At 44.2% G+C, this 115,343-nt stretch carries 101 protein-coding genes, 1 other RNA gene, 4 pseudogenes and 2 riboswitches (2 of these 108 cut by a window edge); of the genes and pseudogenes, 17 read left to right on the top strand and 89 right to left on the bottom strand.

All coding sequences use genetic code 11. The features are described from left to right. On the top strand, positions 1-240 hold the 3' end of the coding sequence (locus SATMO3_RS03500) for a LysR family transcriptional regulator (protein WP_371377537.1). It extends 660 nt beyond the left edge of the window; the window shows 240 of its 900 coding nt (coding positions 661-900); its start codon lies off the left edge, out of view; its stop codon occupies positions 238-240. Positions 241-377: 137 nt separating this feature from the next. Here the strand turns inward: SATMO3_RS03500 and garR are convergent, their stop codons facing one another. The 6 genes from garR to SATMO3_RS03470 all read right to left on the bottom strand — a co-directional run bounded on the left by garR (position 378) and on the right by SATMO3_RS03470 (position 6,786). Next, positions 378-1,262 (bottom strand): 2-hydroxy-3-oxopropionate reductase, encoded by an 885-nt coding sequence (garR, locus tag SATMO3_RS03495; RefSeq protein WP_371377534.1) that lies wholly within the window; start codon positions 1,260-1,262, stop codon positions 378-380. Positions 1,263-1,380: 118 nt separating this feature from the next. Then, positions 1,381-2,457, bottom strand: coding sequence for a PrpR N-terminal domain-containing protein (locus SATMO3_RS03490; protein WP_371377531.1), 1,077 nt, complete (start codon positions 2,455-2,457; stop codon positions 1,381-1,383). Positions 2,458-2,556: 99 nt separating this feature from the next. Beyond that, entirely contained in the window at positions 2,557-3,342 is a 786-nt protein-coding gene (hyi, locus tag SATMO3_RS03485; RefSeq protein ID WP_371377529.1) for a hydroxypyruvate isomerase, read from the bottom strand. A gap of 25 nt (positions 3,343-3,367) precedes the next feature. Further along, the gene (gene dapA / locus SATMO3_RS03480) at positions 3,368-4,261 is read right to left on the bottom strand and encodes a 4-hydroxy-tetrahydrodipicolinate synthase (protein ID WP_371377526.1); all 894 of its coding nucleotides are present in this window, start codon (positions 4,259-4,261) and stop codon (positions 3,368-3,370) included. Between the two features lie 31 nt (positions 4,262-4,292). Next, positions 4,293-5,459, bottom strand: coding sequence for a mandelate racemase/muconate lactonizing enzyme family protein (locus SATMO3_RS03475; RefSeq protein ID WP_371377523.1), 1,167 nt, complete (start codon positions 5,457-5,459; stop codon positions 4,293-4,295). A 43-nt stretch (positions 5,460-5,502) separates the two neighbouring features. Continuing rightward, positions 5,503-6,786 carry an MFS transporter gene (locus tag SATMO3_RS03470; protein ID WP_371377520.1) on the bottom strand — a complete coding sequence of 428 codons (1,284 nt, stop codon included), beginning with the start codon at positions 6,784-6,786 and terminating at the stop codon, positions 5,503-5,505. Between the two features lie 350 nt (positions 6,787-7,136). Here SATMO3_RS03470 and SATMO3_RS03465 point away from each other — a divergent pair, with 350 nt between their 5' ends. Together SATMO3_RS03465 and SATMO3_RS03460 are read left to right on the top strand one after the other, a co-directional pair. Continuing rightward, the gene (locus SATMO3_RS03465; protein ID WP_371377518.1) at positions 7,137-9,044 is read left to right on the top strand and encodes a sigma 54-interacting transcriptional regulator; all 1,908 of its coding nucleotides are present in this window, start codon (positions 7,137-7,139) and stop codon (positions 9,042-9,044) included. Between the two features lie 133 nt (positions 9,045-9,177). Continuing rightward, the gene (locus SATMO3_RS03460; RefSeq protein WP_371377516.1) at positions 9,178-9,309 is read left to right on the top strand and encodes a hypothetical protein; all 132 of its coding nucleotides are present in this window, start codon (positions 9,178-9,180) and stop codon (positions 9,307-9,309) included. 234 nt (positions 9,310-9,543) lie between these two features. On the opposite strand, the gene SATMO3_RS03455 is transcribed toward SATMO3_RS03460, so the two are convergent. After that, the gene (locus SATMO3_RS03455) at positions 9,544-9,924 is read right to left on the bottom strand and encodes a hypothetical protein (protein ID WP_371377513.1); all 381 of its coding nucleotides are present in this window, start codon (positions 9,922-9,924) and stop codon (positions 9,544-9,546) included. 207 nt (positions 9,925-10,131) lie between these two features. Between SATMO3_RS03455 and SATMO3_RS03450 the strand changes: the two genes are divergently transcribed. Beyond that, entirely contained in the window at positions 10,132-10,566 is a 435-nt protein-coding gene (locus SATMO3_RS03450; RefSeq protein ID WP_371377511.1) for a Fur family transcriptional regulator, read from the top strand. Here the strand turns inward: SATMO3_RS03450 and SATMO3_RS03445 are convergent. From SATMO3_RS03445 to SATMO3_RS03335, 23 genes are all read right to left on the bottom strand, one after another. Then, positions 10,496-11,341, bottom strand: coding sequence for a tetratricopeptide repeat protein (locus SATMO3_RS03445; RefSeq protein ID WP_371377508.1), 846 nt, complete (start codon positions 11,339-11,341; stop codon positions 10,496-10,498). The genes SATMO3_RS03450 and SATMO3_RS03445 overlap by 71 nt on opposite strands. A 44-nt stretch (positions 11,342-11,385) precedes the next feature. Then, positions 11,386-11,793, bottom strand: coding sequence for an ExbD/TolR family protein (locus tag SATMO3_RS03440; RefSeq protein ID WP_371377506.1), 408 nt, complete (start codon positions 11,791-11,793; stop codon positions 11,386-11,388). Then, entirely contained in the window at positions 11,790-12,413 is a 624-nt protein-coding gene (locus SATMO3_RS03435) for a MotA/TolQ/ExbB proton channel family protein (RefSeq protein ID WP_371377503.1), read from the bottom strand. Before SATMO3_RS03435 ends, SATMO3_RS03440 begins: the two co-directional genes overlap by 4 nt. A 102-nt stretch (positions 12,414-12,515) precedes the next feature. Continuing rightward, entirely contained in the window at positions 12,516-13,436 is a 921-nt protein-coding gene (locus SATMO3_RS03430; protein WP_371377500.1) for a metal ABC transporter substrate-binding protein, read from the bottom strand. Positions 13,437-13,536: 100 nt separating this feature from the next. After that, a complete protein-coding gene (locus tag SATMO3_RS03425; RefSeq protein WP_371377498.1) occupies positions 13,537-14,382 on the bottom strand; it encodes a metal ABC transporter permease in 846 nt (281 codons plus the stop codon). Then, the gene (locus SATMO3_RS03420; protein ID WP_371377496.1) at positions 14,375-15,127 is read right to left on the bottom strand and encodes a metal ABC transporter ATP-binding protein; all 753 of its coding nucleotides are present in this window, start codon (positions 15,125-15,127) and stop codon (positions 14,375-14,377) included. The genes SATMO3_RS03425 and SATMO3_RS03420 overlap by 8 nt, the downstream gene beginning before the upstream one ends. Beyond that, positions 15,111-15,563, bottom strand: a complete 453-nt coding sequence (locus SATMO3_RS03415) for a Fur family transcriptional regulator (protein WP_371377493.1) — start codon at positions 15,561-15,563, stop codon at positions 15,111-15,113. Before SATMO3_RS03415 ends, SATMO3_RS03420 begins: the two co-directional genes overlap by 17 nt. A gap of 224 nt (positions 15,564-15,787) precedes the next feature. Beyond that, positions 15,788-16,321: an ECF transporter S component gene (locus SATMO3_RS03410; protein WP_371377490.1), complete on the bottom strand. Its 534-nt coding sequence runs from the start codon at positions 16,319-16,321 to the stop codon at positions 15,788-15,790. A 420-nt stretch (positions 16,322-16,741) separates the two neighbouring features. Then, the gene (locus SATMO3_RS03405) at positions 16,742-17,110 is read right to left on the bottom strand and encodes a cupin domain-containing protein (protein ID WP_371377488.1); all 369 of its coding nucleotides are present in this window, start codon (positions 17,108-17,110) and stop codon (positions 16,742-16,744) included. Between the two features lie 26 nt (positions 17,111-17,136). After that, positions 17,137-17,643 carry a C-GCAxxG-C-C family (seleno)protein gene (locus tag SATMO3_RS03400; protein WP_371377485.1) on the bottom strand — a complete coding sequence of 169 codons (507 nt, stop codon included), beginning with the start codon at positions 17,641-17,643 and terminating at the stop codon, positions 17,137-17,139. A 98-nt stretch (positions 17,644-17,741) separates the two neighbouring features. After that, entirely contained in the window at positions 17,742-18,971 is a 1,230-nt protein-coding gene (locus SATMO3_RS03395) for an MFS transporter (RefSeq protein WP_371377482.1), read from the bottom strand. 254 nt (positions 18,972-19,225) lie between these two features. Then, positions 19,226-20,533, bottom strand: a complete 1,308-nt coding sequence (locus SATMO3_RS03390) for an MFS transporter (protein WP_371377479.1) — start codon at positions 20,531-20,533, stop codon at positions 19,226-19,228. Between the two features lie 523 nt (positions 20,534-21,056). Next, positions 21,057-22,271, bottom strand: a complete 1,215-nt coding sequence (locus tag SATMO3_RS03385; protein WP_371377476.1) for a mandelate racemase/muconate lactonizing enzyme family protein — start codon at positions 22,269-22,271, stop codon at positions 21,057-21,059. Between the two features lie 175 nt (positions 22,272-22,446). Beyond that, positions 22,447-23,769, bottom strand: a complete 1,323-nt coding sequence (locus tag SATMO3_RS03380) for an MFS transporter (protein ID WP_371377474.1) — start codon at positions 23,767-23,769, stop codon at positions 22,447-22,449. A 316-nt stretch (positions 23,770-24,085) separates the two neighbouring features. After that, positions 24,086-24,790: a FadR/GntR family transcriptional regulator gene (locus tag SATMO3_RS03375; protein ID WP_371377472.1), complete on the bottom strand. Its 705-nt coding sequence runs from the start codon at positions 24,788-24,790 to the stop codon at positions 24,086-24,088. Between the two features lie 279 nt (positions 24,791-25,069). Then, positions 25,070-27,025 (bottom strand): methyl-accepting chemotaxis protein, encoded by a 1,956-nt coding sequence (locus SATMO3_RS03370; RefSeq protein WP_371377469.1) that lies wholly within the window; start codon positions 27,023-27,025, stop codon positions 25,070-25,072. Positions 27,026-27,673: 648 nt separating this feature from the next. Continuing rightward, on the bottom strand, positions 27,674-27,961 hold the full coding sequence (locus SATMO3_RS03365) for an MFS transporter (protein WP_371377466.1): 288 nt from the start codon (positions 27,959-27,961) through the stop codon (positions 27,674-27,676). 78 nt (positions 27,962-28,039) lie between these two features. Next, positions 28,040-28,699 carry a beta-phosphoglucomutase gene (pgmB, locus tag SATMO3_RS03360; protein WP_371377463.1) on the bottom strand — a complete coding sequence of 220 codons (660 nt, stop codon included), beginning with the start codon at positions 28,697-28,699 and terminating at the stop codon, positions 28,040-28,042. 30 nt (positions 28,700-28,729) lie between these two features. Continuing rightward, the gene (locus tag SATMO3_RS03355) at positions 28,730-29,491 is read right to left on the bottom strand and encodes an NDP-sugar synthase (protein ID WP_371377459.1); all 762 of its coding nucleotides are present in this window, start codon (positions 29,489-29,491) and stop codon (positions 28,730-28,732) included. Further along, positions 29,488-30,651 carry a glycosyltransferase gene (locus SATMO3_RS03350; protein WP_371381666.1) on the bottom strand — a complete coding sequence of 388 codons (1,164 nt, stop codon included), beginning with the start codon at positions 30,649-30,651 and terminating at the stop codon, positions 29,488-29,490. Before SATMO3_RS03350 ends, SATMO3_RS03355 begins: the two co-directional genes overlap by 4 nt. 10 nt (positions 30,652-30,661) lie before the next feature. Continuing rightward, on the bottom strand, positions 30,662-31,666 hold the full coding sequence (locus tag SATMO3_RS03345) for a carbohydrate kinase family protein (RefSeq protein WP_371377455.1): 1,005 nt from the start codon (positions 31,664-31,666) through the stop codon (positions 30,662-30,664). Between the two features lie 183 nt (positions 31,667-31,849). After that, positions 31,850-33,241 carry a hypothetical protein gene (locus tag SATMO3_RS03340; protein WP_371377453.1) on the bottom strand — a complete coding sequence of 464 codons (1,392 nt, stop codon included), beginning with the start codon at positions 33,239-33,241 and terminating at the stop codon, positions 31,850-31,852. A gap of 165 nt (positions 33,242-33,406) precedes the next feature. Then, the gene (locus SATMO3_RS03335; protein ID WP_371377449.1) at positions 33,407-37,774 is read right to left on the bottom strand and encodes a TonB-dependent receptor domain-containing protein; all 4,368 of its coding nucleotides are present in this window, start codon (positions 37,772-37,774) and stop codon (positions 33,407-33,409) included. A gap of 161 nt (positions 37,775-37,935) precedes the next feature. Then, positions 37,936-38,119, bottom strand: a riboswitch (cobalamin riboswitch). A 571-nt stretch (positions 38,120-38,690) separates the two neighbouring features. Here SATMO3_RS03335 and SATMO3_RS03330 point away from each other — a divergent pair. The 3 genes from SATMO3_RS03330 (at position 38,691) to SATMO3_RS03320 (ending at position 40,650) form a co-directional block, all read left to right on the top strand. Further along, the gene (locus SATMO3_RS03330) at positions 38,691-38,909 is read left to right on the top strand and encodes a helix-turn-helix domain-containing protein (protein WP_371377446.1); all 219 of its coding nucleotides are present in this window, start codon (positions 38,691-38,693) and stop codon (positions 38,907-38,909) included. Further along, the gene (locus tag SATMO3_RS03325; protein WP_371377444.1) at positions 38,878-39,255 is read left to right on the top strand and encodes a helix-turn-helix domain-containing protein; all 378 of its coding nucleotides are present in this window, start codon (positions 38,878-38,880) and stop codon (positions 39,253-39,255) included. Before SATMO3_RS03330 ends, SATMO3_RS03325 begins: the two co-directional genes overlap by 32 nt. Before the next feature lie 318 nt (positions 39,256-39,573). Beyond that, positions 39,574-40,650 (top strand): hypothetical protein, encoded by a 1,077-nt coding sequence (locus SATMO3_RS03320; RefSeq protein ID WP_371377441.1) that lies wholly within the window; start codon positions 39,574-39,576, stop codon positions 40,648-40,650. A gap of 202 nt (positions 40,651-40,852) precedes the next feature. On the opposite strand, the pseudogene SATMO3_RS03315 reads toward SATMO3_RS03320, so the two are convergent. The 17 genes and pseudogenes from SATMO3_RS03315 to SATMO3_RS03235 form a co-directional block, all read right to left on the bottom strand. Continuing rightward, positions 40,853-41,848 (bottom strand): annotated as a pseudogene (locus tag SATMO3_RS03315) (IS256 family transposase); the annotation flags it as partial. A gap of 53 nt (positions 41,849-41,901) precedes the next feature. After that, on the bottom strand, positions 41,902-42,639 hold the full coding sequence (gene istB, locus SATMO3_RS03310) for an IS21-like element helper ATPase IstB (RefSeq protein ID WP_371371064.1): 738 nt from the start codon (positions 42,637-42,639) through the stop codon (positions 41,902-41,904). Continuing rightward, on the bottom strand, positions 42,636-44,144 hold the full coding sequence (gene istA, locus SATMO3_RS03305; RefSeq protein WP_371371065.1) for an IS21 family transposase: 1,509 nt from the start codon (positions 44,142-44,144) through the stop codon (positions 42,636-42,638). Before istA (SATMO3_RS03305) ends, istB (SATMO3_RS03310) begins: the two co-directional genes overlap by 4 nt. A gap of 147 nt (positions 44,145-44,291) precedes the next feature. Further along, a pseudogene (locus SATMO3_RS03300) lies at positions 44,292-44,495 on the bottom strand (transposase); the annotation flags it as partial. Positions 44,496-45,577: 1,082 nt separating this feature from the next. Then, positions 45,578-46,564, bottom strand: coding sequence for a thymidylate synthase (locus SATMO3_RS03295; protein ID WP_371377438.1), 987 nt, complete (start codon positions 46,562-46,564; stop codon positions 45,578-45,580). Positions 46,565-46,582: 18 nt separating this feature from the next. Then, positions 46,583-47,557: a nucleotide kinase domain-containing protein gene (locus SATMO3_RS03290; RefSeq protein WP_371377436.1), complete on the bottom strand. Its 975-nt coding sequence runs from the start codon at positions 47,555-47,557 to the stop codon at positions 46,583-46,585. Between the two features lie 5 nt (positions 47,558-47,562). After that, positions 47,563-48,177: a dTMP kinase gene (locus SATMO3_RS03285; protein WP_371377433.1), complete on the bottom strand. Its 615-nt coding sequence runs from the start codon at positions 48,175-48,177 to the stop codon at positions 47,563-47,565. Then, positions 48,177-50,027: a toll/interleukin-1 receptor domain-containing protein gene (locus SATMO3_RS03280; protein ID WP_371377430.1), complete on the bottom strand. Its 1,851-nt coding sequence runs from the start codon at positions 50,025-50,027 to the stop codon at positions 48,177-48,179. The genes SATMO3_RS03285 and SATMO3_RS03280 overlap by 1 nt, the downstream gene beginning before the upstream one ends. A 2-nt stretch (positions 50,028-50,029) precedes the next feature. Next, entirely contained in the window at positions 50,030-50,644 is a 615-nt protein-coding gene (locus tag SATMO3_RS03275; RefSeq protein WP_371377427.1) for a hypothetical protein, read from the bottom strand. A gap of 11 nt (positions 50,645-50,655) precedes the next feature. Next, positions 50,656-51,138 (bottom strand): TIR domain-containing protein, encoded by a 483-nt coding sequence (locus tag SATMO3_RS03270; RefSeq protein WP_371377424.1) that lies wholly within the window; start codon positions 51,136-51,138, stop codon positions 50,656-50,658. A gap of 358 nt (positions 51,139-51,496) precedes the next feature. Further along, positions 51,497-51,812, bottom strand: a transfer-messenger RNA (tmRNA) gene (ssrA, locus tag SATMO3_RS03265). Positions 51,813-52,133: 321 nt separating this feature from the next. Further along, positions 52,134-52,553, bottom strand: coding sequence for a hypothetical protein (locus tag SATMO3_RS03260; protein ID WP_371377421.1), 420 nt, complete (start codon positions 52,551-52,553; stop codon positions 52,134-52,136). Between the two features lie 100 nt (positions 52,554-52,653). Next, on the bottom strand, positions 52,654-53,262 hold the full coding sequence (locus tag SATMO3_RS03255; protein ID WP_371377418.1) for a TIR domain-containing protein: 609 nt from the start codon (positions 53,260-53,262) through the stop codon (positions 52,654-52,656). A 285-nt stretch (positions 53,263-53,547) separates the two neighbouring features. Next, entirely contained in the window at positions 53,548-54,909 is a 1,362-nt protein-coding gene (locus tag SATMO3_RS03250) for a DUF559 domain-containing protein (protein WP_371377415.1), read from the bottom strand. 342 nt (positions 54,910-55,251) lie between these two features. Further along, positions 55,252-56,712: a DEAD/DEAH box helicase gene (locus tag SATMO3_RS03245; RefSeq protein WP_371377412.1), complete on the bottom strand. Its 1,461-nt coding sequence runs from the start codon at positions 56,710-56,712 to the stop codon at positions 55,252-55,254. 283 nt (positions 56,713-56,995) lie between these two features. Beyond that, positions 56,996-57,796, bottom strand: a complete 801-nt coding sequence (locus SATMO3_RS03240) for an IS3 family transposase (RefSeq protein ID WP_371377409.1) — start codon at positions 57,794-57,796, stop codon at positions 56,996-56,998. Between the two features lie 41 nt (positions 57,797-57,837). Next, positions 57,838-58,161, bottom strand: coding sequence for a hypothetical protein (locus tag SATMO3_RS03235; protein WP_371370908.1), 324 nt, complete (start codon positions 58,159-58,161; stop codon positions 57,838-57,840). Between the two features lie 470 nt (positions 58,162-58,631). On the opposite strand from SATMO3_RS03235, the gene SATMO3_RS03230 reads away from it, so the two are divergent. Then, positions 58,632-59,252: a hypothetical protein gene (locus tag SATMO3_RS03230; RefSeq protein WP_371377406.1), complete on the top strand. Its 621-nt coding sequence runs from the start codon at positions 58,632-58,634 to the stop codon at positions 59,250-59,252. 203 nt (positions 59,253-59,455) lie between these two features. Here SATMO3_RS03230 and SATMO3_RS03225 read toward each other — a convergent pair. Together SATMO3_RS03225 and SATMO3_RS03220 are read right to left on the bottom strand one after the other, a co-directional pair. After that, a pseudogene (locus SATMO3_RS03225) lies at positions 59,456-59,707 on the bottom strand (23S rRNA (pseudouridine(1915)-N(3))-methyltransferase RlmH); the annotation flags it as partial. 76 nt (positions 59,708-59,783) lie between these two features. Continuing rightward, positions 59,784-59,978: a hypothetical protein gene (locus SATMO3_RS03220; RefSeq protein ID WP_371377403.1), complete on the bottom strand. Its 195-nt coding sequence runs from the start codon at positions 59,976-59,978 to the stop codon at positions 59,784-59,786. A gap of 583 nt (positions 59,979-60,561) precedes the next feature. Here SATMO3_RS03220 and SATMO3_RS03215 point away from each other — a divergent pair. Then, complete coding sequence (locus SATMO3_RS03215; protein WP_371377400.1) at positions 60,562-61,143, top strand: zinc-ribbon domain-containing protein; 582 nt, start codon at positions 60,562-60,564, stop codon at positions 61,141-61,143. A gap of 193 nt (positions 61,144-61,336) precedes the next feature. After that, positions 61,337-61,474: an AraC family transcriptional regulator gene (locus tag SATMO3_RS03210; protein WP_371377397.1), complete on the top strand. Its 138-nt coding sequence runs from the start codon at positions 61,337-61,339 to the stop codon at positions 61,472-61,474. Positions 61,475-61,687: 213 nt separating this feature from the next. On the opposite strand, the gene istB (SATMO3_RS03205) is transcribed toward SATMO3_RS03210, so the two are convergent. From istB (SATMO3_RS03205) to SATMO3_RS03190, 4 genes are all read right to left on the bottom strand, one after another. Further along, the gene (gene istB, locus SATMO3_RS03205) at positions 61,688-62,425 is read right to left on the bottom strand and encodes an IS21-like element helper ATPase IstB (protein WP_371371064.1); all 738 of its coding nucleotides are present in this window, start codon (positions 62,423-62,425) and stop codon (positions 61,688-61,690) included. Further along, positions 62,422-63,930, bottom strand: a complete 1,509-nt coding sequence (istA, locus tag SATMO3_RS03200) for an IS21 family transposase (protein ID WP_371371065.1) — start codon at positions 63,928-63,930, stop codon at positions 62,422-62,424. Before istA (SATMO3_RS03200) ends, istB (SATMO3_RS03205) begins: the two co-directional genes overlap by 4 nt. Before the next feature lie 106 nt (positions 63,931-64,036). Beyond that, positions 64,037-65,197 (bottom strand): pyridoxal phosphate-dependent aminotransferase, encoded by a 1,161-nt coding sequence (locus tag SATMO3_RS03195; protein WP_371377394.1) that lies wholly within the window; start codon positions 65,195-65,197, stop codon positions 64,037-64,039. A gap of 44 nt (positions 65,198-65,241) precedes the next feature. Continuing rightward, positions 65,242-65,721, bottom strand: coding sequence for a YbaK/EbsC family protein (locus tag SATMO3_RS03190; RefSeq protein WP_371377391.1), 480 nt, complete (start codon positions 65,719-65,721; stop codon positions 65,242-65,244). Positions 65,722-65,836: 115 nt separating this feature from the next. Between SATMO3_RS03190 and SATMO3_RS03185 the strand changes: the two genes are divergently transcribed. Beyond that, positions 65,837-66,391 (top strand): helix-turn-helix domain-containing protein, encoded by a 555-nt coding sequence (locus tag SATMO3_RS03185; RefSeq protein ID WP_371377389.1) that lies wholly within the window; start codon positions 65,837-65,839, stop codon positions 66,389-66,391. A 271-nt stretch (positions 66,392-66,662) separates the two neighbouring features. Here SATMO3_RS03185 and SATMO3_RS03180 read toward each other — a convergent pair whose 3' ends face one another. From SATMO3_RS03180 to SATMO3_RS03130, 11 genes and pseudogenes are all read right to left on the bottom strand, one after another. Next, positions 66,663-67,364: a C39 family peptidase gene (locus tag SATMO3_RS03180; RefSeq protein WP_371377386.1), complete on the bottom strand. Its 702-nt coding sequence runs from the start codon at positions 67,362-67,364 to the stop codon at positions 66,663-66,665. A 270-nt stretch (positions 67,365-67,634) separates the two neighbouring features. Further along, positions 67,635-67,826 carry a twin-arginine translocase TatA/TatE family subunit gene (gene tatA / locus SATMO3_RS03175; protein WP_371377383.1) on the bottom strand — a complete coding sequence of 64 codons (192 nt, stop codon included), beginning with the start codon at positions 67,824-67,826 and terminating at the stop codon, positions 67,635-67,637. Positions 67,827-67,874: 48 nt separating this feature from the next. After that, positions 67,875-68,090, bottom strand: a pseudogene (locus tag SATMO3_RS03170) (radical SAM protein); the annotation flags it as partial. A gap of 14 nt (positions 68,091-68,104) precedes the next feature. After that, positions 68,105-70,150, bottom strand: a complete 2,046-nt coding sequence (locus SATMO3_RS03165; protein ID WP_371377380.1) for a molybdopterin-dependent oxidoreductase — start codon at positions 70,148-70,150, stop codon at positions 68,105-68,107. 83 nt (positions 70,151-70,233) lie between these two features. Next, positions 70,234-71,058, bottom strand: a complete 825-nt coding sequence (locus SATMO3_RS03160) for a dimethyl sulfoxide reductase anchor subunit family protein (RefSeq protein WP_371377377.1) — start codon at positions 71,056-71,058, stop codon at positions 70,234-70,236. Continuing rightward, positions 71,055-71,615 (bottom strand): 4Fe-4S dicluster domain-containing protein, encoded by a 561-nt coding sequence (locus SATMO3_RS03155; protein WP_371377374.1) that lies wholly within the window; start codon positions 71,613-71,615, stop codon positions 71,055-71,057. The genes SATMO3_RS03160 and SATMO3_RS03155 overlap by 4 nt, the downstream gene beginning before the upstream one ends. A 16-nt stretch (positions 71,616-71,631) precedes the next feature. Continuing rightward, positions 71,632-73,827: a molybdopterin-dependent oxidoreductase gene (locus SATMO3_RS03150; protein ID WP_371377371.1), complete on the bottom strand. Its 2,196-nt coding sequence runs from the start codon at positions 73,825-73,827 to the stop codon at positions 71,632-71,634. After that, positions 73,824-74,450 (bottom strand): molecular chaperone, encoded by a 627-nt coding sequence (locus SATMO3_RS03145; RefSeq protein ID WP_371377368.1) that lies wholly within the window; start codon positions 74,448-74,450, stop codon positions 73,824-73,826. Before SATMO3_RS03145 ends, SATMO3_RS03150 begins: the two co-directional genes overlap by 4 nt. After that, the gene (locus tag SATMO3_RS03140; RefSeq protein WP_371377365.1) at positions 74,431-74,760 is read right to left on the bottom strand and encodes a hypothetical protein; all 330 of its coding nucleotides are present in this window, start codon (positions 74,758-74,760) and stop codon (positions 74,431-74,433) included. Before SATMO3_RS03140 ends, SATMO3_RS03145 begins: the two co-directional genes overlap by 20 nt. A 109-nt stretch (positions 74,761-74,869) precedes the next feature. Then, entirely contained in the window at positions 74,870-76,507 is a 1,638-nt protein-coding gene (locus SATMO3_RS03135; RefSeq protein ID WP_371377363.1) for a PucR family transcriptional regulator, read from the bottom strand. 10 nt (positions 76,508-76,517) lie between these two features. Beyond that, on the bottom strand, positions 76,518-76,955 hold the full coding sequence (locus SATMO3_RS03130) for a 4Fe-4S dicluster domain-containing protein (protein ID WP_371381664.1): 438 nt from the start codon (positions 76,953-76,955) through the stop codon (positions 76,518-76,520). Positions 76,956-77,778: 823 nt separating this feature from the next. Between SATMO3_RS03130 and SATMO3_RS03125 the strand changes: the two genes are divergently transcribed. Continuing rightward, a complete protein-coding gene (locus tag SATMO3_RS03125; protein ID WP_371377360.1) occupies positions 77,779-78,579 on the top strand; it encodes an acetoacetate decarboxylase family protein in 801 nt (266 codons plus the stop codon). Between the two features lie 366 nt (positions 78,580-78,945). On the opposite strand, the gene SATMO3_RS03120 is transcribed toward SATMO3_RS03125, so the two are convergent. From SATMO3_RS03120 to SATMO3_RS03005, 24 genes are all read right to left on the bottom strand, one after another. After that, on the bottom strand, positions 78,946-79,530 hold the full coding sequence (locus SATMO3_RS03120; RefSeq protein WP_371377357.1) for a hypothetical protein: 585 nt from the start codon (positions 79,528-79,530) through the stop codon (positions 78,946-78,948). Positions 79,531-79,680: 150 nt separating this feature from the next. Beyond that, complete coding sequence (locus SATMO3_RS03115) at positions 79,681-80,418, bottom strand: ABC transporter permease (RefSeq protein WP_371377354.1); 738 nt, start codon at positions 80,416-80,418, stop codon at positions 79,681-79,683. Then, positions 80,418-81,197: an ABC transporter ATP-binding protein gene (locus tag SATMO3_RS03110; protein WP_371377351.1), complete on the bottom strand. Its 780-nt coding sequence runs from the start codon at positions 81,195-81,197 to the stop codon at positions 80,418-80,420. Before SATMO3_RS03110 ends, SATMO3_RS03115 begins: the two co-directional genes overlap by 1 nt. Positions 81,198-81,291: 94 nt before the next feature. Then, entirely contained in the window at positions 81,292-82,164 is an 873-nt protein-coding gene (locus SATMO3_RS03105; protein ID WP_371377348.1) for a sirohydrochlorin cobaltochelatase, read from the bottom strand. 307 nt (positions 82,165-82,471) lie between these two features. Then, positions 82,472-83,386 carry a restriction endonuclease gene (locus SATMO3_RS03100; protein WP_371377345.1) on the bottom strand — a complete coding sequence of 305 codons (915 nt, stop codon included), beginning with the start codon at positions 83,384-83,386 and terminating at the stop codon, positions 82,472-82,474. A gap of 219 nt (positions 83,387-83,605) precedes the next feature. After that, a complete protein-coding gene (locus SATMO3_RS03095; RefSeq protein ID WP_371377342.1) occupies positions 83,606-84,913 on the bottom strand; it encodes an MFS transporter in 1,308 nt (435 codons plus the stop codon). 213 nt (positions 84,914-85,126) lie between these two features. Next, positions 85,127-86,257: a M24 family metallopeptidase gene (locus tag SATMO3_RS03090; RefSeq protein ID WP_371377339.1), complete on the bottom strand. Its 1,131-nt coding sequence runs from the start codon at positions 86,255-86,257 to the stop codon at positions 85,127-85,129. A gap of 25 nt (positions 86,258-86,282) precedes the next feature. After that, positions 86,283-87,575, bottom strand: a complete 1,293-nt coding sequence (locus tag SATMO3_RS03085; protein ID WP_371377336.1) for an MFS transporter — start codon at positions 87,573-87,575, stop codon at positions 86,283-86,285. 24 nt (positions 87,576-87,599) lie between these two features. Then, a complete protein-coding gene (locus SATMO3_RS03080) occupies positions 87,600-88,769 on the bottom strand; it encodes an amidohydrolase family protein (protein WP_371377334.1) in 1,170 nt (389 codons plus the stop codon). A 196-nt stretch (positions 88,770-88,965) separates the two neighbouring features. After that, positions 88,966-90,540, bottom strand: a complete 1,575-nt coding sequence (locus SATMO3_RS03075) for a sigma 54-interacting transcriptional regulator (protein ID WP_371377331.1) — start codon at positions 90,538-90,540, stop codon at positions 88,966-88,968. Between the two features lie 432 nt (positions 90,541-90,972). Then, on the bottom strand, positions 90,973-92,295 hold the full coding sequence (locus SATMO3_RS03070; RefSeq protein WP_371377328.1) for an anaerobic C4-dicarboxylate transporter family protein: 1,323 nt from the start codon (positions 92,293-92,295) through the stop codon (positions 90,973-90,975). A 59-nt stretch (positions 92,296-92,354) separates the two neighbouring features. Further along, positions 92,355-93,845 carry an argininosuccinate lyase gene (gene argH, locus SATMO3_RS03065; RefSeq protein WP_371377325.1) on the bottom strand — a complete coding sequence of 497 codons (1,491 nt, stop codon included), beginning with the start codon at positions 93,843-93,845 and terminating at the stop codon, positions 92,355-92,357. A gap of 336 nt (positions 93,846-94,181) precedes the next feature. Then, positions 94,182-94,892: a GntR family transcriptional regulator gene (locus tag SATMO3_RS03060; protein ID WP_371377322.1), complete on the bottom strand. Its 711-nt coding sequence runs from the start codon at positions 94,890-94,892 to the stop codon at positions 94,182-94,184. Between the two features lie 272 nt (positions 94,893-95,164). Continuing rightward, positions 95,165-95,842, bottom strand: a complete 678-nt coding sequence (locus tag SATMO3_RS03055) for a DUF4241 domain-containing protein (RefSeq protein ID WP_371377320.1) — start codon at positions 95,840-95,842, stop codon at positions 95,165-95,167. Positions 95,843-95,857: 15 nt separating this feature from the next. Continuing rightward, positions 95,858-96,349: a hypothetical protein gene (locus SATMO3_RS03050; RefSeq protein ID WP_371377317.1), complete on the bottom strand. Its 492-nt coding sequence runs from the start codon at positions 96,347-96,349 to the stop codon at positions 95,858-95,860. 35 nt (positions 96,350-96,384) lie between these two features. Next, complete coding sequence (locus tag SATMO3_RS03045; protein WP_371377314.1) at positions 96,385-96,909, bottom strand: hypothetical protein; 525 nt, start codon at positions 96,907-96,909, stop codon at positions 96,385-96,387. Between the two features lie 710 nt (positions 96,910-97,619). Continuing rightward, entirely contained in the window at positions 97,620-98,786 is a 1,167-nt protein-coding gene (locus SATMO3_RS03040) for a M20 family metallopeptidase (protein ID WP_371377311.1), read from the bottom strand. Positions 98,787-98,806: 20 nt separating this feature from the next. Beyond that, positions 98,807-100,210 (bottom strand): YfcC family protein, encoded by a 1,404-nt coding sequence (locus SATMO3_RS03035; protein WP_371377308.1) that lies wholly within the window; start codon positions 100,208-100,210, stop codon positions 98,807-98,809. Positions 100,211-100,370: 160 nt separating this feature from the next. After that, positions 100,371-100,552, bottom strand: a riboswitch (Lysine riboswitch). Positions 100,553-100,626: 74 nt separating this feature from the next. Then, positions 100,627-101,742, bottom strand: a complete 1,116-nt coding sequence (locus SATMO3_RS03030) for an alanine racemase (RefSeq protein ID WP_371377305.1) — start codon at positions 101,740-101,742, stop codon at positions 100,627-100,629. 61 nt (positions 101,743-101,803) lie between these two features. Continuing rightward, the gene (locus tag SATMO3_RS03025) at positions 101,804-103,423 is read right to left on the bottom strand and encodes an amidohydrolase family protein (protein ID WP_371377302.1); all 1,620 of its coding nucleotides are present in this window, start codon (positions 103,421-103,423) and stop codon (positions 101,804-101,806) included. Further along, complete coding sequence (locus SATMO3_RS03020) at positions 103,416-104,096, bottom strand: hypothetical protein (protein ID WP_371377300.1); 681 nt, start codon at positions 104,094-104,096, stop codon at positions 103,416-103,418. The genes SATMO3_RS03025 and SATMO3_RS03020 overlap by 8 nt, the downstream gene beginning before the upstream one ends. Before the next feature lie 23 nt (positions 104,097-104,119). Beyond that, positions 104,120-104,818, bottom strand: a complete 699-nt coding sequence (locus tag SATMO3_RS03015) for a DUF5058 family protein (protein ID WP_371377297.1) — start codon at positions 104,816-104,818, stop codon at positions 104,120-104,122. Positions 104,819-104,836: 18 nt separating this feature from the next. Further along, positions 104,837-105,217, bottom strand: coding sequence for a RidA family protein (locus SATMO3_RS03010; protein ID WP_371381663.1), 381 nt, complete (start codon positions 105,215-105,217; stop codon positions 104,837-104,839). 52 nt (positions 105,218-105,269) lie between these two features. Then, a complete protein-coding gene (locus SATMO3_RS03005; protein ID WP_371377294.1) occupies positions 105,270-106,661 on the bottom strand; it encodes a D-serine ammonia-lyase in 1,392 nt (463 codons plus the stop codon). A gap of 342 nt (positions 106,662-107,003) precedes the next feature. Here SATMO3_RS03005 and SATMO3_RS03000 point away from each other — a divergent pair, with 342 nt between their 5' ends. Beyond that, the gene (locus SATMO3_RS03000; protein WP_371377291.1) at positions 107,004-107,567 is read left to right on the top strand and encodes a helix-turn-helix domain-containing protein; all 564 of its coding nucleotides are present in this window, start codon (positions 107,004-107,006) and stop codon (positions 107,565-107,567) included. A gap of 266 nt (positions 107,568-107,833) precedes the next feature. Here SATMO3_RS03000 and SATMO3_RS02995 read toward each other — a convergent pair whose 3' ends face one another. Continuing rightward, positions 107,834-107,995: a hypothetical protein gene (locus SATMO3_RS02995; RefSeq protein WP_371377288.1), complete on the bottom strand. Its 162-nt coding sequence runs from the start codon at positions 107,993-107,995 to the stop codon at positions 107,834-107,836. A 249-nt stretch (positions 107,996-108,244) separates the two neighbouring features. Between SATMO3_RS02995 and SATMO3_RS02990 the strand changes: the two genes are divergently transcribed. The 4 genes from SATMO3_RS02990 to nifJ form a co-directional block, all read left to right on the top strand. Continuing rightward, the gene (locus SATMO3_RS02990) at positions 108,245-109,045 is read left to right on the top strand and encodes a MerR family transcriptional regulator (RefSeq protein WP_371377285.1); all 801 of its coding nucleotides are present in this window, start codon (positions 108,245-108,247) and stop codon (positions 109,043-109,045) included. A 217-nt stretch (positions 109,046-109,262) separates the two neighbouring features. Continuing rightward, positions 109,263-110,453 carry a PLP-dependent aspartate aminotransferase family protein gene (locus SATMO3_RS02985; RefSeq protein WP_371377282.1) on the top strand — a complete coding sequence of 397 codons (1,191 nt, stop codon included), beginning with the start codon at positions 109,263-109,265 and terminating at the stop codon, positions 110,451-110,453. A 19-nt stretch (positions 110,454-110,472) separates the two neighbouring features. After that, the gene (locus SATMO3_RS02980) at positions 110,473-112,044 is read left to right on the top strand and encodes a BCCT family transporter (RefSeq protein WP_371377279.1); all 1,572 of its coding nucleotides are present in this window, start codon (positions 110,473-110,475) and stop codon (positions 112,042-112,044) included. Positions 112,045-112,084: 40 nt separating this feature from the next. Then, positions 112,085-115,343, top strand: the 5' portion of a protein-coding gene (gene nifJ, locus SATMO3_RS02975; protein WP_371377276.1) for a pyruvate:ferredoxin (flavodoxin) oxidoreductase. 248 nt of this gene lie beyond the right edge of the window; only the first 3,259 of its 3,507 coding nucleotides appear in the window; its start codon is at positions 112,085-112,087; its stop codon lies off the right edge, out of view.

Here is a 115,343-nt window from a genome sequence, read left to right as displayed (position 1 = left end):
ACGCCAAATATCGGTCTGGAAACCTCCAATCTGGATACAGCCCATGCCCTGGTGGCGGAAGGGTACGGCGTTACCTTTATGCTGGATGTTATTGCTCATAATGCCCCCCAAGGGGACAGTGTCGCCTACTTTAGAATTAAGAATTTTAACCTGTACCAGACCTTTTGCCTGGGGTACCTCAAAGGCAAGTATCTGCCAAAAGTAGCCGAGGAATTTATGCAGGCGAAAAAAGTTCGCTAATGCCTTTCAGTCATTCCTGCCTTGCTTTACCCGGCCAGGTCCAGCCTGAGGTCAGCCTTACCAGAATACTTTTGCGCCGGTAACCCCGTCCCGTTTTTAAAAGAAGAGCCTCTTATACAAGATAAGAGGCTCTTCTTTTACCGTTTGACTTCTGTTTTAGCAAGTTTTTCATAGTATTTTACCAAACTGCTGTGGTCTTCCATCTCAAGGCCGTCAACCTTCAAGGCTTGCATCATCTCCATAACTGCCGAAGTTAAAGGCAGCGGAACCCCGACTTCATGCGAAGTTTCCAATACGTTACTCAAATCTTTGATATGCAAATTGATTCTAAAGCCAGGTTTAAAGTTACGATCCATCATCATGGGAGCTTTGGCATCAAGAACCGTGCTGCCTGCCAAACCGCCTCTGATTGCCTGGTAAACTGCTTCCGGTTCAACCCCGGCTTTGCTGGCTAAAACCAAGGCTTCAGAAACTGCAGCAATGTTAAGGGCAACAACAATCTGATTCGCCAATTTCGTGATATTGCCTGCGCCGACTTCACCGGTATATACAACAGACCCGGCCATAGCTTTCAGCACATCATAGCATTTGTCGAAGACTTCTTTTCTCCCGCCGACCATAACGGAAATGGTGCCGTCAATAGCTTTAGGCTCGCCGCCGCTTACCGGTGCATCCATCATCTCAATGCCCTTTTCGGCAAGTTTGGCGCAAATCTCACGGCTGGCCAGCGGAGCAATAGAACTCATATCTGCAACAATCGTACCAGGCTTAGCACCTTCAATCACACCGTTTTCGCCTAATACAACGGTTCTTACATGCGGGGAATTAGGCAGCATGGTGATAACCAGCTCCACCTGCGCCGCCACTTCTTTAGGAGTTGCGGCAGCTTTGGCGCCTGCTGCCACCAGTTCCGCGACAGCAGCTTGGTTAATGTCGCTAACAACCAGTTCATATCCGGCCTTCAGTAAGTTCTTGCTCATGGGTTTTCCCATAATTCCCAACCCGATAAATCCAATTCTCATCTTACATCTCTCCTTTGTTTGCTTTTAATTTCAATAACAGGCTGGTTAAAAAGGTCAGCCCCCAGGACAAAAATTAAAAGTTATTGCAACCTAGGTAAACTGAGCTGCCAAAAAGCCTTTAACGCATTGCCAGGGCCAATAGCTTTTGCCCTATTCCCTGCAAATCTTCCAGCATGAGCACAATCTCCTGAATCGCTTTGGTCTGCTGCTGTGTAACGCCATTGCCTTGCTCAACGTTATTTAACACCTGGATTACTTCGGTCTTAATCTTTTCCAGTATAACAGAAATGTTTTGGACGGAACTATTGCTTTCGTCCGCTAATTTTCTCACCTCATTCGCCACCACCGAAAAGCCGCGTCCCAATTCACCAACCCTTGCCGCTTCAATGGCGGCATTAAGGCCTAACAGATTAGTCTGCTGCGCTATACGGCGGATTAGATTGAGTATTTCAGCAGTATTGTTCACTTCCCGTGCTGCGTTTTGCGCCATATGCGCCGATACCTGACTTGTGGCCGCAAGCTGCTGAGACGAGGCATTAAGCTGCTGGACAGCGGCGGAAGTACGCTCCATAGCTTGATAAATTGCGTTCACATACTCTTTTATTTCCTCGGCCTTTGCGGTCTCGCGGGTGCGTTCTGCCGCCCTGGCACCGGCAATCTGCATCGCTTCATGGATTGCCCTGGAGATAGAAGCTTCTCCTGAATCAATGCATTGTACCGCCAGGCCGTATTGCTTTGCGGTTTCAGCGCCGCTTTTATCGCCGATAATGCCTGCAACGCCCTGTGTTTTTAATTCCTTGATCAACATTGCAACTTCTTCCTGTGTTCTCCAGGTACGTAAAAAGATATGCAAATTGCCAAGCTTGATATCCTGCGCATTGTCTTCCAATATGTTCCACTTAGCTACAATACCTATTTTATCAATTCCCATTTCCGTTAATTTGTGCACAGGACACAACAGGTCACTGGTAGATGCAGAAATTCCCACAACTGTTTTGTCGGTCATCTCTTTTAGATATTCAACATTGCCGCCGCGGCTGATAACCACATCAATCATCGGATATTTTTCTATTAGCTGCAAAGCCTGTTGATGTACGCCAACCCCAATTGGCAGTTCTATCCCCAGTTTATTGCATACCAGCTTTGCCGCGTCGGCCATCGTCTGCGATGGGGCCACAAATAGAATCTGCTCCATACCGCTGCCTCCATTTTGCGGATTTTGCGGACAACCCTTATTTAAAAGACATAAGGGTTCCTTTTCAACAATTCATTTATATAAGTTATGGGTTACCAATCAAAGAGCATATCCGTATTTTTCAATCCAGTCGAAGGACGATTTACTGTCTGTACTTGGTACATATTCCAACCCAATATATCCGGTATAGCCCAATTTATCAAGTTCGCGAAAAATAAAGGGATAATTGATTTCTCCCGTTCCCGGCTGGTGACGCCCCGGATTATCGGCGATTTGAATATGCCCGATTTTGTCAAGCTGCTTGCGCATCGTTGCCACCAGTTCCCCTTCTTCTCTTTGGGCATGATAGACATCGTACTGTACAAAAACATTAGGAAGCTTCAATTCAGCAAGCAGTTCCAGGACCTGTTCCGTACGATAGAGAAAAAAGCCCGGTATATCAAACCGGTTAACCGGTTCCACAACTAAATGGAGCTTATGCTTGTCCAATGCCCCGGCGGCAAAACGGATATTGTCCACTAGCGTATCCCAGTGCTCTTGAAAACTATGTTCGGGCAGTTGCTTGCCCGCCTGGCAGTTTAACTGAGTTACCCCCAATGCCAATGCATATTCAATCGCCCTTGGTACTCCACTGCGGAATTCTTCCACTCTTTCCGGATTAGCGCCAAGCCCGCGGTCTCCCTTACCCCAGTCACCGGCAGGCAGATTGAACAATACCTGCTTTAACCCGTTCTTTTCAAGCTGCTCTTTGATTTCACTCACTTTATACTCATAAGGGAACATATATTCAACAAAGGAAAAACCGGCTTCCCGCGCCAGTGAGAACCTTTCCATAAACGGAACTTCCGTAAATAGCATGGACAAATTAGCAGCAAATTTCAACATACTTCCACTCTCCTTATACCGAAAATTAAGCAAGCAACCCCATATCCCGCAAAATAGCCTGCAGTTTCTGTTTGTTCTCCGGCGAGCAGCCGGTAATCGGTTTAATGCCTTCCCCGGCCGGCAGGCCGATAAGGTTTGCAGCTTCTTTCGTGACTACCGGCCAGCTGCCAAGCCCAAAAGCAATTCTAAGGGGCGCCAGCTGATATTGAGCCGCCAATGCCTGTTGATAATCCTTGGCCATAAAATGATCATAAATAGATACCACCAGCTTTGGTGCAATGTTTGCCGTAGCGGCTACCGCCCCCACACCGCCGTAAAATAAAGTCCCCAGAATCAACGTATCCCTGCCTGCCAGCACCACAAAATTTTTACCCTGGTTCCGACGAATGTATTCGGACGTCAGCGTTAAATCACCACTGCTGTCTTTGACCCCTGCAATATTAGGAATATCCGCCAGGCGTTCCATCAAGCCCGGTGATAGATTGGCCTTTACCCGGTCCGGATTGTTGTACAACAGCACCGGCAATGCTGTTGCTTCGGCTATGCTGCGAAAATGACTGTACAGTTCTTCTTCACTCGGACTGATAAACATAGGCGGTAAAACAGTAATTGCCTGTACTCCCAGTTGTTCAAATTTTTTGGCCAATTTTACGCAGGCGTTGGTGGAAATTGCCCCAATACCGGCATAAACCGGAACTCTGCCCCGCACTTGATCCACCGCAATTTCCACCGCGCGCAGCTGCTCCGTAACATCCAGGCCATAAAACTCTCCGTTGCTGCCGAGCGCGAATACGCCGTGCACACCCCCGGCAACTACATGCTCCACAATTTGCCGGTAAGCTTCCTCCACCACCCGATCCCGTTCGTCAACCGGTGTAACGACAGGCACGACAATACCTTTAATGAAACCAATATCCATAACATTTCCTCCTAATTTATAAACCCAGGTATTAATTTGCCGTTTTTGTCCTATCCTGCAATTGATGTACAGAAACATTGGCCCAACACAAATCGGGGACTCTGTATTTCTCCAGCAAATCATAATCCAAATCTATACCTAGCCCTGCTTTATTCCTGTCAGGAACCAGCAAATATCCTTTTTCATACTGAACCCGCTGGTTCACTACATCCCCTGCATAGAGCTCCGGGCCGGTCGGATCGGAAACTAAGGTAAGATTATTTAAGGAAACACCCAGGTGGGCCATGGCCGCAGTCCCGATAGACAATTCCTGCGTCGTGCCTATCAGGCAGCCTTTGCCGGCAACTTCCGCAGCAGCAGCCGCTTTTCGTGCTCCGGTAATGCCGCCAAGAAATACAGGCGAAATATTAAAAATATCCAGCGCATCCCGTTTGATGATTTCGTATTGCTGCCTAAAGCTCCAGATATGCTCACTCACCGGCTGATCAACCCTGACGCGCAATTGATACAAACCCTCAAAATCATTGGCTTTGGCCGGGCTTTCAATCAGCTGGAAATTAAAACGTGACAGGCGTTTAATTACCCGTAACGATTCTTTCCAGTCGAGAAGATTGCTGAAATCCAGAGATTTGATCTGAACTTTGGAGCCGAATTCTTGTTCCACCCTGTCCAGAAAAGCCTCATCGGCATCAACGTTTTTGCCGACATACAGCCGGAACACATCAAACCCCTTTTGGTACTGCATTCTTACAACTTCCAGGTTTTCTTCCACTTCTTCCATAAACCTGTGGCGGAAAATCGGATAGCAAACCTTGATTTTTTCTTCATGACGTCCGCCCAGTAACTCGGCTACGGACTGCCCCATGTATTTCGCGCACAAATCATGCAGGGCCATATCCACACCACTGCGCACTACGCTGCCTTTTTCATACAGGTATAAGGATTCCGGAAAATTGGCCAGCAACTCCTTGGCAATCGGCATCATATTCAAGGGATTTTTTCCAACCAACAACTCTCGCAAATTCTGTTCCAGATCCCTTGTATCCAGGGAATAATGGGGCAGATGCGAAAAATCCGACATCTCGCCAACGCCGGTAAGACCTTCGTCGGTTAGTACTTCAACAATTCCATGCTTGCTGACAAAACCAGTAGTTCTGGGAATTCCGACAATGGTAAGTCTAATATCACTAATTTTCATGGTTCATCTCTCCTGACTTTTGTTAGCTTATTTTTAAATACTGCTACAACTCAACTCTTTTTATCTCACCAACAATAAACAAATAAGATAAAGCGCCTACCAGCCCCATGGCGCCGACGAAAATCAAAGCACCGTTAAAAGACTGGGTAACGTTTAGAATATAACCGATCACGATCGGCGTCACAATGCTGGCGATATTACCGGCAAGATTGAAAATACCGCCGCTCAGGCCGACCATTTCTTTCGGCGAAGTGTCACCAATAACCACCCAGCCTAACGCACCAAAGCCCTTTGCAAAAAAGGCCAACGACATAACGGCAATAACCACGGCCTCTACAGTTACATAATTAGCTAAAACAATGCTGCTGGACAAAAGCAATCCCAGAATAATGGGTGTTTTTCTGGCAAACGTCAGGCTTTTTCCTCTGCGCAACAGCCAATCCGAAATATAGCCTCCCAATATGCCCCCGATAAAGCCTGCCGCCGCAGGAATGGAAGCAAAAATACCAACCTTTAAAATCGACATGCCTTTTGCCTGTACCAAATACATAGGAAACCAGGTTAAGAAAAACCAGGTAATCGTACTAATGCTAAACTGTCCCAAATAAATCCCCAGCAGCATCCGGTTACTAACTACCTTTTTGACTTGCTGCCAGGTAATGACTGTTTTTTTGTCGTCAATGTGCGCCAGGCCGCCTCCCGACTGGATGTAATCCAGTTCCGCCTGGTTTACTTTGGGATGGTGTTTGGGTTCCCGGATCACTTTGAACCAAACCAACGCCATAATGATGCCCATCAAGCCCATCGCATAGAAAATATGCCGCCAGCCGAATTCGACTAAAATCCAGCCCATAATCGGATTAAAAAGCGCCAGGGCAAAGTACTGCGCCGAGTTAAAAATAGAGGATGCAAAGCCGCGTTCGTGGGTAGGAAACCACATAGTGGTAATACGGCTGTTGGCCGGAAAAGCAGGCGCTTCGCTTATTCCCATCAAAAACCGCAGGGCAAACAGCGCGATAAACGCCGATCCGCCCAGCCAGAAACCAACTGTCCCCTGCAGCAAAGTAAACACCGACCAAAACAACAGCCCCAGGCCGTAGACAACCCGCGATCCAAATTTGTCCAGCAGCCAGCCTCCAGGTATTTGAAGAGCCACATACGCCCAGCCAAACGCAGAAAATGCATATCCCATCATTACCGTATCCATACCTAAATCTTTGCGCATTGCCGGTGCTGCCATTGATAAAGTAGCTCTGTCCGCATAATTTAAGGTCGTAACAATAAACAACATCGCCAGTATAAAATAACGTATATTTGTTTTTTTCATCCACTTACCCCCAATATTTTCTGGTAGCCTTTTGCAAAATGCGTCCAGACTGGACAGGGAGATTACTAAGCAGCGCTGCATGTTCTTTATATTCGCAAAAATCATGCCATTCATTTTATAAAAAAAACATTTTGCCAAAAAACCGTATCGCAAAATGTTAAAATGCCTGATTTAAAAGACCATTTCATAATATAAATAAAAATATCGTTTTACTGATATTTTGAAATTTTATATAAAATACACTTTTTTCTGTTATTTTTGTATTGTTTTTTTCCACATGTGTAGTTTTACTTTCCACATCTGTGGATTTATAATGACATATATAAGCATTAGCGGAGAAGGAGAAAAAAATGACTCGCATTGTTTTTATTGCTCCTAACAAGCAGCTTTTCCTGCTAGGAAAAAAAGCGGTTAAAGAACTGAACCTGGAAGAAATAATCGATGTCTCTTTCGCCAGACCAAGGAGAGCCGTAGAAATGGCAAAGCACCTGTATAACGAAGGAGTGGATGTAATCATCTCCCGGGGCGGGACCGCCTCAATCATCGAGTCGGAAGCCGACATCCCGGTGGTAGAAATTAAAATTTCCGGACAGGACATTGCCCAGACTTTTCAACAGGCCAAACTAATCACCGGTCTTCCCAATCCGAAGGTGGCATTCGTGGTGTTTCGCAACATGTCCAATAACATAGAAGTATTATCTGATATTTTAAGTATCCGGCTGAGCATATATGCCGTAAATGAAATGGATGAAATCCCTGCGGTAATAGAACAAATCGCCCTAACCGATGCCGATATTGTGGTCGGCGGCGCACGCTCTGTAAACCTCGCCGTCAAAAAAGGGTTAAAGGCCCTCCTCATCAATTCCGGCGACCATTCGATAAAAGCAGCGTTTTTAGAGGCGAAAAAAGTGGCCCATGGCCGTAGAATTGAGAAGGAGCGCACCCAGAAGTTCAAAACGTTGATTGATTATTCCCTGGAAGGCATCATCAGCATAAACAGTGAAAAAGAAATTGACATATTCAATCCGACTGCCGAGCGTTTACTTAACCTTTCGCAGCAGGAAATGAAAGGTAAAAAAATAGAGGAAAACCTCCCCTTTGCCGGCATTGATGCCTGCCTGCAGGAAAATCGTGAAATCATAGGCCAAATCACGCAATTTTCCCATCGCTGGCTAAGCTATAATCTTGCGCCCATTCTCGTAAACCAAACCAGCGTCGGCGTTATGATTACCTTTCAGGATGTAACCCTGATCCAGGAAATAGAAGCTAAAGTACGGCAAAATGTAATTGCCAAAAAGTTTTTTGCCAAATACTCTTTTGAAAATATCCTTGGTAATTCCCCTGAAATTACAGAAACCAAAACCATTGCCGAAGAAATTGCCAAAGTGGATGCTACCGTACTCATTCTCGGTGAATCTGGCACCGGGAAAGAGCTTTTTGCCCAAAGCATCCATAACCGCAGCCAGCGAAAAAACGGTCCTTTTGTCGCTGTTAATTGCGCCGCACTCCCCCCTAATTTACTGGAGAGTGAACTATTCGGTTATGTTGATGGCGCTTTCACCGGAGCCAACCGAAAAGGGAAAGTCGGTCTTTTTGAAATGGCTCACTACGGCACCCTATTTCTTGATGAAATTTCGGAAATGGACAAATACGCCCAGAGCCGGTTGTTAAGAGTGCTGCAGGAAAAACAAATTATGCGCCTGGGAGACGATAAATACATCCCTATTGATGTGAGAATTATCGCCGCCTCCAACAAAGACCTCGCCACCCTCGTGGATGAGGGCAGTTTCAGAGGAGACCTGTTTCATCGTCTGAATGTGCTGCCTCTCGACATTCCTGCTTTGCGGGAAAGAAACAACGATGTTTTGTTCCTTGCCCAGCACTTTTTGACCGTCAGCAAGCAAAAATATCAAAAACAGCTCGCCTTTACAACCGATAGTTTAGCATTTCTCAGCGCTTATACCTGGCCGGGAAATGTGAGAGAACTCATGTACCTGGTCGAACGCCTGGTCATCATCACCAACACCCCGGTGCTTACACCCGAAGTGATACAGCATTATTGGAAAAATAAAAGATTATCAAACCATACCGTTGCTCCCGACCGATTAGCCGCTGCCCCGGAAGCAGAAAAAATTACCGGGATACTCCGCGACTGTAACGGCAATATCAAACATACGGCCGAACAGCTGGGCATAGACAGAAGCACTCTCTATAAAAAGTTAAAGCAATATAAGATTGAAGTGAAAAAAAGCTACTAAAAGCTTAGTACTGACCCGCTCCGCCGGCAATGGCGCCAGCTAACCCAGGAAGTAATCCGGTCACGGTACCAGCTGCCCATATTTTGCGTATGTAATCCAATCACCCCGCAAATAATACTCGCGAGGTGAATTTATGGATAAAAAACCGTTGAAGTACCCTTTTGCCAGTAGTCACCAACCGATTGTGCCCGAAACCGGTCCTGAAGATGGCGCCTATTTAGAGACATTGAAAAAGCTTAAGGAAATAAGAGAGAAAGCGGACTAGGCATTCGCTCTAGCTCTCACCGGCCTCGTTAATTCCCGGTTCCATCTCACCTGCAAAACCGTCAAGGCTCCTTTTTCCTCGGGGAAAAAGGAGCCTTTTATGCTTGTGCGGGGCGTTTGGATTACAAGCTTTATGGAATACTAAACAATCAACGTAATAGGAGTTGTTAACTATGGAGCAGGGAAAAAACGGACCGGGACTCTCCAGGCTTGGCCTCGGCTGCTCACATATCATTTAAAGTATCAGTTTCATTCTGGCAGTGAAACGCTCCGGCCAGATATAGCCGGTTATTTTATAATCCCTGGCTAAGGCTGGATATGCTAGGTTTCTGTGTAACTTTTTCCGGTGCTGACCGAGCGTATCAAAAAAGATGGCTTTATCGTTAACCGCGCGGACGATACCAACGGTATACGTACCGGCTTGATCAGCAAGAATGACGATGGCTCCTGGTTTGGCGTCTGTTGCGGCAGTCTTAACGATCCAGCCATTGGCTGAGGCCTGTTCCAGCCATTTTTCCGTTGGCCCCTGCCAGTCAGCTCCCGGCGCAGGAGCTGTCTTATCAAATTCCTGAATTACATAACCTTCCGGCGATGCCTGTGCAAAACCCTTATACAAAGGATTATCCGGACAAGCTCCTCAGGCTAAAATATGACTGGGGGAAAACACCAGGAATGCAATGACAATAATAAGTACATAGTGAACTTTCATCCGGTAAGCCTCCTTTGTCTATAGAAATTTGCCGCTTTAACGCCGCCGCTTGGCAATTATGCTTAAAAAAAGTATAATTGCAGGTAGTAATATTATTAACTGGGAGGTTGCCAATTGGAAGAGTTTATTGCTGCACTCCGCAGTCATGGCTATAAAATAACGCCGCAGCGCCGGGCGGTAATTGGCGCGCTCCGCGCTTGCGGCAAGTTTACCACGGCCCAGCAGGTACTGGAGCATGTAAAAGAAAATTTTCCCGATATGAGCCTGGATACCGTTTACCGGAATTTAGGCCTGTTGACTGATTTAGGGTTAGTTCATGAAATAAACACCCGGCGACGTGAGGGTAATATATTTGAAATATCTTTGGCAGAACATCATCATCACTTGGTGTGTCTGGAATGCGGCAAAGCGGAATGCCTGAATTTTTGTCCAATACACGCCGATGAGGTGACAAGAGCCGAAGAAAACGGCTTTAAGGTTACTTTTCACTCTCTGGAGTTTTATGGCTACTGTCAGGAATGCCAGGGGGATGTTCCCAAGCGGCAGTAATTTGGTGCGCTGCCAGGATCAGACGGTTATAATCCGGTGTGGCGTACTGAAGAAAAAATTGAAAATCCCGGCCAGCCTTTTGTTTTTCATTGACAGCTGTATAACAAAGGGCGCGGCCGTAGTAGGACAGGGCACTTTCCGGGGCAAGGCCGACGGCTTGATCGAAATCGTTCATTGCCGGCTGCCACTGCCCTTTTTTTATATAGACAAAGCCCCGGCCAATATACGCAGCTGCCAGACGGGGATTTAGCGCAAGCGCCTGGCTAAAGTCAGCCAAGGCCTTATCGAAGTCCCCCATGTCGAAGTACACCTGGCCACGGTTACTGGAAGCAAACGCAGAGCGTGGATTTAGTCTCAAAGCCTGATTGTATTGAGCTAACGCGAGAGCCAGCTGGTTCTTGTCGTAATGAAGCAACAATTGCCCGGGAACAGCTTTTTGGGCCGCTTCTCCCATTACCGGTTGAAGTGCGCCAACTTTGGGCGTATGGGTTTCTTCCGCACTTTTCGCAGGCGACTGCATGGGGAGTGGCTTTTCTTTTACGTCCGCCGGCACAGGCGGCGGGCTATCCGTAAACTCCGGCGCAGCAGCCGCCGGCTCAATCACACTGCCGGGTGATTGCTCTGTAACAGATATCAAATCCATCGTCATATATTCTTCTCTTGTTGCTGCCGCCGTGCCGTCACTGGTTATCGCCGAGCCTGCCCCGGCCAATACCAAGCCGTGTATAACCATAGACAGCACCAAGGCTGTGTGCCAGTACCGGCTTCCCTGCATATCGTCATCTCCCTTACCGCCATCACTTGCAAGCTGTATTTTCCCTACTCTCCCGTTTCGGTGGCAACAGCGATTTTACGTATCCCGGTCTTTTTTAGTATATCTAGTATGCGAATGACAGTGCCGTATTCGGCCTGCCGGTCACCACGCAGCAAAAAAGCGGTTTCCGGATCACGGACAAGTTCAGCCTGAACCCTTGGGATCAGTAATTCGGGGGAGATTTCCTCCTGTTTGAAGACAAGCTTGCCAGGGGCGGTAACAGTAATTGGTACCAGCGAAGTTTGATCGGTCTGGCCGGCGGCTGCCTGCGGCAGCATTACCTGAATGGTATTTTGCTCAAACATATAGAGCGTGCTCATCATAAAAAACACTAATAAAAAGAAGATAATATCAATCATCGGAATGATCATGATTTTTGGTGAGCGCTCAATTTTCAGCCTGCCAAACCTCATACGGCCCTCCGGGGAACCTTTTGCACTACATGATTGGCGACCTTCTCCATATCGGCGATGATAGCATTTATCCGGTGGGAAAGATAACTGTGGGCAATGAGGGCCGCAATGGCTACCGTCAGGCCTGTGGCGGTTGCAATCAGGGCTTCCCCAACCCCGCCGGTAATAGCCAGCGGCTGTCCCTGTTTAAGACTGAGAACGTTAAAGGACAGAATCATCCCTGTTACCGTGCCTAATAAACCTAATAACGGCGCAAGCGTAACAATGGTTTCCAGATAGTCCAGCCGGCAGCGCAGCAGAGTGGCCACCGCCGCCGCCACGCCATCGAGAATTTGCTCCAATTGGGAACGGTCTTCAAAGGGCTGACTTAAGGCTTCTGCTAACATTTGCGCCGGAACTCCCCGGGAGTTTTCGCAAATTTGCCCGGCTTTTTCCCAGTCGCCGGCAGTAAGCGGCTCAGCCAGTACAGTTAGCAGCGTGTTCACATCAGACCGGGAATTGCGCAGGTACAGGCTCCGCTCAAGGGCAATGGCAATAACCAGGACAGAACAAAGTAGTAACGGATACATGACCAGACCGCCTTTAGAAAACACAGTCATGATTTGACTAAAAAACTCCACAAAGTTCACCTCTATCAGGATAAATAAAAAGAGGGCAAACGGCTGTTTAGTCTTTGCCCCTTTTTGCCTGCATTCAGCAGCCTGTTCTATAAGTAAAGACGGTTATTTTACAATACCTAACGCATATTTTAAGTTAACGAGGTTCATTTGCATCTCGGTGATGTAATTTTGTCCCTGGGCAATCTCGTCATCGGTTAACCCTTCGATAGGATTTAACACCAGCGTCTGAGCACCCGCTTCAGCGGCGATTACTTCAGATAGTCTTGGATTGACAAGTGTCTCGAAGAAAATATATTTTATGCCCTGTCTTTTAACGTACTCGATGGTTTCGGCCATTTTGGCGGCCGTAGGTTCAGCCTCGGGCGACAGCCCCATAATGGCAATTTGCTGAAACCCGTACCGCTTGGCCATATAACCAAAGGCGGCGTGTGAAGTTACAATTTCGTTGGTTTTTCTCCCCTGCAGACCCTCCACATATTGCTGATGAAGAGTATTCAGTTGTTGCTTGTAAGCTTCGGCATTTTTTTGATACTCCAGTTTATGGACCGGGTCAGACCCGGCAACCGCCTGCCGGATAGCGTCGACTATGGACATCACGTTCACCGGGTCCAGCCATATATGCGGATCAAGGTCACCTGCTTCCGCCGGACCGCCTTCCTCATCATACTGCGCGGCCAAAACCGGCACTGATTTGGCCGCATTAACCACTTTCTTGCCCTTCAATACCGTATTTTGAATTTTGTCAACCCAAGCTTCCAGGCCTGCCCCGTTGTAGATGAAAACATCACAATTTTGGATAGTAATCAGATCGGCTGGCGACGGTTCCCAATCGTGCGGTTCGACTCCGGCCGGCACTAACAATTTCACATCGGCGTTGCCGCCTGTGACCTGTTTCGTAAAATCATACAGGGGGTATATTGTGGTAACAATCACCGGCTTGGCACTGCCGGCCGCTGAGCATACCCCGGCTGCCAAGGACATGGCCAGCAGCGTCAGACATAACAGAATAGCAATTTTTCTCATGTACCGAATCCCTCTTTTCTTAAATAATAATATTACTATTTAGTTTCTTTATGTTTTATATTATAAATGTTAAAAAATTCCTGTCAAGTGATTTTGCTTATTAATTCCTTACTTTTGAAGACAGTGTATACCGGGCCGGATGAGAGGCCTGCAGTTGACGCCAGACAAAGGCGCTTACAAATATGGCCACCGCGATTAATACAATTGTGCCGCCGGAGGCCACTTTTAAAAAAAACGAGGCAACTAAACCCCCTGTTACCGATACTTCAGAAATGATAACGGCATAAAAAATTGTACTGCGGAAGCTGCGGGAGATTTGCAGACTGGCGGCAACGGGAATGACCATCAGCGCCGACACCAAAAGCACACCGACGATCCGCATGGCAACAGCGACCGTCAGAGCAGTGAGCACTGCCAGCACCATATTGATTTTTTTTACAGGCAGACCGCTCACCCTTGCCACTTCTTCATCAAAAGTCAAAAAAACCAATTCCTTATACACAAACAGAAGTATGCCGATAACACTTAAAGTCAGACAGGCAATCACCGCAAGGTCCTGGCCGGTCACTGTCACAATACTGCCGAATAAATAACTCATTAAATTAACATTGCTGCTTTTGATCAGGCTGCTGAGCAAAATAGCAGCCGCCATGCCGGTGTAAAAGAAAATGGCTAATATCATATCGGCAAAAGCCGGACGTCTGGCCCGTAATTCTTCAATGCCCAGAGCGGCGGCCACGGTCAGAACGGTAGCGCTGTACACCGGATAAATCCCCATAAACCAGCCGGCGGTTACCCCGGCAAAGGCAATATGCCCCAGACCGTCGCCAATCAGCGACTGCCGTCGTAAAATGAGAAAAATGCCGATCAGCGGGCAAATGATGCCGATAAGCAATCCGGACAGCAGCGCTCTTTGCATAAAATCATAAGCAAATATACTAAGCATGTTGTAATTCCCCCTGCGCCGCTGCCGGTGCAACACCGCTTACTGCCTGCTGATAGGTTGGGCTAAAGCCCGCCGCATTGCCATAGTATTGCAGTCCGTACTTAATATCCGCCACCTTGTCGGCATAGTGCAGGACATGATCCACGTCATGGGCAACCATAATGACTGATAAACCTAACTGAGTGTTCATGTTTTTTAATAAAGTATATATTTCATCCTTGGCCCGGCTATCAACCCCCGAAGTGGCCTCATCCAACACCAGCACTGCCGGCTTGGCCGCCAGCGCCCGGGCAATCAGCGTTCTTTGCAATTGTCCGCCGGACAGTTCCGCGATCATTTTATTCTGAAAATCTGTCAGCCCCACCATAGTAATAACCTCATCAACCAGCTCGTAATCCTCACGCTTTAATCTTCTGCCAAGCCCGAGCGGCGCCACCCGCCCCATCGCCACCACTTCCCGTATGGTAGCGGGAAATACTCGGTTATGAAAGGTCCCCTGGGGTATATAGCCTATTTTTGACCAGTTTTTAAAATGCCGGCAAGGCACTCCCAGCACCCGGATATCACCTGACTGCGGCTGCAAAAGCCCGACACATAATTTGAGCAAGGTAGACTTGCCAGCCCCATTGGGCCCGACAACCGCCACAAAGGCCCCGGCATCAATTGCTAAAGTAACGTTTGTCAAAACAGGGCTGCCCGCATAATAAGAAAAGGTAGCCTCGCTAAATTCAAATACCGCTGTCATTTTTATCCTCCCTGAGCTGTTTTTTTTGGCATTCGGCGCAATACCCATACGCTTCAAAAGAATGATTTACTACTTTAAAGCCATCACTGGCAAGCCGGACCATATTGTCCACCATTTCAGTACAATGGTCGATACACTCAATCTTACCGCAGGCCAGACAGACGGCATGCTGATGCGGCGAATCGGTAATCAGCTCATAGAGTGTCCGGTCGGATCTCGGATTGTTGATTTGATTTACAACACCCAGTTCAATAAGCAGCTTCAAATTCCGGTAGATAGTGTCTAAGCTTATATGTTCATTGGTCAGCCGAACTTTCCCGAAAATGACCGAGGCATCAGTAAAGCCGCCGCATTCTGACAAAGCATCGATCACCGCCCTGCGCTGAGGTGTCAGGCGATAACCCATTTCTCTTAGCGTACATACAATTCTATTCACAGCTCACTCCTAAATAGTAATATTACTATTTAAAATTATAACTAATTATTCATCAATCTGCAATATCTTACCAAAAATGCGACATAACTACGCTTAATGTACATATCATAAGTCGTACAAAATATAAAGAGACAGATTCCAAGGAACCTGTCTCTCAGGGTAAATTTACGCTTCAAAAAATAGATTGTTCTGATGATAAATATTTCTCGCCGAAATTACCTATTTTATCTGCGGCTTCCTGCCCAGGAAAAAGCACCGCCATACTTTCTCAGCTTGGTCACAATAGGCAGCACAATAGCCGATGCCACACCAATCTGGACGAGATTACCGGGTATCGATGTCATCGGTGCGAGCCAGTTGCCGTAAATAATCCCTTCGGCGCCATAATAACCAACTACTTTAATGATACACGCCATTGCCAAAGCCAGAACATACGCCTTGAGTGTCTGGTGCTTTTCGCCAATAGCGCCGACCGTATACCCCATGAGCCCGACAATGATCAGTGTAAAAGGCGCCCATAAAAACCAGCCGCCCACCACATCAAAAAGAGCCATGCCGATTCCTCCCGCTAAAGCTCCTAACCAGCGACCGTAAAGAACAGCGAGAATAAACAGAGGTACATTCCCCAAATGAATTAAACCGCCATTGGCGGCAATGGGAAGACGAACATTCACAAATGCCGTACATGTAAACACGAGCGCAATGCCCAATGCTGTATAGACCAGTTGTTTTGTTTGACTTAACGATTGTTGTTTCATACCGGTTTTTCCACCTTTCGCAATTTCTTAAAGCTTGAGATATGGATATTTTGCAACGCATAGTTGTATTATAAAACAAGTTTGACATCATTAAAATATGCAGATTATATATTCTGAATAGGTACAGTTAAAAATATAATGTGCCCCAAGCCGAAAGGTGGTTTTTTATTGCCATACTCTTTAATCCAATATGCCAAATAAAAACCGCGAAGTTACTTGCACAGTAACTTCGCGGTTGATAATAAATTATTCTTGGTTTATAAATTAGAAATATCATATACAAAATCATTGGTGTCTTCCCATTTACCCGCAATATTACCGGTATGTATTGCACTGTCATGGGCTTCCGTGCCACAAAGCCCATTACCATGTGCATACTTATTTATCTACGGACGGCCTAAACGCCTCCCTGCCAACACATTAAATCAGGGCTGGAAAAAACACGTCATGAATGAGCAATTCTTCTCTAACGCCATAAATTTTATGACGTACTCCTTTGGGTACTCTAACAGCCACTCCTGGGATTAATGGAAAATCGCCAACACCGTCAATCCACATAATTGCCTTGCCAGATAACGGGAAAAGAACATCATCTTGATTCGCATGAATATGTTCCGGCACTTCCACTCCCGGTGGTACCTTGACTAACATACAGGTAACGTCTATACAATGCTCTTTTCGGGAAATATAGGGTTTAATTTTTACCCCGGCGGCAGTCAAGTGATTTTCCCAGGGAATCTGCTCCAGGTCGAGACAACCTTCTGAGGATTTTTTTTTCAACTCCGACATAAAAATACCTCCAATTGTCAATTAATTTAAAAGCCTAGTTTGTCTCGCATATAATCTGATAGCAGTTCAGCCGTGTTGCCAGTAATCTTTATACAATTGCGTAAATGCTCCTTACTGTCAAACGAATGTGGATTAATAGCGCGACAACAGGTCGCACCAAATTTTTGCCGAAAAAGATCATGAAACTCTTGAGCGCTTGTATAAATCGGTTCTCTACTCTGCTCTTTATTATCGCGCCCCTGAATCATTCCAAGGACCATAATACCGCCAGCTAAAGCACCACAAAGACAGCCGGCATGTCCAAGGCCTCCGCCAAAGCCACTCGCCATCCTCAACGCGTCATCGGAAATATCCAGCTGCATAGCATTACGAAAAGCTCTAACAATGGCTTCGGCGCAATTATAGCCTTCTCGAAAATACTGGCCGGCAGCTTGCTTCATAAAATCTTTGTCGACAACGTGTCCCTGCAGTACAAGAATATCACCCTGTCTTACGCTTTCCATTTTTGATTCCGCATTATATTGTTTTGTCATATTTGTCTCCTCCTTACTGATTAATAGTAAGCATCGTTTTTAATGGTGAAACAGTACATTTCTTTAAGGTGTTGCGACAGATTGTGCCCCGGCGCGTCCTACCTCTTCCCATTAGCCATCTGCCATGATTCCGGATGGTTACGCAGCAGCAGCATACAAACACCGCCTAAAAAAGGTCCAATAGCCAGGAAAGAAAATGCCCACCCCCAATTGTAATGATCTACGAGCAATCCAAATAAACGCGGCGTAATTACAGTGATGCCAAAACCGAGTACAGACTGCAATCCTAAAGCGGAACCCATGGCATAGGCTGGCACTAATTCAGTAAGTCCAGCCTTGTATATAGCCGAGTCGGCTACAATAAAAAAACCATATATAAGACCAACTATGATTAACAAATACAAAGAAAACTCAGCTAGCCATCCGAACAATAAAGCACAGCATCCGCTTATAAGCATTAGTGTTGTGGCAGAAAGACACCGACCATATCTGTCTGACACCCAGCCTCCCAATCCGGGAGAAATGCCTCCCATTGCAGTACAGGCCGCTGCGATTCCCCCTCCGTAACCTATAGCAACGGAAGTTTCATATCCATGAAGCGTGAAAGCGTAAGTCATATAGGCGCCAAGCCACCCCCAAAAAGCGTACAATTCCCACATATGGCCTATATAACCCGTTATAATTAACCAAAAAGCCTTACTGCCTAGCGTAAGAGCAGATTTATTTTCTACTTTAACCAACGGTGCCGTACCAAAAGACGCCTTTTTTTCGGCTACGAAAAAAAATACCGCCAATGCTGATGGAAAAGCCCAAATTGTTGTCCAGAACAACCCTGTTTGCCATGAATATGCTACTGCTAAGGCAGAGGTAAGATAGTAGGCACCCGCATAAGCCAATACAGTAGAGCAAGTAAAAATGCCAATGATTCGCCCCCTGTCCTGTCCCGGATACCATGAGCTAAGGATTTTTATCCCTGGTATATAAAGCCCGCCTTGACCCAATCTGGCTAAAGTCCGCCACAAAAGTGCCGATTGATAGTCATAAGCAAAAAATACAAATCCGATACCTGCTAGCCCTGTCTCAATCGCACTAAGGGCAAAAATCAAACGACCACCATATTTATCAGTGAGCCAGCCGGTAAATATCACGGCTATGACATAACCTAATTGAAAGGCTGATAGCAGCGCACCCGCCTGATCATTGGATATCGACCATTCTGTACGAAGAATAGGAATAACAGCTGCAAAATTATACCAGATCAGCATTGCACCAATTTGACAAAGGCAAAGTACCCAAAGGATCCGATGTTTTTTATTGTCTTCGGTCAAACTATCTTCTCCCCAATCTCATTGTCTTATATATTTATTCAGTCAGTCATTAGGAACAATACCAGCAGTCTCCATAGCCGCTCGCCATTCTCTACTCTCCATTAATTAATACCAGTCTACATTTTAGTAAAAAAATATGGACAACTGCAAATGTGCGGTTGATTTCTCAGCATATCAACCGCACTTCCCGCAGTTTTAGTAATCAGTCTAATATTGGCAAAGCTCACACCTGCCAACCACTTTAATGATAAGTATCATATTTTCTTTACATACAGTATGATTGCCATAATACAACCCACAATACTGCAGCCGATGAGGTAAGACAGTCCGCCTGCATAAGTGCCGGTAAAAGCAATCAATCCACCGATCGCAACAGGTGCCAATGCAGATACGCCATTTGAGAGTCCATTCATCAGACCGGCCGCCGAGGCAACTCCTTTGCTGGGAACAACGCTTTGCATCACCGTCCAGGAAGCAGGACCTCCCAGTCCAACAGCCCCTCCTCCCAGAACCATAAACGCTGCGGCAATATTATTATCTGCGATTTGTGTCGCAAAAAAGACACCCACACCGACTCCGACCATTTCAAAGATCAGGATCAATGATCTCCGAGGCAGTTTATCGGCAAGATATCCGGATAAAATTTTTGTCCCGACCGCGAGAATAAAAGGCAGAGACGACAAAATTCCCATAGCCGTCCACGAGAATCCTCTGGCCTCTTTAAAATAGCTTGGCAGCCAGGTCATGGTACCAAATAAGATCGAAACATGCATCATATAGAAACAAGTCAACAACCAAAAATTACGATTATCAGCGAATGATTTGAAGGCAGCAACAATACCCTGCTTTTCTTCGCCCGACTGTTTTTCTCCTGTGGCAGCCTCTTCTTTTGCTTGACCTGCCTCAATGTACTCCCTTTCCAGTCGGTTTGTGCGTCTACTTTGGCTCGGACTGTCGGCCGTATACCACCATACCATTAACAACGGAACGAGACTCAGCGCAGCAAGAATAAAGAAACTCATACGCCAGCCAGAAAGATGAATAATCCAAGTAAAAAACGGCATGGCTATGGCCGGTGCTACAGCCATGCCTGTCTGCCATACGGCATTAGCTTTTCCCCGTTCCTGTGGCGGAAACCACTGTTTTACAAACTTACTCTGCATGGGAAAGTGCATAGCTTCGCCTAATCCAAGCAGTACCCGTGAGATGGTGATTATCGCGTATGTCGGCGCCAAGCCCCCGATCACCATCGAAATAATCCAAATAACAATACAGACTGCCATGGCCTTACGGGGCCCAAAAATATCGCCTAAGGGGCTGAGTATTACGTTACCGACACCATAGGCAATTAAGAATGTTGTCATCAGCATTCCTTTTGCCACCGCACCTGAGATGCCCATTGCAGTTAAAAAAGCTGGATCAACCACTAGAACTGAAACATTTACACGGTCAAGATAGGAGAAAAATACTGCAATAAACAAGACGACTGCCACTAACCAACGCTGATTGGTAGGTTTTAATTGGGTTGCAATATTGGGATTTTCCATGTTCATCTTTTCCATCTACATCCTTCCATTAATTTTAATTTCAATGATCGAATTCAGTTCTAGAGATCAAAGTCCCCAGTTGCCAGTACAAAGTCCTGTAAAAATTATTTTAATTCTGTACCTGAAACTTAGTTTTCTTTAACTTATCGCAATTGATTGTAGACAGAGATAGACGTTTGCTATTTTGCATTCTCTGTGCACCAAGAATTTATTGTGTTTTCTGTTAATTTTTAATCCACTGCCTGGTAGATTGATTACCACATACATTCGTTTATTAATCCTGCCTGAAATGATTCCGCGGTAAATAAGATTTTTCCATTTTTATCGGCAAGGTATATCTTTATGCAATATTAATTAAAAAGTATGAGCCCATTGTTCAGGAACCGTTATAATTTAATTGTCCGAATCAAAATAAGCGAAAGCCCCTAAACAATGAGCTACTCCATCTGCTATCAGCTCAATAACAACAAGACTATCGCTCGCACAAAATATAAGCGCGCGTTATCTTGAAGGTTACCGTATTGGACTTTCATCTATCTCAACCGTAAGTTTTAGCAGCAGCTACTGTAACAATTGTAGATTTAGCAATTGCTTCAGGTGTCAATTCCTGACCGATTCCGGGCAGATCAGGAACTTTGTATTTACCATTAACAGGCTGATAATCGTATAGGCATGTTGCCCGGCTTTCAGAATTTAGAGCTCTTTGGTGATGCTCATGAATAATGAAGTTTGGAATAACTGCTTCTATTTGCAGAGCCGCAGCTTTAGAAATAGGACTTCCGCAAACATGAATCTGAACAGCGCAATCATACGTATATGCCATATCACAAATTTTCTTTGCTTCGGTAATACCGCCACAAAGACAAATATCCGGCTGAATAACATGAAGAGATCTATTTTCTAAGAACTCTCGGTAGCCAAATCTTGTATAGATCCTTTCACCAGAAGCTATAGGGATATTAACATTGTTCTTAACTTCCAGCATTGATTTTGCATTCAATGGGTGGCACGGTTCTTCATAATAGAATATCCGCAGATCTTCAAGGGCTTTACCGATTTGAATCGCTGCTATTGTATCGGTATTCGAATGGTGCTCGATAATAATATCCAAATCATCGCCACCGGCTTTACGCATCGCTGCAACCCGGTCATATACGGTCTTAATCACCTTGTTCTCCAAAGGCCCGGTAATCTTCCAAGGTCCTTTACCATCCGGCTGATTGCTTAAGATAATCGGATCAACTTTAACAGCGTCGTAGCCTTCTGCCATGGCAACTTTGGTAACCTCTGCATATTCCTCTGGCTCAATGAGTGCTTCTTTGGTAAAGTTAGAGCCCCAATTATACTGCAGTTGACTAGCGTATGTGCGGAGGTTGTCATTCGTTTTTCCGCCTAATAATTGCCAAACCGGAAGATTAAACGCTTTCCCTTTAATATCCCACAGGGCGATATCAATACCACTGATACCGGCATTGACGACAGTTCCACCGCCCATACCCCAGAATGTTTTTCTAAATATTTTTTCCCATATCTTTTCGATATTCAGGGGATCTTCTCCGATAATAACCTCAGCAAAGTCTTGCACCATGCCAAAACCAGCCCGCCACCCCTTACCGTATGCAAGGCCAACTTCACCGAAACCGCTGATACCTTCGTCTGTATTAACACGTACAATAACCGGGCACCAGGTTCCCCTTGACGAACCAGAATTTCCACTTGGAACCTGCATCACATCAACGCTAACGATTTTCATAAATACATCCTCCCCTTGTTGAATATACTCTCTCGGAATCCGAGAGGCTCTATGAATCAAGGCTCGCCTTATTCGCGACTACAGTTGCGAATAAGTTAAAACCAGAACCCCGTGCCGAAAAAAATTAGCTTCCCTATTAACATTGCAGATTACTCAGCGCTTTCTGGCAGATATCCTACCCAATTTCTTGTTTGTCTCGATTTTCCTTGAAAAAGGCGAAAGCAATAATACCTAATATTAATCCGCAAGCCGGGATAATAAATGCTGATTGGTAGGCTGCCAACGGATATACGCCCGAAGCAAGCGGCACATAAGAATTAATAACCTTTCCCATAACATATTGGTAAAATGCACCGCCGGAAAAGAGGAAAATATTTAATGCGCCTACAGCAGTCCCCGCAAATCGCGGCTCATAAATTTCTTGAGCGCAAACGAAGCAAGAAACAAAGGTCCCCCCGGAAACCCCATACCAGAAGAACAACGCATATAGTGTTACAATGGATAAACTGTCGGTAAAAAACGTTAGGGGAATATAGCTTAAGGTGTGGAGAATGCATCCCCACAATAAAACTTTCTTGCGGGATTTCAAAATTTTGTCCGATACATATCCCGATAGCGGGCAACCAAAAACCATACCGAGAGGAAACATCATGAGAATATTGCCTGCTATTTGTTTGGAAACTCCGTAAATATTCTGTAAATACGGGCCAGCCCATAATGAACCGACCCCCATGAAAGTGCCATAAAAGGAGAAAAGCAGCAGCCCAAGCAAATAGAACTTTTTATTACCAAAAACCACTTGTATTGCTTCACGCAAAGAAGTTTTTTTATTAACAGCCTTCGTCGCTGGTCCAGACATTTCTTGGAAAGAGGGGAAACCCAATTCATTAGGTTTGTTCCGGATCACTCGATAGGCGATCACGCTGGCAACCATCGTCAATACGGCTACCAGACTAAAAGAATTCCGCCAACCGATACTGCCCATAAGAAAAACCAAAGGAGTAGTAGATATAAGGGCTCCAACATTTCCGACAGCTAACAATACTCCGGAATATGTAGCTAGTTCATCAGGCTTGTACCAATCAGCCAGAATCCTCATAGCTGCTACATATACGACACCAACACCAAAGCCTATCATAAATCTTCCCCAGGCCATGCTCATTACATCGTTAGCCAAGGAAAAAACAAACCCTCCGATCCCTGCAAGAAAAACAAATGCAGCTATCGTCTTACGCGGTCCCCAAGAATCAGCTAATAACCCTGACGGTAAAGCGGTTGCTGCATATGCCCAGAAATACATAGAGCCGATAAAGCCCAATGCAGATGGCTCTAGAGAAAATTCCTTAATGATTTCCGGTCCTACCACCGCCGGCGCTGCCCTATGAAAATAGGAAATCAGGTATGTGGCGGAGATGACGAGAAAAATCCATAATCGATACTGCTTCATTTTGTCAATTAATTCTGCATTATTTACAACATGGTTTACTCCATACTTCATGCTTAGAATATCCTCCTTAGTTCAACTATACATGATGATCGAAATATCACCGCTCTTTTCCGATTTGCTACTCTGAAATATGATCATTCGTAGATTGTATAACTTCACTTTAGCTGATGCACAACGCCGGCATTCTGGCATTCCAGTATATTTTTCACCGATTGGCATTCTGGCATTCCAATCGGATTAAAAAATTTTAGCCTATCTTTTATTCACCCAAAACGCTTTAACATCACACATACAATCATTGACTACTACACACATCACTTTGGACAACAGTGTCATGCTGGCATTTCGCATGTTCAAAAATCTTTTATCATGTTTTCAATTCACGCAAATGCTCTAACATCTCACGCACCGCTTCATCGGCATTTTGTTCTTTTATCGCTTGATAAATCCGTTTGTGGCTACACAATGCAATATCTTGTTGAGCAATTTCCCTAAGAGATTTTTGGCGGGAAAACAACAACAAGGCCATCAAAAATTCATTGACCTTGACAATAACATCATTGCCCGCCGCAACAATTATTGCTGTGTGAAAACGTATCGATGCATTACTCACATCTTTTTTCATGGTAATATTTCTTTCCATCTCAAGCAGAGCATCTTCCATCATATCCAGATCATTTTTTGTCCGACGCTGTGCGGCGAGTCGAACTGCCTGAAGTTCAATCGCTTCACGGGCTTCAAGCAAATCTTTCAATCCGGACTGCGGATTCAGCACTAAAAATCCAATATTATTTAATAAATGTTTGATATCAATTTGTTGTACGCATACCCCTTTACCACGGATATACTTGACAACACCTAAAAATTCTAATATCTTAATCGCTTGACTTACAGGCATCCGGCTCACGTTAAATAATTGCGCCAATTCCCGTTCCGATGGAAGTGCTTCACCTTCTTTAATATAGCCTTTCATGATCCACATGCGAATACGTTCTACAATTTGAGCATAAAGCATTTCCGAGTTTCCAGTTAATTTATTCAATTCTTGTTCTTCCTGCGGAATAGATAACATATTAACAGTCCTTCTTTGAGCATATTGGAATTCCGGCATTCCACTTTGTAAGTTAATTATATTCCAGTAATATCTATTTGTCAAACTAGTTTTACATTTTGCAACTTAATTTGTCCTAAACAAACAGAAAATTGTCTAAAAAAGGAAGAACCAGCCATGATGTCGCTAAACACCGCAACTAGTTCTTATCTTATCCTTCCTGTCCAATTATAAGAAAAGAATTTCATATTTTTTCGTAAGAAAACTATCTAATCGGCCAGTTGGTTTGACGCAGGGGCTCTATTTATAGGTAAAACGATTCACAAGCTTAGATAGCTCCTCGGCCATATGGGCAAGCTCCTGGCTGGATGCGGCAATTTCTTCCACCGACGCTGACTGTTGCTGAGTAGACGCGGAAATTGTTTCGCTTTGAGCGGCAGTCGTCTTTGTTACATTCTCGACTTTTTGATTCGCTCCCATAAGTTTGCTGCTGCTGGCAGCAGTATCTTCCAAGAGTTGCCTGCTTTGAATTACTTGCTCCAGTACCTTCTTTACTAAGACAACAATGTCATGAAAAGCTTCACCTGTAGTTTTTATGACCGCTACACCGCTCTGAACCTCGCTGGAACCAGATTCCATAGTCTTGACGGCCTTATCTGTTTCACTCTGAATCATGGAAATGATTTCACTGACTTGTTTTGCCGCCTCACCCGATTGTTCAGCTAATTTCCGTACTTCTTCAGCTACTACCGCGAATCCTTTGCCTGCTTCACCAGCGCGGGCAGCCTCGATTGCTGCATTCAATGCCAGAAGATTTGTCTGACTTGCCAACGACGTAATAGTACTGACAATTTGGCCGATTGTATGGGAATGCCGGCCTAATTCAGCGACTGCAGCAGCGGAACAAGTAACCGTTTTCTCAATGTTCTCCATTTGATTTACCGCCAAAAAGATTTGCTTTTCGCCTTGCGTTGCAGTTTCTGCCGATTGCTCTGCCGCATCAGCTGCTTGTCGCACATTAGAAGCCGCATTGTTAATATCCTCAGACATTTGCTGGACTAGGGTATTCATTTCATTTACGATATAATTTTGTTTCGCAGTTTCTTCCGCAATATTGGTAACAGCATCTGCTATATGACTTGCTGCTTGTGCCGATTGTTCTGAAGTGGCTGTTAACTGCTGACTGGATGCAGTAACCTTCTCAGAAGAAACAGACACTTTTTGAACCAGTAACTGCAAACTCTTAACCATAGCACTAAAGTTTTCCGCCAACAATCCAATTTCATCATTTGAGTTATTATCAACTGTTACCACAAGATTGCCATTTTTCACTTCATTCGTAGCCGCTACTAAACTTAAAATCGGCTTTAGCATTTTTTTGGCGAATAAATATCCAATGGCAACTACAATACATATCGTCACGATTAATATTGTTGTATCTGTTATTGTCAACTTACGTACTTGAGCTGTATATCTGTCATAGGATTGCTCGATACAAATCCCCCATCCGGTATACGGATCCCGTACATAGCTTACCATTCGCTTCTCGCCGTTATTACCCGTGATATCCATGTTCCCTTCTTGGCCGCTTAATACCTGTTGTACATAGTTAAGCTGCGCTACATCTTTTCGCTCTTCTACAACCTCTTTATCCGGGTGGGCAAGAATTTTTCCCTCCCTGTCCACAATGTAAGCCTTATCCCCATTTTTTGAGCGTTCCGCAATAAAACCACTTAAAGTAGTCAAATCCAGTGAGCCTTGCACAGCTCCGATTACAGCACCTGATTGATTTTTTATAGGTGTCGCTAAAATTACCATTGGGTGTCCATTAGTTTGCCCAATTAGAACGTCTGAAACAACATCATCTGAACCTTGCATTATTTCCTTAAAATAGGGGCGCTTTGATACATCCGGCAAACGATTATTATCATCTCTTACGATATGCATTCCCTGCCCGTTAACAATTGCAATTGGTGAAATGTCAGTATATACTTTCGCCGCATTAACGAGCACCTCTTTGCCGGAAACAATATCCATATTTTTCGCGCTAGCAGAGTTAGCAATGGCTTTAAGCCCGTAAATATTCTTCTGGAGCAAAGAATTCACTTCCAGCCGCAGACTGCCAGCCTTTGAAATTCCGACACTTTGATATTCGTCTTGCATAGTATTGCTAATTTGCCAATAAGCAAAAAATGATAAGATACATAGTGGAATAATACCAACTGAAACTAATAGTATCATTAATTTACGTTTCATAATTTCACCTATCCCTCTTGAAAAATCAAAATTACCATCCTGCCTACATATGCATTTTTTCGGCATTCCGGAATGCCATTTTTGTCTATACTATACCTTTTTACCCTCCTGCCTACATATGCATTTTTTATGGCATTCCGGAATGCCATTTTTGTCTATACTATACCTTTTATTTTTTTAACTGTCTTCTTAATTCAATTCTTATAATCTCCTCCCTTTTCCCTATAGGTCATTCACATCATTATATTTGATATTTATAGAGTTTTAGACGAATGCGTCTAAAACTTCCATTTACAAATATTATTTGGTGCTTCGCAACGCATCACTCGATTCATGGGATCCATGCCACGGATGCTGCCTGTCAAATCTTTAACCCTGCTGATGCGCTGATACCATAGACAACTTTTCCATAACAGGAAATCCCTTCACACTTATTGATTTTACGTTCCCCCCAATATCCATCTTTTATCAATATATCATCAAAAAACTCCCTAACTTCACTCAGTCCTGTCCTCCTCTCAATAAAACCTGATGTACTGGTGTCAAATTATGGCTATCTCTTTTCCTTTTAAAAAATTATTTGTCTCATAATAAACAATATATTAAATTATGCGTTATTTCAAGTATTATTATATATATTAATGGGCTTCACGGCTTGTATTTGCCCCAGGGTGTCGTTACCCTGTCTACAAAAATTCCGAAAGCCGGCGCTAAAAAGGCCGCCGCAATACGGGTAACCAAGAATAGCCCAGCTACATAAGCCGGGCTAATTTTCATGATGTCCGTATAGAAATAAAGCATGAACAGCTGAATGACCTGTGTGTGAATGGTCCCTGTCCCGCCGGTGACGCTAGCGGCAATTTTTTCACCAAACGTAAGCTTTCGGTCTGCAGCCGCAAAGGCACTTACGTTTTTAGTGTTTTCACCTGAAATCATACTAGTAGTGCTCCTTTTATACAGCTAAATGCCGGCAGCAGCCATGCAGCCCCACGCTCATGCGGCCGCCCTGGCTGCCTAATGCTGATAAGCCAAAATTTGCGCCAAATTAACAGCCGACATGGCGGAATAACGCAAGTGAGCGCTGCGAACCAATTCATCGCCAATGCCCACCACCAGCATTCCGGCAGCAAGCCCGGCCTCAACCCCGGCGGCAGAGTCTTCCAAAACGACACATGCTTGCGGCGGCACTCGCAACCGGTCGGCAGCATCTAAAAAAAGATCGGGGGCGGGTTTAGCCTGCTGAATCGTGTTGCTGTCCGAAACTGCGTCAAAGAGCGACGCGATTTCCAACCGCTGCAAAATTACCGGTGTATTCCTGCTGGACGAAGCTACCGCCAATTTGAAACCAGCCTGTTTGACCGTATTGAGCAGGTTACTGACTCCCGGCAGGAGATTGGCCGGTGACAGATGTTCGATCCGTTGCAAAAAGTATTCATTCTTCGTTTGCAACAATTGCTGAAATTCCGAATCCGTAGTTGGCCGGTCCTGAAGAAAAAGTTTCATTGAATCCGGACGTGACAGCCCCAATAGCTTTTCATAGTCTTTTCTGGTAAAAGAAATGTTTAGTTCAGCAGCCAGTTGCTGCCAGGACAGAAAATGATATTCCACAGTATCAGTAAGTACGCCATCCATATCAAAGATGAAGGCTTTAATGGGATTAGTAATAAAATTCATCGCTCACCTCCTGACCTGTTGAAATTCCGGTCAAAAGACCGGTGCATCGGCAACGGGTTTCCCGCCGCCATAGAGGATAAGCCTGGCTTGCTGCGGCGGCATTTGGGCCAGCGCATCATAATCGTTCAATTTTCCAATGTCCCACCAGTCGTAATCGTGGACAAAACCGTTTATCGTTTTTCCTTCACGCAGCAACACCGGAAAAACATCGCCGGGTAAGTCCACTTCATTCCTGGCCGGGTTAAATCTTTCGATATAGGGAAAAATCGCTGCTTCCAGAAGATAGCTGCCGGTACTGACAGGACGATTCAGGTTGGTTTTTTCCAGAAAAGCAGTAATCCTGCCGTTATGGTCGACTTCCGCCAGCCCAACTTCCAACCGATAGCGGGTGGACAGAGCCACTGAAGCCATTCCGCCCTGCCGGTCATGAAAGTCCATAAACGCCCGATAATCTAGATGGCATATCGTGTCACCGGGTATAACAAGAAACCGCCCTTCATCCTTTAACAAACCCCGGCAGCGCCAGACTTCCCCCGCTTTTCCGGCTGGAGACGCACCGCGGCCGTACTCTATCCTGATCCCCCAGCGCGAGCCATCGCCAAAATAGTTCTCAATTTGCTCGGCCAGATAACTGACGGCAATCACATACTCTGTTATGCCATACGAGCAAAGCTGCAGTATTACCCATTCCAGCAGCGGTTTACCATGCAAGGGAACCATTGGTTTCGGAATATAGTCGGTAACAGGACGTAATCTTGTTCCTTTACCGGCTGCCAGTATCAGCGCTTTCATCTTACGCCCGCCTGCATGAGATCCTCGGCCCAGTCGGCCACAGCGCCCGCCCCTCCGTATTTTTCCCCTGTCGTTTTTAGCTGCTGGGCATTTGTACGGTACGTGCTGTCATGCAGTACCTTTTGTATGGACTCAACTAAAATCGCCGGCGTGAGTGTCTTTTTATCCAGTACAATTCCTGCTCCAGCTTGCGCGAGCACTCCGCCGTTGTCTTCCTGCTCTCCCATGGACGGAATAACAACTGCCGGCGTACCGCAGGCAATACAGGTCATAAGCGTTGATGAACCACCGTGGAAGACAGTTACATCACTCGCTTTAATCATTTCCGTTCCGGGAACAAAACCGCGAATGATCGCATTACCTGGCGGATCGAAATTTCTAATGGCCTCAGGCGAAATATCAATACCGGTTGAAATGACGCCTGTAACCTCCGGGATCATTTTAAGTGATTCTAACGCCGTCTTTAGAAATTGCTCACCAATCATGGCTGAGCCACCGATCGTAATATACGCCATTTTCTTATGCGCCTCAGCAATATGCACTCTCTTTAATTCATCCCGCTCAGGCAACTGATCGGGATATTCGACCAATAGCGGGCCTGCAAACCTGAATTTTTCCTTACTGCTTTGCAGGGCGTCGCCAAAAGTTTCCAAAGTCACGCCCCCGCTTATTTCCGGCATCCCTTCCAGAACAATTAGATTGGCTGCCTCAAATGCATTTAGCAGTCCTGCCAATAGTGTTTTCATAACCTGCTCATCGTAATGCCGCATAAGACCTTTGAACACATTTATAGTTTTTTCGCCATGAGGCTGTAGAAAGGTCATGATCGAAGGCACCTTGAGTTCCCGGGCAACGGTAGAACCGGAAATCGTTCCGCTTATGATGAGCTGCGGTTTCTCCCGGCGAGCTGCATCCATCTCTATTTGTTTGATTTCTTTCATAATCTCAGGCATCCTCGGTATAATCTCTGCCGAGGGAACACCGGGCATACTGTCAGCTTCGCAAACGTCTATGCCGAAGCTCTTAATAACCGGAACCATTTTACCCGCAGCGATGAACTTAATCTCATGTCCACGGCGCTGCAAAGCCTTGGCTACCGCAACTGCGCGCATAGTCTGCCCCATAACATTGCCTGTTCCCATTTGCGATGTACATAACACTTTCAAAACTCTATTCCTCCTTAATCTCCTGTATGATTAAATGGCGTTCGAACAGAAATTCATCTAATATCTTATGAAAATAGTCCCGGTAATGCTGGGATATCATGCTGCGCACTTCCGGACGGGTTGGAAAATCACTTGTTTTATAAGTAGCTGCCTTCACCGACCCTACCATATTGCCGAATACGACTGCCAGCAAAGAACTATGAAAGTTGGCATACGCATAAACAAATCCGCCGAAAGCCGAATCACCGCAGCCGATTGTATCCACTACATTGCCGGTAACCGATACCGGTACAGTTGCCCAGACTTTTCTATTGCCGTGTCGCCATACAAGCAGCGAGGATTGATCACCAAACGTGATCCAACAGGTAAGTAAGCCACCTTTTACCACATCAATAGCAAAGTTCAGGTGATCAGTAAAATTTTCCAGAGGGCGTCCCGCCGCCCAAGTGGCTTCTTTCTCATTCATCTTGAGAATATCGATCGTTTTCAGCCACTCTGCAGGCTGTTCCCAATATTTTCTATATCTTTGTCCCTGCTCGTCCACGCCGGTTATCAGACCGTGCAAATCTAAGAAGACCGTGGCTGTACTCACCTGCCTGAGCTGCTGCAGATGCTCAAGCTCTATATCGGTTTCATTTAACGGCATGAGAATAATACAGTCACAATCTTTCAGCGTCATAATTTCCTGCCGGGAAATTGGTGTCATAATCCGCGTTTGCTTGCTAACACGTTCCTGCTGGTTAACATACGTCAATTCTATTTCCGTACCGGCAGTCTGCTCATCCGCATTACAGCTTAGCCGAATATTGGGGTGACTGAGCAGGTTCCTAACTTCAGCTAAATCGTTTAGAGATATATGAGATAAACACACAACCTCATCTGATGATTCCTGAATTAGTTTTGCCAGCGCAATTGCGGTATACACAGTAGCCCCGAATTTTGCGATGGTCTCCCCGTTGGGCCACTTAATGGTATCTTTAGATATTGGTCCGATAACCCCAAACTTCATGTATTCACCGCCTTCTAGCAGTTGTAAGTGTACACGGATTTAAAATTCCCCGGCGGTCAGGAAATGATACTGCTGAAACTTCATCACCTCTTGTTCAAAAAGCTGACCGGTCTGTAATAACAGACCGGTCAGCTTTTTCGGTAATTACGTTTTGTATTCGTGCATTGTCGCCGGAAAATGCCCCTATTTCTTTCTGCCGGCAACAATCCTGGCCCGTATTGCCTGGCGTCTTGCCTCTTCTTCGCGGATGAATCGCTGCCGCTCGAAGAGCGCCTGTACAGAGTTCGAGGCAAAGGCCGGGGCCTGATAGCCGTGCTTGGTCAGCGGCATAACCGTGGCAACCGACGGGTCTTCCCCGTACAGCGTGACCGAATTGAGATAGTAGGTATTGGCCGGACCGTTGATCTCATAGGCGGCTTTAGTCTGGATGAGAGTAAGCGCCTCACCAAGGCTTACCTCCTGAGCGCATAGGTCGACGTACATACCCCTGGCCAGCCAGATACGGTTGTTGTCATTGGCCAGGACGGCAAAAACCGCTCCCTGATTGGGGAAGATCGTCGGGAAGAAATAAATCCCGGTCAAATACTCAGGCTCAACATTAGCGGCAGGGAACTGCAGCACATGACCGTTAAAATTCGTATAATCGGCTAAGTAATGCCCTGCCAGTACATAGGCGTTGCCGTCATTGGTAAAAGTGATGTCACGCAGTTCACCCACAATCTCATCCGCCATAAACGCCGTCGTAAAGGCCAGCCCGGTAGGATCGCCGGTATTGGCCAGATCAATAACATCCAGCTTGGAGTTCGGGTTGGGCGCGCCGCCTCCCTGCTTGCCGCCGATGCTGCAGACATACAGCTTGCTGCCGTGCCGCTCCAGCGTAAAGGCGTTTCGGCCGAGGTTGAGGTTGTAATCCACCGTGGACACCCGCTTGGTCCTTCTGGTCTCAGTAAAGGTCACCAGGTCGATCTCCACTACCGTGCTTTCCTGGTAGTTCGGGGTAGCAGCCCACAAATTGTCGACGGTAATAAACAGCCCGTAGAGCTTGTTGCCGGCCAGGTCGGCGCTCAGCGCCACCCCGTAGCTCTTGTCGGCGGGATAGGACGGATTGGTAAAGGTATAGGTCGCAGTCTCCACATAAGGCGAACTGCCGGTCATGGGGATTCTCGCGATCTTGGCACTGTCAAAATCGATGGGGTAGAGATAGCTCCCCACACTGACCGCACCGTAGACATTCAAAATACTTGGCCAGTCTGTTGGCTGGTTGACATTATGAGTAAGCGCCCAGGTTTTGGCGTCGCGGATTTCAATGGTTGGAGCCAGGGTAGTAGTTGAACCGTCATCCTTCCGTTGATACCTTGACTGAAACAGCAGTAGCTTGTTGTTGACGCTGCCGTCCTGGAACCAGTGGTTCCGGGTATCGCCGCTCGTATCGGTGACCTTGTTGCCTTCCACGCCGATGGCAGTGGTTTCGTCTCTGAGTACACCGGCTTTACCGAGCCCACTTGTATAGTTGTTTCCTTGGAACCAGCCATAATTCTGGTCCACTGTGGTCACCGCAAGCCTTGTTCCTGCCATGTAAAAACCCTCCTTTACCTGTTAACTCTAAAGCAAGCCACTCGTCTGTACCGATAATACCCTGCCTGCCGGCATGGGCGCTCACCTCCTTTCACTTACCGGCTCGTGGCAACTACGCCTGACTAACAAGAAAGCCGGCTGTATAAAGAATTGCAAAACCAATGGCTAAAAGAGATACTGCACTGTCAGATAATAGGTCCTGCCCTGCAGAGGATAGGAGATACTCATGCCCTTGCCACGACCAGCATCATCACTGGAACTCGGAATATAATCTTCCACAATGTCCGGCCCCTGATTGAAAAGATCATTTACACCGGCATTCAGTTTAAGCCGGCTGTTGACCGCATACCTGGCCCCCAGGTTGGTCAGTCCGTACGGTTCCTGCCATTCACCACAGCCTCTGCGGTCCACCCTATCAATCGGCATTTTGCCGGAGTAGTGATGTTCGGCAAACAGCGCCAGCCGGTCGCCGGGGAAGCGGTAGGTCAGGCGGGCGTTGCCCTCCCATTCCGGGATATAGGGATAGGGCGAGCCTATTCGGTACGGCTGGGGATTGGGAGCGCCGATCAGCTCCAGCACATCCCGGTAGCCCAGAATTTTAGTCCGGGTCCAGGTTGCGGCCAGAGTAAGGTCCCAGCGGTCCCATTTGAAACGACTCTCCAGTTCCACGCCGCGGGCCTTGCCGTCGCCGCCGTTATTGTAATAGGAAACGCCGAGAGGAGTGACGTTCAGCAGCATCAGGTCATTGGTACGGTTGGCGAAATAGGTCAGGGTGACATCGGCCTTGGACCCCAGCGCCCGCCCCTGCCAGGTAACGCCGGCGTCCCAGTTCAGGCCATGCTCAAAATCGGGCGGAGGAAACTGGTCCGGCGTTGGCCGCAGCGAAGCGCCGTCGCCGAAGATCTCATAGAAATTGGGGAAGCGGTGGAAAGTGCCCCAACTGCCGCGCACTGTCCAGTGGTCGTTAACCATCTTTTTCGCGCCAATGCCGAAGGAGTATTTCCAGGCATCCTTGCCGTCCTCCTTATAGGCCGTCATATCTAGCTTATCCATCTTAAAGACCGGCGTCAGCTGGAAGGTGCCGGAGCGGTTGAGCTGCATGGTATCCTGCAGTTGAAGACGCCAGCGGTCAATCTGGTAATATTTCAGCCATTTGCCAACGGCGATAGAGGTGTCCCGGCCGCTGCCGGTGCTCTCGTCCCCGCCTTTAAGATACTTATCCAGGTCGGACAGCTCAGTATCCATCCGCTCGCGCGAATAGCCGGCATACAGCTCCAGCAGGTGGCTGTCGCCCAGCCTCCAGGCGGCGTCCAGGGACCCGCCGAGCCGTTTGCTCCGGAGATTGCTCCAGGCCTGGCCGGGGTAATAGGCTTGGTGGGCGATCGTCGTTTTACCGCTGCGCCACTCTTTATCCGAGTCCCGCCAGTCGACCTGCCAGCCCCAGTCCAGATTGCCAACCTGCTGCCGCCGGCCCACCGCCAGGTCGGTCTGCCGGATCTCCTGATAGGGAGGATGCAGACGCACTTCGGGCACCGGATAAACATAGTCAGGATTATCACTGCTCTCACTGCCGGCATACCCGGGAAAATGCCGGAACTGATCTTTAACAGCCAGCTTGACCTGCCAGTGGTCATCCTGCCATTTGAGCAGCCCGTCGGTCAGGTGATAATCATTGTTGCGCCGGGTCCGCCGTTCGGCTGTCAGCGGCCCTATGCCGTACGGGGTAGTAGGATGATAGCGGTTGGTATAGCTGAAATCACCGTCGCTCTGGTCGCGGTTGGCAGCCAGGAGCAGGCTGCCCTCGCCGAGCGGGGCCGTCACCTCCAGATTGCCCTTGTAGCCGCCGAAGGAACGCAGGCCTGCCGATACCGAACCGCCGCTCTGGCCGGGCTTTTTAGTGACAATGTTGATGACGCCGCCCATCGGCGCGCCGGCGAAACGGGCCGGGACATAGCCGCGGTAGACTTCGATGCGGGCGACATTGTCCATCGGGATGGCCGAGAGGTCAACACCGGTTTCCGATGTCAGGTTCAGCTCCACGCCGTCCAGGTAAACGCCGACCTGGGCGGCCGTACTGCCCCGGACCCGGGCAATGCTGTAGTTGCTGGTGCCCCGGACCCGCTGGATATGGACGCCGGGGACGGTCTCGAGGTAATCAGGCAGCGTCTTCTGCTCGCCCTGGAAATCCTCCGGCCGGATAACCGACACGGTACCGGGCGAGAGGTCCCGCTCCCACTCCGGGCGCGGGGCCTCGACCGTTACCGCCTCGAAAGCGTAAGTCGCCAGTTCGGAGGAATCGGAACCGGGGTTTATCGCAACCGGCCTGACAGGCGGCCGACCGGTGTCCGGCAGGGCCTCGTCCACCGGTGCCGCCGGCGGCAAGGCTATGGCGTCCAGTGCAGCCACCGGACTGCCGGACGGCTGATCAGAGCTTGCCGCCACCGCCCCGCCGGCAGCCGGCAGCTGCGGCGCAATATGGGCGGACGGCGGCGGGCTGTCTATCCGCTGACTATTGCCGTCCCCGGCCACAGGCGCTGTGGCTGTTACCGCCGGTACGGTGGACTGACGGCTTCCTTCTGCTTTGCCGGCCTTAGCCGGCAATCCCCACTTCCAGGACAAGCCGCCGTTAATCTGCCAGTCCTGGCGGACATCACCGCCGGTGGACTTGCTCACTTCCAGAAACGCCGTACTGTCGCGGGCGGTTTGCAGCGCAGCGCCGAGCTTGAACTCCAGCCAGGTGTCCTGATCAGCTCCGGTCCGTAAGGTCGCGCGGTCGCCGGAGAAACGGGCCTCCAGCTTGCCACTCCCGAAATCATGCAGGGCCGTTATGTTAGCATAAGCATGGCCACGGTGCGCTTCATCACCGAACGTCTTACCCACGGTCACGCCCAGCCGGCCGACCACCGGCCGGTCGGCGGTCTGGCTGACCGTCAGTTGGTTGGGCAGCGTGTAGCTTACCCTATCCAGGTTGCCGACTGCCAAGCCGGCCTGGGGTTCATAGTACCAGCCATCCGGCAAGTCCCGGCGGTAGCCGTACCGGGCGCTGATACCGCTGGCCCAACTGCCGTACTTGGCCGTATTGACGCTGTCGCTGTCATGAAACCGGTAGTCGTTTTCGATTTTTGTCATCCGGGCAGCCAGGTCCAGATAGCGGCCATTGTGGCCAATCCAGGAAGCATAGGTGCCCATGCTCGTGCCGGTCAGGTCTCCCCGGCCTGTGGCGTAGCCGGTGCCGGCGTCCAGCTGGCCCAGCATCAGGCCGTAGTATAAGGTCCCGTTATAGAAGTCGCCCTCCCGGGCCTTATCAAATCCGGCCTGCAGTCCGTTGTAGCTTTGGCTGACGCTGCGCCCGTACGCGCCGCGGCTGTTCAGTTTCCCCCGGAAGCTATGGGCCCATACCCCTTCACTCACCGGCCTGTCCGCCGCGCCGGCAAGGGACGGCGCGTCTGTATTGCCGTAATGCCGGGCATGCAGCTCATCCATGCGGGTGAAGAGATTGCCCTCTTCAATACGCCAGATATTGCGGTAAGTCAGTTGGGCATCACTGGCCATTTTGCCGGATTCGGAGATAACACCGGTATTATAGGCTTTGAGCGCCACCAGCACGGCCTTGCCGGCATGCAGGTTGTTCCAGTCGATGACCGGCACCAGTTCATAGAGCCTGAGAGGTCCATCCATCAGTGACGCCTGGCCCACGACATTGACCTTGCTGTAATCGGCGGCGCTGAAGTCGGCGGCTATGTAGTTATCATAGTTACCGGGAGCGCTCAGCGCCAACGTCTTGCGCTCATAGATCGAGCCTACGCCCCTGACCAGCTCTTTCCAGGCCGGGTCATAGGCGGACTGGATATAGACCGTGCCGCCCGCTCCCTCAAGTTGTTTGACGGTTATACTTGCCCCAGTGAAACCGCCATTGCCGCCAATGAGTTTTATATTGGTATTGATACGAAAGACCGCATCCCCGGCCAGCGTTAATTTATCAATCGTAAAATGATACCCGGCTATCTGCTTTTGCGTGTTGTCGAACCCGCCGGGAAACTGGGACGTGGGCAGATAGAGCAAAGCCTGACGTCCGGCCAAATCCAGCATGCTGCCGGCATTCAGGGTAAGGTCGCTGACCGTAGCGTATACGACCAGAGCATTCGTTGCCGGGGTCCGCATGTCCAGGGGACGCCATCGTTCGCCGGCATTCAAGGTTATGGCCGTCAGATACTTCTTGGACGTGCCGGCCAGGTGGCCATTGCCGCCGACAGCACTCGTGGAGGTCCAGGTATCATAGCCGTCCACCAGTCCAATATATGTCCAGGTATTCTTGGTGTCGGCCGGCGGCGTAAACGCAGCCGCCGTATGGATAAACAGCGCTGCTATGTTCAGCGCCAGCAACCAGACCAGGCTGAGCACTATGCATTTGGCCCCGCGCACGCCGCTGCTGCAGCGGACCGATTTCATCCGGCCGGTGCTTTTCGCCAGCTCGGACACCACCTGCCAGCAGGCGCGGGCCCGGTTCCAAATGATTTTATAGATATGGTTCAAAGGTGATCATTCCTTTATCTTGTTCTCTCCCTGTGGTATTCTTTGGCCTATCGCTTCGAAGAGCGATGCAATAAAAAAAACTCCCGCAACGGAAGTTTTACAGCAAATTCACCGGGATTGTCCGGTAATCTTATAATCTCCTCCCCGTCGCTCGCAGGTAACATGGTGATTGTCGGACAGGCAGTTCTCCTGACTCCGGTTCATCGCTGTCCCGCGCCTTCCCAAAGCTGACGCTCCAGTGGCCAATATGCGAGACTACTCCCCGTTACAGTGGCGGGACCGCGCCGGTATTTCACCGGACTTCCCTATTAAGCCCTTGCGGGCACCTATCCCAAGATATTCGGTTGTTCTTTCGGTTTCAACTTATGACGTATAGTCGTGGATTATGACTGTTTTTATCCTCTCAGTAAAAACATTTTTTCCAGGGGACTCTTTCACTACACTTCGGTGCGGACATAATTTCCGTGCATTTTCTCAGCACCTGGATTGAAGCCGGGTGCTGTCTGCGCTATAATGGAGACAATCGTATGTGGAACACACCCCTGTTTTCCGTTCGATTGTCTCCATTGGCAGCTGTTGCTCCAACGTGACGTTGGGTGACAAGTGTCTTTTGGACACATTTCTAGGTATACTTTGCCCTTGGTTGGCGGCTTATTGAGATAAGCCTGCTGTGGTTTAGGTTGCTCTTTTAGCTGCCTCCTTTCTGCTGTACTAGAATTTAGCTAGAAGTACATATTTTCGGCTACCCAGGTGCTTGTCTGCACATCAAAGGTAGCAAGGTACGCCAAATAAGCAGCATGTTATTAAATCATATCTTTAATCCAATACCCTTTGCGCAATTAAATTGCACTACAAATCATTATAGTGCAATTTAATTACACAGTCAATACTTTTACTTGAAACGGTGTGTGATTTGATGCCATCTTTTGGTGAACGTTTAAGTCATTTACGAAAATCACGAAAGCTGAAAGCTGAGGATTTGGCAGATGCTGTTGGAGTCAAACGTCGGATCATATTTATGTATGAGAAAAACGAGTCAAAACCAAGCTTTGAAGTTCTTATCTCCTTTGCCGAGTATTTCGACGTGTCTCTGGATTACTTGGTTGGCAGATCAGACGAAGCTCGAAGAAAATAAAAGTTGCAAGGCAGAAGCCTTCATCATTTCATTTAAACTTCTTTGTGCCATTTGCACACTTCATATACATATTATAAATGTGCAATTGGCACAAAGTCAATTATTTTTAAGGAATGATTGCATGATTTTATCAATATTGGCGGAAAGACTTAAATATTTACGTGAACACCGTGACCTTAAGTTAAAAGAAGTATCTCAGGCTGTTGGTATCACACCAAGCGCCGTTGGATCACTAGAACACGGAAGAAGACCTATAAGTGTCGAGACACTTATTAAAATGTCTAATTTCTATGGTGTGTCTACTGATTGGCTACTAGGGTTAACAGATAATCCCAAAAGAAATTAGTTCGAAGTAACTCGCTATTTTTTTTGTATGCCTTGTCTTAATATTGACTGGTGCCTGCTGCATTATAAATAGATATATCTAATCCTGTGACTAAAATTTTATATTGTCTAAAAATCCATCCATAATACTGAATTGGTCCGCAAAAATTATAAACTTGTATCTCCTCTAATTCCTAATAACACTCATTCATGCAATCGCCTAATTATAAATTAGCTTATTAAAAAAAATTTTCAAAAATAGAAAGGAATCTGCGATTATTCACAAATTAAATACCTTAATAAGATAATTTCGAAGTATAAATTTACAAAGGAGGGGCAGATGGATAATCGTCCTTTATGGGAAAGACTACTTTACTATTTTATATCCTTTATTTTGCTAATATTTTTAGGGTGGATATTAATTTATAATCTCCAACATCAGCAATCTATAGATACGAATAATCTTTTGATTTTACTATTAATGGTCTTTATAACTTTAGGTTTTGTTTTTGATAAAATCTCACTTGGTAAAATATTATCGGTCGATCGTCAAGTAAAAGAACTAGAAAAAAAACAGAAAACAATCAATGATGATAATCATAAATTTAAAGAAGATATAATGAAAACTCTTTTAACCTCTATAACACAAGTAAATCAATCAACAAGAACATCAAATAATATTCACATTGCTTCTGTTTTACCAGCTACTCCTGAAGATAAAAATACTTCAGAACAAAACGAAGAAAGTAACACTAATTACGAATTATCTTGTAATGATAATTTAAATAACCAAAACTCCTGTATCTCTTCAATAAAAAATACGGGAAGTACCAACCCTTCCCATAAAGATTATTATATACCTGCCCAGCTAAGACCGTACATCTCAATGGAAATGCTTGATACTCTAAAGACTTCAAATTGGAGAAGAGTTCTAACTAATAACATAATCGCAATGATTGCAATCATTTCTTGTGCTAGAAAGAAAGGAATAAGGGCAGATTCTATATCATTTGATGTAAAAATTGGCTTAAATAATTCTGACTTTGTTAGTAAAAGAATTGTCGTATTTGATGGCTTTTCCAAAGTTTTATATGCTGATTTATTTTTTGAAGTTCGAGTATGTCGCATACCTTATAAAATAAACCTTGACAGAATAGAAGTTATGCTTAATCAAATAAGAACTTATGCGACAGCAAACGGCGTTCAAGCTAAATTGATATTTATTAACGCTATTTATGACGACGATAAATCCGATAACGAAACCATATTTTTGAGAAGAACTCTAAACCACCATTTAGAGCCTGCTATAAAACAGGGCTTATTAGAGATTGATACATTTGAAGCAACGCAAAGTAATATCCTTGATGTTTTTAGGCTAAACTGCGAAGCCGCAGCAACCAATCTAAAATTAGAATAGAATGATACATCTTATCCATAGGTACGTCAGAATATAATCGACTAAAGAAAAGGGATTACTCTCTCATCTTTAGTCGATTATTTGTTCTAGAGAATACCAAAAGGTACCGTCAAGATAGTTTCGCACGCTTACTGTCTGGTACCGTCAAGAGGTACCGTCAAGATAGTTTCGCAAATTCGTTTGCAATCCATATTAAATAAAATCAGTCAGCACTAAAACCCGACTCAAGGTCGGTAGTTTCTAAGTGTTTCATATTCATATACTTTTTACTGCCCCACTGGGTTCCGGCAACGTGACGAAAGCGGGCGCAGACTAACATGAGGGCAGATTGGCCGTCAGGAAACGTGCCGACTACTCTTGTCCGGCGCTTAATTTCTCGGTTCAAGCGTTCAATCACATTGTTCGTACGAATTCTTGTCCAATGCTCATAAGGAAAGTCTGTGTAAGTGAGCGTTTCATCAATGCTGTTTTCTATCTTAGTGGCAGCTTCTTTGAGCTTCATTTCTCTCAGGGATTGAGCGACCTGTTTGGCCTTTTCTTTGGCAGCAGATTTGCTTTCCTGGGCATGAATTGCTTTAAGCATTTTAGCTACTAGTTTGACTTTGGATCGAGGTACTACTGAAAAGACATTCCGATAGAAATGGACGGTGCAACGCTGATATTTGGCTTCAGGAAACACGTCGTATACCGACTCCAACATCCCTAGGCATTTGTCTCCTATAACCAGATTTACACCAGTTAGGCCACGGTTTTTTAGCCATTTGAAGAACTCTGTCCAACTGGCTTTATCCTCTTTCATACCTTCGGCAGCGCCCAGAACCTCACGATAACCCTCTTCATTGACTGCGATTGCCACAAGTACACTCACATGCTCATATTCACCGCCCCAATTGCGGCGCAGATAAATTCCATCCACATAGATATAGGGATATTTCTGGCCCTGTAAGGGGCGGTTTCTCCACTCTTCTATATGGACATAGGCTTTCTTATTTAACTCGCTGATAGTCGACGGAGATACCTTGGTTCCCCACAAAGCTTCTGTAATATCCTCCACTCGCCGGACGGATACGCCGGCCAGGTACATTTCAATTAGCGCTTCCTCTACGGAGCTTTCCCGGCGGCGATACCGTTCAATGATTGCGGTTTCGAAAGGAATCCCTTTGAGTTTAGGGACTTTGAGAGTCACATTTCCTGATGTGTGTAAGCAGTCAATCAAAATGCAGAGTTTTCCGCCACAAAGTGCAGAGTTTTTCAAGTAATACTTTTGCGGTGCTTTAAGCGATAACTGTCACCAGTCATATTGATAATCTCGCAGTGGTGGATTAGGCGGTCAAGAATGGCTGTTGTAATCGTTGCATCGCCAAGGAACTCAGCCCACTCGTCGAACCCTTTGTTTGATGTAATAATCATCGAAGTACGCTCGGCCATAGAAGACACAAAGCTAAAGAATAAATTAGCCTCTGCCGGGGAGAGTGGCATAAACCCAACTTCGTCAACAATCACCAGAGCAGCCTTACTTAAATATCTGAGTCGACGTTTGCTGGCTCTGGAAATTTCGGACGTTTTTAGAATCTTCATAAGGGTATCCAAGGTTTCAAACGCCACTGCATAACCCAAGTTCAGCCCCTTCACCGCCAGGGACAAAGCAAGATGGGTTTTACCAACGCCGGGAGGCCCCAACAAGCAAACATTGTATGCTTGTTCAACCCACGTCATATCACTTAGCCGCAACATCTGTTCCTTGGAAACACTGCGTTGAAAACCGAAATCAAAAGAATCCATGGTTTTCTCAGCAGGCAGGCTTGCTCTGCGGCGGCGTAGCAGATTCTGTTTTTGTACTCGAAGCCGTTGCTGTTCCAGTAAAAACAGTTCTACACTCTCCACGGGTGTTAGTGAATTTTTACCTGCAAAAAGTGCTTCAAAATCCACGGGAGTCATGCGTAAATCAGAAAGTAGTCCAGTTACCCGGTCAATTGGCCGCATCATCATCGGTCACCACTTTCCTTGGCATAGACATCAAGCGAGCGCTTTTGCGTTGTCACATGATACTTTGCATTGCTCATCGGAAGGGGCAACTCTGGCGGCTGGGGTTGTTTAAAGGCATTGTGTTCCAGATAGTCTTTTATGTAATTCGCGCTGTAAAGGTTACTGTACTGGCAAAAACCTACAGCTTCCAGGACAGCGTCTACAGCATATTGGTCGCAGAGCGTATGGATCAGCTTAAATTGATCTCTGGCATACCGGGATTTCTCTGTACGGATCGTTTGGAGAAAGTCATCCGCCTTGGCAAGAAGAAGCGTACCCAGTGCAACCTGCATCTGGTTCAGAGAGCTGGTTCTGTCGCGCTGGTGGCTTCTGCTTTGGATGAGCAGACCCCGACCGTTGGAAATGCGATGTTGGCAAATGCGATCGCCAAATACAGTCTGAATGTATAAAATGCCATCTTTGGGCACAATACAAACCTCTTTTTGCGCATTGTAAGTGCCAAGTGGAACGGAATAACGGTTGCTGTCATAAATAACGGTATTGTCCTTGCGGACAGTTCTACATAGGTGAGCGCCGTTATTTTCTGCGCAATCGACCAGCGGCCGTAAGTATTCCCGTTCTTCGGCAAATACTTCGGCAGGCACACGCTTTGTTGTTCCGTGAATTTTTGCGTTTGCGGTACGCTCCAACCAATCCAGGCAGCTGCTGTTTAGAATATCATCATCCACGTAAAGCCGGTTTTCCAGAAAATTGCCTTTCACATATTTCACGGTGCTTTCCACCTTCCCCTTGCTTTCAGGGTCAGCACCACGGCACATATAAATACTCAGTTTGCACTCCTGCCGAAGTTTTTCAAATTCATAAGTATGTATGATATCACCGGCATTTTCTGCCACGCAAACGATACTATCCTGGTCAAAAACCATCTCTTGCGGCATTCCGCCCATATACCTGAAGCATTGGTGACATACTCGCACCAAATCCGAAGCGGTGTAGGGGCGGCTCTGTAATTCGGCATATTTAAAACGGGAATGTGCCAGAACAAAAGCTGCAGCATAGACCTTGATGCGGCCACCGTCTACATTTTTCAGCCACTTCTCGCCAAAGTCTACTTGCAATTGCTGCCCCATTGGCAATTCAGGAACAGCTGCATAATCTCGTTGATTGAGTGCTTTGCGCAGATCATACTCATTCCGCAGGTTCTTTACATACCGAGAGACCGTTCGTTCGCTAAAGGTCGCGCTGTAGTGTTCTTTTAACCAATCACAAACCTGTGCTGCGCTAAGCGTAGGATAATCCCGTAGCCAGCTGATGATTGTGTCCTGGTAATCGTCTAGCAGCCTGACCTTGCAGACCGTGGCGACATTAGATTCATACTCATCCACCGTCATATTCCAGTAGCGGTCCACTGTTCTCCAGTTGATGCCAAGACTTTTCGCCACGGTATCTTTTCGGAATCCGCGTTCTTTTAGTTGATGTATTTTGCTATACACAGAATATCCCTTCATTTCTAGCAGCCTCCATACTCAGCGTGCTTCTATTGTATCAGCTGACTGGAAACTGTGTAGTTATTGGCGAAAAACTGTGTGCTTTGTGGCGAGAAAGTTTGTAGTTCTACTGGCTTAAAACTCTGTATTTTAGTTTACCATTTACACTGATGTGGTTGTCAGACTTCTATCGTAGTGACCGGAACGATAGCCTTGCCGAGATTCGGTACGCTCGTATTTGGCAGCCTGCGTCAGGTCACTAGCCTCCTGATCCAACAGATTATTTAGCGTTTCCTCCACGCTGCTACGTACCAGTTCTTTCAATTCTCCCTTGATGATTTCCTCATTCAACTGTATAATTTCCTTGGACATGTTTGCAGTCTCCTTTCGGTAAATGGTGTGTGGTGACTTCATTTTACCTTTTGGACTGCAAACTTGTCCTCTTTTTTCTTTTAATTCAATTTGCGAAACTTATTGTACATTATCATCTTTTGTATCTAGCTGCTTATTAAATGATTAAATTTTAGCAATATGTCATAACTTTGTCATAAAAATACAAACTCCTGCAAAATCAATATGCCTTTGCAGGAGTTTGTATTTTTATGTTTCTTTCAATGCTATTTGCAACTTTTTTCCGCAATTACCAATGGTGGTTCTCCGTATCATATATAACAGTGCTAAATCGGGCAATGAGTTTTGCCCTTCATTGCCCTGCAAAAATCTACTATTTATGCCCATCGTCATGAGTCAAAGAACCGTCGCTCAACTCACTTTAATGTGAATCGGTCCGCAAAATGGTCCTCAAGATTGAATGTTTCTAAAGACAGGCATCTTTTAGAAATTCAATTGTATAGGCTGCGGATAAATTAGCAGCCAGATGTTTTCACACGGTCTGACGTTCCCCTTTTGACATTTTTTTAGCGCCAAATAAGGAACGTCCCCATTGTCATATACGTGCCACCAGTATCTAAACCAAGTCTAAACGCCATTTGCTGCATCTCCCTTCCGCAGTCACGCTTATAAGTCCGTACCGGACGTACTGTCAGCAGAACCTGCCGCCTGCGCCAGCGTTAAGCCTGATAAAATACATTATCATCCGCATATTTATATGAAACAAAATTTTTCTTCCCATAATATTCCCATCTATATTTTAAATCGCTTTTTTTATCCAAATAATAGCATGATTTGAAATTTATGTCTATAAAGGTAAGGAAGCGTCTTCAGTGGTTTACTCTCGTTCATCTCTCTAAGCCATACATGCTGAAGTTCACCACCGCAGCCTTTTGTATTGAAGCAGCTTATGACTGTTTGAAGCCGGCTTCGAAGGAACTACCTTCATCAAAAATACAGCATTGTACTATTTCGCACTTTCTTGGCACAACACCCCTGCGTTTATAATTATCATTATTTTACAATCAGCAAATAATGATAATTCATCGGGAATAAATATACTTTCAGCTATTAATCCAATGATTCCACATCGCAGCGTATGAATCATTGGTACATGACTCAATGAGATTTTTTGTCAAATCATTATATTTATTTTTATGTGATATATATGCTGCAATAATCAACATAATATTATCATACGCAACGTAACCTGAATTTATTTTTGCCAATGAATGTATTCTTTTTTCAGTAATATTATATAGATAAAGCTCTTTCATTCTAAAATATATTTCTTTAAACATTTTTTCAGATTCATTCTTGCTCAAAGACAAATTATCATCATTCTTGATTTCCGGTTCCTTCCCAATTCCAATCTTGGCAACATCACGACTATATAAATGTAAACTGTCACTATAATGATTATATGACCCCAAATCTATTTCTAACCATCCAGCTAATATTTCTTGTAATCCAGTAAATTGAATAAAATTATATGGCATTCCTAATAAAACATCATTACTACGCATTATTTGTGACCATTCTAATTTTCCATTTCTAACTTTTAATAATGAGCATATATTACACGGAATATCCTCATTCCGAGGCATTCCATTTTCTATAGGAAAATCATCTTTCGTATCGTAAATTTGTATAACTACTTGACGGCTTTCGGGAACATTTTGTAAAGTTTCATATGCCTTTTCTATCTGATCAAAACCAAAATGTGATCTTATTCTTTTTCCATATGCTCCATGGTAAATATCACCTTTACCGGCGTATTTTTCCAATTTAGGATTCCATGTATTTATAATATCCGATCTTTCTTCCCCATTAATAATCCAAACTAATTCTGCTAAAGCATATCCGATACTAATTGGCGGAATACGATTATAAACCCATTTTTGTCTTGGTTCTTCAATCGAAATAAACGTATGTAATAATTCAAAAACCTCTCCTGTTCGCCCGTACAAGGGATTCTCTTGTTTCTTTAATAAATTTATAGCTTTTCCCCATACTTCATTTGCAGTTTTTCCAGAAATAAATTCAGCCATTTACAATTCTCCATTTCTTTAACTATCAATGCAATTATTTATTCCCCACTTAGGTGGATAAAAATATTCAATACTTTCCAAATTATGATTAATGTATTGCTGCTTAATCCTTTTTCGTTCATTTATTCCGCCAATATCAGGATGTGCAATTCTAGCATATTTATCTGTTTCACAAAACAAATTTTGACAATCTATCAGATGTAATTTTCTACCAAATAGTGTTTTGAATTTTAATCCTCTTTTCTCAAATTCTATTTCTTGATGTTCTGCAACATATTTAATAATATCTTCGTATTTATACCCATTTAATTCTCCAAAGCATTTTATAATACCATTTTGGGCACCAGGTCCTGCTACAACAAAAGACATCTCATCAAAATCGCATAATTCGCTATAGTTAATATCAATGGCATATTGAAATGCTAAAAATGAGCCTAAACTAGGATAACTAATCAATATTTCAAATAATTCTTGTAAACTTTTGCTTTTAGCTATCATTGTTGGCAATCCTGACTTCATCATTTGCTCTAAAAGTTTCAGATTATTTTGATGCTTTTTACTAAAGCCAAAACAACCTTTCCCTGTCGGCATTATATATGCAGCAGAATAAATCCTTTCATTATTGTTAAGCTTTTGTGTTAATAGTGTATTATATCTTTTATAAGAATATGAACGATAAGAAATCTCGCCCAAAGCATTCTCCATATACTCCCATGTTTCTATTTTATTAAATAGCTTAAAAAACAGTATTCTGAAACATTGATCTTCAGGAGAATAATAATTTTTACAATATATCACATTCTTAATTAAATATTGACTAACTCGATCAGAAGCTCTATACGCATTCGTAAATTTATACTTCTGAATAATTTTATCCTCAGTCCAAGGTAAAGGCTTATTTTCTATTCTATTGAAAAAAACATCTTGACGTTTTTCTGCAAACTTCCAGTATGTATCATATACCATTGTCGGCTTAAAACCTTCTATTTTCATAAAGACTATACTCCTAAAATATTAATAAGAACTCTGTTTGTCGTTTCTTCTAACCTTCCATCATTATTTATTATTTGACACTTTGATTCTCTTTTTGCAAGATCGCTATAATTTTTCCTGATTAAAATATCTTTATTTGTCTCATAATCGATTTTACGATCTTTACGTTCCAATAGAAATATTTTATTGATATTAATTTTTTCCCAATATACCAACTCTGGAGCTAAAATAGCGTGAACAACATCACGCTCTAATCTTCCCGCCAATCCGTATGCATATGTTGACCACCAAAAACGATCCATCAAAATTATTTTTGACGAACTGTATTCTTCTATTAGCTTTCTTTGAATTAGATCTATGTGCGCGGCAACATGCAATAGTTGTAAACTAGCATTATTAATTGGAAAATCAAAATATTTATTCTCATGATGATGTACATCATAAACTAAAGCACCTAATGTTCTTGCTTCATTTCCAGGAAAAGCGATTGTAGTACAGTCGTACCCAATTTCTTTACATATTTTTTCTTGCAAAGCCTGAATAATTGTTGTTTTCCCAACATTATCAATTCCTTCAAAAACGTATATCCCAGCATATGAGTTTTTAATATTATTTCCCATCAATTTAGTCCACTTTCAAGCAAATCTAATAAACGTTTCACCATTACTCTATGATTCACATTATAAAACAAACTTTCATTTAGTAATGTGTCCCAAGGATTTAATTCACCCCAATTATGATCTGTACACTTTTCAAATGCATATTCGCTTGAACGTCCGCCTACGGTTCCGACCAATGCAATTGGTATACCTACTGACTTTGCTAGTTCTACTTCAATATCCACTCCTTGTTGTGTTTTATCTTCTTTAATTTTTCCTCCAAGGCAAATTAATATCTCACTTCTTTCTTTACAAATCATATTTTTTCGCATTTCTTGTAACCCATCCGATAATACTAGAGTACATTTTTCTTGAAGTATATCAAGGTCGTATGCTCCCATAAAAGCCTTGTCCATATGCATTTCAATAGAATATCTAACATCTGGCGCATATACTTTCCCAATATCAAAAATAAGCTTTTGAAATGTTGGATGCGCACCAAAAACCAAAGTATATCCTCGCTTAATAATTTCCCTTGAATATACTACCACTGCTTCCAATAGAGAATTTTTATATATTTCATCACAATCTGGGAATGCACCTGACAAGATAACCCTCTTATTCAGTCTTTGCCTTTTACCTCCGCAAACATTTTCTATATTCATCAAATAATCATCAAAGTTTTCTTCTGATAATTTTGCATCACCAATTTGCTTTTCACGGCTTCCATGATTTGATAATAGAAATAGTCTATCATTTTTTTCATATATTTCTGTTTTTTTCACCCTACTCATAAAATGCTGAATATCTTGATTCTTTGGGTTTCTACCAAAACACTGGATATAATGATTTCGAATTCCCTCATCATATAAATCTCTTGTTTTTTCCTTATACTGAATCTGATATGCAAAAATTGATTTTTTATCATTTTCTAACTTAATTTTATTTGAATAACTCATCTCATTTAAACATTCAATATGCGAATATACTTGATTAGAAGAATTCATCATTAACTGGAAACACTTATCCTCAATTTCATCAATAATTTCTACTAACCTTTCTTGGTTGTCAAATTCCTTTCCCATATATCTAAGTACTGGTGACTCACCAGGACGAATTTCCATTTTAGCATATGAAGCATTATCAATTTGAATCCACAAAATCGGAATATCATATACAATTGCATAGCACAATTCTTTCATTATATATGACGAATATTGTGCCTCTTCTGTTTGCAAAAAAATCACAACATCACTTAGTTCCAAATTTTTATCGATATCTTCTTGCGCATCGTTTCCAACCTCAACATTAACAACATCACGATAAACATTTCTTTCTCTCGTTAATTTTTTTAATTCATCTGCTAGTTTTGCTGCTATATATTCTCCGTCAACTCTACGATGACTAATAAAGTATAAAACCTCATCTCTATAGAGAGGCGAAAGAGTCTGCGCAATAATTTTTCTAGCAAGAACTTGAGCAATTGCCTTCATATTATTTTTCATCGGATTTCTATTTTCATTACGACAAAACACATCGAAACTTTGCTTTTCAGACACTGGTTCTGGTGGACGTCTACATTCTGGATTCTTTTCCATTGCAATTGACCATATTCTACTTTGAGCATTATAATATTTCCGAATTAATTTAAGAATTTTTTCATCATAAATACCATTCTCTGCATTGAAGAATATCAGAATATCATTTTCATTTGCTTCCGTTGTCAATAACTGATTAATCTGAAAAATAGACGATATATATAACTTATTAGCCACATAGGTATCTAATATTTCTTTACATTCTGAAAAAAAAACTTTAGCTGAATCTAAATCTTTCATAGTAAGCTCTGGCATACAAAAAATCATATTCATATTTATTTACCTCTATAATGTGCAAACTTCCCACTTTTTCTACTATAAGGGAGGCCATGTATTCCTACTTCATAGTTTTCGCTAATGTAAGTGACAAACTTATTAATTTTTTCTTCATCTCGATAAATCCTGTGATTACGTCCACTCCCAATTAAAAAATCAAATTCTTTTGGAATCTCAATGGCATTATTTCCAAAATAATAAAACTGTATTGCCACTAAAACTTTATCCGTTTGAGTATCACGATTTAAGTTTGCATAATTAATACTACCATCTGTCATACTATGATGAGAAAGTTCTTGTGTCCATTCTTCCTCAATATGATGATAGATATTGTCACCATACATACAAAATATTGCTCGATTAAATACTGGCCGTTTTTTCTTAAATCTTGCATCATCCCAATACTGATCAAAAGTTAAAATCTCATCCACTTTCATTAATGCAACTAACTTTCTATGTACTTTTGACCCTGATCTTCCATATCCAGCAATCCAATCTCCTATTTGGGCACTTTTCCTAATTATAGGTTTGCAAGTTGCCAACGTGCTGTATCCAAAATATGGATTTGGAGCAAATCCATAATCTCTAGGAATAATATAAGAATAGTATTTCATACGTAATCACCTCAACACTGATATCTCGGTAAATCCGTCGGATTATTACTTCTAGGACTGCCATCAGGATTTTCCCATTCTAAATCTTCTCCATTTATGGCGTCTACAATTTTTTTACCGTTCCAGGCCACTAAATTATTACCATTTTCAATTAATTCTATTGGAATGTCTTCCTTCTTTGCGCCTTGTAAATATACTCCTACAATTCTTTTTCCCATTTCTGCAGCAGTCTTTATTTCCCAATTTACATAATCACTTTTTGCTGTATCCTTCCCTATAAGAACAACAACTGTTCCGGCCCATCTCATCTGTGGTTTTATTAATTCCTGTTTTATGTACTGCTCATTTTTTGCATTATTCTTTAATTTGCTTTCATAGATCGAACTATCTCTCATATCTATCCCATGATTACCAACTAAATTCTTAAATGACTCTATTTTATCTGCATCTTTATGTTGATGTGACACAAAAATGTTTTTAATTTCATCTGACATATATATATATACCCCCTAGAAAAATTTTTTTATAAATTTCCCCCACCAGTTCATGCACCGCTGTACACGATCATATCTCCGATAGTTTGTTTATTTCGATTTCCAATGCGATTGAAGTATCAAGGGAACGGGGTTGCTGTCTATCTAGAAAAGTACTACCCTTCTTCCCCTGACATAAAATACGCCTTCATTAAAAACCATATTTTAACTATTCTAGTTAAATCCGACAAAATCCTTGTAACTATATTTTTTTTGTAGAAAATTATAACCCGATCCCCGCCACTACACACTTCCAAAATACATAGCAAAAACCCGCGAAAATCGCGGGTTTTACTAATTTCCAAATTTCGGTGGAGGCGAGGAGAATGAACTCCTGTCCAAAAACATTACTGCATAGGCTTCACAGAGCGCAGTCAGCGGTTTAGATTTCGCCCCGTTGCCGCCCACTGACAGGCTGCGCTGGCGCTATCTCGATAAAAGTTCCCCGTCAGCTCTCCAAGAATTGAGCCTCAGGCATCCCACTAATGACGTCCTATCCTAGGCCGCGGGAGTACGCAGGTAGAACGGTTAGCATTAAGCTGCTAAAGCGTAATCTTCGTTTGTTTACAATCTTTCACCGTATTGACGGGCAGATGGAACCCCGGCTCGCTGCCTATACCATAACTACCCCTGTCAGCGGGACACAGACAGGTACAGCGTACTACTAAATGGTTCACTGGAGTATCGTGAAAGTAAACTTTCATCTGTTTGAACCTGTGTTAAGCAAGCCTGAACCCGAAAATTTCAAAGAACCTTGCCCCTCGATATTACATCGAAAAGCTTTGCGGGCGGTGGTGTGTTGGCATAAGCAGAAGTCAAGCGACAGTGGTGGTGCGTTGGCAATACCCCACCCGCCCGCGCCTCCACAGTTTGTTATCTTGGAAATTCAACCGCATACTCGAGATTCCCGGGACAACCAACCTGTCCCCTTGTCCCTGCACCCCCTTGACACCATATCAGCAAATTCCCCACAATAGGAGATGTTTTTTTAAGAAGGTACTACATAATAGTATTGTTCCTATTATTGCTCCGTAAAAAATAAATAATGTTTTAGAAAAAAATATTTTGAACCAACTGTCAGTTTTTTTACTCACTAATGATGTGTTCATTAAAAAGTCAATATTTTTAGAATCAGTGAGTGCGACTTTTTTATATAAATTACGATAAAGCTTTTCTTGTCTTAAGAAAAAGGCATCTAACCACCATAGCATTATAACGGGGAAAATAGCTAATATATATGCGCCCTGATTTTTAATAAACACAGCTAACAATGCTGAAATCACTGTAACTGTCCATCCTTTTAGTAAGAATGAGTTATTGGACATTCGGTTTATAATTGCTAATATCATCTCTAAGTGTTTAATTTTAGCGTCCATGGTAAAAAATCCTCCGTTTTTTCCAAGGCTTGATTGAACATTTTATGATTGCGAAGAAAGGGAACAGGAAGCTGATATCAAAGCGGAAATACCGGATACATTATTTAGTTTTCGATATAATATATCCATCAATATCTTGACATTTTTCATAAGCATTATCTATGTACTTTCGCGGATTAGAAATAAAATCTTCCTCTGTTACTAAGGCTATATAAGATCCTGTTAACGCATCAATAGTTTTACATTGGTCGCAAAAATATTTTTTTGGTTCTTGATTACTACGATTATTTACTATAATAGGATATAATTTACTATCTTCAAATGAAGTCGAAGTATGACCGTCTGGTTTTGTAGTTGTTGTTTTTAGCCAACTATAATCGCCATTATATTTCATAATTACTCCAACAACTCCATTACTCCGGGAAGTTTTGTCACTTCTTGATATTTCCTTTAATGAGTACTCTATCTCCCAATCTATCCACTTACTTTTCTTCATATTTGGAGATACTATTACTATGGTTACAGAAGTTCCCCAAATCATATCCTTCAAATTTTTTTTAATGTTTTCAGTAGTTGTATCTGTTAAATCTGGAGAATCACTAGTTTCTCCTTGATAATACTGTGCATCATCACCAAGAGCTTTTATGATGTCGTCTCTTAATTTTTGCGCCTCACTATACTTGTAAGAAATAAAAGTTTTATGTGCCATAACTGTCTCCCCCTTTTTCATGAATGTGATAAATCCGTGGTGGTTCTCTTATAAATTACCAACTATACCACATTTTTGAATTATTCTAGCTAAATCCGATAATCACCTTGTGCATAAAATATGATTATTGCCTTTTTAAGTAAAATCATATTCTTGCTCGCCTCCACCCCTGCCCCCCACCAAATTGACAGCAAAAAACCCGCAAAAAATTCGCGGGTTTTACTGAATTTCCAAATTTTGGCAGAGGCAATTTGTGACCATGCAAATCCACTTGCATAATGTTCACTAACCCTTCCAGCTATGTTCCTCTCTTATTATTTGTTTACATAATTTTATATTATAATCTTTCATTTCAGTCTTCAATACTAGAGAAATATGTGGAAAAAGCTCTTTGCATTGGCTTTTCAAGATAGCTTTTAACGCATACTGCCGAACCTGTGGTTCGGGAGCATATAAGCATGAAACTATATCTTTAGTAACTTCTGGGTTTCCTATTTTAGCGGCAGCTGAACATGCTCGACGTCTGATTTCATAATCTTTATGGAAAAAGAACGTTTTAAGAAGCTGAACGTCCCTTCCCGTATTGCCTATTTCCAAAACGAAAATTCTAAGCTCTTCTATCGTCATATCATGTAATCGCATCGAATCATATTGATCTACTTTTAAAACATCAGAGGAGTTAGCAGTAAAATTACTTTCTATGGTTGTATCTCTTCCTTCATTACCTTTTAATAAAACATTTTTCTTATGGGTACATTTGGTTTTGTTACTAAACAATTCGAGTGCTTGAGGGACGTTAATTATAGAAGTATCAACTATAAAATCGCTCTCAATAATCGAATTAGCTACTCCATTTATTAATACCCAATTCTTAGTTTCTTCCTTGGAAAATACAACACCAGAAACATCATTATTTAAATTGATGAAGACTTTAGTTATATTGCTGTCTTTGAGTAACTGGCTTGATATTCGAGTTTTTCTTCCATTGTCGCAAAATTTTATCAAATAGATAGAATTATAAGCTGTGATGAAAAAGTCAATCTCACTTTTTAGTAGATCACTCTCAATGCTTGGATATACAAAATAAACCTTTTGTTCATTAACAGATATGAAATTTTTCCTGATTGCCTTTTTTACCTCTCGAAGTATTGTTTTCTCATTGTTACTACGATCATTTGTTAAAACAATTAATACTTCTCTTAAAATTATATTAATAATTTCACTTCTTTGATTATAATCAATTGCCTTATTTCTCATTGAGCTAACATCTATATGTAATTTTTCTATTTGTGTTTTTTTTAAAGCATCATATTTAGTAATGCTAGTTATTATAGCTTTGATGCAAGATGTGACATTCTTTTTTATTTCACTACCAGTAAATCTAAGTATATCATCATAATAATGATTTTGTTGTATAAGGAAATAATCTCTTTGGGCATCTAATCTTTTTCGCTCGGCTTCCATGTGGTATTTTCCATCACATTCAATTGCTATTTTACAATACTCTCCGGAAACCACAAAATCTATTATATATATTGGTACAGGATTTCCTTTTCTATATATTGCTTCCTGTTCCCGAAATTTGATGTTACTTTTTACTAACGCTTCCCTCATAATTTTCTCAATCGGGGAGTTCAAATCAATCACTATAGTCAGACTCTATCACTCTCCGTCTATCAATAAAATTTCTGAATCAATAGAAATTCGCTAGGAACATCACATCGCATCCTAAAATAAGATCGGGTACACTAAGGGACGCTCCCGAAGATACAAGGGGACGGTTCTTCTGTATCCTTGCGCCTTTAACGAAAACGTAAAGCAGCCAGGATACAGCAAATGTCGCCTAAATCCTCTCTGCCACGCTTATACCCCCATACATTTCCCGAAAAAGGCCAAAAATCCTGCAATGTTTTTACATATTGCAGGATTCTCGACTAGTATTTGTCATTTCATAAAATAGATTGGGTAATTCCCCGTGTTTTATAAGCTTCAACCACGCTTATCAGGGAAACCAACCTCTTTTATCTTATGCACCTTCCCTTTGATCTTGGTTGTCCCAAGCGCCTCTACTATAAGCCCGCCTTTATCTCCGAATATCTCAACATAGGAACAGGAGTCATGGATATCGATAATGCCAATATCACCGCCATGGATACCGGGAATGGCAGTAATCGCTCCCAGGATGTCACCCGGCCTCATCTTCGTCTTCTTGCCGGCATTAATCCTAATGCGCGTAATTTGTCTGTTTAGTTTTTCACCTTTATCAGGTTTTTGTACACGCTCAACTCCGTCACCATTAGGCTGAATCCAGTCTCCTGCTGTCAAATCCGCTGCCGCCGGCCATTCTTTTTTCGGTATCTTATGCTGAATATAGTCCTCTATCTCCTGCAACGTCCTATAGTCCTTTTTCGTTACGAGAGAAATCGCCACGCCTGTGTTCCCTGCCCGCCCGGTCCTGCCAATTCTATGAATATAGGTCTCGTTACTGGGCGGCAAATCATAATTTACTACCAAAGGCATATCCTCAATATGAATACCCCTGGCCACCACATCAGTGGCAATCAAAACCTGAAATTCGCCTCTTTGGAAAGCATGAATGGCTTGCAGGCGATCGTTTTGTTCCATGCCCCCATGCAAGATTCCACATGAGCAGCCTTTACGTTCCAGCTTTTCAAAAACCGCTTCCGTCCTGTCCCTCGTATTACAAAAGAGAATAGAGCTGTGTGGCCTTTCACAGCCTAGTATTGTAGTAATCAGATCTTCCTTTTCATATTCTTCTACCTCATAGTACTCTTGCCGGATGCTTTCCAGGCTGCGACTCTCCGGATCGATTTCTATTTTTACAGGCTTATGCATGTATTGCCGGCAGATTTCCTGAATCGTATCCGGCATAGTCGCAGAAAACAGCATCGTTTGCCTGTTCGAAGGCAATACTTTCAGGATCGCTTCCACCTGCCCGCTGAAACCCATATCCAGCATTTTGTCAGCTTCATCGAGTATCAGGTACTTTACTTCCGCCAGATTTATATTGCCGCTCTCTATATGATCCAATAACCTCCCGGGGGTACCAACAATAACATGTACTCTTTGCCGTAATTCCCTGCGCTGTTTTTCTGCAGGTTGTCTGCCAAAAACGGCAGTGCACCTAATGCCCTTAAATCTGCCAATATCAGCAATATCCTTTTTTAGTTGTACCGCTAATTCCCTGGTCGGCGTCAGAACCACTGCCTGGGGATTTTTTTGCTCTACCTCCAGTTTCTCACAAACCGGGATGGCAAAAGCCGCCGTCTTACCGCTGCCCGTCCGGGACTGCACTATGATATCCTGCCGGGCAAGGACCAAGGGTATCACCTCGGCCTGAACCGGAGTGAGCGTCCCATACTCCAGGCCCTTTAACGCCTGTTCCAGCTCTTTGCTAAAACCGAAAGTCTCAATATACTGAAAATCCATCTAATTTATATACCTCATTTTTGCCCGATTTGCTTCCCGCCAAATTCACTCTGCAAGCAGCCTGCCACCCGGTTAGGCTAACCCGGCTTCTTGTCCCTTGTTTAACTAATGTTACTATATAATCTACCCAGAGAACAATCCAATTCAACAATATCCTGCGTAACCTTCCCGCTAAACCCGGGAGAAGCAGAGGGACGCAGATTTTACTTCGCAAAATGCAATAAATAAAGAAGCAACAAGAACATAGTCTGAACCCCCAAAGTGGGAATCCTTAAAAGAAGCCTTATGCCGTATGTAGCTGCTCTCGATATTTAATCGGGGGCAGCTTATTTAATTTTAATTGCAGCCGTTCATTGTTATAATAATAGATGTATTCTTCCACTATCTCAATGATTTGTTCGTTGGTCGCGTCGAAATCTTGAGAGTAGAGGGCTTCTGTCTTCAAATGTGAGAAGAATGACTCGATGAGAACATTGTCATAGCATACACCCACTTGGGACATGCTTTGGATAATGTTCTTTTCTTTTACAAACTCCTGAAACCTTGGAGATGTATATAATCCACCTTGATCTGAATGAAGAATAACTTTGTCTATAGTTCGGCCTTGGACAGCCTGATTTACCGTTTCAAAAGCAAGCTCCAAATTAGGTGATGAGCCAATTACGCTACTAATTATCTCATTATTAAGCCCATCAATAATGGCCGAAAGATACAAATTGGTTTCGCCGTCGGTAATTGTTGAAACATCGGTATACCATTTTCTATTTGGCTCATCTGCTTTAAACTGTCGTTGGACTAAGTCCGCTTTCTTAACGATCACAGCCGGCTTGAAGTGAATGAATTTTTTACGACGGATTTTAGCTTGAAGATTGTTTTCTGCCATAATACGTCTTACACGCTTATGGTTAACGTTTAGATGAAACTCAGTTCTTAACACTGCAGTAACTCGCCGATATCCGTAGCGCCTTTTATGCTTACTACAAATTCCTTCAATCCGATCTATCAATTTACACTCATATTCATCATCAGGTTTATTCTTCCAGCGGTAGTAGTTACTTTTGGGGATCTCAAGAAAGGTTAGCACATCTCGAATCGGGTATTTACTTTTGAACGATTCAATAATCTCTACGAGTTGCTTTCTTGTGATTTTCCTAAGATCCCATTCAACTTTCCCAGAAGTTCATTGTGCATTTCAAGCTGCGCAACTCTAAGTTTTAGGCGTTCAACTTCTGATAATTCCTCAATCCCCTTATTGTACGTGTATTGCTTTCCTACAGGTTGGTGAAAACGATGAGTTTCACCATTTCGATACCATCCCATCCACCTTTCTATCTGTGTATCATTCTTAATTCCTAAAACCCTCATAATCTCACATTTACTGCAACCAGCTAGTTTCATGTTAATTGCATTCCATTTTACTTCAGGTGGATAATGGACCTTTTTTGCCATAAATAATACACCTCTCATGTAATATAGTTTTACTATACGACATAAGAGGTGCTTCTTTCTCTTTTGTCCCAACTCATGGGTTCAGACTAAACATCCCTGCGCTTCTTTGTGATTGGGGGCCTCTTCTTTGGCTTTATACCCTACTGCCTAATTGGTCTTCCTGGCTATACCCACATTGAACTTCCTAGCGGGTTTTATATAACAAACCCTTATCATATTTGGCATTTGAGTGGACAGAAGTTCGACGCGGCGATCCGCGCCCCTGCAAATCCACCTGTTTTTCTTAGAAGAAATAATATAGAAGAACCGCCCCATTTTATCGCGCTAATCATGCTTTGAACTGCGTTCCTTAACTTTACGTTCTTGATATATTTCAAGAAACCGTCCCCCGGCTTAAAAAGGTGTCCCCCTTGTCTTGTTGTTTTTCCTATTTCATACTGGTAGAATATAACTAAGGAGGTGCAGTTATCATGGATACTTTGTATTCGACCACACTTGTTCATCTTGGTTCTTCCTTGACAGAACTGGCTGTTAAAGGTACTGCAACCGCAGTTACATCGAAGATTAGAGCAATCAAAGATGAAAAAAATTCAGAGAAAATTCGAAATACGTACGACGAAATAATCAATAAGTTATTAAGTGAGCGTGAGGAAGCCGTAAGAATAGCACAAGCGTATAAATCAGAACTAGAAAGTGTTATTATTAGCGATGAAGATATTCAGCACTTACATAATACTGTATCACGTGTCTTAGAGATCATAAAGGAATCTCAAATATCCACAGCTTCATCAATAGGAGAAGAAGCCGTAGAAAGGGTAAAAACACAGGCTGAATCATATGAACAGATAAAAGAGTTAATAAGTGTAGACACTTTAAAAACTATGCAATTGCTTGGGTTTAATTACAAAGCGGCCATAGGCGAGCCTTTAACTCTTATGTTGAAAAACCTTATTCTATCAAAGGTATCGGAGCCTGACCCATCCAAACTATTTAAAAATATGCTAACACCTGAAATGGTTGAAATTTTGAAAAACAAAGCGGCTTATGATAATTTCAGACATATAACGGGGATGGGGGTAGCACAGAAATAATTGTGTAAACTGGATACACGGGGATTGTTCTTTTGTAGCGTTAGCCGATTTTCCTCATATTTGCGGTTTTAGCTGGTTAAGCCCTCCACACACACAAACAACAAAAAATCCGCGAATATTCGCGGATTTTCTAGTTAGCATAAAGCGAAGGGAGGCGAAGTAAATCAAACCCCTGTCCATTCTATCATTGTAATTTTTCGCCATTACCAATGATACGGTTCCCCCCGACTGATCTTAAACGCCCGGTAAATCTGTTCTACCAGGAGCAGCCGGATCATTTGATGGGTAAATGTCATTTTGGAGAATGACAGCCGTTCCCTGGCGGCGGCGGTCAGTTCGGGCGATAGCCCAAAGGCACCGCCGATGACAAAGGTGATGTCGCTTTGACCGTTTAGCGCCAGACTGTCAAACCGGGCCGACAGTTGCTGGGAGGACAGGGCCTGGCCGACTACGTCGGGTAGCTGCCCTGACGGACGGCTTTTAAATTGTAGGACAATTTTTATGACAAAAAAGGAACGTCCCCATTGTCCCTCAAAGCAAAATGCCTATCTGCCTAAAATATTCATTAATCTTGTTATACCAATCAATAAATTCCGGAATTTTTGTTTCTTTTAAACGTTTTATATTTATAAAATAATTACTATCAATATCTAATAAAAGATCAAAAGCCCCAATATCATCTATTTCACTCTGCAATCCTAATTCAGTTGATAAAAATCTAGGCATATATATTTCCTCCCATAAATCAATCTAGAATTTATGAATGTCCAATATGTGAATTAAGTAACATCTCTTTTGGTTCACAAATATCGATTTCCAAATTATCCTAATATATATACTATTCTAGGCATTTACGACAAAAACCTTGAACACAACCATCATTTTTCTATTTTAAGTAAATATTATTTATTTGGTGGAGCTAGCCGAAACCTTTCAAAAAATGTACAATAAAAAACCCGCGAATTTCGCGGGTTCAGTTACATCCGGATTTGATTGGTGGAGGCGATCCGCACCAGTTCAAATCCCACTTCCAGCTACATTTATTGTAAAAAATACTTGATACTTCTTGGCCCTTCAAAATCGTCAATAAAATCTTTGTAATGCTTCGCACCTAAATGAGTATATATTCTTTCTGTCCTATCATTTCCTTTTACAATGCAGATGGACATTTTTTCATACCCGTTATTATAAGCATTCCTCTCGATAATAGTTTGAATAAATTCAGATAACCTAATCATAGTACAAAATAAAAATGTGTTATACTAAAAGAACTAAAAACAATTCATTTTTGTCTAAAGAGGTGCTTCTAATGGTCTGTCCTCAGTGTGGTCAAAGACTTAATTCTAAAATGAACTTTTGTAGCGAATGTGGTGCAAAAATAAACTTATCTGTATCTTCTACATCTAATTTAAAACAAAATAATTCGAAATGTAGATCTGGCCTTCTATGGAAAATAGCCGAATCTTTTTTTTCTTTTGGACAAACAACACTAGGAGCTATTCTTATACCAACTTTAATAATATTTTCATTGTTTCAATGCTTTTGGTACTTTAACTACTATAAAGTAGCATATACAATGCAAGCTTCAGAATTAGCTCACGAATATAAAATCAATACTGAAATTGCTGACAAAAAATATAACAAAAGCGTTATTATGCTAAGTGGTGAAATTAAAGAAAAAGGTCGCTTTAATGATGGTGACATCTTCATTTTGCTTTATAAAGAAGATAATGTACATGTCCGTATTGTATTTTCTGCAGATGAATGGAGCAAAATCATAAAATTAAAAGAAGGGGATCATATTGATGTGCGAAGTATCTGTCGAGGAATAGCCCCTCAACAAGATATGAATATGATCGACATTCAATTAAAAGCGGTGAAGGAGAACTAAGAGGATTACCTAGATCATTAATCTATTACGATATTTAAACAGTTAAACTGCGAGCCACTAACATTTGTAATAAACCAAACAATATCATATTCCTTGAGGACAAACCACCAAAGGAAAACCGGGCAGGCTTGACTTGTTTAAATAATTGACTTATTAGCAAAAACCTGAAATCGCCAGCGTCAAAATAAGTCAAATGGTCAATAAATCAAGCCTGACCCCAATACTCCTTCCAGACGTAGCGACGGAAACAGGTTTTTTTGACCAAAGTCATTTTCATAAAGCCTTCCAACGTAAATTCGGCACCACTCCTAAGCGCTATATGCAAAGATAGAACCACTGGCACCAAAAAAACCAGTGGTTCTATCTTTGCATCTGAAAGGTATTAAATTTCATCACACAGTTACCTTTGCCCGCCCCTTCTTCAGCCCTCCCACCGCTCTACTCTGAAACACAACTCTAAGTTAACGACCGTAGTACGCGGTGGCGAATATCTGTAAGCAGTCAATCAAAATGCAGAGTTTTCCGCCACAAAGTGCAGAGTTTTTCAAGTAATACTTTTGCGGTGCTTTAAGCGATAACTGTCACCAGTCATATTGATAATCTCGCAGTGGTGGATTAGGCGGTCAAGAATGGCTGTTGTAATCGTTGCATCGCCAAGGAACTCAGCCCACTCGTCGAACCCTTTGTTTGATGTAATAATCATCGAAGTACGCTCGGCCATAGAAGACACAAAGCTAAAGAATAAATTAGCCTCTGCCGGGGAGAGTGGCATAAACCCAACTTCGTCAACAATCACCAGAGCAGCCTTACTTAAATATCTGAGTCGACGTTTGCTGGCTCTGGAAATTTCGGACGTTTTTAGAATCTTCATAAGGGTATCCAAGGTTTCAAACGCCACTGCATAACCCAAGTTCAGCCCCTTCACCGCCAGGGACAAAGCAAGATGGGTTTTACCAACGCCGGGAGGCCCCAACAAGCAAACATTGTATGCTTGTTCAACCCACGTCATATCACTTAGCCGCAACATCTGTTCCTTGGAAACACTGCGTTGAAAACCGAAATCAAAAGAATCCATGGTTTTCTCAGCAGGCAGGCTTGCTCTGCGGCGGCGTAGCAGATTCTGTTTTTGTACTCGAAGCCGTTGCTGTTCCAGTAAAAACAGTTCTACACTCTCCACGGGTGTTAGTGAATTTTTACCTGCAAAAAGTGCTTCAAAATCCACGGGAGTCATGCGTAAATCAGAAAGTAGTCCAGTTACCCGGTCAATTGGCCGCATCATCATCGGTCACCACTTTCCTTGGCATAGACATCAAGCGAGCGCTTTTGCGTTGTCACATGATACTTTGCATTGCTCATCGGAAGGGGCAACTCTGGCGGCTGGGGTTGTTTAAAGGCATTGTGTTCCAGATAGTCTTTTATGTAATTCGCGCTGTAAAGGTTACTGTACTGGCAAAAACCTACAGCTTCCAGGACAGCGTCTACAGCATATTGGTCGCAGAGCGTATGGATCAGCTTAAATTGATCTCTGGCATACCGGGATTTCTCTGTACGGATCGTTTGGAGAAAGTCATCCGCCTTGGCAAGAAGAAGCGTACCCAGTGCAACCTGCATCTGGTTCAGAGAGCTGGTTCTGTCGCGCTGGTGGCTTCTGCTTTGGATGAGCAGACCCCGACCGTTGGAAATGCGATGTTGGCAAATGCGATCGCCAAATACAGTCTGAATGTATAAAATGCCATCTTTGGGCACAATACAAACCTCTTTTTGCGCATTGTAAGTGCCAAGTGGAACGGAATAACGGTTGCTGTCATAAATAACGGTATTGTCCTTGCGGACAGTTCTACATAGGTGAGCGCCGTTATTTTCTGCGCAATCGACCAGCGGCCGTAAGTATTCCCGTTCTTCGGCAAATACTTCGGCAGGCACACGCTTTGTTGTTCCGTGAATTTTTGCGTTTGCGGTACGCTCCAACCAATCCAGGCAGCTGCTGTTTAGAATATCATCATCCACGTAAAGCCGGTTTTCCAGAAAATTGCCTTTCACATATTTCACGGTGCTTTCCACCTTCCCCTTGCTTTCAGGGTCAGCACCACGGCACATATAAATACTCAGTTTGCACTCCTGCCGAAGTTTTTCAAATTCATAAGTATGTATGATATCACCGGCATTTTCTGCCACGCAAACGATACTATCCTGGTCAAAAACCATCTCTTGCGGCATTCCGCCCATATACCTGAAGCATTGGTGACATACTCGCACCAAATCCGAAGCGGTGTAGGGGCGGCTCTGTAATTCGGCATATTTAAAACGGGAATGTGCCAGAACAAAAGCTGCAGCATAGACCTTGATGCGGCCACCGTCTACATTTTTCAGCCACTTCTCGCCAAAGTCTACTTGCAATTGCTGCCCCATTGGCAATTCAGGAACAGCTGCATAATCTCGTTGATTGAGTGCTTTGCGCAGATCATACTCATTCCGCAGGTTCTTTACATACCGAGAGACCGTTCGTTCGCTAAAGGTCGCGCTGTAGTGTTCTTTTAACCAATCACAAACCTGTGCTGCGCTAAGCGTAGGATAATCCCGTAGCCAGCTGATGATTGTGTCCTGGTAATCGTCTAGCAGCCTGACCTTGCAGACCGTGGCGACATTAGATTCATACTCATCCACCGTCATATTCCAGTAGCGGTCCACTGTTCTCCAGTTGATGCCAAGACTTTTCGCCACGGTATCTTTTCGGAATCCGCGTTCTTTTAGTTGATGTATTTTGCTATACACAGAATATCCCTTCATTTCTAGCAGCCTCCATACTCAGCGTGCTTCTATTGTATCAGCTGACTGGAAACTGTGTAGTTATTGGCGAAAAACTGTGTGCTTTGTGGCGAGAAAGTTTGTAGTTCTACTGGCTTAAAACTCTGTATTTTAGTTTACCATTTACAATATCACTCAAGCGCTTTACCGGTTCATTGCTAAATACCAATCGAATAAACTGGTCGCTGTTTTTTTCTCCCCAATCACACATGGGCGTAGCTGCTACCTTTCCGTGCTTAAGCAACAAATCCGATGCTTCCAAGGAGCTATACCCTAACTCTTTAACATTTAAGAGCATTGACCATCCGCCTGCTGCTGATATGATAGGCAATCCGGCGAGTTGTTCAACAATTTCATCTCGGCGTCTTTCCCATTCATTAACAGCTGCCAGTAGATCACTGTTAGGCGCCTGTAGCGCACAGCAAGCAGCCGTTTGCGATAATCCAGTCGGGGTTACTACATTATAGATATGTACTAATGAAATATCTTTTATTATCGCTGCTGGTCCAGTTACCCAACCAACACGCCAACCAATCATTCTATATTCTTTTGATACTGATCCAACCGTAATGGTGTGTTCAGCCATACCTGGCAATGATGCAGGATGAATGTACGGCCGATTATCGTAGATAATACGCTCCATTGCCGCGTTATATATAAGCCAGATATCCCGCTCTATACATATTTTAGCTATTTGCTGCCATTCCTGCATATTTAATAAAGCCCCAGACGGCATAGACGGGTTCATTATAAATAACGCTCGAGTTCGGTCCGTAACCCTTGCTTGTAGTATATCTAGATCCAACCTCCATTGACCGTCAACCAACTGAAAAGGCACAAATTTCGGAATGGCTCCCGCTAACCGCACACGATTGATCATTCCGGCATAAGTAGGATCAGTTAATATCACTTCATCCTCCGGATCAGTAATCGCAAGCAAGGTATCGAACATTCCTTCTGTTCCTCCGCATGTAATTACAACTTCTTTTAGCGGATCATAAACAATACGGGTTTGTTTATGAAGATGATTCGCTACTGCCGAGCACAGCGCTAAATTACCGGTAAACGGAAGATAACTATTGGCGTCATCATTTGTTATGGCATTTTTTGACGCTTCTATTACCCCGTGCGGTGGTGCAATGTCCGTATCCAAATTTTCTAGCCTTAATATTTCCGGATCATTACCGGCAGCGCTCGCCACCCTGTCAATTGAAAAACCAGGAATACCGCATAATCTTTTTACCGTCATTTCTTCCACCTCCTAACATATACGCATCAGACAACCTTAACCCATTATTTAATTGAAATAATACTGGCTCCGGAAATGAGGTTCAATACATTGGGACTTACTTTAAATACGGCATGAGGTGTACCGGCAGCCGCCCAAATTTCTTCATAGCTTAACAATTCTTCATCCATATATACAGCAGCATAGTTTTCTCTTCGAATTGGCGGAATACCGCCTATTGCAAATCCTGCACTCTCCAATACAAATTTTGCGTCCGCCTTTTCTAACCTTTCACCAACTAAATCGCCTATTTTCTTTTCATTAACCCGGTTAGTGCCACTGGCAATGACTAGCACTGGCCGCTCAGTATCTCTTGTTTTAAATATCAATGACTTTGCAATTTGGCTGACTTGACAGCCGACAGCATTTGCCGCTTCCTGTGATGTTCGTGTTGATGCTGACATTTCAACAACTTCAAGTTTAGCACCGAACTCATCAAGCACCTCCTGCACCCGTTTCGCACTCTTTTGTAAAATATTGTCCATCGGACTGCCCCCTGACATCTAATCGTGTTAAAATACAAATGTATGCTATAGTATAATTTGATTAATATTATACATCTGTATGTTATAACATACAATAGCTTTTGGAGGCAATGAGATGGATAATTTATCAACTATAATCGGGCGAAATCTATATGAAATTCGCAAAAAGAAAAATTATAGTTTAGACAAAGTAGCCGATTTAACCGGAGTAAGTAAACCTATGTTAGGACAGATTGAGCGAGGAATTTCAAATCCATCAGTTGCCTTATTATGGAAGATTGCATCAGGTCTAAATGTTTCGCTTTCTTATTTTATCGAAGAAAGTAAAGATGAGACTCGTTACGTTCAATTCAATGATATCCAACCCCTTTATGACTCCAAAAGCCAAATGACTGCCTACCCGCTATTCCCCTATGATGATAATCGAAAGTTTGAGGTATTCACTATCTTTTTGCAGCCCGGCTGCAATCATAACTCCAATCCTCATAACGATGGCGTTGAAGAATACATTATCGTAACAGAGGGTCAATTAGACTTGGTAATTACCGAAACCGTCTACAAACTTCACAAAGGAGATGCGTTGTCTTTTCCCGCCAACAAAAAACATTCTTATCAGAACTCTTCAGATACGCTTGTATGTTTCAACAACATAATCTATTACGCAAGATAAAAAGTGACATGGTATATGACAAATATAAGACATAACCACCGTCCCATTGTCTTATCCAAAAACAAAGAGAAACTTAGCAACCCTTTACTCTGCCTAAGTTTCTCTTTATCGTTAATTAAAATTAGCAGGGTTTATTAGAATATACTATCAATCGCAGCAACTATTCTAATATCATCCATTACCACAACTATGAGCGGTGCCTGATCAAAACAAAACTGACACCGTACTCGAAACGATGCCAGTCAGTATACTTCAAAGGTCTCTCTCAATACTACTTATCTTTTTTATGAGGAACTGCAGTAATATATGCACCTTTATATATCTTATCCGAATATAGGGCATCATACCACATATAATAAAAACGATCCGCGTTAAATGATGTTATGCCGCTAGGGTTGTTTACATTGGTCCAACTAGCTCCTGAGTCCGCAAAAAATATAGTGTCACGCCCCTTTTCTGGTGCTTGGCTTCCAGCATAGTAACCAGTAACAACTACCCAATGTCCGCCCCAATCAGACCATTCAACTATCGTTGGTATTCCTTTCTTAAGATTATCTCTTATCATTTCTAAACTTCCATTTAAACCCCATGTAGCATCAAAACCATTCTTTTCGAGGAATTCTACAATTTTAGGAGCCATAGTTCCCGGCTGAGAAGAGTCTGGACTTCCTGTATTCATTTCTTGAGCGATTCTCATTTCTGTAGTACTATTTAGGTCTGCATCACTCAGCACATTATACCATCTCATTAATGACATTGCGGCAGCTGGTCCGCAAGTATAAGAAGTTGTTTGCTGATACCCTTTAACACCTAGTGAAACAAAATATTCGCTTGGTTTTAACTCATAATAATTGGCTGCACCTAAAGAACTTGGCGGCGTTGTTAGCTTTTCTTTTGCATATGTTATTGAAAATAAAGTACTTAAGAGAAATAATGTTAAAGCAACGATCTTGGTATTTTTATGAACATACATATAAAAATCCTCTCCTTTTAAGATAGAATTCAATGCCTGTTCCCATTATATTCCAAATATTCTACATTATCAATCTAGTTGTTGTTATTAATCTGATTACAAGAATCCAAAACCTGCTTGACGACCTATACAACGATAGGAGGACTACTCTTAGGACATGTCTTTTCATGGAATAATATTTTGTTACACATCAGTGGAATTTCCTTGGGGGCTATGTGTGAAAGTCTGTGGTCAAGAATTCGTCAATTAAAATCTCTTTCATTTCTATTTTTAAGTTATATCTTTTCCTTCATTTTGTGATTTAGTAGATTCTGCTTTTTCGAGATCTAGTGTGGTTGCACGCTTAAATTCCTGAATACCTCGTCCTAACGCCTTTCCCACTTCCGGTAATTTACCGGGTCCAAAAACAATTAAGGAGATCACTAATATTACTGCCAATTCCGCCATACTAAAGCTAAACATATTTCCTTCCTCCTATAATTTAAATTACTGAGCAGTTATCCGATTACATTAACCTCCGGTTTGAAACATTCCTCGTCTATACATCTCTTCAAAATCAACAAGATCCTTCCTTACTAAAGGCTCGCCGCCAGTGATCCGTATTTTCGTAATACCTGCTTTTACAGCTATACGGATCATACGCGGCATCTCATCATAACTGAGTACTTCTTGCTCAGAGAACCAAGTTGTATTTTCTGCAGGCATGCAATAAGAACAACGGAAGTTACATTGCTTCCCTGCTAAACTGGATCAAAGTCCACGAATACATCATAAAAGGCCACGCCCTGAGAGCCTGTACTGACACGCCCCATATCCGTCGGCAGACCATCATTCAAGTCATTAAGGCGTGCTTCACTGCCTGGCAGCCACCCCTGATGACAAACCAAAATATCTGGCGGAGTATCAGGGGAAATGTGAGCTTGTAGGGTAATAACCCCTAAATGATTATAAACTCTCACCATTTGTCCAGTTTTCACGCCTTTTGCTGCTGCTGTATGAGGATGAATGAACACGACTGGCTTTTTATTTTTCGCTAGTTTGGTAATATTCTGAAACTGAGAGTTAAGTCCCTGCTGCGCATGAGATGTGATAAGCCAATAAGGATATTTGTCTTTGGAGCTCATTCCTTTATGATATTGGGCAAAAGGAGGAATATTCTCACACTGTGCTTTAGTAGAAAAAAACTCAAACTTACCCGAAGGAGTAGCAAAAGTTTTACTGCTCCAGGCCGTAGTGGGAACCGCAGCTTGCCTCGGTCCGGCAGCCAGCTCGGACCAGTGGGAAATCCCCAGCAGTGCATAGAGCTCTTCATTAAATTCTTCATCTAAAAAGCTGCCCGGCGATTTCTCAATAGGAAAAGAACTGCTGCCAGGCCGGTATGTGTTTAATGTCTTAGCCAGCAGCTGCCCAATCTCCAAATCACTTTTTGCCTCGAAATAGGGCAGTATCGCCTGTTCATTTAAGCCAATCCAGTGATGCCAATAACTTGGCACCACATCCATCTCCTCAAATTGAGTAGTCGCCGGCAGCACAATATCGGAATAACAGGCTGTTTCGGTGAGAAACTGTTCTACCGTTACAATTAGCTCTAATTTATCCAGTTCTTTGCGCAGCATCTTCCCGGCTGTATCTTGAGCCAGCAGATTGCGGCAGGATACCCAGAGCATCTTAACAGGCTGCTCTTGCAAATGGTTCAATTCTTGGGCGAAGGTATTGATATTAAGATATCGATTTCCAGGATCTTTGAGAAAGTTATAATTAAATCCCCACGTAAGCCGATGGGCGTAGTGAACACCGCCGCCCGGAAAGCCAATACAACCCGTGACGGCCCCCAGGGCATCAATGGCGCGCAATGTCTGTCCACCATGAATATGCCGCTGCAACCCAAATCCCGCCCAGATAAATACGGCTCTCGTACTGCCAATGATAGCCGCTAATTCTTGTATCCTTCCCAGCTCCTGACCGCATTGTGCCGACAGATAATCTAAATTAAGATTTGCCAGGTAATCTCTAAACAGAGGCCATCCCAGGGTATGATAGTCGATAAAATCTTGATCTCCATTGCCGCTCTCATAAATGATCTTGGCCAGTGCCAATGCTAATGCGCCATCTTCTCCTGGTTTGGTCTGTACAAAATAGTCCGCTTTTCTCGCCGTCTGGGTATAAACCGGATCGATAACAATAACTATAGCGCCCTTTTCCTGGGCTCGGTATATATACGGCAGGGAATGGATCGCAGTCCAGGCCGGATTTACACCCCATAAAATAATGATGTTAGCCTTTTCCATATCCCCGGGATCGGAGTTACGATTGTATCCCATATCATAAAGCTGTGCATCTAATCCTGCTGACCAGCAGGGTGATCCTCTTGCCTGAGTAGTCGGTCCTAAGCTATTAAACATACCTTCTACAGCAGAATGCAATACACCAAAATTACCAGAATATTTATTCAGACAAAAGGGTAAGGTGGAGTGATAACGGTCTTGCAGATTTAATATTTTTTCACAGATTATCGCCATGGCCTGCTCCCAGGTTATTCTTTCCCACCGCCCCGACCCACGACCAATTTGGCGCAAAGGAAAACGAATACGCTCAGAGCTGTAGACCCGCTGAATGTAGTTTTGCCCTTTGGAGCAGAGCTTACCTTTTGTATAACCATGAGTGGGATCACCTGTGATTTTCTCTAATCGCCCTTTACGGACATAAGCCAGCATACCACAGGTATCATAACAATTACGGGGGCAGATATGACGAGTAATTTGGTAGCCATCCTCATTGTAAGCCATGCCCATCATCCTTTTCTTTGCTGGTAATCAGGGTTATTCAATGACCGCCGCCTAATCTCCTTTATACATTTCCTGGGTTTGTTTTACAGACCAAACACAGTAAGGGAAACCGCCGAACCATAAAATAGTTCTCTGCCTAATAATTCGCCAATGAATACCAAGGCAAATACCAGGATCACATATCGGGAAATATGCCACTGCTGCCGTGCGAGGACGTAGCCCAAAATACCAAGCGGGGCTATCCATCCTATAAGCAAACGCAGCCAGAAGATTATGCTTAACATCGTATTCCACCCCGTAAGCGCTGCAACATCACCGGCACTTATCAATAAAGACAGGTATAAAGCAAAACTCATACAACTACAAGCCAGCGTTGCCATAACAAATTGAAACAGACCTTTCCCTAAACTGTACTGCTTTGCCGTTAGCAGCACGGCAGTATATAAAGGACCTAAGGTAAATGCCGTCAGTAAGAAGAAGAAAATTGGTCCAAAATTATTCCAGGCGGGAATTGCTGCTAAAGCATATACCATTCCCGAGGTAGGTACTGCCAACAGGGCAACAACGGAACCGATGATACCCACCAATCGTCGTGCTCTCCCCGTACGCCATTGCCAATAGTTGACCACCGTCAAACCAAAGAATAGCCCGAATAGAACCACTTCACGGCTTAACCAGGAAGTACCGAAATGCGCAGAGGCTCGATATGATTCCAAAGGATGCCCTAAATGCCCTAAAGAAGCCAGCAGTCCAAGCCCCATAGCTAATACAATCCCCTGAGAAACAAATGTCCCGGTTGTCTCTTTCATATTTCCCTTTACGGTATCTACCACCCACAGGGAGACAAAAGCTCCCGCAGCCATTTGGGAGAGAACAGTAAATAAGACGAGTGCCCATTCCCCCATCATGCATCCCTCCTTACTTGTTGCCCTACGACAGGTTTAATAAACCGGGTTGTAGGATTGGTAATGGCAACATTGGGAAAACCGGGCAATGCTCGTTCGGCTCCAGCTACATCATCTGTTATGTCAATAACCGAGATTGCTTCCATGGGACAGCCCGCGACGCAAGCTGGTTTTTCTCCTCTATCCTGCCGTGCTGCACACATATGACACTTTTCCACTTTTTTTGTTTTCTGATTAAATTCGGGAACTTTATAAGGGCAGGCCAGCATACAGCTTTTGCAACCGATGCAGCGTTCCTTGCTATGCATGACAATGCCATCTTCCCGCTTCGTATACGCAATTACCGGACAAGCTTTTAGGCAAGCCGGGTCCTCACAGTGGTTACAGGCAAGGGAGGCAAATTCTCTGGCAAAACCCCCGCAGCTGTTTTCCTTAAGTGGATATACTTTTCGCCAGCGAATTTCCGGTTCTTGCTGATATTCATTTTTACAAGCCAGTTCACAGGCATGACAGCCGATGCAGCGATCGCTGTTCACCAAAAATCCTATCTTTTTTGCCACTGCTCATCCCTCCTCATTACACTTTTTGAATGGCAACGAAGTTATCATGAAAGGCAATCCCCGGTGCTCCCGTGGCTTTTTTCCCCATGTCTGCCGGGATAGCCTTCACAGTATAGTTGACATTGAATTTTTTATTTTTATACCAGGTTTCATAGACGGCTACTACATCAGGTGAAACCGTTTCCGTGATTTTAGCAGGCAGCATGATGTAGCCGATATCATTAAACATTTTTACGGAGTCGTTGTCTTTGATATGATACTTGGCTGCAACCTTAGGGTGAATTTCAATATGTGGTTCATTATTGACAGCAGCCATCCAGTCTAGGTTTTGAAACTGGCTGTGAATGCTGAGTTTCCAGTGGGGTGTAATGCAGCGCAGAGGATACTTTTCAGTAGACTGCATTTCTTCCACATAAACGGGCAAGGGGAAATGACCATACTTTTCTGCCTCAGTCGACCATAGTTCGTATTTACCGGAAGGAGTTTTGAATTTACTGTCCTGCCAGGCAATCAAGCCGCCTTTAGCCTTCACCGGACCTTTTTTTAACTGTTGCCAGTCCTGGATACCAAATTGTTTATAGATACCTTCACTAAATTCTTTGCCTACCCATTCTTGCAAATCACCTGATGTAGGGAACGTACAGGAACCTTGCTCCAGCTCATTCAGCTTAGCTGACAGCTCCATGGCAATGGTAATATCGTTTTTACTTTCGTACATAGGCTTAATCGCTTGTTCATTAAGACTCAGCCAATAATGCCAGTAAGATACATTTACTCCCGGAGTCTCAAAGGCTGTGGTTACAGGTAAAACGATATCGGACATTTCTACCGTGGGAGTCATGTATAAATCCGCTGTTACCACTAAATCCATCCCTTCAAAAGCCTTCTTGACCACTGCGGTTTCAGGATCTTGCGTCATGGGCCCCCGGCAGGCAATCCACAGCATTTTAATGGGCGGATCCTGGGCATTTAGTACCTCCGCACCAAAATTATTAATATTGATTGCCCGGTCTTCTTTGCCGCCGCTGTTAGCAGGTTTGGTTTGTGACATGGCATGGTATTTAAATCCCCAGGTCTCCAGTTGGGCATATTGGGCACCGCCTCCCGATTTACCAATATTGCCAGTTATAGCCGCCAGGGCATCAATGGCCCTGACGTTCTGTCCCCCGTTGGTATGCCGCTGCATACCATAGCCAATCCAAATATTGGCGGGTTTGGTTGTTGCATATTCACGAGCCAGCATCTCTATGATATGCTGGGGAATCCCTGTTTTTTCTGCGGCCCATTCTAAGGTAATGTTATTGTTAAGATAGCTGAAAAACTCTTCTGCCCCTTTGCTGTTTTTCGCCAGCCATTCCCCATCATACAGATTATGATCTAAGATGTAGCGGGCCATGCCCAAAGCAAGGGCGCCATCTGTGCTGGACTTAATCTGAATATACAGATCTGCCTTAGATGCTGTTTGGGTCAAAATCGGATCGATGACTACAACCTTACAGCCCCGCTGCTGTGCCGCTTTCACAAAATACATAGAATGAACAGAACACCATGCCGGATTGGCACCCCAAATAATTAGATATTTCGAATTCACAATATCCTCAGGATCATTACAAACGATCGTGCCAAAATCAAAAGTCTGAGCATCGATTCCCGCGGGCCAGCAAGGTGTTCCGGTAGCCCTGGTAGTATTGCCAATACTGGTTAACATTCCTTCGATGCCATAGTGCATGATGTCAAAGTTGCCAGAGTACTTATTCAAACAGATGGGCAGAGTACTGCCATATTCTCTTTTGAGACGCAGCATATTCTGGGCAATTTCAGTGTAAGCCTCATCCCAGCTAATCCGCTGCCAATTACCTGACCCCCGGCCAATCTGACGCATGGGATATTTGATGCGGTCCGGACTATATACGCTGCGGGTGTAACTAAAGCCCTTGGCGCATAACCTACCCCGGGTATAGGTGCTGGCAGGATCACCCGCAACTTTTTTCAAAACACCATCCTGCACAGTGGATAGGATAGCGCAAGTATCATAGCAGTTCCGTGGACAGGCACTACGAAATAATTCAACCGTGCTATTTTCGGCGGCCACTGCCGGACTAAGTCCTGAGAAAAGAAAATCAAGGAATGTACCGCCAAAACTCACAGTGGCAACTGTAGCGGCTGCTCCTTTTAAAAATGTACGCCTGCTTACTAAACTTTTCTGTTTCAAGCAAATTCCTCCTTAGACAAAAAGTTAGCTTCTTCCTTCTGTAAGAACTGAATTAACGCAACCGCGTTATTACGGCATAGCCCTGTTCTGCCATGTGCCAATATATCATCGCAGTGCCGATTGACCCAGGATAGAATGTGCTGCTGACAAAATTCCTGATATAACGCTGCATAACGATTCGCAGTGCTGCTATCATCAGCTTGCAGGCCTTCCCCTTCCCGGGATAATAAGTAACAGATAAATTCGAATTCTAATCCCAGGTGATCATCAGGAATTGCATTTTTATTACTGACTTCAATACCTTCCTGAAGATAAAACCGGCGTACCGCTAAGGTTTCTTCCTGCATAACCAAGCCCTGGGCATTCCGGTAGGCACTTTCATAGGGAGGAGCAAGTAATTTTGCTGGTCCTACAAATAAACGGTTATATTCAAAGAGAGCTGCCTCATCCAAATGATGATCCTGTTGAGAGGAAGGAATGTCTTTTACAGGTACGTATTGTTGAATCGTTTCTGCAGCCTGTCTGGCCAATTCCCATTCTCCCTGATAGTACTGCCTAAATAGTGAATATAGGGAATAGCGCTTGGCAAGATCCATTCTTCGATCAAAGGTGCGGTTTGACATTTACATCCACCGGCCTTTCTGTTGGCAGCGTATGGGTTACTTGCACCTCAGGCGTCAAGGGCTGTCCGGTGCTGGATAGAATCGGAAACTTCTGAATGCCATTTTTCCGCTCTACTTCTGACAATTTCAGTGTCTTCGGCACAGCAGGCTGGGCAACACCCTGATAGTTTTGGTTCTGGGTGCCGCTGTCTGGCTGAACGGTCTGGGAAGCTTTAGAGTGGACCATTGCCCCACAGGCGCTACACAATATAGTGATAGCAAATAAAAATACACCTACATACAATCGGTTGTTTCGTAACAACCCCTCCACCTCCACTATCTTTTAATCTTAATTTCATTATATATAATAAAGAAGGTGGCATTTTTGTAGATTTCTCTAAATATTTTGATTGTTATTGTAGAAAAAAACAAAACCAACCTCAGAGGTTGGTTTTGCGCATTTTGAAGATTTTACAGGCCACAGAAAGATTGATGCGATTCTCTAATTGCTTTAAGTCTGTTTCTAAGAGTTCTTCAATCTTTTTCAAACGGTACCGTAAGGTATTGGCGTGCTGAAACAGCTTTTCTGCTGTCAGGTTTAAATCCCCATTTTGCTGAAAATAAACATGCAGCGTTTCGATAAAATTAGTATCATTTTTTTCATCATATTCAATAAGTACTGCTAAATACTCTTTATAATAATCATCAAGCTGCTCCAGGCTCATATGTGACAATAGACGGATGATTCCTAACTCTTCAAAATGAGTGACATGGCCCTTTTCCCGGATAAACCGCCCCAAGTCCAGGGCATGTTTAGCTTCCTGATAACTGCGGCACAGATCAGCAATCGTGGTATAAAACTTGCCAATACCAACGGAAAAGGTAACATCTGTACTAATCTCCTGCATATAAACTTGTAAAGATTTACCCAGAGACTTCCATTGCTGTTTTGCCAGCTTACCCTCATTCGCATCTCCAATAATTATCACAATTTGTCCCTGCTGCTCCGTGACAATTACTTGTCGGTATTTATGCTGCAGAAAATCCTCCACATTCAGCTGTAAATTCCTCAGCATTCTGGATTTATTAGTCAGCAAGTGCAAATCATCCGGTTCCATAATCAAAATTTGCTGTGGCTTACTAAAATCCCAGTTCCAGTGCCGGGCGCGTTGTATCAGGCTTTCTTCGGTTACAAAATTATTATAGAGAAGATCATACAGAAAGTGATCTTGATATTTCTTCTCCGTATCTTCAATTATTTTGCGATGAGCGAGCACCTGCAAACTAAAAATTCCTATTTCCTTGATGCGGCATATATCCAATGGATTTAGATGGTTAGAAATATCAAAAACTAACAAGTAGCCATAGAGTTGTTCATTCCCCAACAAGGGATTGACCCAGCAGCTTACACTGCCACCATTGGAATTTTCCAGCTTACTCCGGTAGGGTTTGGCAAAAAGTTTACCTGCCTTGCATCGGTAGTGCTGAAGCCGCGCCAATCTAGTTAATTGTTCCCGTTCTATGTGGTCTAACAGTTTCTCATCCGTGCTCGAACTTATAATATGAAATACCGGATTCACCAACACAACGGGATTTCGCAAATAGACAGCTAGTTTAGTAAGCAAAGGCGGCAAGTCTGTCCCGACATGAGCCAGCTGGCTCATGTCGCTATACTCTGCAAAATGGATCAACCGGTTTCCTTCCTTTAGCGCAATCGCTAATTCTAAGGCGAAAATAAATTCCTGCTCCTCAAGTGACTGCCCAATAGCCAGCAAGGGCATCTGCCGCTCCTCAGCTATAGCTGCCAGACATGGAAGCAGTACTGTCTCTGGCCCAAGGAATAAAATCGCCGCTGCCCCAGAATGAAGATAGGTCTGCAATGTCGCTTCCGTATCCTGTGCCTGACTCTCCTGACGAATTATAACTAAGTAATTAGTAAGGTCGCTGGCAGCTAACAGAGGAACTGCCGTGACCACTTGAGAAATTCGATTTTCCCGCCCAGCCCAGCCACCAACGATGGTCGCCTGCCGAACAGGATCAATTATCATCAATTCTTGTACGGTACAAAACGGAGGCATCTTATTTCACCTAACCTTTCCGCCAAAAACATTGAGGCTTCTTTGGTAAAATAATCCGTATCGACGGTTTGGTAAACTGTATAATCGAAAAGTCTGGTAATGTTTCCTGAGCATACACGGGTATAGGCTGCATAATATCAATGACTTGCAGTGCACCCACGATACAGGATGCTACACAGGTTGGTTCCAGACCTTGATCCAGTTGTTTGAAACAAAAGTCACACTTACTTATCTTTTTCGTCCGTGGATTCACTTTAGGCGCTTGAAAGGGGCATGCTCCTATACAGCGTTGGCAGCCACTGCAGCGCTGGGAATTATAGAGTACTACACCATCTCGCCGCTTATAAAAGCATTTTTCTTTACACACCCGGATGCATTCCGGGTTTATACAATGATTACAGGCTAAGGACAAAAAACCCAGCACTTGATTTTCTTTATTAATGTTCATTACGCGACGATATTGCAAATGATCCAGTTGATGCTTGTTGCTGCAGGCTACTTCGCACCCCCTGCAGCCAACACACTTACCTAGGTCTACAAGAAAGCCCAGCTGTTTCTGCAAAAGAGCACCTCCCCTATAAGATGCAGCTGCACGATTAGTCTTTTACTATTTCCACCTAAATATAATGCTCCCCATTGTCAACGGCCAGCCTCCCTGCTGCGCTTATACCCCATACATTTCCCGGGGAAAAGTCGAAAATCCTGCAATGCTTTCATATTGCAGGATTCTCGACTAGTATCTGTCATTTTTAGTTCCGCAGCGGACAACTCAAAGGAACAGACGACTCAAAGGGACGGTTCTCTTGATTCATACTATTATAAAGACAATAGCCAAAACAGGAACGTCCCTTATGTCTTCCTAAGTGCCTGAAGCTGCCCGAGAGAGCAACTTCTACCAGTAATGTGAACGAATATCGGCCCATAATATTAATGTGCTCATCACCAAGTGGGGAGAGCCGTTGGATATTTTCAGAGGCACGCCTCTAAACTTGTAATTACGCATCTGTGATTGCACACCTATGTCTAACTTTGACTCTCACCCTATAAGTAATGTTTACACCAAGTACCAACGCATACTCTTTAATCCAATATGGTCTTATGCCATCAAACGAACCGTCCCCGTGATGCTTCCAGGAGCCACACAGGCGTGACACCTGAAAAATATCAGAAGCTTTGTTGAATTGACGACGCCGAGAATGGCGTCGTCAATTTTTTACAATACACCTTTAGAGGCTGTATGCTATGATTTTAAAAAAGGAGGGATAGCAAAAATGCTGAAAGGATATACCCTGCCAAGAACACCTCGTGGTACATCAAGTCTTGCCCCCACACCACCTTGGCACTATGTCGGCAATGCTCTTGCCGTAGAATTCGAAGCAAGCCCGGTCGAAGCGGCAGCGTTTATGCCGGAGGGCCTTGAGCTGTCTTCAGGACGCTCTGCGGCATACTTTATAGAATGGCAGTATACCAGTGAGAATGGTGAAGAGTATCTGGATCCTGTTCGTAGCCAGTACCGAGAAACTATTATTCTATTATCCGCAGAATATAAAGGTTTACCTGTGGCTTATTGCCCGTTTATCTGGGTCGACCAGGATATTTCCCTGATGAGGGGGCTTGTTCAGGGCTGGCCGAAACAAATTGGTTCCACATGGATAACTCGTTCTTATGATCTTCCGTCAAAAGCCGCCCCAATACTAGGGCCGGGTGGCAAGTTCGGCGCTACCCTCTCCGTTAAGGAACGCCGTTTAATAGATGCTCAAGTTACGCTGAGCGAATTGGCTGCCTCTCTTCCTTCCCCTAGTTTTGCCTCAGCAGTAAATGTGCGTTACTTTCCGGAGCTCGCCACAGAAAAGCATGACCTTCCGGCTGTCCACGAACTTGTCCAGCTAAAATCGCGCGATGTAAAGATATCACCTGTTTGGAAAGGAGAGGCTACGATGAGTATATTCGACCACCCTTACCTTGAGCTTCCCGATCTGCGACCGGTATCAGTAACTGCCGGATATCGTTTTTCGTTCGCCCTTACCGTGGACGATTTGGTTCATCTCTGTGACCTGAGGACTGGAATGTAATAACGAGACTCAAAGGGACAGTTCTTTTGATGAATTTATTGTTCTTTACGCCTGGTAATTACATGCTGGCTTATCCCCGTAAGTCTAGCCATTTGACGTGTTGTAGCGCCGTTCCTGGCGCACCGGCTACATCTATGGAGGATTCGAAGAGTCAATTTTTTATATATCGTCAACAAATAATTAATATCGAATTAGAGATATAATAGTACCTAGAAGCTAATTGCTTTTTTCTTCCTAGTATTGAGGATAACTTTCCCTTAGTCCCTCTGATGAGCAGCAGAGGGACTTCTTTTACAGATTCTAAAAAAATTGGGAACAGTGTTCCCAAAACTGTTCCCAATTTTCCTCTATCTGTTTTCCCCGGTTTTATAAGCTATTCAATATTTTTGTATTGGCTTCATCCATAGCCTGATTCAATGCTTTGGTAATGGGATCTCTATAGCCTACATCTCCAAACACGGTCTTATTTTCGGATGCGCCTGTCACTTGGAATGAAACCAGCTTACTATCTTTGGCACTGTAAAATTTATACCGTAATTTTGCTTTTGTGACCACTTTCATCTGAAACATGCTCATATGTCTTGTTGTGTTTAATTGCGATATTTCCATAGCAATTACATAATCGGCGTTAGTTTTTTCGGCAACTGCGGCAAAAACATCTTTTTCAGGCAATTCTTTATTGGACACATCGAAGCCTGCAGTGTTTAGAGCCTTTTGAGTTTCTATTTGTGGTACAATTTGAAAATTTTTATTGGAATATTGCTCAGTGTATTTTGCATCAATGACTTCCTGTATGTACCCTTTAGTTTCTTCTGTGGAATTAATATAAGGAATTATGGCAATATTAGCCTTTCCAGCAGGCTGAGTGCTTGGCTCTTCCGCAAATACTGAAGTAACACCAAAAAATGCGACCATCAAACACAATAGCATAACGATAGACAGTTTCTTCATAACATCACTCCATTTATTATAGTAAATTAATTATAATAAATCATATTGTAGAAACATGTCGAATCCTTATATTTTTATTAGAAAACAAGCCCCCGGCACACGCCAGGGGCTCATCTATTCACTATTTTGTCTTTTCCTCGTCTATTATCATCAATATTCGCTGTAGTGAGAATAGAGATAAACACCGCAGGCAAAAAACAGGCTGCCCAGGCCGGTCAAAATCAGCGCTGCCTCCACTGCCTCGCCGCTCCAGGCATTGGCCCGCAGCAGGGTATTGATCGCGCCGATCGGGAACCATCCGGCTAACAGGCTCAGCCAGGCGGGCAGGTTTTGTATAGGAAAAAACGAGCCGCCGAAAAAGGTCATCGGGGTAATGAAAAAGCTGTTTACCAGTGAGATATCATCCACCTGTCTGACCAGCATGCCTACAACCAATCCCAGTGAGCTAAAGCAGAAGCCGCCCAGCAAAACGCCGGCGAACCAGGCGCTGCTCTTGATGCCGATACCAAAGGAAATGAAGCCGACAATCAGAATCAAGCTGCCAAAGATGGCGGCGCGGCTTATGCCGGCCAAAACTACGCCCCAGGCGGCGGCAACATGGGACACAGGGCTGAGAACCAGGCTATGAAAATGGCGGAAATACAGGCGTCCGGCGCTGATGGAGGAAGCCGTCTGCTGAAAGCCGTTAGTCATGACCGTCATGCCGATAATGCCGCTGGCAAGAAAGGGAAGATAGCCGCCTTCAACGCTGACTCTGCCGCCCAGCCCCAGGCCAAACGCGAAGAAATAGATAAAAGGTGAAATAATGGAGGGAAAAATATAACCCATGCGGCCGATCTTTTTCCATAGCAGCAGCATTTCCCTGCAGTATACCGCATACCAGCCCATCAGTCGATTTCCCCCTTCGCCAATTGAATAAACAATGCCTCCAGCGCTGCTTCATTGCTGGCGGCGCTGCCATAGCGCTGCTGGATTTCCTCAGGTGTTGCCACCAGCGCCAGCCGTCCTGCCTTGAGGAGCGCGATATGAGCGCACAGCCTGGCCGCTTCTTCCATATAGTGTGTCGTCAGCAGCATTGTCTTGCCTGATGCCGCCAATTCCTGAATGATCTGCCAGATTTCCTGCCTGACATCGGGGTCAAGTCCTACTGTCGGCTCATCGAGCAGCAGCAATTGCGGCTTGGGCAGCAGCGCTCTGGCAATCAGAACGCGGCGCATCATGCCGCCCGACAGCCTGCCTACCCGCTTCTGGCGCATTCCCTGCAGCGAAAACGCGGCAATGGTCTCCTCCACCCGCTCGTGCAAAGATTCCAGACCAAATAAACGGCCATAGACAGTCAGGGCCTCGGTCACAGTCAGTTCCCGTTCCAGATTGGAGTCCTGCGGCACAATACCGACAAGCCGCCGCAGTTGCTGGGTCCGCTGGGCGGCGTCCATACCGTAGATGGTCACCGTGCCGGCAGTCGGCCGCACTAGTCCGGCGACAATTTTCATCAGCGTGGTTTTTCCCGCGCCGTTTGGGCCCAACAGGCCGAAAATCTGCCCGGCGGCCACATTCAGGCAAATGTTATCAAGCAGCGTATGTTCACGGTAGCGCTTTGTCACCCCGGTCAGGCTCAGGGCGCAGGCCAGATCAGCAGTAAAAACTTCTATCGGTTTTGGTTGCAATGTCCTTCTCCCCAATATTACTTTTTATTAATCTACCAGAATTTATTAGATAAATTCTGTGGACATAAGAACGACTAAGGCTTCTGCCGTCGTCCTAAAGGACTTGACACAAGCCAAGTCTTTTTTTATCCTGTGCAGCCGTGTCGGCTGGCTTGTCCATGGCGTCCCTGATATGCCGGACATAAACAGCCTGAATCGCCGGGTTTTCGCCCAGACCGTTCAATCTTACCGCCACGTCAAAACCGGCGGCGGTCAAAATGGATTTAGCCGAGTCTTCCCCGTCTCCGTCCATATCATTGCGGACATGGCTGCCGGCTACCAGCATAAACGGCTGCAGCCGCACTTTTCTGACACCGGCGCTCCGCAATTGCCCGACTACCCACTGCAGCGCGGGAAACCCTTCCAGTACATAAATAAATGCGTTCTCTATGCCGGACTCCTGCAGTTTTAACTGCAGGGCGGCGTAAGCGGCGTTGGCGGGGTGAAAACCGCCATGGCCCATGAAAACTACCGCCTCATCGGGGCCAGTCGTTACATCGAGGGCCTGGATCACCGTCAGGTAGTCGTCCGGCTGCTCTGCCTGCCCCATATAGTAAAGCAGCGGCCTTCCCAACTCCAGACGGCGGAATTTTTTTAGATGAGCGTAATCACTGACGATGCCGCGGATTTTTTCATATTCATCGCCGGCAACGATATGCAGCGGCTGGACGTAAACCTCGCTGAAGCCCTCTGCCAGCAGACGGTCCAGCGCCTGCCGCTCATTGTCGACAATGATGCCGTCCCGCTCCGCCAAACGGCGCATGACTATGCGGGAGGTAAAGGCGCGGCGCACCTCATAGCCGGGGAAGGCGGCGCGCATTCTGTCTTCTACGCTTTCAATGCAGGCTTTACGGGCATCGGGGTAAGTAGTTCCGAAACTAACGACTAAGATTGCCCGTTTGTCATCTGACCCGAATGTCTGCTCCATGGTCAATCCTCCAATTCATCTTGCTTTTGATTTTTCTGCACCTAATAGCACATTCCGTACTCAACGTTTTCGCCATGTATATTGTAGCATCATCGAGAATCGTTTTCAATAAGCAGTTCGAAGCACGAGGGCCAGGGAAGTTGTTTGCAATATTTCTTACTATTGTGCGTTCCTTACGCCGACCATGCAAATGAAAGAAAAAAATAACAGCGATATCTCTGGTAAAGACCGAGATATCGCTGTCTATTTTGGGGAAATATACCCGATTCTGGTCTGGCAAATTCAGCCCTTAACAAACCGCCATCTTCTACCCTTCCAAAAAGTAATCCGAATCAATCCGCTTGATCTCATAAGTTATCTCGGTTGCCACACCCACCCCGTAGTCAATCATCAGCTGCGCCAGTTGAAGCCCGTCCATTAATACGATCCGGTTGCCAATACGGTTGGCTACATCGCGGGCCGCCGCTGTAAAAGTAGACGTGGTAATAAAGATGCCTTTTTGTGCGCCTTTTAGTTGCAGTGCGCCGATAAAGCCCTGAATCTCGGGACTGCCGACAGAGTTTTTCCACCGTTTGGCCTGTACATAGATAACGTCCAGACCTAAACGGTCCTCTTTGATAATCCCGTCAATCCCTTCATCACCGGACTTGCCGACGACTTGAGCGGCGTCTTCCCTCGAGCCGCCGTAGCCCATTTTGAGCAGCAAGTCCAGGACCAAACGCTCGAAGAACTTCGGCGACTGATCGGCGATCTGCTGCAGTAGTTCATCCGCCAGGGCGTTTCTCAGCTCCTGATAGTAGGTGTGCATTATCTCCAGCGGTGTTTTGTCAGTTTCATTGCTTTCGTTCACTGCTGCGGCAGGATCATTCTTGGGTCTGGCCAGTTGTTTGAATTCCCGGTACTCTGGATACTGGCTCAATACATGGTTATCAATCCGGGGTGGCTTTTGCGCCAGTAGCTCCCGTCCCCTTTCGGTAATCCGAAACTGTCCGGCGACAATGGCTTCGATGAGCAGCGCTTTCTTAAGATATGTCCGCGCCCAGCCAACGCGGTTGTAAAAGATGGACTGCAAACCGGAGGGAAATTGCCGGATACGCTCTTCCTCATCCAGTTGAAGATCATCCGCCAATACCTGATTCAGCTCTTTAAATGAATGTACTTGTCCATCGGCCAAACGCCGCAAGAAAGGCAGCATGATTTCTTCGTAAGTTGGCATAGCCATAACAGAAACCTCCCGCAATTGGTCATGTTCAGGAAGGCAAATAAATGAAGCTTGCCGGCCAAGCCTCCCTGCAGTGCTTATAACCCAATACATTCCCAGAGAAAGGCAAAAAATCCTGCAATGTTTTTACATATTGCAGGATTTTCCACTATTAGCTGTCTTTGAGACAAGCTAGGGAGACACCGGGATTAAGCATGTCTTTTGGATTATAGGGGGAGATTATTTAAGCGGTTTCTTGTATGTTTCCTCAGCTAAAAAGGCTAATACCAAAAAGGTTAAAGCGGCGCCGGCAATGAGGTAATAGGTAGGGGCCAGGTTATCTCCTGTGGCGGAAATTAACCAGGTAGCTACGAAGGGAGCTGTGCCGCCAAATACCGCAACGGCGAAATTGTAACCGACACCAATCGCACTGCAACGAACATGGGTAGGAAATATTTCGGGAATAAATACTGTCGCCCCTCCACAAATCAACGCCTGCAGCAAAGCCAGGACCATCATTACAAAGAATAATACCCCGGCCGTTTGTACGGTGCTCATAAGGTAAAATAGAGGGTATGACAACACAATAAACCCTGCCGCTGCTGTCATCATTACCGGTTTGCGGCCAATCCTGTCTGCCAGCATGCCGGCAAAAGGAATCGCAATCATAAAGATAATCAACAACACCGTATTAAAAGACATACCGATCCATAAAGGATATTTAAGCACTTTCGAGATATAAGTCGGCATATAAGCCATAGTTACCCAATAAGAAATTGTCCAGCCAATAACAACCCCGACGTTCACAATTGTTTCCCGCCGGTATTTTTTAAGAAGTTCTATGACCGGCATGTTAGCTACGGCCTGTGCCTGCTCCATTTCTTTGTATTTGGGCGTCTCTTCCACATTGGAACGAACGTACATGCCAAACAGGGCGATTAACAAACCGCTCCAGAAAGGTATTCTCCAGCCCCAGGCGTGTAGCGCTTCGGTTGATAAAACAGAAGTTAATATCGTCCCTAGCGCCGACCCCAACAGCAACCCTACGGCAATACTGAATTGAGACCAGCTGACAATAAAGCCACGGTTATGTTCATTTCCATATTCAGCCAAAAAAGACATGCAGCTGCCCCATTCACCACCTGTTGAAATTCCTTGAATCAGTCTAAAAACAGCTAACAAAATCGGTGCCCACACACCAATCTGGGCATAGGTTGGTAAACAGCCAATGGCAAAGGTACTGGCTCCCATCAAAATAACCGTCACTGCCAGCGCTTTGCGCCGGCCTGCCTTATCCGCATAATGGCCGAAGATGAGTCCACCCAGCGGCCTCATTACGAAACCCACGCCAAACACAATGAACGTAAGCATCAGTGAGGTTAATGGATCTTTTGACGGAAAAAACAAGGAGGAAATGATGGCTGCGAAATAACCATACAAGCCGTAGTCGAACCACTCCAGCGCATTGCCGATAGATCCGGCCAGCACAGCCCTGGCCATGCTTTGTTTGGGTGCGGTCTGATTTGAAGTTTGGTAAGAGACTTCCATATCGATTCCCCTTTCTTAACTCATCTTAACGGATTATTTTCTTTCCTGCAGGCTAGTGCCTCATCCGGCGGGAACATGAAGTATATCACCGGCCTTTTTGCCGCCATGCTTTGTTGTCGTCGCCTTACATATGTCCGATATGCGCGGCTCCTCCGCCGCGCCTGACGGCAAAAATTCTCGGTGCTATACTCCATAACCCAGCCGGATGAAGCACTACAAAGTCAGCGAGGCAATATCCCGGGGATACTTGGTTAATATTGTGTTGCCGCTATTTTGAACGAGAATTGTATCAGAACAGCGAAATCCGCCAATTTCCGGAATATACAAGGCCGGCTGGATAACCAGAATCATGTTTTCCTCTATTCGTTCCTGGCTGTCAAAGCGTAAATAGGGTGCCTCGGCCATACTAATGCCAAAGCCATGACCTACCCGGTGAATAAAATATTTTGCTACCCCTGCTTGGGCAAAGAGGTCACGCACTCGCTCTTCAATTTTGCAGGCTGGAATTCCCGGACGTACGGTTTCCAGCGCCGCCTCTTGCGCCGCCAGCACCAGCGAGTAATATTTTCGCTGCTCATTTGCGAGTCTCTCCAAAAATATCGTCCTGTCACATTGGGCACGGTAGCCATTCACCGCCACCTGCCGGCAAAGAACAACCCCGTCGCCAGGCTGCAATATCCGGCCACCCGTATGGACGTGGGGCATAGCTGTTCTGGCAGCACCTGACTGCGTCATGGTAAAACACTTTAAACCGGCACCGGACAACCGGCTTTCAACCTCCCGGGTAAGCGACATAATTCCCTGCTGCTCAACAAAAAGTTCCGTCATGCCAGGCTTGATAGCGTCCAACGTAGCGCTTATGCAGAAATCCGCAAAATGCGCCGCTGTACTAATTGCTGTTTGCTCATCTATTTCTTTAATGGACCGCGCCGCGCCTAGGATGCCACTGACATCTTCCGTTTGTACACCATACTGTTTAAGCGTCTGCAAATCTGCTACAGGTAATTTCTGATAATCAACCCCCAGCACACCCCTGAACGGCTCCTCCTTGAGAATCCTGATCAGGCAGGCATACAGGCTTAAGCAGGCAGGATGGTATTCCGGCTGTTCATAATACAGGGCAAAATCAGAAACATTACTCCCCGCTTTAGCGCCTGCTCCAGCCAGTGCAGGCACAATCAGCACGGTTTTCCTGCTGCTCATAAATAAACCGACAGAACGGGAGTTGATAACTGCCTCATAGCCTGTCAAATAAAAAATAGTGTCCGGGTCCTGGATAAATACTCCGTGCACGGTTTGACCCGCCGCCGCCAGTATTCTCTCTCTTCGCAACAGATAATTCATATATACCGAGCCTCTCTCAAGTTAGTTATGCAAATGGTTGATCCTTGGTTTCGCGATATAAAAAGATCACTGCCAGCAGGGTAATCACCATAACACCGCACATATATAGCGGTACAGCCATCACGCTGCCTGTTACATTGATCAGCCAGGTAACCGCCGCCATGGCCGTTCCCGCAAAAATAGCGCTGGAAAGCTGATAAGCAATGGAAAAGCCGCTGCAACGCACACTGGTAGGAAACAGCTCCGATAAGGCTACCGTGTTACTTCCCTGGAATAAGGCAAAGATAAACGCCAGAGCAAATACAATGCTGGCCATTTCCCCGTAGGAGCCGGCCTTGGCCAGCAGCATAAACAACGGATAACCGCCGATAACAATTCCGGCTGAGCCAATGAGCATCAACGGTTTCCGGCCAAACCGGTCGGCTAAATAGCCTGATATAGGCAAGCCAATCATATAGGCCATAAGGGTGATGATGGTAAGGGTGAAACCGGTTGTAAGCGATAATTTCAGGAACCGTGAAATATAGGTGGACATAAAATTCAGAACCAGCCAATACGTTACATTAGCTCCACTCATAAGTAAAAAGACAGTCACCATTTGTTTTTTGTAACCCTGAAAGGCTTCCTTAATCGGTTTGTTAGTCCCGGCAGTCTCGATGTGCTCCTGAAACAGAGGTGTTTCTTCCACCGATTTGCGGATATAATAGCCGATTATTGCCACAAAAATCCCTAAGCCAAAAGCAAGCCGCCAACCCCATGCATATACTTCATCCTGGGTTAACCATGAACTTAGCACAGTCCCCACCAACGCCCCCAGCAAAAGGCCTATCGCCGATCCCACCTGGGAAAAGCTAACAATAAAAGCACGATTATGCGGTTTAGCGTATTCAGCCAAAAACGACACACAGCTTCCCCACTCCCCGCCGGCAGCCACTCCCTGCACCAAGCGCATAGCTGTCAAAATTAGCGGAGCTGCCAGACCGATTTGAGCGTAACCCGGCAAAACACCCATAATAAAAGTACTGCAGCCCATCAGGATTACGGTAGCCGCCAATATGTTTTTGCGGCCAAGCTTATCAGCGTAGTGGCCAAAAATAAATCCGCCAAGCGGACGTGCACAAAAGCCCAGACCAAATACCATAAACGAAAGCATTAGACTGACCAAAGCATCCTGAGCAGGAAAAAAATTTATCGAGATTGCGGTGGCAAAAAAACCGTATAGTGCGTAATCAAACCACTCCAAAATATTGCCGATAAGTCCTGCCAACAGTGCCCTGGTTACACTCGTTTTGCGAGCTATCACTGCCGGTGTGGCCATTTTCTAAATCTCCTTTCTCTCTCCTTAGCGGATAACGACTCCGTCTTTTAGCACCATGGCAATCTTATCTCTAAAGTTTAAATCCTCTAACGGATTAGCAGTCAATAATAACAAATCGGCTTTCATACCTGTTTCAACACAGCCCACGGCAGCCAGCCCCAGTGCTTCTGCCGCATTTATTGTGGCTGCCTGCAATACGGCCAGCTTGCTCATTCCGAGTTCATGCATGACCATAAGCTCGTCAAAATACATCGCTTCAGGCAAGCGCGGTGAATAACCGTCTGTGCCAGCGGCAATTTTCACACCCTTTTCCACTGCCTGGCGAAAGTTCTTAAAATGAGCCGTATGCAATTGCTGCGCCTTAGCAACGGCATAGGCCGGCGTGCCAGTATTTCCGGCTTCCGCCAAACGTTTAAATACCATTAGCGTCGGCACCAGATAAGTTCCCTGGCTGATAAAAATATCCCAGGCTGCCGCGTTAGCCAGATTACCGTGTTCAATAGTATCAACGCCAGCTTTTAGGGCATTTAAAATGCCGGAAATCCCTTCAGCGTGTGCAGCCACTTTAACATTACGCTTATGAGCTTCTTCCACCGCCACAACCATCTCTTCCACGGTTAATTGCGGCGATGCCGGTTCCTCACCTTCTGTGTAAACTCCGCCGGAAGCCATGACTTTTATTACATCGACTCCCTTTTTCAATAGCGTTCTTACCGATTTTCTCACTTCATCCACGCCGTCTGATTCCAGCCCGATAGTATACACATGACCGCCTGTCATGCAAATAGGCGGACCGGAAATAAGCAAATTCGGCCCGGCAATTAACCCTCTGCGAATGGCTTCGCGAACAGCAAACCCCACATTTCTCGGTGATCCGGTATCCCGGACGGTAGTGATACCCAGTGCTAAGGTTTCTTTAGCATGTTTAGCCATTTGCAAAGCCATCAGTTCATCATCCATCTGCATGATAGCGGCATTAGGATCATCACTGCCATCCCAAACAAGATGTACGTGGCAGTCAATTAACCCCGGCAGAACATACATGCCCTGAGCATCGATAACAGGTTCCGCATTCACCGGCGGACACTGGCTCTGATAAATTCCCGTCACTGTTCCTTGTTCAATCAATAACTGAGCCTTTGAGATCAGACTGCCGGACTTCACATCGACGATAGTTGCATTTTTGATCAGCATACTTTAACCTCCCGCTAAGAATTGGTTACTCACTTCTTACTAAAATGCAAAAAGCGTGCCAAAAATCAGCACGCTTAATTGCAATAAAATGTTATGATTTGCGCATAAATGTATCCCGCCCAAATACACAAGACGTAATATTTTCTTTTCATTACGAATAATGCAAGAAAAAATTGTAATATGTGCAAAAATTGCACTATCCACTTCGTAAAGCCAGCTTTTCCAAACGATAATAAACGGTGCGGCGAGAAATACCCAAATAGCTGGCGGCTAGCGTTTTGTTGCCGCCATGCATTTCAACTGCTTCCCTGATAATATTATCGACAAAGGTTTCCAGGGGAAACCGGTCGGAAGGCAAAATAAAATCATCCACTTGCAATACTTTCGTTTCCTGTTGTTTAACCAGGGTACCGTCTCCCCGAAAGGGTCCCAGCATGGCAAGATGCCGGGCAGACAATTCCCGGTCGTCATGCAGGGCAACGATCCACTCAATGACATTGCGCAATTCTCTTACATTTCCCGGCCAATCATAGGCCGAAAGTATTTCTTGCGCTTCATCACTGATTTCGCAGAATTTCTTCCTTTTTGCACTGGAAAATTCCTGCAGAAACAATCTTGCCAGCGGAATAATTTCTTCTTTGCGCATTCTGAGCGGCGGTACAAATACATGACCAACTTTCAAACGGTAGTAGAGATCTTTACGAAAAGTTCCCTCTTCCACCCGCCGGGCTAAATCTACGTTGGTAGCGCAAATAATGCGTACATCGGTTTTGATTTTTTCTAAGCCGCCAACGCGAAAAAATTCTTTTTCCTGAATAACCCGCAATAGTTTTGATTGAAGTTCCAGAGGCAATTCGGTAATTTCATCAAGAAAGAGGGTGCCGCCCCTGGCTAAATCGAATTTACCCTTTTGCCCCTTATGGACTGCACCGGTAAAAGCCCCTGCCACATAACCAAATAATTCACTTTCAAACAACCCTGCCGGAATGGCCGCACAGTTCAAATCAACAAACGGACGCGAATCATGGCGCCGATCTCCGAAATGAATGTTTTTTGCCACTAATTCTTTGCCTGTTCCCGTTTCCCCTTCGATTAACACGGGTAAATCACGGTTCTCATGATATTTCTGACCTAACGCAATAATTTGCCGCATCGTATCGGAGAAAATACCAATCCTGGCTATCCCCATTGCCTGTGCCAGCATTTTTTGCACTTTCGACAATTCTTGTTCCCGCTGGACCAGTTCTTGTTTAACATCATTATACTGTTGCGCATTGACCAGAACCAGTGAGGCTAACTCTGCAAAGCGACTAAGCATTTCTACCTGACCGCTATCAAAAAATCGGGCTTTCTCCTTATATGCTAACCCAATTACGCCAATTACTTTTTCCTGATGCAGCAAAGGCACCACCAGGGCTGCTTGAATCACTTGAAAAAACGGATTTCTTACTCTGCCTTCCCAGTCACCATACCGGTTTAAAAACATCGGCTTGCCCTGGTCCCAGACAACCCCGACCATCCCTTCCCCTCTGCGGACAGTGAAACGGAAGTTTTGGAAACTGCCAATTCCAAGGATTAATTCCATGATATTCTCCTGAGGTTTAACCAGATAAATATAGGCATGCTCAGTGGCCACCAGTCCGGCCGCCTGATTAATAATAGCCGTAAGTAAATCATTCATTTCCAAGCGGTTAATTAATCCAAGCATAGTTTCATAAAGAGGCAGCAAATAGTTATTATTGGTATTTAACTCGTTGGTCTCCCCGCTCATAATCGTTTCACCTCACAAAAATAAAGGCACCCGAAAAAATTCATTTTACGAGCGCCTTTGTCGTATAAGCAAATATTCTACATACCGATATATTCTGGTTTTATTATATCGCAAGATATGAGAGAGTAAAACAACATTTTATGATGCTTTCCATTTATACTTCATCTTTAAGATGATTTATTTTGCAAATTTTATATTGGTTGCTATGCTGTGTCCTGATCCACGGTTTGTTCCGCGGGAGGTGACGGTGATCGTGTTAGCAGCATCCAGATACGTTGGCGGTATTTTGTAAATGATCAAGAGACTGGGCAGCCCCCTTGCCGCGTCTATATCGGATACATTCAAAAAAAGCGCAAAAATCCTGCAATTTTTTTAATAAATTGCAGGATTTTCAACTAATTAAGTTACCGGATAATGAATTGGAAATGCCCCTTAGAAAAAGATGCGGATTATGACAAATCCGGATGTAACGCCGGCGATTGTCGCAACCAGACCCGGAATCATATAACTATGATTGATTACATATTTGCCGATCTTGGTTGTGCCGGTCCGGTCAAAGGCAACGCCGGCCAGCAAAACACCCGTACTTGGAATAATAAAATAGCCGCATACTGCCGGAAACATTGCCGCTATGGTCAGTCCGGAAACCCCCAGCGCAATCCCCAAAGGCACTAAGGCCGCTACGGTAGCGCCCTGACTGTGGGTAATCGCGGAGGCCACAAACAGCGCAAAAGCGAACAACAATGGCTGGGCCTTTACCACTTCCTGTACTGAATGTTTAATAATATCCATATTGCTGGCCAGCAAGGTGTCGCTCATCCAGGCCAAACCAAATACACTGACTACACCCAGCATCCCGTTTTTAAAAACAGCTCCTGAGATGATTTTATTCACATCGACTTTGCACGTTACCACCATTAATGCCGCAACAGACAGCATAACAATTTCAATGGCATTCGTCATATCCAGTTTGCTCACTTTACCGGCAGCATTCACAACATCAGGTCGCAGCCAGGTGAAAGTGCCTAACAAAACAACGAGGAGTGCGCCAATCAGGAAGATAACCACCGATAATTTTGCCTCTTTTTTATTGGCAATCTCCGCTTGTTCCTGGGCGGTTAATACCGGGATCAGCCCTTTTTCCATTTTTTCAAGATACACCGGATCGTCTTCCAGTTCCCTGCCCATCCGGTTCACGACCAGGGCCCCCGCCATAATACCGATGAGTGTCGCCGGTATGGCAATTGCCATGATTTGCGTTAAGGTAATACCCTGTGGCGCCAGCATACTCGCCAACGCCACCGTCGCCGCGGATATTGGCGAAGCAACCACGGCATGCTGAGAAGCTATGACGGCGATCGAAATTGGTCTTTCCGGACGGATTTTGGCCTCGCGGGCCACTTCGGCAATGACCGGCAGAACATTGTATAAAACATTCCCGGTGCCGGACATGAAGGTAAACACCCAGGCGATTAGCGGGGAAAAGAAAGTAATTCTGCTGGGATGTTTTCGCAACAATTCCTCTGCTTTTCTAATAAGCACCTGCATGCCGCCGGCAGCTTCCAGGGTACTGGCGGCAATAACAACCGACAGGATGATCAGCATGACGGCAATCGGCGGTGAAGCCGGAGCAAGTTTAAAAGCAAACACTAATACCGCTAACCCAACGCCCCCGGCCATACCAAAAAATATTCCACCGTACTGGGCCCCAATAAGCATGACGATAAGTACAATGGCAAACTCCAGAAAGAACATAGACGGTTCCACCTCCAATATTAATTAGGGCCTGACAAAGCCTGCGCCGCCGCGTGCTGTCAGTTGGCTAAAATATCATTAACCTTGGCTTTAAGTGCGGCTTTGGCCAGGGCGATTCTTTCCGTCCGAGCGGCTAATTCTTTCTGGTCACGTTCCAGCAACACCGCCAGCTTAATCAGCTGGGTTTCAACTTCCCCGGGAGCAGGGCCGCCGGCAACATCTTTGGCGCGGGCGTTCAATACCGGATTCAGCGCATTGGCGATTTGTTCATTGGTGAGGGTGGTTTTCAGCCCCAGGGATTTTTGGGCAATCTCACCTAAAATCTCGGCATTGATATCTTCCGAGGACTTTTTGTGTTCCAGCATATAGGCAACAATTTCTGCGACAACTTCATGGGCGGCTCTAAAAGAAATACCGTCATAGCGGACTAAATAATTCGCAAGTTCCGTTACGGTGCAAAAATTATTCTTCGCCCGCTCCAGCATGAGTTCTTTATTGACCTTAATTGTTTTGATGGTAACCGTCGCCAGTTGGACAGCCGCCTCGACTTCTTTTAACGCCGGATAGTAGTAACTCACAGATTCACAGCTGATATCCCGGGCATGAGTAAACGGCGTATTTTTCAGGGCGCTAAAAGCCGAAACAAAAAAGGCTTCCACATGCGCTGCTTTGGCTTTGATATGTTCTAAGGTCATGGGATTTTTTTTCTGCGGCATAATGCTGCTGCAGACAGCTACCGAGCCGCCAACTTCAATATAACCGTACTCCGGAGTGGACCAAAGATACAGGTCATGCGCCATACGGCTGAGATTGTTCATCATGATGCCCAAGGCTGCCTCAATTTCCAGAACATAATCCCGGGAGGCAACGCCGTCCAGCGAATTACCCATATAGTCATCAAAGCCCAAAAGTTTAGCCGTTGTTGTGCGGTTAATCTTAAAGGAGGTTGATGCCATTGCACCTGAGCCAAGCGGACAAATATTTAGCCGGCTATAAGCATTGATAATACGCTGATAATCCCGGTCCAGTGCGTACAGTATTGCCGCAAAATAGTGCCCCATGGTAATCGGTTCCGAGGGTTGCAAATGGGTATAGCCGGACATGACAACATCGGCATGTTCTTGGGCGAAAGCCAGTAATGCTTCCCTTAACCGGTTAACCATACTGCAAAGTTTCAGAAAATAATCCCGGCTGTCCATCCTGATAATGGTGGCAATCATATCATTGCGGCTGCGTCCGGTATGCTGCTGCCCGCCTGCATCCAAACCGACTGTCTTGATCAGATAAGCTTCCATATTGAAATATAAATCTTCCAGATTATAATTGATCTCAAAGTCCGGCTTGCCGGCCAAGTCCATTTCTTTGGTCACAGACAGTATTTTTTTGCAGACATCACGGGTAATAATTTTTTCTTCCATCAACATGATGACATGAGCCGCATTAACCGCTAAAATAGTGGCATACGACCTTTCCAGGTCATTGCTGATGCCCGGTTTGAACAAGTAGTCAATGATTTCGGGCGCCGGCTGTTCTTTAATTCGTTCTCTCATCGTACCAGTCTCCTTATAATATTTTAGAAAGTCCTAAATCAGCTTTGTCTGGATACTGATTTAGTACCATTCTTTGCCAATAATAATTATTAAAAAAAGCCGTTATTTTGCTCTGGCAGGCAAAATAACGGCTTTGTTAATGTACAGCCCAGTTGGTATCCTATATTTTTTTGTTGCATCAGATTACTGTCAGTATAATTACTAAATCATTTTATATGTACGTATGTTAATATGTCCGTACATATTCATTAAATAAATTATAACATACATTTTTTGTCTGTCAATTATATTTTTATTGACATATATTTTTATAAACAGGCGCCAATAATAAGCCGGCTATTTCGTATGGTTTAAGGAGAGTTTATAGCGATCTCCACGAAAAACACTCACCGTGACCACAAAAGGATTATCGTGCTGATTCATGCCTATTTTTATAATTTTTAGCGCCGGCTGATCCTGGATTGCCTGTAACCATGACGCCTCGTAAGAATTCAATAAAACGGGCTCGACATAGGAAACAAATTTGGAGATGGTTACCCCGAAATGGGCAGCAAGTAAATCAAATATCCGTTCTTCCAGGTTGGCCTGCAGCAAATCAGGAAAAGTATCGCTCGGTAAATACAATGTTTCCACCGCAGCCGGTTCCTCATTAAACAGCCTTACACGGATAATTTCGTAGACCTTCATGCCGGGCCCGGTCTGTAACTGTTTGGCAACCCAGGAAGGAGGGTCAATAATCTGGCTGCTCATTGGGACATGCTTGGTGCCAAATTCTTCAGGATAATAAAAATTTATCGTTAAATCTCCGGCCAGCTTAGGTCTTGAAACAAAGGTTCCTACTCCTTTTTTCCGGATTAAAATTCCTTCCCGGACTAAATCCAGAACCGCCTGACGTACCGTGGCCCGACTTACTTGATACGCCTCGACAAGCTGCATTTCATTCGGAATCTGCTCGCCGGCAGACCATATACCGGCTTCGATCTTATCCCGGATGATTTTCTTTAACTGATAATATAGCGGGATACCTTTATCACCATTTAACAGCACTTGTTATTTCCTTCCTCTCAGCGGCGGTTTTACAGCCCAAACCTCGCGCAAAACCACTTTCAGTCCGGTAAAAAGTCCGATTCCAATTTGGCGGTTGCCGCCAATACCAGGATACCTTTTTATATTCGGCCAACGGTTTCATTATAATATAAACAGGCAAAAAAACAAATCCCTGCACGCCGGCTTCCAGGCGACTCACAAGGCGACTCACAGGGACGGTTCTCTTGATGCAAGAAGTTGTTACCTTTTTTACTACAGGGAAAAGGTTCCGATTACTCCTGTGTAGCTTCCCCTTCGTCATCCTCCTCACCAGTATCAACAGTCAAAAAATCAGTAATCAGACAGCACACATCCCCCTTAGCATCCATTCCCCAAAAGGTTGGATAAGCCCCATCGCCGAAACCGCTGGAAAAAGCCGCTATATTGCAATCAGAATCAGGAAGCACTACATTCGCAGTAGAATAGGTATGTACATAACTGTCATCCAAAGCCTTTTCCAAATCAGGCCACATTCCATCCTCAAAACCTGCCGCTAGCTTTTGGAGAGCCTTACAAGCACACTCGTCCATAAAGCCGCCTGTCCCACTGTCAACACCATAGCCAAAAAATTCATCATCACCCAACGCTGCTGCCGCTTGCCCCGCAATAAGCGCAAGCTCAAAATGCGCTGGCAATTCCTTGGTGAAACGGATTTCTGCAAAAGCCACTCTTTTGTCGGTATCAATATGGTGAATGTACAATATCACCGGATAGCGGCCTGCCGCTACTGCTCTGGCAAAAGGCTGAGTTTCAAAAAGAATAAGCGGGTCATTTGCCACAATCTTACCTGTAGGAAGATAGATTTCACCCAAAGGCTGTTCTTTGATATATTCATCCCATTTACTGTTTTTGAAAAACTCTACAGTATGACCTGTACGTAACGCTTTCATTAATTCGAATTCAGTATCCATGATGTTGCCCCCGCACTACCAGTATTTATTCTTCAATTTATCATATATTCCCATCAGCTTCACTTCGCCGCTATATTCTAACACCACATTGGTAACTACCCATTTCTCATCCTGATAAGCCAGGATAAATATATAGCGGTCGGTGTCCTTATTCTTGGGGGAGGTGCATTTTTCGGCTTCTTCCTGAGTGGCAAATTCTTCATGATAGCTGATTTTGGCAATTTCCAGTTTCCCAATATACGGGTTAATCAAGGAATCATTTTTGCGAAGATCAATGGTGTAATCAGGGCTGAGCGTATAGTGGATTCTCTTCCAGACAGGCGGCTTTCTTTTATTAAGCTCAAAAATCTGCTGATTCTTTGCTTCATAGGTGGCAAGAGCCTTATTAACCTCCGCCCTAACATACTCCTTAAATGAATCTACGGCTTCAGCCTCACTTGGCGCAGCAAAGGCTAGGTTGGAGAATACCAATACTAGAACTAAGGTTAACAGTAACACTTTTCTCATAGACATCTGCCCTTCCATTTCCTCGCTAAGAATACCTAATACAGATATCCCAGTTTAGGCTCAATCTTCAATACATCATAAATACTGTTTGTTTTCAGTTCGCCGCTATATTGCAACTCTGCTTTAGTGACTACCCATTTATCCTCCTGATAGGCAATGGTAAATGTATAGTGTTTGGTATCCCGGTATTTAGGTGAAACACATTGTTCAGCTGCTTCTTTGCTGGAAAAATCCTCATAATAGTCGATTTTATCAATTTTTAGTATTCCAATATATGGTCTAATCAAAGAATCGTTCTTGCGAAGATCAATATTGTACTCGTCATTAAGTGTAAAGTGTACTATGCGCCAAAATGGCGGTTCTAGCCAATAAGGTGGTTGTTTCCTATTGACTATAAAAATCATCCGATTATTCGTTTCATAGCTAACCAATGCCTTTTTGACTTCCTTGTCCACATAGCTCTTAAATGAAGCTATAACTTCCGACTCACTGGGCGCGGCAAAAACTAGATTGGAGAATGCCAACAACAGGACTAAGGTTAGCATTAACACTTTTTTCATCGGTACATCATCCTTCCGTTTTTTTTTTTACCTTTACTTAGATTCGCGGGGACGGTTCTCCTGATGCTAAAGAGTGTTATTTATCTTTGAACACTAAGTACCAACACATACTCTCTAATCCAATATGATCTTTTGCAGACGAACCGTCCCCGTGATGCTTCCCTAGCGCAACAAGAACAAGCTGCTTGATAAAATAACCTGATAATTGTAGTCTCAATTCTCGTATCCACTATTTCTCACATATTTGAATCGCTGTTGATCTTTCACAATTATAAATTTCCTTTTTTAACATCTAAACCCTTTATTCGTGCATCACAGGGACGGTTCTCCTGATGCTAAATTTATAAAATTCAACTCACCTATCTGATCTTTTAACTTGTAAAATAACTTTTTCATATCTAAATATGCCATATTGAAAGCACTCCTGTCTAATCAGGTATTCGCATTGCATCAAGAGAACCGTCCCCTTGAGTCTTTCCCTTGAGTCTTTAGCTGGGAAAACACCAAGGACTGCACGACGCATCAAAAGGATGCCCCAGCGACCTGGGCGAACTGGATAACATGGCGCTAAGCAATAAAAAGCCCGCAGGAATAGTTCGGCGTATCAAGTACGCCAAGCTACCCTTGCCGGGCTTTTTATGTTTCGAGACTCAAGGGGACGGCAGACCGGGTGAAAAGTTAGCATTACATTGTTTTCAATTGCTTAAAGGCTATTTTTTCAAACTCTGCTCAAACTCTGCCTTGATTTCCGCCAGCAAGCCGGCATTGGTAATTAAATCATAACCAGTTAAGGCCATAGCTTTAGCTCCACGCAACAATGCCTGATGTGCGGCAGGTGTAAAGGTGGCTGCTGCCATTTCTACGGTATGTCCTACCAGTGTTTCATCGCCAATGCCGATATAAGGATGAATGGCCGGTGCAACATAGCTGACATTGCCCATATCAATCGAGCCAAAGCTTTCAGGCGGCGGATTAACTTGGGCTTCGCCTACTGCCAGAAGATTGGCGCTAAAGGCTTCAGACAGCTTTTGATTGGTATTCATATCATCATAGGAAAGTTCATAGTTACTGATGGTTAATTCAGCGCCGGTAGCCAGTGCTGCGGCCCGGGCGCAGTTCTTTACCTTTTCTGCTACTTCTGCCAGTGCCCTACGTCTTTTTGCCCTGACGTAAAATTGGGCCACCGCATGATCGGGAACGACATTGGCTGCTACTCCGCCCTTGCTAATAATACCGTGGATTCGCACATCAGATGTGACGTGCTGGCGCAGTGCGTTTATAGCATTAAAGGTCTGAATGACAGCATCCAATGCATTGATGCCTTTTTCCGGTGCCGCAGCAGCATGGCTGGTTTGTCCTTTAAACTCAAACTGCAGGGCATCCATAGCCAGGGATATGCCGCTGGCGTGGGTCTTACTGTGGGGATGAACCAGTATGGCTGCATCAACATCGGCTAAAACACCTTGGTTAGCCATTGCTACTTTAGCACCCATTGTTTCTTCCGCAGGTGTTCCCAGGATAATTACCCGGCCGCCAATATCGGCCAAAACTTTGCTTAGGCCAATTCCCGCACTTGCCGCCATGACGCCGATCATATTATGACCGCAGCCGTGACCAATTTCCGGTAATGCGTCATATTCGGCGAGAAAGGCAACCGTAGGACCGGCCTTGCCGGAGTTATAGACAGCCTTAAATGCTGTCTCATAACTACAAATATTCATTTCAACGGTAAAACCATGTTCAGCCAACAAGCCGGTCAGCTTAGCGGCAGATTGATATTCTACCATACCCAACTCCGGGTTTTGACCGATTGAGTCACTAAGGGCGAACAGTACCTCCTGTAACTGGTCAAGTTGGTCGTTAATTAAGTTCTTCATTGCTACATCTCCTTATATTTTTAGAACGGACCCCATTTCATCAGTACTGCTGGCGTGATAGCAATTACACACAAAACAAAAAAAGCAATCTGCAGCGGCAGTACCCAGCGGGCCCATTTTGACCAAGGAATGCCGGCCATGCCCAAGCAACCAATAAGTACACTGGAAGTGGGGAAAATCATATCACTGAAACCGTTGCCAAACTGATAAATAAGTACGGTAGTTTGACGGGTTATACCAACTAAATCGCCTAAAGAAGCCATGATGGGGATTGTCAGTGCTGCTTGGCCGGTACCGGAAGTTACGAAGAAATTTATAATTATTTGAACTATCAACATTGCATATGCTGAAACCAAAGTCGGCAGACCAGCTAATGGCGCAGCCAGAGTATTTAAAATGGTGTCAATAATCTTTGCGTCAGAAGCCAGCACGACGATGGCACGGGCCAAGCCAACTAAGATGGCTGTGCTTACCATGTCTTTTGCGCCAACAACGAAGGCATCCGCAATATCATTAGTACTCATTTTGGCAAATATTCCAGCGAAAATTCCCATGCCCAAGAAGACAGCGGCAATTTCATCAATGTACCATTCCCATTTCAATACCCCTAAGACGATCAGCGCCATCCCGGCTACAAGCAAGGTAAGCACTAATTGCTGACCGGTGGTAAGGGTGGCGTTACTTTCTTTAAGGTGCTGCAGGCTGGCTCTGGCAGCTTTATCCTCTTCATACGTTGGGCTTAGTTCGGGGTTTCTCTTAATCCGGCGGGCATACCACATGACAAAAGATATGGCTAAGACGGTACTTGCCACCCAAATGCCAGTTCGGTATTCTATGCCCGAGAAAGCGGGAAGCTCGGAAAAGCTTTGCGCTATGCCTACTGTAAAGGGGTTAAGCATAGCACCGGCAAAGCCGGTTGTGGCAGCCACATAAGGTATGCACATCCCGGTTATCCGGTCATAGCCCATTAAGAGCGCCATGGGTACAAATATGCCGACAAAGGGGATGGTTTCCTCAGACATGCCGAAGATAGCGCCACCTGCCGAGAACATAGTCATAGTTATAGGAATTAATAATATTTCCTTACCTTTTAGTAGGCGAATCATTTTCATAATACCAGCATCAATGGCACCAGTTTTTTGGATAACAGCAAAGGCACCGCCGACAATCAAAATAAATCCGGCAATATTGGCCGCTTTTTCCATACCCTTCAGCGGAGACATGAATACTTCTTTAATGCCTTGGGGTTTACTTTCAACCGGATGGTAGGTATTGGCTACAACCGTTGTTTTTCCAGCCTTGTTTTTTTCCCGGTCAAATTCACCACCGGGAAGAATCCAGGTAGCTGCCGCAACTAACAAAATGATCGTAAAAATGATTGCAAATGTGTGTGGAACGCGGAATGTTTCTGCTTTTTTTTGCATTTAGTATCCTCCTCTTCCGATAACCCTTCCCGCAAGCGGCGGGATATATATTAATCAAGGTAATGTTCGCCTTGGTTATTTTTCATAGGACCAGAAAAAAACAAAAAAGCAGTGTGAACGCTTTCACAACTGCTTGCGGGCAAAAAGTTATACTTCCTGCATGTGATATAGCGCTTCACCCGGAAAGATCTCTTACCGAGTGACAGTCTGGTATTTGTTCAATACGAGACCAGCAAAGGTTCTTGGCATAACTTTTGCTTCGGCGGGTATTCCTTTCATCACGGTTCAACGTCTGCCAACTAGCCGTGAGTACTGATAATATCCCGCACCTCTATACAAACTATCAAATTGTATTAATTTTACACTACATAAAAGCAGGTGTCAATAATCTGTTGGGGCACCTCAAGGGGATGGTTCTACCAAGGCTTCCGATTTGTACCACCTCTTGCATCAATATCTATCATTTTTTCAACAAATCCCTGTCGATGTCCTAACAAAAAGCTTGACATATTCACAGCAGCACATGCATGATTGGGAATAATTTCAATCTTATCACCGACTTTTAAACTAGTCTGTTGAGTCGCTCTAATCTTACCGACTTCTTCCGATAATCCTTCCACAATCAGTTCAGGATGTTTTTTTACAATACCGTATCCACTTACCAGTGAAGCACTGTGCGCTCCCTTGTCTAAACCAAAGCATTTACTTCCCGCATCTATAATAAAAATATTTTCACTTGGATTAGCAATAATTGTTGCCAGTACCGTCAGCGCACACCTTTCGATTGGAGCTATACCTAAGGCGACTTGAATCGCATCATAGAAAATATAATTTCCTGGTCTTAGGGTAGTAACTGTTTTATTTTGCACAGCAAATTGCAGCGTTGGCGTACTACCGGTAGCAACTATTTCCACGACAAAGCCCGCTGCAACTAAACAATCTTTTGCCATTTCCAAAGCTTCTATTTCTTCTTGGGCAACTCTTTCAATATCAGATAGATTATTGATTCCATATACATGTCCTGGATGTGTGGAAACACCCTTAAATGTTAAGGTGGATAATTCACTTAGCTCTTTTGCTAAATCCACAGCTTTATCCGGCTTAACCCCAAATCGGTGTAAACCACAGTCAATAATAATTAGATAGTCTACGGTCAACTTTTCCTTTATGAGTAACTTTTGCATTTGCATAGCCGCATCAATTCCATCAAAGCTTGCAGTAATATGCGCTTTTTTAACAAGCTCAATAACTCTTTCAATATTTTCTGCTGCCGCAACAGGATAGGCGAGTATAATATCTTTAAAACCATGCTGAACCAATTTCTCTGCTTCATCAAGCGTTCCAACTAAAAAACCTGTGGCTCCATGAGCTTTTTGCAGGTTGGCAATCTCAATGCTTTTATGCGTCTTTACCATAGGGCAGAGCAATTTTCTATTAATTTTGCATAATTCAGCCGTATCGTTAATATTTTGTTCCATCTTATCCAAATCAACCAAAAAGCTAGGTGTAGTAAGCTGGTTTATTCTTTTCATACCATAGTACCTCCGATTTTTACAAAAAAGGTGAAGCCATTTTAGACTTCACCTTTTTTTATTATCTACCTAGAACTTTTCCTGCATATACATCCTTCTGCAATCCATGATTTACTACAACTTGTCCATTTACAATAACATTCTCAATACCTTGAGAATATTGCTTAGGATCTGTATAAGTTGCCTTATCCTGCACCGTATCGGGATTGAAAATAACAATATCAGCGTAATAGTCTTCCTTAATAAGACCTCTAGCCTTAAGCCCCAATCGCTTAGCAGGCAAACTAGTCATTTTCTTAACTGCCTCTTCAAAAGAAAGAATTTTCTTTTCCCGTACGTATCTTCCTAAAAGTCTTGTTGGAGTGCCAAATGCCCGAGGATGCGGCTTGCCAAAAGAGAGAGTTCCCTCTGCAGATAAGCTCATAGCATCTGATCCAATCATAGCTCGAGGTTGTTGTAGGAAGGTCATTACATCTTCCTCCAGCATAGCGTAGTAATTCATCTGAACCCGGCCGTTTTCTGCGATAAGCAAATCAAAAGCTGCATCATAGGGATCTTTCCCTTGCATTTCGCCAATCTCTGGGATAAATTTTCCCTCAAGATGTTTATTCTCTTCGCTACGTACAGATGATACAAAGAATTTTCCCCAACCACCTGCAGATTTAACAAAATTTTGCCAGCCAGGCAACCCCTCTGCAATTTCCTTGCGTATTCTGCTACGAATACTTTTATCTTGTAACCGTTCAATCATTTTCGCAACTCCCCCTTCAAAAATCCAAGGAGGTAAGCAAGCGGAAAGCGAAGTTAAGCCTGCAGTATACGGATAAATATCGTACGAGACTTCAATACCGGAACGCTCTGCTTGCGCCATACGTTCTAATACCAAATCTGTTTTTCCCAGCATATTCTGACTTAAAAGTTTTAAATGCGAAATATGAACAGGAACTCCTGCTGTTCCACCTATCCAAAGAGCTTCATCAATTGCATCCATAATGCCATCACTTTCAGTGCGCATATGGGTAGAATAAAATCCTTGATAAGGAACCATTACCTTACATAATTCAGCAATTTCTTCCTTTGAAGAATATTCGCCGGGAAGATATACCAAACCGGAACTTAATCCTAAAGCTCCTTCCGACATTGCTGTATCGGTAATCTGCTGCATGTCCTTTAATTCTGCGGCATTTGGCATTCCTTTTGCAAAGCCCATAACGGCAATTCGCACAGCACCCTGGCCCAAAAGCGGTGCAAGATTGATAGATGGAGGATTTTCGTCAAACCAGGCTAAATATTCTTTAAAACTTGTCCAAGGCAACTCCAGGTTAACCGGAATAGACCCAATAAGTCTAGTCCCCAAGTAGTCAATTAAAAGCTGTCTATTTTCTTCCCGAACTGGTGCTACACAAATTCCGCAATTGCCAATGACCTCAGTAGTTACGCCACTGTGGAGCTTGCTGTTAGCTCGTCTATCATATTTAAATGATAAATCCGAGTGAGTATGCATATCAATGAATCCGGGTGCTACCATATTGCCATTGGCATTTACTGTTTCTACGCTATCCTGGTCATTCAAATTCCCGATTGCTGTAATCTTATCCTTCACTATTCCAATGTCGCCCGCAAAAGCAGCTTTACCACTTCCATCAATGATTAATCCATTCGTAATTTTCAGATCAAACATTTGTCCCACTCCTTTTTGCTTCACTTAAATATTGGATTCTAGCAATCACAATCCCTGCGCCGATGATAGCTATATTAAGGATCCATCCGGGAACTCCGAGTTTAATCGCCAAAAAGCTAAAACCCAATGCTACTAAAATAGTGGCTGCACCCAATTTTAAGTGCTTGCTGGCCAACTCCACATAAACTGCACCAAATACCGCTGGTAAAATTACTTTGAAGGATTCTTTGATAAAGGCCGGCAGAATATCAATAATATTCGCACCGATAATGGTAAAGATAGTAATTACTGATACAGATAACAGTACAGATCCCGCAATACCAATCGTCGAGATAACATCACCTTCCGGTGTACCAGCCTCATATCCAGAAACCTTCTGAGCCATAGTAACTGCCGGGCACCTTAAATCCGCAACGCTGCCTGCTAACCAGCCGATGTATGAACCACTTGTTCCCAACATACTAAAAAAAGTAAGTGGTTGAACTACCCATGAAACACCAAAAGTTACAAGTGCTACTGTCCATATTTTCAAAATATCCTCAAATGGCGGTATTTCTCCATATGCTATCCATAAATAGATTACCGGAGCAAAATTCGCAATAATGCCCGCACTCAATGTCACAGCTCCGATTTTTATCAACCGTGCATTTAAAGCAAACTTGTCATTATTCATGCTACCTCTCCTTGGCCCAAATTTTATGATATTACCGTTGCTAACATCATCCCTGCGATCATAGAAATACCAAGAGCTACTTCCTGTAGTCTTTGCTGTTTTTTGAATATTCTAGATATTATCAACATAAAGGCTGCTGATATAAAAGCGGCATACCAATTGCCGACTTTTGCGTTAATTAACTGTCCTGATAACAAAAAGGCGAATAATCCCACACTTGCTCCTGACATTAAGTACTTTATCCATTTGGGATCGTATCTTTGATTTAATTTGGTAACCATACCGCCCATTTTGGGCGTAAATAGTAAAGCGACCAGCATCCACCCCATATTATTAAGTGCCATTCCCCATAAAGAATAGGTGTATGCTTTTAAATTAAACGCTGCTGATTGAGGATCTACCCCAATTACTTTTGCAGCTAACGTAACCATTGCTAATTCAGTCCGTGCAGCGCCTATATCATTCAGCCTCATCCAGGCAGTAGGCGCACCTACCACCGCAATCAGTGCAAGAAGAACAATGACGGGAGCCAAAGCCGGTCCAATAGCTGTAATCATTGCCGACCTCATGCCAGCATAACATTTTTCCCGGGGCATGTTTAGTTTTTCCGCTGTTTTAAACGCTTCACGCAAATAAACAAGACTCTGAATTAGTATAACAATAACTATTATACTTGAAGCAAGCCACATCCCCGGACTGTTTATAATTGTTTTTAAATCCACAATAAACCCCCTATTTTTTTATTTGGCTACCGCGATTGCTTCTATTTCAACCAGCACATCCTTAGGAAGTCTAGCAACTTCCACACATGAACGGGCTGGAGGATTTTCAACAAAAGCATTCCCGTACACTTCATTCACGAGTGCAAAATCATTCATATTTTTAATGAAAATAGTGGTTTTAACGACATCGGCTAGTGTCTTCCCTTCAGCAGATAATATAGCCTTTATATTATCTAACGATTGTTGTGTTTGTTCTTTTATGTTAGTGCTAGCAACTTCGCCAGTAGTCGGATTGACCGGGATTTGTCCGGATACAAACAGAAAACCGTTGGCAGCAATTGCTTGAGAGTATGGGCCGATTGCTTTTGGTGCTTTTTCCGTATATACAATTTTTTTCATCATACAAGCCTTCTTTCTAATTTTGTAGTGATTTCTAGTGTTATTACTTTCTTTAAGCTTTGCGTAAGATTGAAGAGTTACCCATTTTTTCAGTAACTGCCACACCCTGCCGGTAAAATTTATCCATTTCAGTTTTTGGCACCATACTCCCCCCGGTTGCCCAAGTTATCTGTGTAGCGCGAGACATTTTATGTAAGAGATTTCTCTCCATCACGAACTCTCTTCCTGATTGCGTCGTCATCAATTGAACAGGACCAAAAAATCCAGCTAAAGCGGATGGCTCCAAAAACTTATTTTCGGAATCAGCTAACATTTTTAACAGCAGATAAAGCTGATCATCTTGCACGGTATATACACCAGCAATATCTCGTTCCAAGATTCGTCCAACCAATCCAGATGGTCTACCTACAGCCAGTCCGTCCGCATCGGTACGATTATCAATGCCAAAATCTTGTGCAGCTATTTTTTCGTGCAAACCGGTCATTAGCCCGAGTAACATTGCCGGCGAATGAGTAGGTTCTGCAAAAAAACAGTGTACATTATCCTTAAATATTGATTTCAAGCCAAAAGTAACGCCTCCCGGCCCTCCGCCAACGCCGCAAGGTAAATATACAATAAGTGGATGTTCTTCATCGACGACTATATTAAGATTTTGTAATTGCCGCTCTAATCTCTTAGCTGCTACCGCATACCCTAAGAAAAGGTGACGTGAGCTTTCATCATCGATAAAAAAACTCTTAGAATCTTTCTCGGCCTCTTTGCGCCCCGCTTCGACTGCCTTAGAATAGTCAGCAGTATGTTCAACTACAGTAACACCTTTACTCCGAAGCATATCCTTCTTCCATTGCTTCGCATCTACAGACATGTGAACAACTACTCGAAAGCCTAGTGCTGCCCCCATAATTCCAATACTCAAGCCTAAATTCCCCGTAGAGCCAACAACAATTGTGTATTGCGAAAACAGCTCTCGAAAACTATCATTTTTTAATATAGAATAATCATCTGTCCATGATAAGTTAGTATGTTCCATCGCAATTGATTCTGCCAGATAGAGTACTTCGTACACCCCACCCCTTGCTTTTATCGAACCGGAAATGGGAAGATGACTGTCAAACTTTGCGCATAATTTTCCGGGAATGTTTACTCCACATAATTCACTAAGTCTTTTCTGCATATTTGGAATGAATTCAAGTGGAGATTCAATGATACCATTACTCTTTTCAGTTTCCGGAAAAGCTTTCATAATTAATGGTGCAAATCTGGCAAGTCTCGCTTCAGCATCTTGAATATCTTTTTTCGTAATAGGCCGAGAAGGATCTTTTTGTTTATTTCCATAAAGTGGATTTGTCCAAAATACCTCCCGGGTACTGATCATATCATCAATAAGTGGATATTCGTTTTTCCATTCATCGATTTTTTTTCCTAAGACATTGAAATTTTCCATATAATCCTCCAAAGCATAACTCTAAAAAATTAATTTTAATTTAATAAAATTAATTTTTGTTAAATTGTATTTAATTGTTTAATTACATTTAATATACATCATGCTTTTACTATTTGCAATAGTTTCAATAATAATTTTTTTTATATTTACAATACTTCAAATTTATCTTTACATTAGGTTTTTAAAAATAAGAATTACGTCTATTTAAGTTAGTCTATATAGTTATTACTAAGCTAAATTAATAAAGAAAAGCGCTAGAATGATTGTGAAATATCAACACATTTGATAATATTAAATTGTATTGAACTATAATTTTAAATTTTGTTAGGAGAATGAGCCTAAGTGCAAACTACTAACGACAGTGTCGAACTTGGTCAAAAAATTGCTGCTGCAAGAAATAGTAAAGGTTTTAGTCTTCGCCAACTGGCTGAAAAAATAAATGCTACGCCTTCATTGTTAAGCCAAATTGAACGCGGACTTGCAAATCCTTCACTCAATACACTGCGTATGATTGCAGTTTCTTTGGATATACCCCTTTTTAGTCTTTTTACTGAACCTACAAATGTTAATAAATTAATTACTCGGGCAAACAATCGCAAAAAAATTATATTTCCTCATAGCAATTGGGAGTACACATTGCTTTCCCCCGATCTATCCGGAGCAATTGAAATGGTTTTAATGACTATCCCGCCTCAATCCCAATCCTCGGAAATTTCTTTATCCCATACAGGGGAGGAAGTTGCCTACGTATTATCGGGTACTGTCATACTTTATCTAGAAGACTCTATGGAAACACTCGAAAAGGGAGATAGCGTTAAAATAACCTCTGGCTTGCGTCATTTGTGGAAAAATGACAGTGATGCCAATGTCGAAGTAATCTTTGCCGTCACTCCGCCAAGCTTCTAATTGTTTGCAATATACATGGCTGCTCTCGACTTGAGAAAGGTATAAATAAGACACAGTAAAGAATGGATACAACCATTTTAAAATTAGAACCAATCTAACGAAATCATTAGTACTTAAGAAGCAAAGTGAAACTCAAAAGCCACCTGTATTAGGTTGTTGTTAAACCTAATACAGGTGGCTTGCTACTTTTTGGAAAAGTCTTGATGCATTCACTGTTTCTCTTTATGCCCAGGTAATTACACTCTGGCTTATCCCCGTATAAGACACTATCCATAAACCCTATAGGCGCAAGCATTTCTATAATACTGCACACATTCTAAAAATCTTGATTTATCTTCATCGTCTTCAAAAATCACCTGTCTATTTATGCCGGGTAATATTATATGGTATATTCCTCTTTTACTTTTTTGACGCGCTTTTCTGGCCATGTTGTCACCTTGGATATTTTAACATCCGCACATATCTGACTCAAGAGAACCGTCCCCTTGAGTCCAGGGCTGTGTATGGCGCTTTTTCAAAAACGGTGAAACTACCGGCCTTCCATGATTATTAATAATTCTACAAAAAGAACCTTATTGTAGCAATAAGGTTAAATTTTAAAATATTAAAGTAAATAGCCTGTTGTTAAGGTAAACTAATAGTACACGTTATGATTTACATGAGGAGTGGTTGCTTTCATGAAAAAGTACTATACTATTGGGGAAACAGCCAAATTGCTCGGCATTACTGCGCAAACATTACGTCATTATGAAAAAATAGGCATTCTTGAGCCTAAATATACATCGGCTGAAACTGGGTATCGGTATTACGAATTCAAGCAGTTTCATATCATTGATCGCATAAAATATCTGCAATATTTAGGCTTATCGTTGTCTGAAATTGGCGATATCATGAAAAAGGGAACGGTTGACGGCCTGTTGCCGGCGCTGGAGCAACAGTGGCAAGCTGCCAATCAGGCGTTAGAAGCCATTCGCGCCAGGATCAAAGATGTGGAGTGGTATATTGACTACTTCACTTATTTAAGCAAAATGGATATATCAAAAGTGTTATATCGCATGCATATGGAAACGAGACACCTGATTTATGCTCCTTGTTACGACCATGATGAACTGGCGGATATGGAAATTCGGCTGGCGAAAACGCGCAGCCGGGCTGAATTGCATCACTTGATTTATAGGCGTCAATATGGTTATGAATTAACTACATCGGACCTGTTTAAGAGTAAATTTGAACCTAAAACCTATTTTATTTATATCAAAAACAGACCTCAGTTCTTTACACCCTATTATAAAGAGCTTCCTGCCGGCGAGTATCTGTGCTTTCGCACTAAATTGCTACAGGAAAAATGGGATACGACGATTTTAAAGAAATATTTTGATTCGCTTCCTAAGCCATCTACTATTGTTGCGTTAGAGTTTGAAGATAATCTGGTCGAATATATGAATGCGGATTATGAAGTACAAATGCTGCTGGAGTAAGTTTGTTTATGACAATTCCGTACGAGCATAGGCATTGCTGAAAAACAGCAAAAGCTGTGTCTTCTGTGAAATGACAGACGGCACAGCTTTTGTGATTTTTGATGAAAATTTAACGCTTGATTATTCTGTCTTGTCAGATTAATCTTCTTGACTTGTATCCAAGAAGAAGGTTTACCATGGCCATAGAGCCCACTAAACCTATTTGGAGGAGATATTGATGGAGTCCAAAGAGTTAACCAGAGAAACGAATATTTTGTATACGGGAAGTGAGCCCCGGCTGCCGGTTGAACGGCCGGAAACTCCGCCGATTTATCATTCAACAGCGAATATCATTTGTGATATGGATGATTATGATTTTGCCAGCGCCGGCGGTAAATATTACTATTGCCGGACTGCGAACCCGAATCGGGACGGAGTGGCGGAAGCTGTATCCTATTTAGAGAGAGGAGAACAATCTCTTGTTTGCGCTTCGGGTATGGCGGCCATTTCTACTGCAGTTTTGTCTCTAATCAAGGCAGGCGATCACATTGTTGCCAGCCGCTCAATTTATGGGGAAACCATCGAACTGTTTGATAATATTTTAAAAAAGTTTGATGTCGAAATCACGTATAGCGACTTTACAAATATCGACAGTGTTCGCATGGCTCTAAAACCAAATACCAAGATAGTATATACAGAGATTATTGCCAATCCGCTCATTGAAGTCGTAGATATTGACGCTGTATCGGAACTGGCTCACAGCATAGGGGCGCTGGTGCTGATTGATAGTACCTTTACTACGCCATTGGCAATTCGCCCGTTAGAGCATGGGGCCGATATTGTTATCCATAGCCTGACGAAATATTTTGGCGGCCATAGTGATATTACGGCCGGTTCCATTACCGGCTCAAAGAAATTAATGAAAAAAATATATTCGGATTATTTACTGCTAGGAGGCTGCCTGGACCCCAATAGTGCCTGGCTGATGCTGCGTAGTATCCGCACTATGGAGATGCGTGTCACCAGACAGTTTGAGAACGCAAGAAAAATTGCTGAAGCCCTGCAGGCAGATCCGCATGTGCAATATGTAAATTACCCGACTTTACCCCACCATCCACAGCGTGAATTAGCAGAAAGGCTTATGCCAAATGGCTGTGGAGCTATGCTTAGTTTTCGTGTAGAAGATGATCGAACTAAAGTGAATGCGTTTATGCATAAGCTGAAATTAGTAAAATATCTGGGCACATTAGGCGGATACCGTACGAGTATCGCCCATCCGGCCACCGCATTCCGGAACGAGTTTACCCCGAAAAAACTTAAGGAAATGGGAATGGAAGAAGGACTGATTCGCATTTCCGCCGGCGCAGAGGCGATCGAAGATTTAATTGCTGATTTTAAACAAGCGTTAGCAGTTTTTGAGAACGTTTAATTTTAGAGGAGGTTAATTTATGCTCAAAAATATTAATGTGCCAATAGCCTTGCTTGCTGTAGGGTTATTGGTCGCCATGGTCATTCCCATAGTGGTATCTCCGGATGCAAGCGCCGCCGTTATCAATATTTTTTACTCGATCATGACCTTGAATCTGCCGTGGCTATTCATGCTGCTTGCTTTTCTCAGTGCAGTATTTGCCGCGTTTATTATGTTCTCCAAATACGGGGACATTCGCTTAGGCGGTTCTGACGCCAAACCCCATTACAAATTCTTCACCTGGGCGGCTATGAATATGTGCTCCGCAGCGGGAGCGGGAATTCTGATTTTTGGCATGGTAGAATGGATGTATTATGTTAAGACTCCCCCCTTCGGCGTTGTTCCTATGTCGGTGCAAGCTTATGAATACGCTTCCGCTTATGGGATGTTCCACTGGGGATTTTCAGCTTGGGCTGTTTATTTGCCCGCGTCACTTGCCTTGGGCTACATTTTCTGGAACAAACAGGTAGATTCCTTAAACTTATCAGATCTTTGCAAGACTGTTTTAAAAGGGGACAGCCTGCCGGTCCGGATTATACGAACCTGCATAGACGGGATCGTTGCTTTCGGCTATATTGGGGGACTGGTTTGCACGGTAGGCCTGGGCACCTCTATTCTGGCCGAATTAACCGGACATTTGCTAAATATGCCGGTTACTTTTGAACTGCGCATAGCCGTTATTCTCGTATTTTGCCTGTTCTTTATCTTGTCGACCTCCAAAAGTATTGCCAAAGGAATTGGCATTATTAGTGATTTTAATGTCAAACTGGTGATTGCTTTTTTCCTTTTCGTTTTCCTGGCAGGACCAAAATCCTTTATCTTAAACAACTTTGTGATGGCGATTGGAACCAACATTCGTGAGTTTGTTCATATGAGTTTTAATACCGATTCGATTGCGCAAACTGGATTTATTCAAGAGTGGACAGTTTTTTACTGGGCCTGGTATGTGGGTTGTACCATTTCCGATGGCTTGTGGTTGGCGCGTGTCTCTTACGGGCGTACTTTCCGCGAAATTGCTGTTGTACGGTGTATTTGGACATCTCTGGCCTGCTGGTTGGCGTTTGCTGTACTTGGAAATTATGGAATGAACTTAGAACTCACCGGAGCGCTCAACTTATCGCAATTAGTTGCTGATAGCGGCAATAATGCAGCAGTATTGGCTGTCTTGAAAACATTGCCTTTCTCAGGCGTAGCTATTGTCGTGTATATGGCGGCGGTATTCATCACGTTAGCGTGCGGAGCTACGGCAGCCTCTACAGTTGTATCGATTCTTACCTCGAAAAACCTGAAAAATGACGAAGAACCCAATAAATGGTATAAAGTGTTTTGGGCATTTCTTGTTTTATTGCTGCCAGTCAGCATCTTATTTCTGGAACATATGGTGCCGGGGCTAAATGTTTTGAAAACAATCCAATCGGTTACGTCGGTTTTCGCTATTCCGATGCTGTTCGTTATAGCATTACTGCTTTTGTCCTTCTACAAGATTTTAAAGAAAGATATCAAGAATCAAAATATCCCTGTCGACCAGAACAAGCAGTTTAAGTGGAATTAGACAAGAAACAGCATAATTGCAATGAAAGAGGGGATTTACTATGACAAGAAATATGAAAACAATGGACGGAAACACGGCAGCAGCCTACATCTCTTACGCATTTACCGATGTGGCGGCGATTTTTCCGATTACGCCATCGTCCAATATGGCGGAAAGTGTGGATGAATGGGCCTCTCAGGGCAAAAAGAACCTGTTCGGGCAAACGGTTGAGGTTGTGGAAATGCAGTCAGAGGGCGGCGCCGCCGGCGCGGTCCACGGCTCCTTGCATACCGGCGCGTTGACTACTACCTATACCGCCTCGCAGGGACTTTTGCTGATGATTCCCAATATGTATAAAATCGCCGGTGAGTTATTGCCTGGCGTCTTTCATGTCAGTGCCAGAGTAGTTGGCGCCAATGCCATCAGTATTTTTGGCGATCATTCCGACGTTATGGCTGCAAGGCAGACCGGTTTTGCCATGCTGGCCGAAAGCAGTGTCCAGCAAGTTATGGATCTGGCGGCCGTGGCGCATTTGTCGGCAATCAAAGGCCGGGTGCCGTTTCTCAACTTCTTCGATGGGTTTAGAACCTCCCATGAAGTGCAAAAAATTGAAGTTCTGGAATATGAGGAATTGGCCAAACTGTTAGACCGGGATGCTGTCGACAACTTCAGAAAACGGGCGCTCAATCCCGATCATCCCTTGACTAAAGGTACTGTGCAGGGGATTGATATTCATTTCCAGCAAAGAGAAGTATCCAACCGTTTCCATCAGGATATTCCGGCGATCGTCGAAGGCTATATGGCCGAAATAAGCAAACTGACCGGTCGGGAGTACCACTTGTTCAACTATCACGGCGCGCCTGACGCCGAGCACATGATTATTGCCATGGGCTCCATGTGTGAAGCCATTGAAGAAGTAGTGGATTATCTCAATGCCCAAGGCGAAAAAGTAGGTCTGCTGACCGTACATCTCTACCGGCCGTTTTCGCTGGAGCACTTCTTTAAATACATTCCGGCTACCGTGCAAAAAATTGCCGTATTGGACAGAACCAAGGAAATGGGTTCGTTGGCCGAACCGCTGTACCTGGATGTCAAAAGCGCCTTTTACGGCAAGGAGTGGCAGCCGGTTATCGTTGGCGGACGCTGCGGCGTCGGCGGCAAAGATGTAATCCCCAGCCATATTCATGGCGTTTTTGAAAACCTTAAGGCCGACAAGCCCCGGGACAACTTTACTGTCGGCATAATTGACGATGTAAACCATACCTCGCTGCCGTTCGGCGCAGATATTGACACCACCGCCGCCGGCACAAAAGCCTGCAAATTCTGGGGAATCGGCTCAGATGGAACGGTAGGCGCCAATAAAAATGCCATTAAGATTATCGGCGATCACACTGACATGTACGCACAGGCCTATTTTGCCTATGATGCGAAAAAGTCCGGCGGCGTTACCATTTCCCACTTGCGCTTTGGCAAAAAGCCGATAAAATCTCCCTATCTCATTAATAAAGCAGATTTTATTGCCTGCCACAATCAGTCCTACGTGTATAACTACAATGTTCTGGAAGGACTGAAGCCAGACGGCAGTTTCCTCTTAAACTGTCAGTGGAGTGAAGCCGAACTGGATCAAAATCTGCCGGCGGCGATGAAAAAATACCTTGCCGGCAATAACATACAGATGTACATAATCGATGCTGTAAAGATTGCGCAGGAAATCGGCCTTGGCGGCAGAATTAACATGATCATGCAGGCGGCCTTTTTCAAGATTGCCGGGATTATTCCGGAAGAAGACGCTGTAAACTACCTCAAGGATGCTATTCAAAAGTCCTATGGCAAAAAAGGCGAAAAAGTGGTTGCCATGAACAATGCCGCCGTAGATCAGGGGATAAACGCGATTGTGAAGGTCGCTACACCTGCTTCCTGGCAAGCGGCTACTGAATCCGAAACCCATAGTAAAGAAGCGCCGGCATTCATTAAAAATGTCCTCATCCCGATGAACCGGCAGGAAGGCGACAAATTACCGGTCAGCGCCTTTATTGGTCTGGAAGACGGTTCCTATCCGATGGGAACTTCCGCCTATGAAAAGCGGGGCATTGCCATTGACGTGCCCCAGTGGCAGGCAGATGCCTGCATTCAGTGCAATCAGTGCGCCTATGTCTGTCCGCATGCCGCGATCAGGCCGGTATTACTTTCCGAGGAAGAACAGCAGCAGGCTCCCGCCGGCTTTACTGTAAAACCCTGCAATGGACAGAAAAACCTGTATTTTGCGATGGCAGTCTCCCCTTACGACTGCACCGGCTGCGGCAATTGCGCCCAAATTTGTCCGGCGAAAGAAAAAGCATTGGTAATGAAACCGCTGGCAACCCAATTGCAGCAAGCGCCGCTTTGGGATCATGCGCTGACAATTGCGCCGAAAGCGAATCCGCTCAATATCTTCACAGTAAAAGGCAGCCAGTTTGAACAGCCGCTGTTGGAATTCTCCGGGGCCTGCGCCGGCTGCGGCGAAACGCCGTATGCCAAGCTGGTGACCCAACTCTTTGGCGACCGGATGATGGTGGCCAATGCCACAGGCTGTTCCTCGGTTTGGGCCGACAGCGTCCCGTCCATGCCCTATACCACTAACCATCGCGGGCATGGACCGGCGTGGGGCAACTCCCTGTTTGAAGACAATGCGGAATATGGCTTAGGCATGATGATGGCTGGTAAGCAGCTGAGAAAACAAGTCGCGCTGGCCATCGAAAAGGCCGCGAAACTGGAGCTGGGAGAAGAATTCCGCGCTGCCTGTGAAACCTGGCTGGCCAATAAAGACAAGGGCGAAGGCAGCAGAGAACGGGCGGATAAACTGATTGCAGCGCTGGAGCAAGTAAAGGGCAAAGATGCCCTGCTTAATGAAATCTATAACAACAAAGACTTCCTGGTTAAACGCTCACAATGGATTTTTGGCGGTGATGGCTGGGCTTATGATATTGGCTTCGGCGGCCTCGATCATGTGCTGGCGTCCGGTGAAGACGTTAATGTGCTGGTGTTTGATACCGAAGTATACTCCAACACCGGCGGCCAGTCTTCCAAAGCCACCCCAACCGCTGCTATTGCTAAATTCGCCGCCAGCGGTAAAAAGACCAAGAAGAAAGATCTGGGCATGATAGCCATGAGTTATGGCTACGTCTATGTAGCGCAGATTGCCATGGGGGCAGATAAGAACCAAACCCTCAAGGCCATTGCCGAGGCTGAGGCGTATCCGGGTCCGTCCCTGATTATCGCCTATGCTCCCTGTATCAACCACGGGATGAAAGTTGGCATGGGCTGCAGTCAGCTCGAAGCCA

It is taken from the genome of Sporomusa aerivorans (genome assembly GCF_041428895.1).
Taxonomy (GTDB): Bacteria; Bacillota; Negativicutes; order Sporomusales; family Sporomusaceae; genus Sporomusa; species Sporomusa aerivorans.
Note: the sequence above shows the minus strand (reverse complement) of the source record. Positions and strands in the feature narration are given on the sequence as shown.

Coding starts and splice junctions, on each gene's coding strand:
- garR (WP_371377534.1), bottom strand. CDS start 1,262: ATGAGAATTGGATTTATCGGGTTGGGAATTATGGGAAAACCCATGAGC.
- SATMO3_RS03490 (WP_371377531.1), bottom strand. CDS start 2,457: ATGGAGCAGATTCTATTTGTGGCCCCATCGCAGACGATGGCCGACGCG.
- hyi (WP_371377529.1), bottom strand. CDS start 3,342: ATGTTGAAATTTGCTGCTAATTTGTCCATGCTATTTACGGAAGTTCCG.
- dapA (WP_371377526.1), bottom strand. CDS start 4,261: ATGGATATTGGTTTCATTAAAGGTATTGTCGTGCCTGTCGTTACACCG.
- SATMO3_RS03475 (WP_371377523.1), bottom strand. CDS start 5,459: ATGAAAATTAGTGATATTAGACTTACCATTGTCGGAATTCCCAGAACT.
- SATMO3_RS03470 (WP_371377520.1), bottom strand. CDS start 6,786: ATGAAAAAAACAAATATACGTTATTTTATACTGGCGATGTTGTTTATT.
- SATMO3_RS03465 (WP_371377518.1), top strand. CDS start 7,137: ATGACTCGCATTGTTTTTATTGCTCCTAACAAGCAGCTTTTCCTGCTA.
- SATMO3_RS03460 (WP_371377516.1), top strand. CDS start 9,178: ATGGATAAAAAACCGTTGAAGTACCCTTTTGCCAGTAGTCACCAACCG.
- SATMO3_RS03445 (WP_371377508.1), bottom strand. CDS start 11,341: ATGCAGGGAAGCCGGTACTGGCACACAGCCTTGGTGCTGTCTATGGTT.
- SATMO3_RS03440 (WP_371377506.1), bottom strand. CDS start 11,793: ATGAGGTTTGGCAGGCTGAAAATTGAGCGCTCACCAAAAATCATGATC.
- SATMO3_RS03430 (WP_371377500.1), bottom strand. CDS start 13,436: ATGAGAAAAATTGCTATTCTGTTATGTCTGACGCTGCTGGCCATGTCC.
- SATMO3_RS03425 (WP_371377498.1), bottom strand. CDS start 14,382: ATGCTTAGTATATTTGCTTATGATTTTATGCAAAGAGCGCTGCTGTCC.
- SATMO3_RS03420 (WP_371377496.1), bottom strand. CDS start 15,127: ATGACAGCGGTATTTGAATTTAGCGAGGCTACCTTTTCTTATTATGCG.
- SATMO3_RS03410 (WP_371377490.1), bottom strand. CDS start 16,321: ATGAAACAACAATCGTTAAGTCAAACAAAACAACTGGTCTATACAGCA.
- SATMO3_RS03405 (WP_371377488.1), bottom strand. CDS start 17,110: ATGTCGGAGTTGAAAAAAAAATCCTCAGAAGGTTGTCTCGACCTGGAG.
- SATMO3_RS03400 (WP_371377485.1), bottom strand. CDS start 17,643: ATGACAAAACAATATAATGCGGAATCAAAAATGGAAAGCGTAAGACAG.
- SATMO3_RS03390 (WP_371377479.1), bottom strand. CDS start 20,533: ATGGAAAAGATGAACATGGAAAATCCCAATATTGCAACCCAATTAAAA.
- SATMO3_RS03385 (WP_371377476.1), bottom strand. CDS start 22,271: ATGAAAATCGTTAGCGTTGATGTGATGCAGGTTCCAAGTGGAAATTCT.
- SATMO3_RS03380 (WP_371377474.1), bottom strand. CDS start 23,769: ATGAAGTATGGAGTAAACCATGTTGTAAATAATGCAGAATTAATTGAC.
- SATMO3_RS03375 (WP_371377472.1), bottom strand. CDS start 24,790: ATGTTATCTATTCCGCAGGAAGAACAAGAATTGAATAAATTAACTGGA.
- SATMO3_RS03370 (WP_371377469.1), bottom strand. CDS start 27,025: ATGAAACGTAAATTAATGATACTATTAGTTTCAGTTGGTATTATTCCA.
- SATMO3_RS03365 (WP_371377466.1), bottom strand. CDS start 27,961: ATGATTTCAGGTGAAAACACTAAAAACGTAAGTGCCTTTGCGGCTGCA.
- pgmB (WP_371377463.1), bottom strand. CDS start 28,699: ATGAATTTTATTACTAATCCCATTAAAGCCTTCATCTTTGATATGGAT.
- SATMO3_RS03355 (WP_371377459.1), bottom strand. CDS start 29,491: ATGAAAGCGCTGATACTGGCAGCCGGTAAAGGAACAAGATTACGTCCT.
- SATMO3_RS03345 (WP_371377455.1), bottom strand. CDS start 31,666: ATGAAGTTTGGGGTTATCGGACCAATATCTAAAGATACCATTAAGTGG.
- SATMO3_RS03340 (WP_371377453.1), bottom strand. CDS start 33,241: ATGGCAGGAACAAGGCTTGCGGTGACCACAGTGGACCAGAATTATGGC.
- SATMO3_RS03330 (WP_371377446.1), top strand. CDS start 38,691: ATGCCATCTTTTGGTGAACGTTTAAGTCATTTACGAAAATCACGAAAG.
- SATMO3_RS03320 (WP_371377441.1), top strand. CDS start 39,574: ATGGATAATCGTCCTTTATGGGAAAGACTACTTTACTATTTTATATCC.
- istB (WP_371371064.1), bottom strand. CDS start 42,639: ATGATGATGCGGCCAATTGACCGGGTAACTGGACTACTTTCTGATTTA.
- istA (WP_371371065.1), bottom strand. CDS start 44,144: ATGAAGGGATATTCTGTGTATAGCAAAATACATCAACTAAAAGAACGC.
- SATMO3_RS03295 (WP_371377438.1), bottom strand. CDS start 46,564: ATGGCTGAATTTATTTCTGGAAAAACTGCAAATGAAGTATGGGGAAAA.
- SATMO3_RS03290 (WP_371377436.1), bottom strand. CDS start 47,557: ATGAAAATAGAAGGTTTTAAGCCGACAATGGTATATGATACATACTGG.
- SATMO3_RS03285 (WP_371377433.1), bottom strand. CDS start 48,177: ATGGGAAATAATATTAAAAACTCATATGCTGGGATATACGTTTTTGAA.
- SATMO3_RS03280 (WP_371377430.1), bottom strand. CDS start 50,027: ATGAATATGATTTTTTGTATGCCAGAGCTTACTATGAAAGATTTAGAT.
- SATMO3_RS03275 (WP_371377427.1), bottom strand. CDS start 50,644: ATGAAATACTATTCTTATATTATTCCTAGAGATTATGGATTTGCTCCA.
- SATMO3_RS03270 (WP_371377424.1), bottom strand. CDS start 51,138: ATGTCAGATGAAATTAAAAACATTTTTGTGTCACATCAACATAAAGAT.
- SATMO3_RS03260 (WP_371377421.1), bottom strand. CDS start 52,553: ATGGACGCTAAAATTAAACACTTAGAGATGATATTAGCAATTATAAAC.
- SATMO3_RS03255 (WP_371377418.1), bottom strand. CDS start 53,262: ATGGCACATAAAACTTTTATTTCTTACAAGTATAGTGAGGCGCAAAAA.
- SATMO3_RS03245 (WP_371377412.1), bottom strand. CDS start 56,712: ATGGATTTTCAGTATATTGAGACTTTCGGTTTTAGCAAAGAGCTGGAA.
- SATMO3_RS03235 (WP_371370908.1), bottom strand. CDS start 58,161: ATGGCAAAAAAGGTCCATTATCCACCTGAAGTAAAATGGAATGCAATT.
- SATMO3_RS03230 (WP_371377406.1), top strand. CDS start 58,632: ATGGATACTTTGTATTCGACCACACTTGTTCATCTTGGTTCTTCCTTG.
- SATMO3_RS03220 (WP_371377403.1), bottom strand. CDS start 59,978: ATGCCTAGATTTTTATCAACTGAATTAGGATTGCAGAGTGAAATAGAT.
- SATMO3_RS03215 (WP_371377400.1), top strand. CDS start 60,562: ATGGTCTGTCCTCAGTGTGGTCAAAGACTTAATTCTAAAATGAACTTT.
- SATMO3_RS03210 (WP_371377397.1), top strand. CDS start 61,337: ATGGTCAATAAATCAAGCCTGACCCCAATACTCCTTCCAGACGTAGCG.
- istB (WP_371371064.1), bottom strand. CDS start 62,425: ATGATGATGCGGCCAATTGACCGGGTAACTGGACTACTTTCTGATTTA.
- istA (WP_371371065.1), bottom strand. CDS start 63,930: ATGAAGGGATATTCTGTGTATAGCAAAATACATCAACTAAAAGAACGC.
- SATMO3_RS03195 (WP_371377394.1), bottom strand. CDS start 65,197: ATGACGGTAAAAAGATTATGCGGTATTCCTGGTTTTTCAATTGACAGG.
- SATMO3_RS03190 (WP_371377391.1), bottom strand. CDS start 65,721: ATGGACAATATTTTACAAAAGAGTGCGAAACGGGTGCAGGAGGTGCTT.
- SATMO3_RS03185 (WP_371377389.1), top strand. CDS start 65,837: ATGGATAATTTATCAACTATAATCGGGCGAAATCTATATGAAATTCGC.
- SATMO3_RS03180 (WP_371377386.1), bottom strand. CDS start 67,364: ATGTATGTTCATAAAAATACCAAGATCGTTGCTTTAACATTATTTCTC.
- tatA (WP_371377383.1), bottom strand. CDS start 67,826: ATGTTTAGCTTTAGTATGGCGGAATTGGCAGTAATATTAGTGATCTCC.
- SATMO3_RS03165 (WP_371377380.1), bottom strand. CDS start 70,150: ATGGCTTACAATGAGGATGGCTACCAAATTACTCGTCATATCTGCCCC.
- SATMO3_RS03160 (WP_371377377.1), bottom strand. CDS start 71,058: ATGATGGGGGAATGGGCACTCGTCTTATTTACTGTTCTCTCCCAAATG.
- SATMO3_RS03145 (WP_371377368.1), bottom strand. CDS start 74,450: ATGTCAAACCGCACCTTTGATCGAAGAATGGATCTTGCCAAGCGCTAT.
- SATMO3_RS03135 (WP_371377363.1), bottom strand. CDS start 76,507: ATGCCTCCGTTTTGTACCGTACAAGAATTGATGATAATTGATCCTGTT.
- SATMO3_RS03130 (WP_371381664.1), bottom strand. CDS start 76,955: ATGAACATTAATAAAGAAAATCAAGTGCTGGGTTTTTTGTCCTTAGCC.
- SATMO3_RS03125 (WP_371377360.1), top strand. CDS start 77,779: ATGCTGAAAGGATATACCCTGCCAAGAACACCTCGTGGTACATCAAGT.
- SATMO3_RS03120 (WP_371377357.1), bottom strand. CDS start 79,530: ATGAAGAAACTGTCTATCGTTATGCTATTGTGTTTGATGGTCGCATTT.
- SATMO3_RS03115 (WP_371377354.1), bottom strand. CDS start 80,418: ATGGGCTGGTATGCGGTATACTGCAGGGAAATGCTGCTGCTATGGAAA.
- SATMO3_RS03105 (WP_371377348.1), bottom strand. CDS start 82,164: ATGGAGCAGACATTCGGGTCAGATGACAAACGGGCAATCTTAGTCGTT.
- SATMO3_RS03100 (WP_371377345.1), bottom strand. CDS start 83,386: ATGGCTATGCCAACTTACGAAGAAATCATGCTGCCTTTCTTGCGGCGT.
- SATMO3_RS03095 (WP_371377342.1), bottom strand. CDS start 84,913: ATGGAAGTCTCTTACCAAACTTCAAATCAGACCGCACCCAAACAAAGC.
- SATMO3_RS03090 (WP_371377339.1), bottom strand. CDS start 86,257: ATGAATTATCTGTTGCGAAGAGAGAGAATACTGGCGGCGGCGGGTCAA.
- SATMO3_RS03085 (WP_371377336.1), bottom strand. CDS start 87,575: ATGGCCACACCGGCAGTGATAGCTCGCAAAACGAGTGTAACCAGGGCA.
- SATMO3_RS03080 (WP_371377334.1), bottom strand. CDS start 88,769: ATGCTGATCAAAAATGCAACTATCGTCGATGTGAAGTCCGGCAGTCTG.
- SATMO3_RS03075 (WP_371377331.1), bottom strand. CDS start 90,540: ATGAGCGGGGAGACCAACGAGTTAAATACCAATAATAACTATTTGCTG.
- SATMO3_RS03070 (WP_371377328.1), bottom strand. CDS start 92,295: ATGTTCTTTCTGGAGTTTGCCATTGTACTTATCGTCATGCTTATTGGG.
- argH (WP_371377325.1), bottom strand. CDS start 93,845: ATGAGAGAACGAATTAAAGAACAGCCGGCGCCCGAAATCATTGACTAC.
- SATMO3_RS03055 (WP_371377320.1), bottom strand. CDS start 95,842: ATGGATACTGAATTCGAATTAATGAAAGCGTTACGTACAGGTCATACT.
- SATMO3_RS03050 (WP_371377317.1), bottom strand. CDS start 96,349: ATGAGAAAAGTGTTACTGTTAACCTTAGTTCTAGTATTGGTATTCTCC.
- SATMO3_RS03045 (WP_371377314.1), bottom strand. CDS start 96,909: ATGAAAAAAGTGTTAATGCTAACCTTAGTCCTGTTGTTGGCATTCTCC.
- SATMO3_RS03040 (WP_371377311.1), bottom strand. CDS start 98,786: ATGAAGAACTTAATTAACGACCAACTTGACCAGTTACAGGAGGTACTG.
- SATMO3_RS03035 (WP_371377308.1), bottom strand. CDS start 100,210: ATGCAAAAAAAAGCAGAAACATTCCGCGTTCCACACACATTTGCAATC.
- SATMO3_RS03030 (WP_371377305.1), bottom strand. CDS start 101,742: ATGAAAAGAATAAACCAGCTTACTACACCTAGCTTTTTGGTTGATTTG.
- SATMO3_RS03025 (WP_371377302.1), bottom strand. CDS start 103,423: ATGTTTGATCTGAAAATTACGAATGGATTAATCATTGATGGAAGTGGT.
- SATMO3_RS03020 (WP_371377300.1), bottom strand. CDS start 104,096: ATGAATAATGACAAGTTTGCTTTAAATGCACGGTTGATAAAAATCGGA.
- SATMO3_RS03010 (WP_371381663.1), bottom strand. CDS start 105,217: ATGAAAAAAATTGTATATACGGAAAAAGCACCAAAAGCAATCGGCCCA.
- SATMO3_RS03005 (WP_371377294.1), bottom strand. CDS start 106,661: ATGGAAAATTTCAATGTCTTAGGAAAAAAAATCGATGAATGGAAAAAC.
- SATMO3_RS02995 (WP_371377288.1), bottom strand. CDS start 107,995: ATGGCCAGAAAAGCGCGTCAAAAAAGTAAAAGAGGAATATACCATATA.
- SATMO3_RS02990 (WP_371377285.1), top strand. CDS start 108,245: ATGAAAAAGTACTATACTATTGGGGAAACAGCCAAATTGCTCGGCATT.
- SATMO3_RS02985 (WP_371377282.1), top strand. CDS start 109,263: ATGGAGTCCAAAGAGTTAACCAGAGAAACGAATATTTTGTATACGGGA.
- SATMO3_RS02980 (WP_371377279.1), top strand. CDS start 110,473: ATGCTCAAAAATATTAATGTGCCAATAGCCTTGCTTGCTGTAGGGTTA.